114 protein-coding genes (1 of these 114 running past the window's edge) are annotated in these 115,343 nt (G+C 51.2%); 94 read left to right on the top strand and 20 right to left on the bottom strand.

Annotated features, from left to right (window positions below):
* The first annotated feature begins 39 nt into the window (after positions 1-39).
* The 24 genes from ndk to ACH6EH_RS00750 all read left to right on the top strand — a co-directional run bounded on the left by ndk (position 40) and on the right by ACH6EH_RS00750 (position 20,167).
* Positions 40-483, top strand: a complete 444-nt coding sequence (gene ndk / locus ACH6EH_RS00635) for a nucleoside-diphosphate kinase (RefSeq protein ID WP_138225570.1) — start codon at positions 40-42, stop codon at positions 481-483.
* A 34-nt stretch (positions 484-517) separates the two neighbouring features.
* Complete coding sequence (locus ACH6EH_RS00640; protein ID WP_138225571.1) at positions 518-1,315, top strand: CheR family methyltransferase; 798 nt, start codon at positions 518-520, stop codon at positions 1,313-1,315.
* Positions 1,316-1,383: 68 nt separating this feature from the next.
* On the top strand, positions 1,384-1,557 hold the full coding sequence (locus ACH6EH_RS00645; RefSeq protein WP_397330695.1) for a hypothetical protein: 174 nt from the start codon (positions 1,384-1,386) through the stop codon (positions 1,555-1,557).
* 211 nt (positions 1,558-1,768) lie between these two features.
* Complete coding sequence (gene aroB, locus ACH6EH_RS00650) at positions 1,769-2,869, top strand: 3-dehydroquinate synthase (protein ID WP_397330696.1); 1,101 nt, start codon at positions 1,769-1,771, stop codon at positions 2,867-2,869.
* Positions 2,869-3,246 carry a chorismate mutase gene (gene aroH / locus ACH6EH_RS00655; protein ID WP_138227707.1) on the top strand — a complete coding sequence of 126 codons (378 nt, stop codon included), beginning with the start codon at positions 2,869-2,871 and terminating at the stop codon, positions 3,244-3,246. Before aroB ends, aroH begins: the two co-directional genes overlap by 1 nt.
* 323 nt (positions 3,247-3,569) lie before the next feature.
* Positions 3,570-5,126: an anthranilate synthase component I gene (gene trpE / locus ACH6EH_RS00660; protein ID WP_397330697.1), complete on the top strand. Its 1,557-nt coding sequence runs from the start codon at positions 3,570-3,572 to the stop codon at positions 5,124-5,126.
* A gap of 24 nt (positions 5,127-5,150) precedes the next feature.
* Positions 5,151-6,191 carry an anthranilate phosphoribosyltransferase gene (trpD, locus tag ACH6EH_RS00665; protein WP_397330698.1) on the top strand — a complete coding sequence of 347 codons (1,041 nt, stop codon included), beginning with the start codon at positions 5,151-5,153 and terminating at the stop codon, positions 6,189-6,191.
* The gene (trpC, locus tag ACH6EH_RS00670; protein WP_397330699.1) at positions 6,181-7,005 is read left to right on the top strand and encodes an indole-3-glycerol phosphate synthase TrpC; all 825 of its coding nucleotides are present in this window, start codon (positions 6,181-6,183) and stop codon (positions 7,003-7,005) included. The genes trpD and trpC overlap by 11 nt, the downstream gene beginning before the upstream one ends.
* Positions 7,002-7,676, top strand: a complete 675-nt coding sequence (locus ACH6EH_RS00675; RefSeq protein ID WP_397330700.1) for a phosphoribosylanthranilate isomerase — start codon at positions 7,002-7,004, stop codon at positions 7,674-7,676. The genes trpC and ACH6EH_RS00675 overlap by 4 nt, the downstream gene beginning before the upstream one ends.
* A complete protein-coding gene (gene trpB / locus ACH6EH_RS00680; protein ID WP_138225577.1) occupies positions 7,673-8,869 on the top strand; it encodes a tryptophan synthase subunit beta in 1,197 nt (398 codons plus the stop codon). The genes ACH6EH_RS00675 and trpB overlap by 4 nt, the downstream gene beginning before the upstream one ends.
* On the top strand, positions 8,866-9,690 hold the full coding sequence (gene trpA, locus ACH6EH_RS00685; protein WP_397330701.1) for a tryptophan synthase subunit alpha: 825 nt from the start codon (positions 8,866-8,868) through the stop codon (positions 9,688-9,690). Before trpB ends, trpA begins: the two co-directional genes overlap by 4 nt.
* Before the next feature lie 10 nt (positions 9,691-9,700).
* Positions 9,701-10,798: a histidinol-phosphate transaminase gene (gene hisC / locus ACH6EH_RS00690; protein WP_397330702.1), complete on the top strand. Its 1,098-nt coding sequence runs from the start codon at positions 9,701-9,703 to the stop codon at positions 10,796-10,798.
* 30 nt (positions 10,799-10,828) lie between these two features.
* Positions 10,829-11,935 carry a prephenate dehydrogenase gene (locus ACH6EH_RS00695; RefSeq protein WP_397330703.1) on the top strand — a complete coding sequence of 369 codons (1,107 nt, stop codon included), beginning with the start codon at positions 10,829-10,831 and terminating at the stop codon, positions 11,933-11,935.
* Between the two features lie 367 nt (positions 11,936-12,302).
* Positions 12,303-12,896 (top strand): RNA polymerase sigma factor, encoded by a 594-nt coding sequence (locus tag ACH6EH_RS00700; RefSeq protein WP_397330704.1) that lies wholly within the window; start codon positions 12,303-12,305, stop codon positions 12,894-12,896.
* A complete protein-coding gene (locus ACH6EH_RS00705) occupies positions 12,893-13,501 on the top strand; it encodes an anti-sigma factor (protein ID WP_397330705.1) in 609 nt (202 codons plus the stop codon). Before ACH6EH_RS00700 ends, ACH6EH_RS00705 begins: the two co-directional genes overlap by 4 nt.
* A gap of 35 nt (positions 13,502-13,536) precedes the next feature.
* Entirely contained in the window at positions 13,537-14,127 is a 591-nt protein-coding gene (locus ACH6EH_RS00710; protein WP_397330706.1) for a histidine phosphatase family protein, read from the top strand.
* Between the two features lie 219 nt (positions 14,128-14,346).
* Positions 14,347-15,504 carry a hypothetical protein gene (locus ACH6EH_RS00715; RefSeq protein ID WP_397330936.1) on the top strand — a complete coding sequence of 386 codons (1,158 nt, stop codon included), beginning with the start codon at positions 14,347-14,349 and terminating at the stop codon, positions 15,502-15,504.
* A gap of 17 nt (positions 15,505-15,521) precedes the next feature.
* Complete coding sequence (locus tag ACH6EH_RS00720; protein ID WP_138225584.1) at positions 15,522-15,701, top strand: IDEAL domain-containing protein; 180 nt, start codon at positions 15,522-15,524, stop codon at positions 15,699-15,701.
* A 116-nt stretch (positions 15,702-15,817) separates the two neighbouring features.
* Positions 15,818-16,246, top strand: coding sequence for a DUF2487 family protein (locus ACH6EH_RS00725; RefSeq protein ID WP_397330707.1), 429 nt, complete (start codon positions 15,818-15,820; stop codon positions 16,244-16,246).
* Between the two features lie 172 nt (positions 16,247-16,418).
* On the top strand, positions 16,419-16,964 hold the full coding sequence (locus ACH6EH_RS00730) for a Rieske (2Fe-2S) protein (protein ID WP_138225586.1): 546 nt from the start codon (positions 16,419-16,421) through the stop codon (positions 16,962-16,964).
* 15 nt (positions 16,965-16,979) lie between these two features.
* Positions 16,980-17,651: a menaquinol-cytochrome c reductase cytochrome b subunit gene (qcrB, locus tag ACH6EH_RS00735; protein WP_138225587.1), complete on the top strand. Its 672-nt coding sequence runs from the start codon at positions 16,980-16,982 to the stop codon at positions 17,649-17,651.
* A gap of 19 nt (positions 17,652-17,670) precedes the next feature.
* Positions 17,671-18,540, top strand: a complete 870-nt coding sequence (locus ACH6EH_RS00740; RefSeq protein WP_208202851.1) for a menaquinol-cytochrome c reductase cytochrome b/c subunit — start codon at positions 17,671-17,673, stop codon at positions 18,538-18,540.
* A 70-nt stretch (positions 18,541-18,610) separates the two neighbouring features.
* Positions 18,611-19,261, top strand: coding sequence for a DUF1405 domain-containing protein (locus ACH6EH_RS00745; RefSeq protein ID WP_397330708.1), 651 nt, complete (start codon positions 18,611-18,613; stop codon positions 19,259-19,261).
* A gap of 57 nt (positions 19,262-19,318) precedes the next feature.
* The gene (locus ACH6EH_RS00750) at positions 19,319-20,167 is read left to right on the top strand and encodes a sporulation protein YpjB (protein WP_397330709.1); all 849 of its coding nucleotides are present in this window, start codon (positions 19,319-19,321) and stop codon (positions 20,165-20,167) included.
* 42 nt (positions 20,168-20,209) lie between these two features.
* On the opposite strand, the gene ACH6EH_RS00755 is transcribed toward ACH6EH_RS00750, so the two are convergent.
* The gene (locus tag ACH6EH_RS00755; RefSeq protein ID WP_397330710.1) at positions 20,210-21,082 is read right to left on the bottom strand and encodes a YitT family protein; all 873 of its coding nucleotides are present in this window, start codon (positions 21,080-21,082) and stop codon (positions 20,210-20,212) included.
* A 235-nt stretch (positions 21,083-21,317) separates the two neighbouring features.
* Here ACH6EH_RS00755 and ACH6EH_RS00760 point away from each other — a divergent pair, with 235 nt between their 5' ends.
* The 24 genes from ACH6EH_RS00760 to ACH6EH_RS00875 all read left to right on the top strand — a co-directional run bounded on the left by ACH6EH_RS00760 (position 21,318) and on the right by ACH6EH_RS00875 (position 44,736).
* The gene (locus tag ACH6EH_RS00760; protein WP_397330711.1) at positions 21,318-21,635 is read left to right on the top strand and encodes a nucleotide pyrophosphohydrolase; all 318 of its coding nucleotides are present in this window, start codon (positions 21,318-21,320) and stop codon (positions 21,633-21,635) included.
* 51 nt (positions 21,636-21,686) lie between these two features.
* A complete protein-coding gene (locus ACH6EH_RS00765) occupies positions 21,687-22,217 on the top strand; it encodes a tetratricopeptide repeat protein (protein WP_397330712.1) in 531 nt (176 codons plus the stop codon).
* Between the two features lie 19 nt (positions 22,218-22,236).
* Positions 22,237-23,040 (top strand): 4-hydroxy-tetrahydrodipicolinate reductase, encoded by an 804-nt coding sequence (dapB, locus tag ACH6EH_RS00770; RefSeq protein WP_397330713.1) that lies wholly within the window; start codon positions 22,237-22,239, stop codon positions 23,038-23,040.
* A 19-nt stretch (positions 23,041-23,059) separates the two neighbouring features.
* The gene (mgsA, locus tag ACH6EH_RS00775) at positions 23,060-23,482 is read left to right on the top strand and encodes a methylglyoxal synthase (RefSeq protein ID WP_175415255.1); all 423 of its coding nucleotides are present in this window, start codon (positions 23,060-23,062) and stop codon (positions 23,480-23,482) included.
* The gene (bshB1, locus tag ACH6EH_RS00780) at positions 23,482-24,195 is read left to right on the top strand and encodes a bacillithiol biosynthesis deacetylase BshB1 (protein ID WP_397330714.1); all 714 of its coding nucleotides are present in this window, start codon (positions 23,482-23,484) and stop codon (positions 24,193-24,195) included. The genes mgsA and bshB1 overlap by 1 nt, the downstream gene beginning before the upstream one ends.
* A 37-nt stretch (positions 24,196-24,232) precedes the next feature.
* The gene (gene bshA / locus ACH6EH_RS00785; protein WP_138225596.1) at positions 24,233-25,393 is read left to right on the top strand and encodes an N-acetyl-alpha-D-glucosaminyl L-malate synthase BshA; all 1,161 of its coding nucleotides are present in this window, start codon (positions 24,233-24,235) and stop codon (positions 25,391-25,393) included.
* Between the two features lie 54 nt (positions 25,394-25,447).
* The gene (locus ACH6EH_RS00790; RefSeq protein ID WP_397330715.1) at positions 25,448-26,740 is read left to right on the top strand and encodes a CCA tRNA nucleotidyltransferase; all 1,293 of its coding nucleotides are present in this window, start codon (positions 25,448-25,450) and stop codon (positions 26,738-26,740) included.
* Positions 26,727-27,719: a biotin--[acetyl-CoA-carboxylase] ligase gene (locus tag ACH6EH_RS00795; protein ID WP_397330716.1), complete on the top strand. Its 993-nt coding sequence runs from the start codon at positions 26,727-26,729 to the stop codon at positions 27,717-27,719. Before ACH6EH_RS00790 ends, ACH6EH_RS00795 begins: the two co-directional genes overlap by 14 nt.
* Positions 27,720-27,997: 278 nt before the next feature.
* Complete coding sequence (gene panB / locus ACH6EH_RS00800) at positions 27,998-28,885, top strand: 3-methyl-2-oxobutanoate hydroxymethyltransferase (RefSeq protein ID WP_397330717.1); 888 nt, start codon at positions 27,998-28,000, stop codon at positions 28,883-28,885.
* Positions 28,885-29,766 carry a pantoate--beta-alanine ligase gene (gene panC, locus ACH6EH_RS00805; RefSeq protein ID WP_208202843.1) on the top strand — a complete coding sequence of 294 codons (882 nt, stop codon included), beginning with the start codon at positions 28,885-28,887 and terminating at the stop codon, positions 29,764-29,766. The genes panB and panC overlap by 1 nt, the downstream gene beginning before the upstream one ends.
* A gap of 3 nt (positions 29,767-29,769) precedes the next feature.
* Positions 29,770-30,153: an aspartate 1-decarboxylase gene (panD, locus tag ACH6EH_RS00810; RefSeq protein WP_138225601.1), complete on the top strand. Its 384-nt coding sequence runs from the start codon at positions 29,770-29,772 to the stop codon at positions 30,151-30,153.
* A 120-nt stretch (positions 30,154-30,273) separates the two neighbouring features.
* Positions 30,274-30,903, top strand: a complete 630-nt coding sequence (locus tag ACH6EH_RS00815; protein ID WP_138225602.1) for a tetratricopeptide repeat protein — start codon at positions 30,274-30,276, stop codon at positions 30,901-30,903.
* A 137-nt stretch (positions 30,904-31,040) separates the two neighbouring features.
* On the top strand, positions 31,041-33,902 hold the full coding sequence (gene dinG / locus ACH6EH_RS00820; RefSeq protein ID WP_397330718.1) for an ATP-dependent DNA helicase DinG: 2,862 nt from the start codon (positions 31,041-31,043) through the stop codon (positions 33,900-33,902).
* 75 nt (positions 33,903-33,977) lie between these two features.
* Positions 33,978-34,643 carry a redox-sensing transcriptional repressor Rex gene (locus ACH6EH_RS00825; RefSeq protein ID WP_397330719.1) on the top strand — a complete coding sequence of 222 codons (666 nt, stop codon included), beginning with the start codon at positions 33,978-33,980 and terminating at the stop codon, positions 34,641-34,643.
* Positions 34,618-35,919: an amidohydrolase gene (locus tag ACH6EH_RS00830; RefSeq protein ID WP_138225605.1), complete on the top strand. Its 1,302-nt coding sequence runs from the start codon at positions 34,618-34,620 to the stop codon at positions 35,917-35,919. The genes ACH6EH_RS00825 and ACH6EH_RS00830 overlap by 26 nt, the downstream gene beginning before the upstream one ends.
* Positions 35,920-35,941: 22 nt before the next feature.
* Positions 35,942-36,457: a cell wall elongation regulator TseB-like domain-containing protein gene (locus ACH6EH_RS00835; RefSeq protein ID WP_397330720.1), complete on the top strand. Its 516-nt coding sequence runs from the start codon at positions 35,942-35,944 to the stop codon at positions 36,455-36,457.
* Positions 36,458-36,702: 245 nt separating this feature from the next.
* Entirely contained in the window at positions 36,703-37,212 is a 510-nt protein-coding gene (locus ACH6EH_RS00840; RefSeq protein WP_397330721.1) for a hypothetical protein, read from the top strand.
* Positions 37,205-38,707 carry an AAA family ATPase gene (locus ACH6EH_RS00845; protein WP_397330722.1) on the top strand — a complete coding sequence of 501 codons (1,503 nt, stop codon included), beginning with the start codon at positions 37,205-37,207 and terminating at the stop codon, positions 38,705-38,707. The genes ACH6EH_RS00840 and ACH6EH_RS00845 overlap by 8 nt, the downstream gene beginning before the upstream one ends.
* A 135-nt stretch (positions 38,708-38,842) precedes the next feature.
* Positions 38,843-39,715, top strand: coding sequence for a 3-hydroxyacyl-CoA dehydrogenase family protein (locus ACH6EH_RS00850; protein WP_138225609.1), 873 nt, complete (start codon positions 38,843-38,845; stop codon positions 39,713-39,715).
* Positions 39,712-40,923 (top strand): acetate/propionate family kinase, encoded by a 1,212-nt coding sequence (locus ACH6EH_RS00855; protein ID WP_397330723.1) that lies wholly within the window; start codon positions 39,712-39,714, stop codon positions 40,921-40,923. The genes ACH6EH_RS00850 and ACH6EH_RS00855 overlap by 4 nt, the downstream gene beginning before the upstream one ends.
* A 21-nt stretch (positions 40,924-40,944) precedes the next feature.
* Positions 40,945-42,240, top strand: coding sequence for an asparagine--tRNA ligase (gene asnS / locus ACH6EH_RS00860; RefSeq protein WP_397330724.1), 1,296 nt, complete (start codon positions 40,945-40,947; stop codon positions 42,238-42,240).
* A 5-nt stretch (positions 42,241-42,245) separates the two neighbouring features.
* Complete coding sequence (locus tag ACH6EH_RS00865; protein WP_397330725.1) at positions 42,246-43,001, top strand: DnaD domain-containing protein; 756 nt, start codon at positions 42,246-42,248, stop codon at positions 42,999-43,001.
* 211 nt (positions 43,002-43,212) lie between these two features.
* Positions 43,213-43,737, top strand: coding sequence for an alpha-amylase family glycosyl hydrolase (locus tag ACH6EH_RS00870; protein ID WP_397330937.1), 525 nt, complete (start codon positions 43,213-43,215; stop codon positions 43,735-43,737).
* A gap of 27 nt (positions 43,738-43,764) precedes the next feature.
* Positions 43,765-44,736, top strand: coding sequence for a serine hydrolase domain-containing protein (locus ACH6EH_RS00875; RefSeq protein ID WP_397330726.1), 972 nt, complete (start codon positions 43,765-43,767; stop codon positions 44,734-44,736).
* 61 nt (positions 44,737-44,797) lie between these two features.
* Here ACH6EH_RS00875 and mtnB read toward each other — a convergent pair whose 3' ends face one another.
* The 7 genes from mtnB to ACH6EH_RS00910 form a co-directional block, all read right to left on the bottom strand.
* Positions 44,798-45,457 carry a methylthioribulose 1-phosphate dehydratase gene (gene mtnB / locus ACH6EH_RS00880; RefSeq protein WP_208202835.1) on the bottom strand — a complete coding sequence of 220 codons (660 nt, stop codon included), beginning with the start codon at positions 45,455-45,457 and terminating at the stop codon, positions 44,798-44,800.
* Between the two features lie 3 nt (positions 45,458-45,460).
* Complete coding sequence (locus ACH6EH_RS00885; RefSeq protein ID WP_397330727.1) at positions 45,461-46,135, bottom strand: 2-hydroxy-3-keto-5-methylthiopentenyl-1-phosphate phosphatase; 675 nt, start codon at positions 46,133-46,135, stop codon at positions 45,461-45,463.
* Positions 46,136-46,141: 6 nt separating this feature from the next.
* Positions 46,142-47,359, bottom strand: a complete 1,218-nt coding sequence (locus ACH6EH_RS00890; RefSeq protein WP_138225616.1) for a 2,3-diketo-5-methylthiopentyl-1-phosphate enolase — start codon at positions 47,357-47,359, stop codon at positions 46,142-46,144.
* Positions 47,356-48,225: a pyrroline-5-carboxylate reductase gene (gene proC / locus ACH6EH_RS00895; RefSeq protein ID WP_397330728.1), complete on the bottom strand. Its 870-nt coding sequence runs from the start codon at positions 48,223-48,225 to the stop codon at positions 47,356-47,358. The genes ACH6EH_RS00890 and proC overlap by 4 nt, the downstream gene beginning before the upstream one ends.
* A gap of 22 nt (positions 48,226-48,247) precedes the next feature.
* On the bottom strand, positions 48,248-49,495 hold the full coding sequence (locus tag ACH6EH_RS00900) for a glutamate-5-semialdehyde dehydrogenase (protein ID WP_397330729.1): 1,248 nt from the start codon (positions 49,493-49,495) through the stop codon (positions 48,248-48,250).
* 32 nt (positions 49,496-49,527) lie between these two features.
* Complete coding sequence (proB, locus tag ACH6EH_RS00905; RefSeq protein WP_397330730.1) at positions 49,528-50,631, bottom strand: glutamate 5-kinase; 1,104 nt, start codon at positions 50,629-50,631, stop codon at positions 49,528-49,530.
* Between the two features lie 344 nt (positions 50,632-50,975).
* Positions 50,976-52,169 carry a pyridoxal phosphate-dependent aminotransferase gene (locus ACH6EH_RS00910; protein WP_397330731.1) on the bottom strand — a complete coding sequence of 398 codons (1,194 nt, stop codon included), beginning with the start codon at positions 52,167-52,169 and terminating at the stop codon, positions 50,976-50,978.
* A 145-nt stretch (positions 52,170-52,314) separates the two neighbouring features.
* Here ACH6EH_RS00910 and ACH6EH_RS00915 point away from each other — a divergent pair, with 145 nt between their 5' ends.
* Both ACH6EH_RS00915 and ACH6EH_RS00920 read left to right on the top strand, forming a co-directional pair.
* Entirely contained in the window at positions 52,315-53,148 is an 834-nt protein-coding gene (locus ACH6EH_RS00915; RefSeq protein ID WP_397330938.1) for a carbon-nitrogen family hydrolase, read from the top strand.
* Between the two features lie 76 nt (positions 53,149-53,224).
* Positions 53,225-53,413 (top strand): hypothetical protein, encoded by a 189-nt coding sequence (locus ACH6EH_RS00920; RefSeq protein ID WP_138225621.1) that lies wholly within the window; start codon positions 53,225-53,227, stop codon positions 53,411-53,413.
* 258 nt (positions 53,414-53,671) lie between these two features.
* On the opposite strand, the gene ACH6EH_RS00925 is transcribed toward ACH6EH_RS00920, so the two are convergent.
* A complete protein-coding gene (locus ACH6EH_RS00925; RefSeq protein WP_208202830.1) occupies positions 53,672-54,610 on the bottom strand; it encodes a LysR family transcriptional regulator in 939 nt (312 codons plus the stop codon).
* Positions 54,611-54,830: 220 nt separating this feature from the next.
* On the opposite strand from ACH6EH_RS00925, the gene leuC reads away from it, so the two are divergent.
* The 20 genes from leuC (at position 54,831) to ACH6EH_RS01025 (ending at position 83,192) form a co-directional block, all read left to right on the top strand.
* Positions 54,831-56,255, top strand: coding sequence for a 3-isopropylmalate dehydratase large subunit (gene leuC / locus ACH6EH_RS00930; RefSeq protein ID WP_138225623.1), 1,425 nt, complete (start codon positions 54,831-54,833; stop codon positions 56,253-56,255).
* Between the two features lie 21 nt (positions 56,256-56,276).
* The gene (gene leuD, locus ACH6EH_RS00935; protein WP_138225624.1) at positions 56,277-56,879 is read left to right on the top strand and encodes a 3-isopropylmalate dehydratase small subunit; all 603 of its coding nucleotides are present in this window, start codon (positions 56,277-56,279) and stop codon (positions 56,877-56,879) included.
* A 204-nt stretch (positions 56,880-57,083) separates the two neighbouring features.
* Positions 57,084-58,532 (top strand): N-acetylmuramoyl-L-alanine amidase family protein, encoded by a 1,449-nt coding sequence (locus ACH6EH_RS00940; protein WP_397330939.1) that lies wholly within the window; start codon positions 57,084-57,086, stop codon positions 58,530-58,532.
* A 26-nt stretch (positions 58,533-58,558) separates the two neighbouring features.
* Positions 58,559-59,206 (top strand): GerMN domain-containing protein, encoded by a 648-nt coding sequence (locus ACH6EH_RS00945; protein ID WP_397330732.1) that lies wholly within the window; start codon positions 58,559-58,561, stop codon positions 59,204-59,206.
* Positions 59,207-59,435: 229 nt separating this feature from the next.
* Entirely contained in the window at positions 59,436-60,809 is a 1,374-nt protein-coding gene (locus ACH6EH_RS00950) for an N-acetylmuramoyl-L-alanine amidase family protein (protein ID WP_397330733.1), read from the top strand.
* 30 nt (positions 60,810-60,839) lie between these two features.
* Positions 60,840-61,490: a GerMN domain-containing protein gene (locus ACH6EH_RS00955; RefSeq protein ID WP_397330734.1), complete on the top strand. Its 651-nt coding sequence runs from the start codon at positions 60,840-60,842 to the stop codon at positions 61,488-61,490.
* 76 nt (positions 61,491-61,566) lie between these two features.
* Positions 61,567-64,281: an S-layer homology domain-containing protein gene (locus ACH6EH_RS00960; RefSeq protein WP_397330735.1), complete on the top strand. Its 2,715-nt coding sequence runs from the start codon at positions 61,567-61,569 to the stop codon at positions 64,279-64,281.
* An 83-nt stretch (positions 64,282-64,364) separates the two neighbouring features.
* Complete coding sequence (nth, locus tag ACH6EH_RS00965) at positions 64,365-65,030, top strand: endonuclease III (protein ID WP_397330736.1); 666 nt, start codon at positions 64,365-64,367, stop codon at positions 65,028-65,030.
* Between the two features lie 42 nt (positions 65,031-65,072).
* A complete protein-coding gene (locus tag ACH6EH_RS00970) occupies positions 65,073-65,348 on the top strand; it encodes an NAD/NADP transhydrogenase alpha subunit (protein ID WP_138225630.1) in 276 nt (91 codons plus the stop codon).
* Positions 65,349-65,504: 156 nt separating this feature from the next.
* Positions 65,505-69,122 carry a dynamin family protein gene (locus tag ACH6EH_RS00975; RefSeq protein WP_397330737.1) on the top strand — a complete coding sequence of 1,206 codons (3,618 nt, stop codon included), beginning with the start codon at positions 65,505-65,507 and terminating at the stop codon, positions 69,120-69,122.
* 322 nt (positions 69,123-69,444) lie between these two features.
* Positions 69,445-71,220, top strand: coding sequence for an ABC transporter ATP-binding protein (locus ACH6EH_RS00980; RefSeq protein WP_397330738.1), 1,776 nt, complete (start codon positions 69,445-69,447; stop codon positions 71,218-71,220).
* Positions 71,217-73,079, top strand: a complete 1,863-nt coding sequence (locus ACH6EH_RS00985; RefSeq protein ID WP_138225633.1) for an ABC transporter ATP-binding protein — start codon at positions 71,217-71,219, stop codon at positions 73,077-73,079. Before ACH6EH_RS00980 ends, ACH6EH_RS00985 begins: the two co-directional genes overlap by 4 nt.
* Positions 73,080-73,207: 128 nt before the next feature.
* A complete protein-coding gene (locus ACH6EH_RS00990; RefSeq protein WP_397330739.1) occupies positions 73,208-73,669 on the top strand; it encodes a GNAT family N-acetyltransferase in 462 nt (153 codons plus the stop codon).
* Between the two features lie 182 nt (positions 73,670-73,851).
* Positions 73,852-74,541, top strand: a complete 690-nt coding sequence (locus tag ACH6EH_RS00995; protein WP_397330740.1) for a CAP domain-containing protein — start codon at positions 73,852-73,854, stop codon at positions 74,539-74,541.
* Positions 74,542-75,021: 480 nt separating this feature from the next.
* Positions 75,022-75,915 (top strand): GDSL-type esterase/lipase family protein, encoded by an 894-nt coding sequence (locus tag ACH6EH_RS01000; RefSeq protein WP_397330741.1) that lies wholly within the window; start codon positions 75,022-75,024, stop codon positions 75,913-75,915.
* Between the two features lie 64 nt (positions 75,916-75,979).
* Positions 75,980-76,948: an ABC transporter ATP-binding protein gene (locus ACH6EH_RS01005; protein WP_397330742.1), complete on the top strand. Its 969-nt coding sequence runs from the start codon at positions 75,980-75,982 to the stop codon at positions 76,946-76,948.
* On the top strand, positions 76,941-77,930 hold the full coding sequence (locus ACH6EH_RS01010; RefSeq protein ID WP_397330743.1) for an ABC transporter permease: 990 nt from the start codon (positions 76,941-76,943) through the stop codon (positions 77,928-77,930). Before ACH6EH_RS01005 ends, ACH6EH_RS01010 begins: the two co-directional genes overlap by 8 nt.
* Positions 77,931-78,023: 93 nt before the next feature.
* The gene (gene parE, locus ACH6EH_RS01015) at positions 78,024-80,000 is read left to right on the top strand and encodes a DNA topoisomerase IV subunit B (RefSeq protein ID WP_397330744.1); all 1,977 of its coding nucleotides are present in this window, start codon (positions 78,024-78,026) and stop codon (positions 79,998-80,000) included.
* A gap of 11 nt (positions 80,001-80,011) precedes the next feature.
* A complete protein-coding gene (gene parC / locus ACH6EH_RS01020) occupies positions 80,012-82,468 on the top strand; it encodes a DNA topoisomerase IV subunit A (RefSeq protein WP_397330745.1) in 2,457 nt (818 codons plus the stop codon).
* A gap of 301 nt (positions 82,469-82,769) precedes the next feature.
* Positions 82,770-83,192 (top strand): MarR family transcriptional regulator, encoded by a 423-nt coding sequence (locus ACH6EH_RS01025; protein WP_138225640.1) that lies wholly within the window; start codon positions 82,770-82,772, stop codon positions 83,190-83,192.
* A gap of 81 nt (positions 83,193-83,273) precedes the next feature.
* Here ACH6EH_RS01025 and ACH6EH_RS01030 read toward each other — a convergent pair whose 3' ends face one another.
* The 3 genes from ACH6EH_RS01030 to ACH6EH_RS01040 form a co-directional block, all read right to left on the bottom strand.
* On the bottom strand, positions 83,274-84,011 hold the full coding sequence (locus ACH6EH_RS01030) for an RluA family pseudouridine synthase (RefSeq protein ID WP_397330746.1): 738 nt from the start codon (positions 84,009-84,011) through the stop codon (positions 83,274-83,276).
* Positions 84,012-84,013: 2 nt separating this feature from the next.
* Positions 84,014-84,877 (bottom strand): class I SAM-dependent methyltransferase, encoded by an 864-nt coding sequence (locus ACH6EH_RS01035; RefSeq protein ID WP_138227715.1) that lies wholly within the window; start codon positions 84,875-84,877, stop codon positions 84,014-84,016.
* A 122-nt stretch (positions 84,878-84,999) separates the two neighbouring features.
* The gene (locus ACH6EH_RS01040) at positions 85,000-86,952 is read right to left on the bottom strand and encodes an endonuclease MutS2 (RefSeq protein WP_208202883.1); all 1,953 of its coding nucleotides are present in this window, start codon (positions 86,950-86,952) and stop codon (positions 85,000-85,002) included.
* 594 nt (positions 86,953-87,546) lie between these two features.
* On the opposite strand from ACH6EH_RS01040, the gene ACH6EH_RS01045 reads away from it, so the two are divergent.
* Positions 87,547-88,407, top strand: coding sequence for a C40 family peptidase (locus ACH6EH_RS01045; protein ID WP_397330748.1), 861 nt, complete (start codon positions 87,547-87,549; stop codon positions 88,405-88,407).
* 53 nt (positions 88,408-88,460) lie between these two features.
* Here ACH6EH_RS01045 and ACH6EH_RS01050 read toward each other — a convergent pair whose 3' ends face one another.
* A complete protein-coding gene (locus ACH6EH_RS01050) occupies positions 88,461-88,736 on the bottom strand; it encodes a GNAT family N-acetyltransferase (protein ID WP_397330749.1) in 276 nt (91 codons plus the stop codon).
* Positions 88,737-88,889: 153 nt separating this feature from the next.
* On the opposite strand from ACH6EH_RS01050, the gene ACH6EH_RS01055 reads away from it, so the two are divergent.
* From ACH6EH_RS01055 to ACH6EH_RS01100, 10 genes are all read left to right on the top strand, one after another.
* Complete coding sequence (locus tag ACH6EH_RS01055) at positions 88,890-89,228, top strand: LSm family protein (protein ID WP_138225643.1); 339 nt, start codon at positions 88,890-88,892, stop codon at positions 89,226-89,228.
* Between the two features lie 244 nt (positions 89,229-89,472).
* Entirely contained in the window at positions 89,473-90,489 is a 1,017-nt protein-coding gene (locus ACH6EH_RS01060; RefSeq protein ID WP_397330750.1) for a PstS family phosphate ABC transporter substrate-binding protein, read from the top strand.
* Between the two features lie 86 nt (positions 90,490-90,575).
* Positions 90,576-91,493 carry a phosphate ABC transporter permease subunit PstC gene (pstC, locus tag ACH6EH_RS01065; protein WP_397330940.1) on the top strand — a complete coding sequence of 306 codons (918 nt, stop codon included), beginning with the start codon at positions 90,576-90,578 and terminating at the stop codon, positions 91,491-91,493.
* Between the two features lie 10 nt (positions 91,494-91,503).
* A complete protein-coding gene (pstA, locus tag ACH6EH_RS01070) occupies positions 91,504-92,391 on the top strand; it encodes a phosphate ABC transporter permease PstA (RefSeq protein WP_138227719.1) in 888 nt (295 codons plus the stop codon).
* 18 nt (positions 92,392-92,409) lie between these two features.
* Positions 92,410-93,162: a phosphate ABC transporter ATP-binding protein PstB gene (gene pstB / locus ACH6EH_RS01075; RefSeq protein ID WP_138225645.1), complete on the top strand. Its 753-nt coding sequence runs from the start codon at positions 92,410-92,412 to the stop codon at positions 93,160-93,162.
* A 106-nt stretch (positions 93,163-93,268) separates the two neighbouring features.
* The gene (locus ACH6EH_RS01080; protein ID WP_397330751.1) at positions 93,269-93,592 is read left to right on the top strand and encodes an ArsR/SmtB family transcription factor; all 324 of its coding nucleotides are present in this window, start codon (positions 93,269-93,271) and stop codon (positions 93,590-93,592) included.
* Between the two features lie 211 nt (positions 93,593-93,803).
* Entirely contained in the window at positions 93,804-95,099 is a 1,296-nt protein-coding gene (locus ACH6EH_RS01085) for an arsenic transporter (protein ID WP_397330752.1), read from the top strand.
* A 30-nt stretch (positions 95,100-95,129) separates the two neighbouring features.
* Complete coding sequence (gene arsC, locus ACH6EH_RS01090; protein ID WP_397330753.1) at positions 95,130-95,549, top strand: arsenate reductase (thioredoxin); 420 nt, start codon at positions 95,130-95,132, stop codon at positions 95,547-95,549.
* A gap of 243 nt (positions 95,550-95,792) precedes the next feature.
* Positions 95,793-96,434, top strand: a complete 642-nt coding sequence (locus tag ACH6EH_RS01095) for an HAD family hydrolase (protein WP_397330941.1) — start codon at positions 95,793-95,795, stop codon at positions 96,432-96,434.
* Between the two features lie 22 nt (positions 96,435-96,456).
* Positions 96,457-98,082 (top strand): glycoside hydrolase family 9 protein, encoded by a 1,626-nt coding sequence (locus ACH6EH_RS01100; RefSeq protein WP_397330754.1) that lies wholly within the window; start codon positions 96,457-96,459, stop codon positions 98,080-98,082.
* A 179-nt stretch (positions 98,083-98,261) separates the two neighbouring features.
* On the opposite strand, the gene ACH6EH_RS01105 is transcribed toward ACH6EH_RS01100, so the two are convergent.
* Together ACH6EH_RS01105 and ACH6EH_RS01110 are read right to left on the bottom strand one after the other, a co-directional pair.
* Complete coding sequence (locus ACH6EH_RS01105; protein WP_397330755.1) at positions 98,262-98,612, bottom strand: hypothetical protein; 351 nt, start codon at positions 98,610-98,612, stop codon at positions 98,262-98,264.
* Positions 98,613-98,938: 326 nt separating this feature from the next.
* Complete coding sequence (locus ACH6EH_RS01110) at positions 98,939-99,259, bottom strand: cupin domain-containing protein (protein WP_397330942.1); 321 nt, start codon at positions 99,257-99,259, stop codon at positions 98,939-98,941.
* Positions 99,260-99,541: 282 nt separating this feature from the next.
* Here ACH6EH_RS01110 and ACH6EH_RS01115 point away from each other — a divergent pair, with 282 nt between their 5' ends.
* From ACH6EH_RS01115 to ACH6EH_RS01150, 8 genes are read left to right on the top strand one after another with little or no spacing between them, the layout of a single operon-like run.
* On the top strand, positions 99,542-101,083 hold the full coding sequence (locus ACH6EH_RS01115; protein ID WP_397330756.1) for a phytoene desaturase family protein: 1,542 nt from the start codon (positions 99,542-99,544) through the stop codon (positions 101,081-101,083).
* Positions 101,074-102,594: a phytoene desaturase family protein gene (locus tag ACH6EH_RS01120; RefSeq protein WP_397330757.1), complete on the top strand. Its 1,521-nt coding sequence runs from the start codon at positions 101,074-101,076 to the stop codon at positions 102,592-102,594. Before ACH6EH_RS01115 ends, ACH6EH_RS01120 begins: the two co-directional genes overlap by 10 nt.
* Positions 102,573-103,448, top strand: a complete 876-nt coding sequence (locus ACH6EH_RS01125; protein WP_397330758.1) for a phytoene/squalene synthase family protein — start codon at positions 102,573-102,575, stop codon at positions 103,446-103,448. The genes ACH6EH_RS01120 and ACH6EH_RS01125 overlap by 22 nt, the downstream gene beginning before the upstream one ends.
* The gene (locus tag ACH6EH_RS01130; RefSeq protein ID WP_397330759.1) at positions 103,445-104,197 is read left to right on the top strand and encodes a carotenoid biosynthesis protein; all 753 of its coding nucleotides are present in this window, start codon (positions 103,445-103,447) and stop codon (positions 104,195-104,197) included. Before ACH6EH_RS01125 ends, ACH6EH_RS01130 begins: the two co-directional genes overlap by 4 nt.
* Positions 104,166-104,924 (top strand): lysophospholipid acyltransferase family protein, encoded by a 759-nt coding sequence (locus ACH6EH_RS01135; RefSeq protein WP_397330760.1) that lies wholly within the window; start codon positions 104,166-104,168, stop codon positions 104,922-104,924. The genes ACH6EH_RS01130 and ACH6EH_RS01135 overlap by 32 nt, the downstream gene beginning before the upstream one ends.
* Positions 104,897-106,054 carry a glycosyltransferase gene (locus tag ACH6EH_RS01140; RefSeq protein ID WP_397330761.1) on the top strand — a complete coding sequence of 386 codons (1,158 nt, stop codon included), beginning with the start codon at positions 104,897-104,899 and terminating at the stop codon, positions 106,052-106,054. The genes ACH6EH_RS01135 and ACH6EH_RS01140 overlap by 28 nt, the downstream gene beginning before the upstream one ends.
* Positions 106,051-107,523, top strand: a complete 1,473-nt coding sequence (locus tag ACH6EH_RS01145; protein WP_397330762.1) for a phytoene desaturase family protein — start codon at positions 106,051-106,053, stop codon at positions 107,521-107,523. Before ACH6EH_RS01140 ends, ACH6EH_RS01145 begins: the two co-directional genes overlap by 4 nt.
* A 26-nt stretch (positions 107,524-107,549) precedes the next feature.
* On the top strand, positions 107,550-108,065 hold the full coding sequence (locus ACH6EH_RS01150; protein ID WP_397330763.1) for a DinB family protein: 516 nt from the start codon (positions 107,550-107,552) through the stop codon (positions 108,063-108,065).
* A gap of 155 nt (positions 108,066-108,220) precedes the next feature.
* Here ACH6EH_RS01150 and ACH6EH_RS01155 read toward each other — a convergent pair whose 3' ends face one another.
* From ACH6EH_RS01155 to ACH6EH_RS01175, 5 genes are all read right to left on the bottom strand, one after another.
* The gene (locus tag ACH6EH_RS01155; protein ID WP_397330764.1) at positions 108,221-108,499 is read right to left on the bottom strand and encodes a YxcD family protein; all 279 of its coding nucleotides are present in this window, start codon (positions 108,497-108,499) and stop codon (positions 108,221-108,223) included.
* A gap of 2 nt (positions 108,500-108,501) precedes the next feature.
* Entirely contained in the window at positions 108,502-108,939 is a 438-nt protein-coding gene (locus ACH6EH_RS01160) for a hypothetical protein (protein ID WP_138225660.1), read from the bottom strand.
* An 83-nt stretch (positions 108,940-109,022) separates the two neighbouring features.
* Positions 109,023-109,574 (bottom strand): PadR family transcriptional regulator, encoded by a 552-nt coding sequence (locus ACH6EH_RS01165; protein ID WP_397330765.1) that lies wholly within the window; start codon positions 109,572-109,574, stop codon positions 109,023-109,025.
* 174 nt (positions 109,575-109,748) lie between these two features.
* Positions 109,749-110,318 (bottom strand): beta-class carbonic anhydrase, encoded by a 570-nt coding sequence (locus ACH6EH_RS01170; RefSeq protein WP_208202804.1) that lies wholly within the window; start codon positions 110,316-110,318, stop codon positions 109,749-109,751.
* A gap of 45 nt (positions 110,319-110,363) precedes the next feature.
* Positions 110,364-110,699, bottom strand: coding sequence for an iron-sulfur cluster biosynthesis family protein (locus ACH6EH_RS01175; protein ID WP_397330766.1), 336 nt, complete (start codon positions 110,697-110,699; stop codon positions 110,364-110,366).
* Positions 110,700-110,824: 125 nt separating this feature from the next.
* On the opposite strand from ACH6EH_RS01175, the gene ACH6EH_RS01180 reads away from it, so the two are divergent.
* The 5 genes from ACH6EH_RS01180 to ACH6EH_RS01200 all read left to right on the top strand — a co-directional run.
* On the top strand, positions 110,825-112,342 hold the full coding sequence (locus ACH6EH_RS01180; protein WP_397330767.1) for a carboxypeptidase M32: 1,518 nt from the start codon (positions 110,825-110,827) through the stop codon (positions 112,340-112,342).
* Between the two features lie 181 nt (positions 112,343-112,523).
* The gene (locus ACH6EH_RS01185) at positions 112,524-113,528 is read left to right on the top strand and encodes an ABC transporter substrate-binding protein (RefSeq protein WP_397330768.1); all 1,005 of its coding nucleotides are present in this window, start codon (positions 112,524-112,526) and stop codon (positions 113,526-113,528) included.
* A 38-nt stretch (positions 113,529-113,566) separates the two neighbouring features.
* Positions 113,567-114,343 (top strand): ABC transporter ATP-binding protein, encoded by a 777-nt coding sequence (locus tag ACH6EH_RS01190; RefSeq protein ID WP_397330769.1) that lies wholly within the window; start codon positions 113,567-113,569, stop codon positions 114,341-114,343.
* 68 nt (positions 114,344-114,411) lie between these two features.
* Complete coding sequence (locus ACH6EH_RS01195) at positions 114,412-115,191, top strand: ABC transporter permease (protein WP_243895863.1); 780 nt, start codon at positions 114,412-114,414, stop codon at positions 115,189-115,191.
* 82 nt (positions 115,192-115,273) lie between these two features.
* Positions 115,274-115,343 carry the 5' portion of an aromatic acid exporter family protein gene (locus ACH6EH_RS01200; RefSeq protein WP_397330943.1) on the top strand. Its footprint extends 896 nt past the window's final position, so 70 of the gene's 966 nt are visible here — the first part of the coding sequence; it begins with the start codon at positions 115,274-115,276; its stop codon lies beyond the right edge, outside the window.

The raw sequence follows: 115,343 nt of genomic DNA on the forward strand, positions 1-115,343 counted from the left end.
GTAGTGCATCACAAATTACATTGGAGAGTGATGAGAACCATGGAACGTACTTTTTTAATGGTCAAGCCGGATGGTGTTCAGCGGGGTCTGATTGGCCGCATCGTGAGCCGTCTGGAGGATAAAGGCTTTAAGCTGGTTGCTGGCAAATTCGTGCAGGTAACAGAGAAACAGGCCAAAAAGCATTATGCGGAGCACGAAGGTAAGGATTTCTTCCCGAATCTCGTTTCCTTTATTACGTCGGGACCTGTCTTTGCGATGGTGTGGGAAGGCGATAACATTATCGAGCTGTCCCGAATAGTCATCGGAAAAACCAATGTGACAGAGGCCCAGCCGGGAACGATTCGCGGTGACTTCGCCTGTCATACCCCTCGTAATCTGATCCACGGGTCAGATTCTCCTGCAAGCGCGGAACGCGAGATCGGTAACTTTTTTGACAGCCAGGAGATCGTGGATTATGACAAAAGCATGAGCCGCTGGAGTTAAGCACGTCATTCTGGGACAGGGAAGGTAAGAATCCATGCAATGTGAGCAGATCGGACAGGATCCGGATTACTCCGGCTTTATCCTGAATATTGAGCGCAGCACGGGAATCAATCTGGCAGAATATAAAGAAACCCAGATGAAGCGCAGACTGACTACCCTGCGGATGAAGAACGGGTATTCGTCGTTTGCGGCTTTTTACGAAGCGATGATGAAGGACAAGCTGCTGTTCCAGGAGTTTCTGGATCGAATGACGATCAACGTATCGGAATTCTGGCGGAATCCGAATCGGTGGGAAGTGCTTCGCACCAAGGTGCTGCCGGAGATGAAGCCATCCGGCCGACTCAAGGTATGGAGTGCCGCCTGCTCAACCGGTGAGGAGCCGTACACGCTGGCTATGATTCTCTCAGAAGAGAGGCTGCTTTCTGGCAGCACGATTCTGGCCAGTGATCTGGATGAAGGCGCATTGGCACGTGCGCAAGAGGGCTTGTACGTGGAAAGGTCGTTAAAGGACGTGCCGCGTGAGATTGCTTCCCGTTATTTTAAGGAAGAAGGACCGGTATTCCGCGTTGATCCCCAGCTGAAGAAGGGAATTCGGTTTCAGAAGCAGAACCTGCTTACAGACCGGTTTGAAACCGGATTTGATTTGATCGTGTGCCGCAATGTGATGATATATTTTACTGAAGAGGCAAAGCACAAGCTCTATCACAAGTTTGCTGCCAGCCTGCGGCCTGGCGGTGTGCTGTTTGTAGGCAGCACGGAGCAGATATTTAACCCGGGTCAGTACGGGTTAGAGACCGCAGAAACGTTCTTCTACCGCAAAATCCAATCGTAAATACCTGCATAATTTGTAGCTGCGCCATCCATACTATGCCAATGAAGCCAGAGTCTGGAGGTTGAGGTATGGATAAACGCAAGGTCATTGACGCTTACCGCCAAGGGCTGTTCAGCATACAGGAATGTGCGCAGCTGCTCGGCGTGGACAAGCTTCAATTATCTGCTGTCTTGTCATCGGCAGAGGATGATACGGCGCCGATGCATCGGAAGCCAAGCCGTCTGTATAGTAAAGTCAAGTGAGGCCCACTCGAAGAGCTGCTTTCCTGGATTTATTAAATCTGGGGGAGGGCTCTTTTTTGTGTTTTCAGGATCAGTCAGAAACCTGATTACAGGCCGCAGGAAGGGGAGTTACATGGTCATCTATTCTTGTCAAAGCATGCCTGCTGTACTATAATGGTCTGACAAGGATTTTAGCGGTTTACAGTCCTAAAACTTTAAGGGGCGAACGTTCATGAAAACACTTCAAGTCCATTTAGGAGAACGATCCTACCCGATTTATATTGGACGGGATTTATTAAGCAAGGCAGGAACCTATTGCGAAGAGCGGGGAATCAGTCGTAAGAGCCGGCATCTCATCGTTACCGATGAAAGCGTGGCCCCTCATTATCTGGAGCGGGTTCAGAGCAGTTTGGTGGAAGCAGGTTATGATGCAGCAGTACATATTGTTCCAGCAGGTGAAGGCTCAAAGTCATTAAAGGTTTACGAAGAAGTCATGACGACGGCGATATCTTCCCGTTTGGATCGAAGCTCGGCCGTTTTTGCACTGGGCGGTGGGGTCGTGGGAGATCTTGCTGGCTTTGTGGCAGCCTCATATATGCGGGGCATTACTTTTGTACAAATTCCGACGACCATTCTTGCGCATGACAGCAGCGTCGGAGGGAAGGTCGCGGTGAATCATCCTCTGGCCAAAAATATGATCGGGGCTTTTCATCAGCCCGTCATGGTGCTTTATGATGTCGATACGCTGACTACGCTGCCTCCCCGCGAAGTATCAGCGGGGCTGGCCGAAATGGTGAAGCACGGCCTGATTCTGGATCGGGACTTTGCATACTGGTGCTTGGAGCACGCCGATGATTTACTGGCTCTGGATGCGGATACCTTAACGTATGGTTTGGAGCGCGGCTGTGCCATTAAGGCTGAGGTCGTATCCTCAGATGAGCGGGAAAGCGGATGGAGAGCGGTTCTTAATCTGGGACATACCATCGGCCATGCTGTTGAGGCTGTCGGCGGATATGGACGTTTTCTGCACGGGGAAGCCATTGCAATCGGGATGGCAGGCTCCGCGATGCTCGCTGAGGAGCTGGGAAGAAGCGGCCTGTACGATGAAACGGTGAAGATGCTGCAAGCGATACAGCTGCCGGTGACATTGCCTGGGGATGTTTCCGTCGATGAAGTCATGGAAGCCATGCAGCACGATAAGAAATTTTCAGAAGGACAAATGGTATTTATTGTGCCGGAAGAAATCGGTCGTGTCAGTATCGTCAAGGATGTGCCTGTGACCGTAGTACGCAGCGTTGTGGAACGTTTACAGAAAGAGGGGATCAAGGGATGATGATGAATCGCGGCATTCGCGGTGCCACTACAGTATCCGGTAATAACGAGCAGGAAATTTTGAATGAAACGATTGTGTTGCTTCAGGAGATCATTTCGAGCAATGATCTTGAACCGGAATTTATCAGCAATATTTGGATCACCATGACACAGGATCTGAATGCAGCCTTTCCGGCAAAGGCTATTCGCAACCTGGACGGCTGGGAGCTCGTTCCATTGATGTGTTCTGTGGAGATACCGGTTGAGGGCAGCCTTCCGCGCTGCATACGCCTCATGGTTCAGGTCAATACTGAAAAAAGCCAGCAGGACATCAAGCATGTCTATCTCAATGAAGCCAAGCGCCTGCGGCCGGATCTGTCATCGACGGCTTCCTCATAGAAATCAGGGTTGCACGGAAAAGCACTTATCATGTATAATCAAGGGCAGATGAGCAGAGTAGAGTGTAGCTGAGTATAGTTGAGCAGAGATGAGACTGATTGATAGCATCCGGCATATGAGATGTTTGTTTTCGTTATATCCTGACGTAGCGTGATATGGGCTGATGAAATCGCCTATATTCATGATGTTAATGTTCAGGAGAATATCAGGAAACCTCATATGTGCTCTTTATATACTCTGAATTTGTGACCTCTACCCTTGGTAGGGGTCTTTTTGGCTTTTTAAGATAAACAATTCAAAGCAATTTTAAGGAGGAAGAGAGCATGGCGAGTCCATCTGTAAAGCAGGTCATCAGCCTGGCAGGAGTGTATAACCTGATTCCCGTAGCGGTACGTTTGCTGGCCGACATGGAAACCCCGATCCGATTATTCCAGCGTTACGCCGAGCGTGAAAGAGCGTTTCTGCTGGAAAGTGTGGAGGGCGGCGTTCAATGGGCGCGTTATTCCTTTATCGGTACGGATCCCTTCCTGATGATTAAAGGCAAGAACGGCACCATTGAGGTGGAGGTGGACGGCGAGCGCAAACAGCTGAACGGCAAGCCCGTGGAGGAGCTGAAAGCCTTGCTGAGAGGATATCGAAGCCCGCAGCTAGAGGAGATGCCTCCTTTTACAGGCGGCGCGATTGGCTTTTTCGGGTATGATTTGCTGCAATATTATGAGAATCTCCCGGCGCATGCGCTGGACGATCTGGGAATGGACGATATTCGTTTTATGTTCTGCGACCAGATTATCGTGTTCGACCATATCAAGCAGCAAATTCTGCTTCTGGGTAATGTCCATATTAAGGAAGGAGACACTGATGAGGAGATTCGGCGATCCTATCATGAGGTGTGCAGCAGGCTTGAAGCGACAGCGGCACAGCTGCAGGAACAGGGACCTCGTGAGAATGTGAACGCCAGAGGCATTCCGGTTAACCTGGAGCCGAAGGACATTCAGTCCAACATGACCAAGGAGCAATATATCGCAAATGTGGAAAAGGCGAAGGAATATATTCGCGCCGGTGATATTTTTCAAGTTGTGCTATCCCAGCGCTTTCATATTGATACCGAGGTTTCCCCGCTCCATGTTTACCGGGTGCTTCGGACGGTGAATCCATCACCCTATATGTACTACTTGAAAATGGACGAAGAAATTATAGTAGGAACGTCGCCGGAGGCGCTCGTCAAAGTAGACGGCGGCCGGCTCGAAACCCGGCCTATTGCCGGTACCCGGCCGCGGGGAGCCGATGAGGCTGCGGACAAAGCATTGGCAGAGGATCTCCTGCAGGATGAGAAGGAGCGCGCCGAGCATCTCATGCTGGTGGATTTAGGAAGAAATGATTTGGGGCGTGTCAGTGAATTCGGCACCGTGAAATGTGAGTCCTTTATGGAGATTGAACGGTATTCCCATGTCATGCACATCGTCTCCAGCGTGACGGGTAAGCTGCGAGAGGATAAGGACTTTTTTGATGCATTTCTGTCCTGCCTGCCGGCGGGTACCGTCTCCGGTGCGCCGAAGCTGCGGGCTATGGAAATTATCGCAGAGCTGGAGAGGGAGGCTAGAGGAGCGTACGCGGGAGCGATTGGTTATTTAGGCTTCGCCGGCAACATGGATTCCTGTATCACCATCCGCACGATTATTTTTCGCAAAGGCAAGGCCTATGTTCAGGCGGGAGCGGGCATCGTCTGGGATTCGGTGCCAGAGAAGGAATACGAGGAAACGGTAAATAAGGCGAAGGGGATGCTGAAGGCGATCCGGGTAGCAGAGGAGATGTTTCCGCCGGAGCCGAAGCCCGATCATGTGACGAATCAGGATTATTTTTTCGAATATAACCCTAAATGAATAGAGAAGAAGGAGGAGATCGGTGTGGGCAATGCGGATGGTATTCTTAAAGGTCTGTCCAAGATCGTGGAAGGACAGCATCTAAGCCGGGAAGAAGCAAGACAGATTATGCAGAGCATTATGGAAGGAGAAGCTGCGCCGTCACAAATTGGCGGCCTCTTGACAGCATTGCGGATGAAAGGTGAAACGGTGGAGGAAATTACCGGCTTCGCAGAAGCGATGCGGGGATCGGGTGGACGCGTGCGGACAGAACGTACACAGCTCCTTGATACTTGCGGCACCGGAGGATCCGGAATTCACAAGTTTAACATTTCAACCGTTTCGGCGATCATCTCATCCTCTGTCTCCGTTCGTGTAGCGAAGCATGGTAACCGTTCGGCCTCCGGCCGTGCTGGAAGTGCGGATGTGCTGGAAGCGCTGGGGGTCAACATTCATCTGAATGCCGAGCAGGCCTCCCGCTGCCTGGAGGATATAGGCATCTGCTTTTTGTTTGCGCAAATTTATCATCCTTCAATGAAGCATGCTGCAGGCCCGCGCAAGGAGCTGGGGATTCGCACCGTATTTAACATGCTGGGGCCGCTGACCAATCCGGCAGGAGCAGACCGGCAGCTTCTGGGCATTTATGATATTCATAAAACGGAAACGATCGCGCAGGTGCTTAAAGAGCTGGGGCTAAAGCGCGCTATGGTGGTCACCAGTCATGACGGCCTGGACGAGATCAGCGTTTCTGCACCGACCCGGGTCAGTGAGCTTCGCGGCGGTGAAATTTCTACATTTGATATCGAGCCAGAGGAATTAGGACTTCGCCGCCATCCTATGCAGGCGGTCATTGGCGGGGATGCTAAGGAGAATGCGAGTATCATTCGCGGTGTTCTTCAGGGTGAACAGAATGCCTATCGTGACATCGTTCTAGCCAATGCCGGAGCCTGTATTTATGTGTCCGGTCTCGCGGAGACTCTGGCAGAGGGTGTAGGCCAGGCCGCGCAGGCGATCGATTCAGGTGCGGCCCAGAACAAGCTGGAGCAATTAATTGCCAAAACGGAGGAACTGACCTATGTATCTTGATCGTATCGTCGCAACGAAGAAAGAGGAGCTGGCGGAGCTGTATCGCGGATTTGATCTGAATCATGTGCGGGAACAGATTCAAGGACTGCCAGACACGCTCGGCTTTGCAAACAAGCTGCTGCATTCCCGAAGCCGGGATATGGGTCTGATTGCCGAAGTGAAGAAGGCCTCGCCTTCCAAGGGACTCATTCGTCCCGATTTCGATCCCGTATCCATAGCCAAGTCTTATGAAGAGGCCGGTGCGGATTGCTTGTCAGTACTGACCGACGTGCACTACTTTCAAGGCAGCGCCGCTTATCTGCAGCAGGTAAGGCAGGCTGTTGACCTTCCGCTGCTGCGCAAGGACTTCGTTATAGACGAGGCACAGATCTACGAAGCCCGCTTGCTTGGAGCGGACGCGGTCCTGTTAATTGCAGCGATTCTTACACCGTCCCAGCTGGAGCATTTTATGGGTGTGGCCGGCTCGATCGGCTTGGACTGCTTGGTCGAGGTGCACGACCAGGAGGAGCTCAGCATTGCGCTGAAGCTGGAAGGCCTCTCCCTGGTAGGAGTCAATAACCGCAACCTGAAGACGTTTGAGACCTCGCTGTCGATCACGAAGGAGCTTAGTGCTCTGATTCCGTCCGGTATTGCCTTGATCAGCGAGAGCGGCATCAGTAAAAAAGAAGACATTCAGTATCTATCAGCTGCAGGCGCACAAGGTGTACTTATCGGAGAGCATTTCATGCGGCAGCCTGATGTTTCAGCCGCTGTTACCGAGCTGATGGGCCCTGTTACACGTGAACAGGACTTCAAAAGTGAGGGGCTCGCATGAGCGCTCCCCTTCTAAAAATCTGTGGACTTCAGAACGTTGAAGTGCTAAAATCGATGATAAACTTACCCGTGGATTTGATCGGTTTTGTATTTGCAAGAAGTAAACGCCAGGTTACAGCAGAGCGGGCCAAAGAGCTTGCCGAGCTGCTCCGTCAGTGGGATCAGACCGATCAGCCTGACGCAGCCGGGGTCTTTGTCAACCCTTCCATGGAGGAGCTGCGGGAGGTGCTTGCCCATGTCCCGCTGGAGGTTGTGCAGCTACACGGACAGGAAACCTCGCAGTTCTGCCGGGAAGTGAAAGAGAGCTTCCCGGTTTCTGTTTATAAAGCTGTTTCGGTACGCAGCGGGGACGCCAGGAAAGACCATCTTCAGGAGCTGGCGAGCTATGCCGGAAGCATTGACGCCCTGCTGCTGGATACGTATGATCCGGAATACGGCGGCGGCTCCGGCCAGACGTTTGATTGGGACGCCATTCCTGAATATCAGCAGTGGACACGCCGCCACGGCATCCCGCTGTTTGTAGCAGGCGGCCTGAACGCAGACAATGTTCAAGATTTAATTCTCCAGTTTCAGCCCGACGGGGTGGACGTCTCCAGCGGAGTCGAAAGCGCGCCGGGTGTGAAGGATATAGCAAAAGTGAACGCATTCGTGGAAAGGGTGAAATCCATATGATACAGCTTCCCGATATACATGGACGTTTCGGTGATTTTGGAGGCCGCTTCGTCCCGGAAACATTAATGAACGCCTTGATCGAACTAGAGCAGGAATATAAGCGGTACGAGAATGATCCGGAATTCAAAGCGGAGATCGCTTATTTGTTGAAGCAATATTCTGGCAGAGAGACACCGCTTTATTATGCGGAGCGTCTCAGCAAGCATCTGGGATCAGCCAAGATTTATTTAAAGCGTGAGGATTTGAATCACACCGGTGCCCATAAAATCAACAATGCGATTGCCCAAGGGGTACTGGCCAAGCGCATGGGCAAGAACAAGGTTATCGCTGAAACCGGCGCGGGCCAGCATGGTGTGGCCACGGCCACAGTGGCCGCCTTGCTGGGGCTGGAGTGCAAAGTGTTTATGGGCGAAGAGGATACTAAACGTCAGCAGCTGAACGTATTCCGCATGAAAATGCTGGGAGCAGAGGTTGTACCGGTCACCTCAGGCAGCCGGACATTGAAGGATGCCGGGAACGAAGCGCTGCGCTACTGGGTCAGTCACGTGGAGGATACCTTTTATTGCCTCGGCTCGGCAGTTGGCCCTCATCCGTATCCAATGATGGTTCGGAATTTCCAGCGCATTATCGGCGATGAGACCCGCAAGCAGATGTTAGAGATGGAAGGTCGTCTGCCGGATCGCATCTTTGCACCTATTGGCGGCGGAAGCAATGCCATCGGCATGTTCTATCCGTTTCTGGAGGATGCTGAGGTCCAGCTTTTTGGTGTAGAGGCGGCTGGTAAAGGGGTAGAAACCGATCGCCATGCGGCTACAATGAGCAAGGGAACCAAGGGTGTATTTCAGGGCTCGATGAGTTACCTGCTTCAGGACGATTACGGCCAGGTGAAGGAAGCTCATTCCATTTCTGCCGGTCTGGATTACCCTGGCGTAGGTCCGGAGCACTCCTATCTGAAGGATATTGAGCGGGTCCAGTACGTACCGATCACGGATCAGGAGGCGCTGGAGGCTCTGCAGCTGCTGTGCCGGACGGAGGGGATAATCCCTGCGCTGGAGTCGGCGCATGCTGTAGCTCAAGTGGCGAAGATGGCTGCGGATTGGACCGAAGAGGATATTATCGTCATTTGCCTGTCCGGACGGGGAGACAAGGACGTAGAGTCCATTATGGCATACACGGGAGGTAACACCCTATGAACCGGATGGATGAAGCATTTAATAAAATAAGGGCGGCCGGTGAAACGGCACTGATTCCGTTCATTACCGTTGGTGATCCTAATCCGGCAGTCACGCTGGATATCATTTCCGAGATTGAGGCAGCGGGTGCCGATATTGTGGAGCTGGGAGTACCTTATTCCGATCCTTTAGCGGACGGACCTGTCATTCAGCGCGCTTCGGAGCGTGCACTGCGCAGCTTCGTTACGATTCGGACCTGTATGGAAACCGCGCTGCAGGCAAGACAAGCGGGCAGCAAGCTGCCATTTGTCTTGTTTACGTATTATAATCCCGTGCTCCAAATGGGATTAGATACTTTTATACAAGAGGTTGTGACTCACGATATTAGCGGCTTCATTATTCCGGATTTGCCCATTGAAGAATCTGAGAAGATTCGCAGCAAGGCGAAGGCGGCAGGAGTTCATCTGATCCCGTTAGTCGCTCCAACCTCTCAAGAGCGGATCGAGAATATTGTCCGTGATGCCAGCGGCTTTGTGTATTGTGTATCCTCGCTGGGCGTAACGGGTGAGCGGACGGATTTCTACAGTGGCATTGAGCCTTTCCTGAATACGGTCAAGCAGCTGACAGACATTCCGGTAGCCATCGGCTTCGGGATTTCAAGCCGCGAGCAGGTCGCCCGCTTTTCCGAGATTTGCGATGGTGTCGTCGTGGGCAGTGCTATTGTGCGACAGATCGAAGCCGCAATTCCCCTGCTTGAGAAGGCAGAGACCAAAGCGCTGGGACTGCAGCAAATCCGGGAGTTTGTATCTCAGTTAAAAGGCAGTAAAGTACACGAAGGGTGAGTGAATGAATATGAAGCCTAAATCAAACATAGTCAATCTGCCGGTCTACCAGCCGGGTAAGCCGATTGAAGAGGTGAAGCGCGAGCTAGGACTGGACGAAGTCATCAAGCTGGCCTCTAACGAAAATCCATATGGCTGCTCACCGAAAGCGAAAGAAGCGATCATTGCTGAGTTATCCAATGTCAGTGTCTATCCGGACGGCGGCGCAGCGGAGCTGACTACAGCGTTATCGGAATATCTTGGGGTTGCCAAATCCTCGTTGATTTTTGGCTGCGGCTCGGATGAAGTTATCGCGCTCATTACCCGGGCATTTCTCGTTCCCGGTGACGAGACCATTATGGCCGACCAGACGTTCTCGGTATATAAGAGCAATGCCGACATTGAAGGTGCCGTCAGCATTGAAGTGCCGCTGAAGAATGGTGTTCACGATCTGGATGGCATGCTGGCCGCCGTCACGGACAAGACCAAGATTATCTGGGTGTGTAACCCGAACAATCCGACCGGAACCATTGTGGCAGAACGTGACCTGATCTCATTTATGGACGCGGTGCCGTCCAGTGTTATGGTTGTGCTGGACGAAGCTTATTATGAGTTTGTAACAGATGAGAGCTATCCACAGGGCGTTCCGCTGATGGAGAAATACAGCAATCTGGTGATTCTTCGCACCTTCTCCAAGATTTACGGCTTGGCCTCCCTGCGTATCGGGTATGGGATTGCTCAGCCGGAGGTCATAACGCTGATCAACCAGGTGCGGGAGCCGTTTAATACGAATCGTTCGGCGCAGGCTGCAGCGAAAGCAGCGATTGGAGATCAGGGATTTATTGAGGAATGCTGCAGGCTGAATGCAGAAGGACGGGACTTTTTGCAAAAAGAATTTGACCGTCTCGGCTTGAGCTATTTCCCGTCACAAGGCAATTTTGTAATGGTTGATGTCAAAACCTCGGGCAAAGATGTGTTCGACAAGCTGCTGAGACAAGGGATTATCGTACGTCCCGGCTTTGCACATTACCCGACATATATCCGGGTCAGTGTGGGAACACCGGAGCAAAATCAGGCATTTGCCTCCGTCCTGGAAGAAGTGCTGCGCGAGATCCAAGCACCTGCCTAGACTGTAACTTTGAAAGTAGTGAAGCTGAAGATGTCCAACGATCAAGACATAAATATTTCAATATTCGGTGTTGGCCTGATCGGCGGCTCGCTTGCCATGTGCTTCAAAGGAAAGCCTGGCCTTACGGTGACAGGCTTTAGCCATGATGAGAGCTATGCCGAGCAGGTTGCTGCCAGAGGCGTCGTTGACAAGGTGACGCTTTCCATAGAGGAAGCGGCTCAGGATGCCGATTATATTTTTCTATGTGTCCCGGTGGGCCGCCTGGAGGAGTATGTTACCCGACTAAGCCAGATGGCCCTGAAGCCGGGATGTATTATTACCGATGTAGGCAGTACGAAATCCAGCATTGCCGATTGTGCACGGAGATTGCAATTTCAAGAGGCCTGCTTCATTGGAGGACATCCCATGGCCGGCTCGGAAAGGGCTGGCGTGGGTGCCGCCTCTTCTTTGCTGTTCGAGAATGCCTATTACGTGCTGACGCCGCCTCCGGAAACGCCGGAGGATCAGGTTCGCTCTCTTGCCGATCTGCTCTCCCATACCCGGGCTCATGTCGTACAGGTCGATCCGGAGCAGCATGATCAGATTGTAGGCGCCATCAGCCATCTTCCTCATATTATTGCGGTGGCCCTGGTCAACCAGATTAGTCAGTACAATGACAGCAATCCACTTTACCAGCTGCTTGCCGCTGGAGGATTTAGAGATGTGACCCGCATTGCGGCCAGCGATCCTGTGGTATGGAGAGACATTCTGGTCAATAACCGAAAGGTGCTGCTGCCGCTTCTGCAGGACTGGAATCAGGAAATACTGAAGTTTGTGTCTATGCTGGAGCGGGAGGATGGAGTCGGTATTCAGGATGCCTTTCAGAAAGCCGGCGCCTTCCGCAATGAGCTGCCAGAACGCAGAAAAGGCATGATCGTCTCCCAGTATGACATTTATCTGGATGTTCCCGATCATCCCGGCATCATTGCAAAGATTACTTCCGAGCTCGGACATAATCAGGTTAACCTCAGTAACATCCAGATTATTGAGAGTCGGGAGGACGTCCCCGGGGTTATGCGGCTGTCCTTTCGCAATGTAAAAGAGCAGGAAAAGGCCATGGAGCTGCTGCAATCCAAAGGCTACACGGTATACTTATAGACACGTTTGAAGAGCGGAAACAAATTTTTCCGCTTTAGTGTTGACAAAATGAAAACGTATACATATAATAAAAGTACAGTATGGTTTCTCTCCACTCCTATCCAATAACTGTGTTGTTCTTCATGAACAACGGCCGCGAATCTTTCGCGGCCTCTTTTTTTGTCTGCGAAAATATGAAATGTGCTCCAAAATATGCTACAATGATAGAGTTCGATGTAGAAGATTTGGGGATTTTGCCAAATACATAGAATAGTCAGACATCATGAGGCGTATGCTATAGGGTCTTACGGCAACTTTGAGTCCTTGTCAGAAGAGATGTATTCATATTCAAGGTCCTGAAGGATGGCGAGGGAGGAACACAAATCAGATGACCGATTCCCAACTTATTATGGAAATTAAGCAAGGCAATGTAGAGCTGTATTCGGAATTAATGCGAAGATATCAACGTAAAATTATGGCTTTTGTTTATCATATGCTGAAGAGCTCCAGCATGGAGCTGATGGCCGAGGATATATGCTCCGAAACCTTTTATAAAGCATTCCGCAGTCTTCATTCCTTCCGCGAGGTGGATGCCTCCTTCTCAACATGGCTGTACACCATTGCGCGGAATACGGTTCTTAGCGAGCTGCGCAAGCAGCGGGGGGCTAATCTGCCTCTCGAAGAGAGCGGAATTATTCCGATTGCACCGCCAGAGGTTGCCCCGGAGCAGGCTATTTTGCGGAACGAGAAGGTAAGCATGGTCCGCGAGGCTATTAATAATTTGCCAGAGAAGCAGCGTTCGGCGCTGATTCTAAGAGAGTACGACCAGCTGGATTACCAGGAGATTGCCGATATTCTAGGACAGAGCGTCAGCTCTGTGAAATCGTTGTTGTTCAGGGCCCGCAGCAGTGTGAAGCTGCAGCTGGAGCCTTATTTTGCAGAGCAAGTATTTGAAGGCATAGAATGGATGACAGGCAGATGAAATGCGAAGAAGCCCGGGAACTGATGGAGATCGTGTGGGATCTCCCTGACAACGATCTGAGAGTTTACCGGCTGAAGCAGCATATCTTAACCTGTTCGTCCTGTGCGATGGAATATCAATCCTGGGAAGAAAGCCTGGAAATGGTTCAGGAGCTCAAATTCGAGCCCTCCCTGGCCTCTGCAGAAATCATGAACCGGAACGTCATGGATCGTATTTACCGTGATTTTCCGTGGCTGGTGGAGGAGAATGGCCCTGAGAAGGCGTCAGGAAGAATATTCCGCAGGCGGTTGTCGCTGTGGATCGCTGGCTTTACTGCTTTATTTGTCAGCAGCCTGCTCATCTTCGCCTTCCGGGGGAATATTCAGAAGCAGGCGGTAGAGGAGATTCCATCTATAGGCATCCTGCCCACCGGGATTGCAGGGGGCTCCGATGCATCCGGCAATAGCATACATTATGATATTCCGGGACCTGGCAGCGGCATTATTGATCCGCTTGTGGCAGGGATCGATCCCAGTCAGCCGCAGTATTGGATGATTCTATCCATTATTGGGGTCAGCCTGGCGATCTATTTCCTCCTAAGGCTGAACCGGGCAGTAAGGCGTTAAGCACAATCATATGTACATGAAGGCAGGTGAAGGGCATGAGAATCGGCTTTATACGGCATGGGGAGACGGCATGGAATGCAGCCGGAAGAATTCAGGGTCAGACCGATATCCCTCTCAATGAACAGGGACGCTCTCAGGCAAGGCTGCTGGGTAATCGTCTGGCTGCCGAGGCTTATGAATGGGATTTTGTCATGAGCAGCGGCTTGTCCCGCGCAGAGGAGACGGGGGCTATACTGGCTTCCATGCTGCACATTCCGATGAAATCTCCGGACTCACGCCTGCTGGAGCGCTCTTACGGCAAGGTGGAGGGCTTGACCTCTCAAGAACGTGAGCAAATGTTCGGTAGCAATTGGAAACTTCAAGACCTCGGGCAAGAAAGTGATGCAGAGCTATTGAAGCGGGGAAAGGCGTTTCTGGAGGAAATGCTATGTAAGTATCCGGATCATTCTTTTCTGGTCGTAAGTCATGGCGGGTTTCTGGCACAGCTTTTTGCAGGCCTGGATACATCGCTGCAGATCGACCGGATCGGCAATTTGTCTCTCACCATTATGGAGCACTCGGATTTGAAATGGACGCCTCTTTTACTGAATTGTACTCAGCATTTAATAGAAGAAAGGCAGCACTAAGGGGTGTTTACCTGGGCTGTGGATACACCGAAGGACCTGGAGAGGGTCCTTTTTTTGTTGTCCTTTTACCTGTAGAGCATCTCAGCAAAATTTGGTTCTAGAGGTTTATCGGGCGTCATTTCCGTCAATTCTAAACATATCAGCCAAAGGGACGTCAGCGAAAGAACAGGTTTATGAAAAATGCGATACAGCAGTACAGGTGAGGACGTGTTGCAAAAAATGAAACTAGCCGACATGCTGTCTTATGCCGACATTAGCCATCTAAACAACATCGCCAGTTACTATGACTGCGACTGCAAGCGAAATTCCAAGCATGAATTGATTCAGAGCATACTGATTAAAGCTGGCAGAAAAGAGTTCCTGAAGGAACAGTGGAAAAGCTTTTCCCCAGGGGACTTGCGGTTTCTGAACAATCTGGTATTTGACACGCGGAGCAGCTATAGTCTGGAGGATTTACTGGCGGCCGTACGTCATACCTCACTAGAGGAGAAGTCTGACGAGACATCCGGCTCCAAGCCTGCACGGACTGCATTAGAGTCACCCAGGGAGGCCGTGTCCAGGTACAGACGCAGTGGCTGGCTGTTCAACGGCTTCACATCCTCCACGAAATATATGTTTCATGTCCCGGAGGATTTAAAGGAACGGTTTCGAGAGGAGCTTAGTCTGCACCTGAAGTCCGGATTGCAGGTCTCTATGCCACCTGAAGTGTACCGGGAGGAGCAGGGCCTGATTACAGAGGATCTGAAGCTCATGCTGAGGTATTTCCAGGAGCATGAGCTTACCCTGAATGCCGAGGGCTTTATGTACCGAAAGCAGCAGCAGCAGTTGCTCAGCACATTACATATTGAAGAGTCTCTCATAACAAAAGGACCTTGGAGATTCGGTTATGGCAGGTCCTGCTCCGAGTATCCCGACCGTTTCGCGCTGCTGTACGACTATGCCGTAGCACAGCGGTGGGTTCAGGAAACGCCTGCCGGCTTAACCCTGACGGAGCATGGAAAAGAATGTATTCTGTCAGGAAATCAAGTCAGCATGATACAGCTATTCCGCTTTTGGTTAAAAATTTATAAGAGCGCTGTTCCTAACCTTCCTTCCTTGGTGTATTGGCTCGGCCGTTGCGCTAAAGAGTGGGTGACAATGGATTCGCTCCACGCTACAGTTGGAAGCCTGGTAACCCCCTTTTATTATGATACACCCCGGATGATCCTGGAACGGCGGATTGTAAAAATGCTGCTTCATCTAGGGATGCTACGTCTGGGAGAAAGCCAAACGCTGGGTACGGTCATTCGAATGACACCCTTAGGCATTAAAGCAGGTGAGATCGCGCCCCAGCTTGGACACGGGACAGTGCATAACGATAACGATGTAATCATTTAGTTTGGAGGTGCATCCGAATGGATAAAATGAAGGTTACTTATGAAGTGATGTTAGGTCTTGCGGCAGAAATGGTATGGGACGAGGCATTGCGCAAGCATCGCAGTGAGGAGCTGTATAAAGAAATAGACGAGGCTCTGGCTTCAGGCGACAAGGTGGCTTTCCGAAGCCTGACGGATGAACTGAAAACATTAAATTGAAGAAATGCTTACGCATTTCTTCTTTTTTTTTGCCTAAAAGAAGAATGAAACTTATAATAGGACAATAAGGCTTAATCGCTATAAGTTTATTTTATTGTACAGAAAGGATGCCTTAAATGAAATTTAGTGAAGTGGAGGCAGAGGGATGGGGAGAGTTGGCGCCATTCGTAGACACCTGCCTGATTCCTTATACGGGTTTGAGCGGGGATGAGATGCCGTGGGAGGTTACGGCTGCGCTTGAGCGTCTTCGTGACCTGATGGATCTGATTGAAATCCCTTTCAAGGGGAGAGTTGTAACTTATCCTGCTCTGCAATATGGCGGGGAAGGGGCATCCGTATTGCTTTCCAGCATTTGCAGCAAGGCTTCAGCAGCAGGCTTTGCGTATGTGGTCGTCATTACGGCAGACCATGAGCTTACCCAAGAGGAGGTCCCCGAGTGCTCATTGGTTCTATCCCTTCCGAAGCTTCAGCAGGAAGCCGGAGTCAAGTTAAAATCCGCAGTAAGTCAATCCATCAGCAAGATGTGGACCGCAAACCTGACATAATTGTGACGAAAATACGACAATTTCATACAGCGTCCTTGGAAGCGGAGCCAAATTCGGGATTCAAATTCTTGACGGTCAGAGGTGCCTAATATATTATAATTATGTCCTAGTAATTCGTGTGATTTTAATCATTGAAAACAAATGATCGGTTGACAAAAGGGGGTTGATACAGATGAATAACAACCACAATGACGAGCATGAAGAGTCGCACAAACCTCCCCGGCGCAAGGAAATGTCCCGCAGACAATTTCTGACTTATACGTTGGGCGGTGCCACAGCTTACATGGCGGCAGGGGTCGTTATACCTATGGTCCGCTTCGCCGTAGATCCAATCCTGCAAAAGGGTGAAGACGGATCTTTTGTAAAAGTAGTGGAAGGTAGCAAGATTACCGCCGAGCCACAAGAATTCGATTTCGAATTGAAGCAGCAGGACGGCTGGTATAACAGCACTGCACAGCTGACAGCCTGGATTAGCAAGACAGAAGATGGACAGATCGTAGCGCTGTCGCCTGTCTGCAAGCACTTGGGCTGCATGGTAGGATGGAACAATAATGACAGCCATCCGAATGAATTTTATTGTCCTTGCCACGGCGCCCGTTATACGGCGAACGGCAAGAACCTGGCTGTTGCGCCGCAACCTCTGGACATGTACGACGTGAAAGAGGAAGGCGGATGGATTTACCTCGGCGCAATCATCCCAAATACAGTAGCAAAATAGGAGGCGTAGATTCGGATGTTAAAGAATGTCTACAACTGGATTGACGAACGTCTCGATATCACGCCGATCTGGAGAGACGTTGCGGACCATGAGGTTCCGGAACACGTTAACCCTGCGCATCATTTCTCCGCATTTGTATACTGCTTCGGCGGCTTGACGTTTTTTATCACAGTGATTCAGATTCTGTCAGGAATGTTCCTGACTATGTACTATGTACCCGATATTATAAACGCTTACGCAAGCGTTGAGTTCCTTCAAACGAAGGTTGCTTTCGGTCAGATCGTCCGGGGCATGCATCACTGGGGAGCCAGCCTTGTCATTGTTATGATGTTCCTACATACAATGCGGGTATTCTTCACAGGATCCTATAAGGCGCCTCGTGAAATGAACTGGGTTGTCGGCATGCTGATTTTCTTCGTGATGCTGGGCCTGGGATTAACAGGCTACCTGTTGCCTTGGGATAACAAAGCATACTTTGCGACTAAAGTTACCCTTGAAATCGCGAACTCTGTGCCTTATCTCGGACCGGTTATTAAGGAACTGCTTCAGGGCGGTACAATTGTAGGGGCCGAGACGCTGACTCGTTTCTTCGCTATTCACGTGTTCTTCCTTCCTGCTGTTCTGCTTGCTCTCTTGGTAGGGCACTTTATCATGATCCGCAGACAAGGTATCTCAGGACCACTATAAGAAGAAGGGAGGCATACTTATGGCACACGGTTTCAAGCCTGATGAAAAAGTTGTATTCGTGGGTGATTCCCGCGTCAAGAAGGGTGCCGGGTTTATTACCCCGCCCGATTACACGGCGTATCCGGGAAAGTCGGAAGCCTTTATACCTAACTTCCTTCTGAAGGAGTGGATGGTAGGGGTTGTCGTGCTCGTAGGCTTTCTGGTTCTGACAATCTCGGAGCCAGCACCTCTGGGCTACCCGGCAGATCCGGGAGCATCGGTTATTCCGATGCCGGACTGGTACTTTCTCTTTCTGTATGAATACCTGAAGCTTCCATATGCTTCCGGAGATTATGTTGTACTGGGTACTCTCGGCGTCAGCGGTGTGGCATTTGGCGCATTGCTGCTGGCACCGTTCCTGGACACCGGCAAAGAACGCCGGTTCTACAAGCGGCCGATCGCTTCCACTCTGATGTTTCTGTCACTGGCGGCTGTTATCTACCTGACCAACGCTGCCTGGACACATTACGCGCATGAGCTGGAGAAGCAGGGCACAAAGGCAGAGCATATTCTTCGTGAAGAAGAAGCCCATGCGAAGCATGAGCAGGGTCTTCCGACTTCTAATGCAAAGCAAGCGGAAGAGGAGACCATTGCGATCGTGGATAAAGATAATCCAGCGATGGAGATTTACAAGAAAGCAACCTGCATTGCATGTCATGCTGCCGATCTGAAGGGTCAGGGCAACGCTCCTGCACTTCTGGGCGTAGGTGACCGACTGAGCAAGGAAGAAATTTCTGAAGTTATTGTTAACGGCCGTGGAGAAATGCCATCCATGAGGTCGCAGGTAACGGACGAAGAGCTGGATCAGCTTGCGACCTGGCTGGCAAGTCAGAAGGCTGAATCAGAATAAGTAAGTTAAGCCACAATAAACCTGATCGTATTCTGCGATCAGGTTTTTTTGTAGAGGAGGTAGTGTAAGCTTGAACATCAAGTATTTCTGGAGCCGTGAGTTTCTGGCAAAGTCATGGTTTCTATGGCTGCTGCTGATCTGTAACGGCCTCGGTACAATCTATGGATACATTTGGTACGGAGCACAGCTTCATTATACAGCGGAATTCCGTCCATGGTGGCAGCTACCATTTGTCCCGGATAGTCCCACTGCGAGCTTGTTTTTTTGCCTTGCACTCATCCTGCTGCTGTATCCGCCAAAGAGAATGGCAGGCATTCTCCTGCAGCCACTGATACAAGCTCTTGCCGTCGTAACCTCTATTAAATATGGCATATGGGCCTGTGTCATGATCTTTGCAGGCGCAGCGCAGGGCAATGAGCTGGTGTGGCAGGACTGGATGTTAGTAGCGTCTCATTCAGCCATGGCGATAGAGGTGCTCCTGTACGTGCGTTTATTTCATCTCCAAAGCCCGGCATTAATTGCTGCGATCACGTATACACTGCTGAATGATATGATTGATTATTCGTTTATGGTCTTCCCTTGGCTTCCTTCTGTGTTAAATGACGATCTGATTGCTGTAGAGGTGTTCACCTTCAGCTTGACGCTCTTTAGCGGTGCTTTAGCCTGGTGGGCCATGCGGGCAGCCGGCCGTGCACCTCGTGATATGATGTCTGGACGATAAACCTATGTTCTATAAATTCCGCCTGCAGCATATCCATAGCTTCAGGAGGGATGTCCTATGATTTCCAAAATGACTCACAGCGGCATCATGCTAGCTGTTTTCCTGGCCATATGGAGTCTCTGGGGAGTGTCGACAGTCTGGGGCAGTCACTCAGGCAGCAATCAGAAGCCGGCGCCGGCGGCTAAACTGCAGGCTGAGGCTTTGGTTAAAGAAACAGAGCAGCTTTACAAGCTGGTGCAGGAGGGAAAGGTAGAAGAAGTCAAGCAATCCCTGCGCAAGGTGCAGCAGCAATTCGAAGCTTCTTCCTTTCAGGGACTGACCACTGTGGAGGGTATTCAGGCCTTAGCTGAAACCATTGTGGAGATGAAGGAAACTACCGCCAGAGCTCAGCTGGAGCCGGAACAATGGATGATTGCTGCAGGTAAGCTGAGGCTGGCCGCAGATAGCCTGACTCATCCCAAGGACGGGATCTGGCTTCAATATTACAAGGTGCTCCGAGAGGATCTGCAGCAGGTAGAGATTAGCGCCGCCAAGCAGGACAGGCCGGGGATGAAGGCAGCGTTCACCCGTCTTCATGATCATTATGAGCTCATCCGGCCTGCCGTTATCGTTCAGCGCAAGCCGGAAGAGGTATCCATGATGGATTCCTGGCTTTCCTTCGCCAAAGGTGCCGTATCCAATGCTACCTATTCAGAGGCCAAGAAGGCTGCCGCCCAGGGAGATGAACTGCTAAATCTGCTCTTTGGGAAAAAGAAGGATGAGCCCGTTCTGGCTCCATTGGGAGAAGCCCGTGGGCCTTGGCTGGGTCAGCTGTTATTGCCGGCCTTTATTTTGGCGGTGTTAACTTTTGCGGGGTACCGTAAATATAAAGGAGCCCATGATGGCTACCGCCCTTGGTCTCCCTAAATATAGCAGCAACCTTCCTGAAGACTAGCCCTGATTCCAGGGCTAGTCTTCTTCTTTAAATCCTTCGCCATGCACATCATGAACATCGCTGACAATGATAAAAGCTCTGGGATCCAGAGACTTCGCAATGCTGTTTAATCGCCGGATTTCCTGTCTGGACACGACACAGTAGGCCATCTGACGGGCCTCTCTGGAATAGCCGCCAACGACTGGAATCAGGGTCACCCCGCGGTCCAGCTCGGAAGTGATCTTATCCGCGATCGCGGGAGATTGATCGCTGATTATGGTGAAGGCTTTAGCGGCATAGGCGCCTTCTTGAATAAAATCAATGACTCGTGAGGCAATGAATACCGTGACGAGCGTATACAGGATTTTGGCTAGCGGAATGTAAAGAATGGACACACCGATGATGAGGATATCCAGGCCGAGAATGACCTGTCCCATGCTGAAGCCAAATTTACGGTTTAAAATTCTTGCGATGATATCCGAGCCGCCGGTCGTTCCTCCGAACCGAAACACAATGCCAAGCCCGGCGCCGAGAGTCACACCTGCATACAAAGAAGCTAGAATGTAATCTTGTTCTGTTCGGAAAGGGACAATCCAGCCGGAATGAATGGCCACCTCCAGAATCCAGAGAAAAAAAGTCAGTGAAACAATGCCAATTCCGGTGTAGATGGATTGCTGTCCTCCTAATATTTTCATTCCGAGCAGGAAGATAGGCACATTGATGATGATGGTGGAAAGGGAAGGCGATACACCGAAAGCATAATTTAACAGCACGGTAATCCCCGTTACGCCGCCCTCCATCAGCTCGTTTGGTATGATAAAGTACAGCAGTCCGAAGGCATAGACAGCGGTACCTGCCAGGATTGGAATGACCGCTTTCAGATGAATTAACAGCTTGGCTACCGTCACAGCAATCCCTCACATCCCGTATAGAATAAGTGTTTCTTCGTCATTTCTCCCGCTGCTCTCCATAGTATGCCAAATTAGAGGGATAATAAAAAATAATTTGTTTTCAAATCGTCTTTACGATAACATAGGTTTAAAACGTTGCCGCATATGCTGTCGATGAATTTTAGAAAAGCGGCCGCGAATAACGGCATGTCATATGCTGGCGTGGGAAAGGGGTAAGTGCTTGGAGAAGTCTATGGCTGAGATGCAGCGCGAAGTGGACCGGTACATCTCTCAGTTTAAGGAAGGATATTTCAGTCCCTTATCCATGATGGCCCGAATGACAGAAGAAGTCGGGGAGCTTGCACGGGAAGTGAACCACCGCTTTGGAGAGAAGCCGAAAAAGGCGGATGAAGAAGAGAACTCCATTGAGATGGAGCTGGGTGATATCTTGTTTATTGCCATTTGCTTTGCCAATGCGCAGGGGATTGACTTGGCTGCGGCGCATGATAAGGTCATGCACAAATTTAATACGCGCGATAAAGACCGGTGGACTCGAATAAACACCGATTAGGCTCTATTTACATATGCTGTACCAAACCTGAACGCAGGGGAGGAACAGCCATTGAACAATAACCCATATATTCAAAATGCCTACCGCTGCATCCTGCAGAACGATTTTGAAGAGGCGATTCGCTGGTTTGAACAGGCTTTGCAGGCGAACCCGGGGGACGCAGAAGTGCATTACCGCTGCTCGATCACGTACGGTCGCAGCGGATACCTGGAGCAGGCTGTGCTGCATGCGGAGAAAGCATCGGCCTTGCAGCCGGACCAGTCTGCTTATGTGCTGCATCTTCAGCATTTGCAAGCCCGGACGCTGGTGCAGGGGGCCCGGAAGCTGCTGGAGCAGCCGGAACAATATACTTCCACAGCGCTGTATCAGGCGGTCCAGCAGTTGAAGCAGGCGGTGTCACTGGACCCGCTGGATCCGGAAGCGTATGTATGGCTTGCCATGGTTTACAGTGAGCTGAATGAGCATGCCTTGGCCATGGCAGCCTTGAAGGATGTCATTGGGCTATATCCGCAGGAAAGCAGTCTGCAGCAATTAATGGAAGAACTTAAAAAGCGTTTGAAGCTATATATGCATGATTCATAACAACATCGGAGGGAATACAATGTCTAACCTAATCAGAGTGGCCGTGATCGGTGCAGGCGGCCGTATGGGCAAGGAAGTTGTGAAGCTGGTATTGCAAGATGAGGAGCTGGAGCTTGCCTGTGCCGTTGGAATGAGCGATAGCGGCAAGGATGCCGCTTCGCTGGTGGGCCTGCCGCCATGCGGAGTTATCGTAACCTCGGATCTCGAGCTGGCGCTTGTAGAGAGCAAGCCGGATGTCATGGTGGATTTCACCAATCCGCAGTCGGCTTATGGTAACACTGCGCTGGCCATTAAGCACGGTGTAAGGCCTGTGATGGGAACGACCGGGTTTACACCGGAGCAGATTGAAGATCTGGACAAGCAGTGTCAGAGCAAGGGGATCGGCGGCCTGATCGCTCCTAACTTTTCCATCGGCGCTATCCTGATGATGAAATTTGCAGCCCAAGCTGCGAAATATTTGCCGCATGTCGAAATTATTGAAACGCACGGAGACCAGAAGCTGGATGCCCCTTCCGGCACCTCTATCAAAACCGCGGAGCTGATTGCAGCGAACCGGGAGGAGCTGAGACAAGGCAATCCGAGCGAGGAGGAAGTCATTGAGGGCGCACGCGGCGGCTATTACAATGGCTTCAGAATCCACAGTGTCCGCCTGCCTGGCGTATTTGCCCAGCAGGAGGTTATTTTCGGGGGCTTCGGACAAAGCCTGAAAATTCGCCATGACTCCTACGAGCGCGCAGGCTACATGCCTGGCGTAAAAATGGCGGTACAGAAGGTTATGGAATATACAGGGATGATTTACGGCTTCGATCATTTTATTGAGTAGAGAGAAGAGGAGAAACCATATGATGAATATCGCTTTTATCGCCCACGACCGGAAGAAAGAGGAAATGGTTAACTTCGTGCTTGCTTATGAAAGTGTGTTCGAGGACCACAAGCTGTTCTCCACCGGGACTACCGGCACGAGAATCATGGAACAAACCTCACTCCAGATCGAACGATTTGCCTCCGGTCCGCTCGGGGGAGATCAGCAGATCGGCGCTATGGTAGCGCAGAACGAGATGGATCTAATTATTTTTCTGCGGGATCCATTAATGGCTCAGCCGCATGAACCGGACATAAATGCACTGCTTCGTTTGTGTGATGTATACGGGATTCCGTTAGCTACGAATATTGCAACCGCCGAGGTGCTGGTCAAGGCTCTTGACCGGGGCGATCTAGGCTGGCGCGAGCTGGTACACAAGTACAAGCCGGGTGTAGATCAGTGATGACAGAGCCGCTCAAGCTGGATATTCTGGTCTTTGGCGCGCACTCTGATGACGCCGAGATTGGGATGGCCGGCACAATTGCGAAGCATACCACTGCGGGTTATGCGGTGGGAATTTGTGATCTGACAAAGGCGGAGATGTCCTCCAATGGAACCGTAGAGCTGAGGCTTACCGAAGCGGAGTCGGCTGCACGTTCGCTGGAATTGAGTCTGCGCTGCAACCTGGATCTGCCCGATCGAGGCCTTTTCATAACGCCAGAGCATATTGCGCCAATTGTTGAGGTTATTCGCACCTATCAGCCTTCTGTCGTGTTTGCGCCGTACTGGGAGGATCGTCATCCGGATCATGTGGCCTGCTGCCGGCTGGTAGAAGAAGCGGTGTTCAATGCCAAGCTGAGACGGTACATGCCGGATCTTCCGCCCGTCCATGTGAAGCAGCTCTATTACTATTTCATTAATGATTTGGGCAAGGCGGATATGATTGTAGATATCACTGAATACTATGACCATAAGATAAAGGCACTATCCTGCTATCAGTCCCAATTTGAAAAAGGCAATCCCGACTCCGTATCAACACCGCTCACGGAAGGGTATATTGAACGTGTACGGGCTCGCGATTCTTTGCTGGGACAGCGCAGCTTGATTCCCTATGCAGAAGGCTTTGCCTCCAAGACGCCGATTCCCGTTCATCTGTTTGACACCATGAAAGCATAAACATAAGTACATAGTGTGCGTGAAGGAGGTTGATCCCGTGAAACAAAAGCCGCTCAAGATCGGCATCACCTGTTATCCCTCCCTTGGAGGCTCCGGGGTTGTGGCAACGGAGCTGGGAAAGCTGCTGGCAGAGCAAGGGCATCAGGTGCACTTTATTGCCCACAGCATTCCTTTTCGCCTGGGAGCTTTTCATAAAAATATTTTCTATCATGAAGTTGAAGTGAACGACTATTATGTGTTCCGCTATCCACCATATGATTTGTCTCTTGCGACCAAGATGGCGCAAGTGGCAAATATGCAGCAGCTGGACGTGATGCATGTCCACTATGCGGTGCCGCATGCGGTATGTGCTTTTTTGGCCAAGCAGATGGTTGGTGACCGATTGAAGGTGGTCACGACACTGCATGGAACAGATATTACAGTGCTGGCGCAGGACGAATCCTTGAAGGATCTCATTCGGCTGGCCATTAACGAAAGTGACGCGGTGACAGCCGTGTCCCAGGATTTGATTGCGGAGACGCGCTCGGTGCTGGATATCTCCCGGGAGATTGACCTGACCTATAACTTTGTGGATCCCCGGGTCTATTACCCGAAGGACTCGGCTTCGCTGCGCCGGGATTATGCACAGCCCCATGAGAAAGTGCTGATGCACATCTCGAACTTCCGTCCGGTGAAGCGGGTACAGGATGTGGTCGATATATTTGCCCGGGTTCGTGGGGAGCTGCCTGCGAAGCTGCTGCTGGTCGGCGAAGGACCGGATCTGCCGAAGATTCAGTGCAGAATCCAGGAGCTGGGTCTTGCGGACGATGTGCATTTTCTGGGCAAACAGGATGAAATTGCACATGTGCTGTCTATGGCGGACGTATTGCTGCTGCCTTCCGAGAAGGAAAGCTTCGGACTGGTCGCGCTGGAGGCGATGGCTTGTGGAGTACCAACGATTGGCTCTACTGCTGGAGGCATTCCGGAGTTGGTTACCCATGGAGAGACCGGATTCCTGGCACCGATTGGTGATAGTCATGCCATGGCCGGATACGCGATGGAGCTGCTCAGAAATGACGCGCTTGCCGAGCGTCTGAAGGCCGCTTGTCTGAAGCGTGCCAAAACGGAATTTTGCAATGAGAAAATTCGCAGCAAATATGAGGAAATTTATTACCGGGTATTAGGGCAGAAAGCGGAGGATCCATCTCCTGTGTGCTAGCAGGGCATGGTTCTTCAGCTTTTTGCTGTTTGTATCGAGAGGAACAGGGGTGCCATGGCAGAACTTCATAACAATACAATCTGGAAGCATGCGGATAAGGATTTGGCAGATGGCAGTGCCCAAGTGATTTCGATTCTGCAGGGCGAAGGACATGAGGCGTTCTGGGTGGGCGGCTGCGTCAGGGACGAGTATATGGGCCGGACAGTGAATGATATGGATATTACGACCAATGCGCTGCCCGAAGTGACGCTGTCACTATTCGAGAAGGTCATTCCTACGGGGATGAAGCACGGCACCGTTACCGTACTTATGCATGGACACGCTTACGAGGTTACGACATACCGCATTGAAAAAGGCTATGAGGATCATCGCCGCCCGTCCGAGGTGGAGTTTGTCGATGATATTGAAAAGGATTTGCGGCGGCGTGACTTTACCATGAATGCAATGGCACTCGCCATGGATGGACGCTTTGTCGATCCCTTCGGAGGAAGGAGCGACATTGATGACAGGCTGATTCGTTGTGTCGGAGATCCAAAGGTCCGGTTTCAAGAAGATGCCCTGCGCATGATCCGCTGTATCCGGTTTGCTTCCAATTTTGGATTTATGATCGCTAAAGACACTTGGGCAGCACTGCTGGAACAGAGATCAACCCTGGGGTGGGTTGCGATGGAACGAATTCGAACCGAGCTGGATAAGCTGATGTCCGGTCCCGATCCGCTGCGCGGTCTAGAGCTGATTCGGGAAGGGCGGCTGTACGAACATGTGAAAATGCCTTTTCCGTACAGTGGCCATCAGTCTGCTTATATCTCTGCAATTCCTGCGGTGGGGATGAGTAGCCCGGAGCAGGTGGACGTTCGTTACGCCCTTCTCCTTCTAGGCTGCCGTATTCCATCCTCGACCCCCTTGCTGCGGCAATGGACCTTCTCCAACCGCCGGATGGAGCTTATAAAAAAGCTGCTGCAGCTACAGGAGGCCTGGACCGAGAACAGCGAAGGCCTTACATCAGAGCAGGCACGGTTATTATGGATTCGCTGTGTATTGATTGCGGGAGAGCCTATTGCCGCTCTGTGGCTAGAGCTGCAGCAGGCTGTTCAGACAGCGGGCGGTACTCCAGCAGTAGACATTCCGCAGGCGAGAGCCTGGCTGAGCGGCATGCCGGTCAAGAGCCTGAGAGAGCTCGCCTTGACCGGTGACGGGCTGCTGTCTGCAGTGGGCCGCCGCGGCGGCCCCTGGATGAAGCCGCTGCTCAGTCATCTGCTGCTGCTGGCAGCATCCGGACAGGTCGGCAATGACACAACCTTACTTATTGAAGAAGCAAAGCGGGTGATTATCGATGAAGGAATTTAAGAAAGAGTCTTTGCTGGATATGTTTCTGGAGCAGCCGGAGCAATTTCTGTCCGGAGAAGAAATCAGCCGCAGGCTGTCGATCAGCCGGACAGCGGTATGGAAGCAGATTAACAAGCTGAGACAGGCGGGCTATGAGTTTGAAGCTCTGCCGCGTCTGGGCTACCGGATTACGGATCTGCCGATGCCGCTTGAGCAGGAGAAGCTGAAGACACTTCTACAAGGAAGCATGGGCAGAGAGCTGCATATTTTATCAACGACGCCTTCCACGCAGGAGGACGCAAGAAGACTGGCGGAAGAGGGTGCTCCTGAAGGTACGGTGGTCCTGGCTGAGGAACAGACAGGAGGACGCGGACGAATGGGAAAATCCTTCTTTTCTCCATATGGGAAAGGCGTCTGGATGAGCATCATCCTGCGGCCGTCGCAGCCGCTGCATCTGGTGCAGCAGCTGACCCTCCTCTGCGGTGTCGCTGTTCAAAGAGGTATCCGGAATACGACCGGACTGGAAGCGGGCATTAAGTGGCCGAATGATCTTCTAATTAACGACAAAAAAATATGCGGCATCCTGCTGGAGTCCAAGGCTGAGGATGATCGTGTCAGCTACTGCATTGCCGGGCTTGGAATCAGTGCGAATATTTCCAAGGAGAGCTACCCGGAAGAGCTGCAGCCTATTGCCACCTCGCTGAAAGAAGAGAGCGGCAGAGCGGTAGACAGGAATGATTTGATTCTTTCGGTGCTGCATGAATTGGAGGAGCTCTACAAAATCTATAACCGTGACGGTTTTCAACCCATCGCAAGCCTTTGGGAAGCCTCCTCCATTACATTAAACCGCGAAGTCAGCGTTCAGTCTCCTGCCGGGGTCACGACAGGCAAGGCGGTAGGCCTTCATCCTTCAGGTGCGTTGCTGATTGAGAAAAGCGACGGCAGTCACTATCCGGTTTTTTCCGGTGATATCCGTATTAGCCCCGTGCAGAAGGGGTAGTGAAATCATTTTATTTTTGGTATACTCATAACCAAAGGCGGTATCCGGGGCTGCTCGGAACTGCACTTTTGAAGATGGATATAGATTGAAGCAATACAAGCAAATAACATACTGCATGGACAGATCTGTGGATTCTGCTCTGAGCCGAAAGGACCGAGACAGAAGGGACGATCGCAAGTGACTCTTTTTTGCCTATCGGACCTTTTTAGCTGTACTGCTAAACAAGGTTTTTTTGTTGTGTTTTCACACAAAGTCATTTGAAGGAGGCATGGTGTCACATGGCAGGCAAAACACCCTTAAACATCATTAAAATTAAAAATATGAAGCAGGACCAAACCCCGATCAGTATGCTCACCGCATACGATTACCCTTCGGCACAGCTGGCGGAGAAGGCCGGGGTCGATATGATTCTTGTTGGAGATTCTCTGGGCAACGTGGTGCTGGGCTACGACTCCACCATCCCGGTCACGATCGAGGATATGGTGTATCATACCCGCGCAGTAGCCCGGGGCGCTGAGCATACCTTTATCGTCGCGGATCTCCCGTTCTTGACGTATCACGGCAGTCTTGATCATACGTTTGACCAGGTGCGCCGGCTGATGCAGGAAGGACATGCCCATGCTGTCAAAATGGAGGGCGGAGCGGAAATCGCAGACACCGTTCAGCACGTAGTCCGCGCCGGAGTGCCCGTGCTGGGACATATCGGCTTGACACCGCAGGCGGTGAATCAGATTGGCGGCTATCGGGTGCAGGGCAAGGATGAGCAGGACAGAGCTCGTCTGATGAAGGATGCCAAGGCACTGGAGGCGGCAGGCGCATTTGCCATTGTGCTGGAGCTCGTGACGGAAGAAGCAGCAGCCGCTATCAGTCAGGAGCTGAGCATTCCGACCATCGGTATTGGTGCAGGGCGCGGCTGTGACGGACAGGTGCTCGTCTATCATGATGTGCTCAAGTATACGTCAGACTACCGCAGTAAAAAGTTCGTCAAGAATTATGCTGACATTGGTGCGGTCATTACGGAAGGGCTGTCACGGTATGTTCAAGAGGTCAAGAATCGGTCTTTTCCGGCAGAAGAGCATGTCTTTGGCGGCAAGGCGGCAGCAGAGAAGGCTGTAGAGATGACGCTTTACGGCGCCACCCGGGAAAAGGATAAGGTGAACAGCTGATGCAGATCATTCGTACCATTCAAGCGCTTCGCACTGAGCTGTCGAGAGTCACTTCCAAAGGGATGGGACCGATCGGCTTTGTGCCCACGATGGGATATTTGCACGAGGGCCATGGCAGCCTGCTGGAGCGGGCAAGAATGGAATGCGGCACCGTCGTGCTTAGCATATTTGTGAACCCGATCCAGTTTGGACCGGGGGAGGACTTCGAGACGTATCCTCGGGATGAAGCACGCGACCTTCATATTGCCGAAGAAAAGGGTGTGGATATCGCCTTCCTGCCCACCATGGAGGAGATGTATCCACAGCCAGTCAAGACGAAGGTGGCGGTGAGCGAGCTGACCACATTACTGTGCGGGGCTTCGCGCCCCGGTCATTTTGACGGTGTGACAACGGTAGTCAACAAGCTGTTTAATATCGTAAAGCCGCATTATGCCTATTTCGGAATGAAGGATGCCCAGCAGGTGGCGGTGATTCAGCAGATGGTGACGGATCTGAATCTGGAGGTCCAGGTTATCCCCTGCCCCATTGTTAGGGAGCAGGACGGACTTGCGATGAGCTCGAGAAATGTATATCTCAGCCCGGAAGAGCGGAGGCAGGCTTTATCGCTGTCACAGGCCCTTAGTACCGCGCTGGAAGGCATTACAAAAGGTTCCCTGAGGACGGCTCCTGAGGTGCAGGAGCACCTGCGGTCTGTCATTAGCAAAGCCCCTTTGGCCCAGATTGATTACGCTGAAGTGCTGCTCTTCCCACAGCTTCAGGCTGTAAGTGACGATGCGACATTATCCAGTCTGTCAGAGACGGTTATATTGGCAGTAGCTGTGAAATTCGGAAAGACGCGCTTGATTGATAATGTACTTTACCAACCGAAAGCAGGTGTATAACTGATGTTCAGAACGATGATGAAATCCAAAATTCACCGCGCCACGGTCACAGAAGCCAATCTGAATTATGTCGGCAGCATTACGATCGACGAGGATTTGATGGACACCGCGGATTTGCTGGAAAATGAGAAGGTTCAAATTGTAAATAACAATAATGGAGCCCGTCTGGAAACCTATGTCATTAAAGGGGAGCGCGGAAGCGGCGTGATCTGCTTGAATGGTGCTGCTGCAAGGCTGGTCCAGCCTGGAGACTCTGTCATTATCATTTCTTATGCCATGCTGTCCAGAGAAGAAGCGGCGGTGCATGAGCCGATCGTCGTCATTGTGGATGGAAACAACAAGCCGCTCGTAACCGAGCACCGCGAAATCCACGCCACGGTGCGATAAGGGAATGACACCAGAAAGTAACGGCATGACATCGAATGAAATCGCCCGTCTTAACAAAAAATGATATCAGGTCGGCTGCACTGATCACTCATTTATCAGGTTAAGGGTGGGATGCACTCCATGTTTCAGCATGTATTCGATGAAATGAACAACATGTTCGATGAAATTGTGAAGCATTACCCTGCCGCTCAAGGCCCCCAAAAGCAAGCGCTGGTGCACAATTGGAATTTGCTCAAGCAGATGAGTGACGGCATCATTGACGAGTGGCTCCGCTTCGAGGAGAGAATGGCGGTGTTTCGTGAGAACACGGCTGCACCTCCGGGATTTCCGCCGACCGGATCGCCGGAGCTGCAGCTGGAGACGTTTATCCGGGGACAGGGCTATTACAAGCTGCTGATGTTTGAGCCTGCCTTATCTCAATTCACGGCAGCGGCCGAATCATACCCGGACAGTCCTTTAATCCGGCTCTACCTTGCCATGTCCCATCTGCATCTGGGGGAAACGTCAGAGGCTGCAAGGCAGCTGCTCGGGATGCTCCCTGGTGCAGAGGACAAGAAGCTGAAGGCCATCATTTACAATGCAATGGGCTGTATACAGGTGATTCAGGGAGCAAGGGATAAGGCCTCAGAGTTTTTTACTCTGGCGATTCAACAGGATCCTACATTGCCGGATCCTCTGAACAACCTGCAGGTCTGCCACCAAAAGCGGGGAGAACTGCAGTACGGAAGTCCGCTGATCTCGCTGTTATAAGCCACGAAGACGATGTTCCTTCGCTTTAAAGAAGCGGATGGCAGCATCGTCTTTTTGTGCCGGCAGGGTGTGGAATGTTCAAAAAGCGTAACTTCTGGTATGCTGATAGGTAGACTGTAGGGAAGGAATTTGGCTCAATGAAATATGCTGTGTTGGACTTTGAAACGACGGGCAGCCATTCCACAGATGAGATTATCCAGGTAGGCCTGGCGATCATCGAAGAAGGCGGCCATATTTCCCGTGTATTCGGATCGTATGTAAACCCGGGAATCCCGATACCTCCTTTTATCACCGGACTGACTGGGATCACGGAGCAGGATGTTAAAGATGCTCCGATGCTGGAAGAGATGATGATGCAGCTCGTTCCTTTACTGGACGATGTGATATTGGTTGGCCACAATGTAACGTTTGACTTTAATTTTTTGCAGAATGCACTGGATCGCTGCGGGTACCTGCCCTTCAGCGGCCGGATTCTGGACACTATACATTTTCTCAAAATATGCTTCCCCTCTTTGCACACCTACCAGCTGGGTATGGTTTCTGCTGAGTTCGGGCTGCAGCATGACCGGCCGCATCAGGCCGACAGCGACGCATTGGCAACAGCACACATTCTGCTGAAATGTTTCGAGGAGCTGGAGAAGCTGCCCTTGCTGACTATTCAAAGGCTGGCTGATCTGTTTGTCGATGAGGACAGCGATATGGGCTGGTTCTTTGATGGCTTGAGAGAAGAGCGGGAGCGTCATCCGGTGGATGAGGAGAGTGAGCTCGGCTATACGTTCTATCGTCAGCTTGCCCTGGCTGTAGAGGACTGGACAGATATTCCGCCTGTACGTGATGAAGAGGAGGGTAACCCGCTCAAGAACGTGGGTTTTCCGGAATTTATGGAGCAGGTTCAGCGCAATTTACAGCAAACGCTATCTCATTATGAGAGCCGTGAAGCGCAGGAAATGATGTTCAACAAGGTCATGGAGGCCTTGGATGAACGCAAGCATCTGCTGATTGAGGCAGGAACCGGAACAGGCAAATCGCTCGGCTATTTGCTGCCCTCCATTTATCAGAGCGTCAAGCAGGAAGAGAAGGTCATTGTCAGCACCCATACGATTAATCTGCAGGAGCAGCTGCGGGAGCGGGATGTGCCTCTTCTGAATCAGGTTGTGCCCTTTCCTTTCAAAGCAGCCGTCTTCAAGGGAAGGCAGCATTATTTGTGTTTGCGAAAATTTGAACATAAAATAAACAGAAAAGACTTCGCCTCTCCGAAGGAAGATGTTATCATTGCTGCTCAAATGCTGGTGTGGCTGACTCAGACCCAGACGGGAGATGATGAGGAGCTGAATCTGGGCGGACGAAACGGCGAGTTCTGGGATAGTGTGTCCAGCGACTCCGATTCCTGCCTGGGCAGAGCCTGTCCCTGGTTCAAGAAATGCTACTACCACCGGGCGAGACATGAAGCGGGCTTGGCCGATGTCGTCATTACCAATCATTCCAAGCTATTTACGGATGTGAAGGCCAACCATCAGCTGCTGCCTCCCTACGAGAACCTTGTCATTGATGAGGCGCATCAGCTGGAAGAGGTGGCTGGCAAGCATTTGGGACTGAACGTGAAATATTTCTCGGTCGTGCATACGCTGATGCGTCTGTATAAGGACAGCAAGAACGGCCAGCTTCCGGCGCTTCGGCAGCTGCTCCAGCTCTCCGGCCATGAGAAATCTGGAGATTGGACTGCGGTTGTGGATCGGCTGATCCCCGATCTTATTAGCGTGAAAGAGCATTGGGACCGGCTTAGTGAGCAGCTGTTCCAGCTCATTCCGGAGAGAGGGGATGCTCTTCCCGGCGACGCAGGACAATATACGCTGCGGCTGTCCAAGTCGAAGCTGCCGAAGGCCTGGACCGAGCTGCAGCAGATCGAGCATCAGATCTACTTGACCCTGGGAGAGCTATCCCGGCAGGGAGATGTGCTGATCCAGGAGCTTAGAGAAGATTTGGATGACTACAGCGCTGACAGTCTGGTGACGGATCTGAACGGCTTGTTTAAGGACCTCGCCGCCCATCGGGAGGAGCTGCGCTTTTTTATGAGCCTGACTCACGAGGAAACGGTATACTGGATGGAGGCCAACAGCAGCTATCGCAGCAAGTCACTTCAGCTTTATGCTGTCCTGATTGACGTATCGCAGCAGCTGAAGGCATTATTCTTTGATAAGAAGCAAAGTGTGATTCTCACCTCTGCGACCCTGTCTGTCGATAAATCATTTCAATATATGATTGACAACCTGGGGCTGCAGGAGGCCTCGGAACAGAGCCGTCTGGACACCGTGCAGCTGCCTTCTCCGTTTCAGTACCGGGAGCAGGCGCTGCTCATTGTCCCTCGGGACTTCCCGAGCGTGAAGGGAACGGTGGGAGATCCCAAATTCGTCAGCAGCCTGGTGCAGTCGCTGGCTGACGCGGCCGTGGCGACCCAGGGCCGAATGATGGTGCTGTTCACTTCCTACAAAATGCTGAGACAAGTCTATGAACCGTTAAAGGAGCTGCTGCAGTCCCGTGATATTCACGTGCTGGGACAGGGGATGGACGGCGTGAGTCGAAGCAAGCTGATCCGGCGGTTTCAAGATAGCGGGCCCTCGGTTCTTCTGGGCACGAGCTCCTTCTGGGAAGGTGTTGATATTCCAGGGGAGGCCCTCACCTGCCTGGCCATTGTCCGGCTTCCCTTTCAGCCGCCAAGCCACCCGCTGGTTGAAGCGAAGAGTGAGCTGCTGCAGCAGCAGAAGAAGAATCCGTTTATGAAGCTGTCTGTCCCGCAAGCAGTCATCCGCTTCAAGCAAGGGTTCGGCCGCCTCGTCCGAACTGCAAATGACCGCGGCATCGTCATTGTTTATGATACAAGAATTATTGAATCCTATTACGGCAAGTATTTTCTGTACTCTTTACCCGGACCGAAAATGGAGCATATGCGATCTGACCAGATGGTATCTCGGATTGAGGAATGGCTTCAGCCTGATTCATGAATAAGGTGTGTTAGTGTTCCAGTGTTAGAGACTTAAAGTGTTCGGCCTTGAGTTTAATCTATAGGGGGAGCAAGCATGAAATCGGATAAAATTTCGGAAGCTGTGGTTCGCAGACTGCCTGTCTATCTGCGTTATTTGAATGAGCTGCATAAGAGAGAGGTTGCCACCGTCTCCTCGCAGGAGCTGGGACAGAGGCTGGATCTAAATCCTGCCCAGATTCGAAAGGACCTTGCTTACTTCGGGGATTTTGGGAGAAAGGGCATTGGGTATGATGTCATCTATCTGATCGAGAAGATTCGTCAGATTCTGAAGCTGGATCAGCATATTAACGTTGTGCTTGTCGGTGCAGGGAACCTGGGACATGCATTATCCAACTATAATGCCTTTTTGAAGGACAATATGAAAATCGTAGCGGTCTTTGACGCTCAAACCTCCAAAGTGGGGACACGCATCAATAATTTAACTGTACAGCCGATGGAGGAACTGAGTGAGACGATTCAGAAGCTAAGCATCCGGATCGGTATCATCACAGTACCGGATGTTGAGGCGCAAAATGTGGCGGACGTGCTGGTTGCCTCCGGGATTGAGGCTATATTAAATTTTGCACCGGTGATTCTAAAGGCTCCGCCTCACATCCGTATTCATACGGCTGATTTTACGACAGATTTGCAAAGCCTGGCTTACTATTTGGATAATGGGAAGGAGGAGATGAACAATGACACCGCGGAAGCAGGTCATTAAGAACGGCACCTTTGCCGTGCTGGAGGAAGGAAAGACTGTCATTTCGGGATACATGCTCATCGAGGACGATATCATTACGTATATCGGGGAAGAGGAGCCGCAAATCGATGAGGGAACCGAGGTCATGGACGGCAGCCATTTGCTGTTTTTACCGGGATTGATTAATACTCATGGACATACAGCGATGTCGTTGCTGCGAGGTTATGGTGATGATCTGGCGCTCCAGGTATGGCTGCAGGAGAAAATGTGGCCAATGGAAGGGAAGTTTACGGCCCAAGACGTCTATTGGGGTACTTCTCTTTCGGTTCTTGAGATGCTGAAGGGCGGCACGACGACCTTCCTGGATATGTATGATCATATGGATCAAGTGGCGGCTGTGACGAAGCAATCCGGAATGCGGGCGGTGTTAACACGCGGGGTGATCGGCCTGTGCTCACCGGAAGAACAACAGAGAAAGCTGAACGAGGCGGTTGACTTCGCCAAATCCTGGCATGGAAAAGCGGATGGACGAATTACAACGATGATTTCTCCACACGCCCCGTATACCTGCCCGCCGGACTATATTGAGAAATTTGTACAGGCTTCGATCGATCTGGACCTGCCGATGCATACCCATATGAGTGAGACCCGCAATGAAGTAGAGCAAAATGTGAAGGATTACGGTGTCCGGCCGGTGGAGCATCTCCTGAAGCTGGGCATGTTCTCCCGGCCTAGCCTGATTGCCCACGGCGTACATCTTACCGATGAGGAGATCAGCATTCTAGCCGCGCATCAGGTCGGCGTCTCTCATAATCCCGGTAGTAATCTGAAGCTGGCGAGCGGCATTGCCCGTGTACCGGAGCTCCTGAAAGCGGGAGTGAAGGTATCTCTCGGTACAGACGGTCCGGCGAGCAACAACAACCTGGATATGTTTGAAGAAATTCGACTCGCTGCTCTGATTCACAAGGGAGTCAGTGGAGATCCTACTGCTGTTCCTGCTGCAGAGGCGCTGCGAATGGGCACCGAATATGGAGCAGATTCCTTGTTCCTGAACCAGGTGGGACGTCTGAAGGCAGGCATGAAAGCAGATTTCATTGCACTGGACACGGATCAGCCGCATTTTCTGCCATACAGTGACTTTATCTCTCATGCCGTTTATTCTGCCTCGGCGAAGGATGTAAAGCATGTATGGGTGGATGGCAGACAGCTCGTGAAGAATGGAGCTTGCCTGACCCTGGATGAAGAGAAAATCCGCAGGGAAGCACAGCTAGCCTTCGAGGCTCTCTTGACCCAATAATGGCGGGAGCGAGGGGACTGAATTGAAAACCAAAACGAAGCGTATCTTATTCAGCTTATCTGCCATATTGCTTGTTCTGCTGTTTGTTCAAATCTACTACAATGATGTCATGTCCGGCTCCTGGGAGAAAGAGCGGGCAGCCGTTCAGACTGCAAGGCAATATGGTGGACTTGGCAAGGTCGAGAAAACCTACCGCTCCGTGTGGGATGAGAACAGTAATTACTGGGTTGCTTCCGGGCTAAACACCAAGGGTGAGAACATTATGGTATGGGTGAAATTCACGAAGGACGGGGTGCCTGCAGGAGGGGACTTTGTGCATACAGAGTCTTTGAAGGATGGCATGAGTGAGAAGCAGATGTCCTCCCTGATTTCCAGCCAGTTTCCGGAAGTCTCAGTGCTGCGTCTCGTTCCCGGAATGTACGAGAATGAATATGTCTGGCAGCTTCATTTCCGGCATGAAGGCAAGACAGGCTACCGTTTCTATCGATTCGCCGATGGTGAACCGATCGGAGAAGATATTATATTACCGAATCCATAAGCACAAATAAACACGCGCCTTTCATGCAGAGGCAGCGTGTTTATTTGTGCGCTATATATTGAATACGCTTACAAAAAATTGTTTTCAATATTTTCACAGTTGTAAATGAAATCGTATATATAATGTGATATACTTTTATTTGTATTCAAAACTGTTATGTCGTAAATGCTATAATGATATACTTTCCTATGTACACTTTATGTAGAGAGGATGAACTGACCTTGAAGCTCCGCATACTTCCCATCTTGCTGTCAGTTGTCGTTTCGGCTTCCGTGCTTTTTGGAGGCTGGTTTCTGTACCGTCACTATGCTCTTCAGAATCCTATTGCCCAAGTCCTGTCACAATATGAGGGAGTCATTGACTCTCAGATAGATATTAAACGCAATACGGTCACTTTGAAACTCGATTTACAGCCAGAAACCGATCTTCGGGATTTGGTGTCCCAGATCCAGAAGGAAGGTAAAAGCGTCATTGACCAGCGGGAGCTGATGATCGAGGTGGCTGATCATTCCTCGGACGTGCTGAATGAGTGGTGGGACAGCGCCATGCTCTCCGTCGCCCAGGCTATGGATAACCGGCAGTATACCGAAATTCAAACTGCATTGAACCAGCTGGCTGATCAAAGGCCGAACCTGAAAGCGGTCGCGCAAATTGATGATCAGAACGTGTATGTCAGCCTGTCCGATGGAACCTCGGGCAAATTTATAATCCTGCCGCGTCACCCCGGCACAATGGAGGTATGGAATCATGCCTAAATGGAGTAAAGAAGCGTTGATTGGCTTTGTTCCTGTATTGTTTATATTTATGGCATTTATCGGCTTGAACGTGGTGCCGATTCTGATCGCGGCTGCTTTGGTCGGAACCCTGTTTATGGTACTGAAGATGAGAGGCGGAATCGCAGTAGGGGCCGGAAACGATCGGAAACGGAAGAAAGCGGCGCCTGCGAAGCTGACCTTTGAAGAGATCGGCGGTCAGGACAATGCCAAGCAGGAACTCCGGGAAGCACTGGATTTTCTGAACCGGCATGAAGAGATCAAGAAGTTCGGCATTCGGCCGCTGAAGGGGATTTTGCTGACAGGCCCTCCGGGAACCGGGAAGACCTTGATGGCGAAGGCGGCGGCGCATTACACGAACTCGGTCTTCGTCGCTGCCTCAGGCAGTGAGTTTGTCGAAATGTATGTCGGTGTCGGTGCGGGACGGATTCGTGACTTATTTAAGGATGCACGGACACGGGCAGCCAAAGAGAATAAGCAAAGCGCCATTATTTTTATAGATGAGATCGATGTCATTGGGGGAAAGCGTGAAGGCGGACAGCAGCGGGAGTATGACCAGACCTTGAACCAGCTGCTCACAGAAATGGACGGAATTTATTCCTCGGAGTCGCCGAAGATTCTCGTCATTGCAGCTACTAACCGCAAGGAAATGCTGGACAGCGCCTTGCTTCGCCCGGGACGCTTTGACCGTCATATTCAGGTAGACCTGCCTGACAAGAAGGGGCGTTCTCATATTCTGAATCTGCATGCCGGCAACAAGCCGCTGCACCCGAATGTGGATCTGGACAAAATTGCGGAAGAGGCCTATGGCTTCTCTGGTGCGCAGCTCGAAAGCGTCATGAACGAAGCCGCAATCTACACGATGCGTGAAAATAGTGAAATGATTCATCACCGCCATCTATCCATGGCGATTGACAAGGTAATGATGGGGGAACGCTCCGATCGGGAATCGAATCTCGAAGAGAAAAAGAGAGTAGCTATTCACGAGCTGGGTCATGCCATTATGGCAGAGCTCGTTCGTCCAGGCAGCGTAAAGCAGGTTGCTTTAAGCCCGCGGGGTAAGGCACTGGGCTATGTCCGCCATAACCCGCAGCAGGAGCAGTACTTGTACACGAAGTCTTTTTTGGAGGAACAGATTATGATTGCGCTCGCGGGAGCCGCCTCGGAAGAAATTTATTATGGGGGACGCAGCACAGGCTCTAGCAACGACTTCGAGCAATCCATCTCGATCGTAGAGACGATGATGAAGTCCGGCCTGACTTCGCTTGGCATCGTCAATATGAATATGGTTACGACCGAAGAGCTGATGAAAGAGAATAATACGATCCTGGAGGAGCTCATGGGCCGCACGAAGCAGCTGCTGCTTCAGCATCATCAGATCTTTGATCACTCTCTGGACATTCTGATGAGAGAAGAGATTTTATCCGGCGAGCAATTCCGTTGTCAATTCCGTGAAAACACGCTTCAGCCAGCATAATTCTTATGCTTGGCTGTTTTTTTTTACTTTTTGAGCGTGCTAAGATATTATTATATTCCGTGCCCGTATAAATGTATGTTTACAGAAAGAAGGGTACAATAAAGTATAGGATGTTAAGGAAGGGTGGAGTAAACCATGTACTTCAAAAAAATCGGCGTAATCGGCGGAGGGACGATGGGCCAGGGCATTGCTGAAATGCTTGCCGCTAAAGGCCTCGATGTCATGCTGGTTGAGAAAACGCCAGAAAAGCTTGAGTACTCTTATCATATGATTGAGACCAGTCTTGATAAGCAGCTGGAGCGCTGGGGAATTACCCAGGCAGAGAAGAAGCTCATTCTGGGCCGCATTCAGAAGGTGACGCATTTTGCGGAGCTGGGGACCTGTGACATGGTTATCGAAACGATTACAGAGGATCTGGATGCTAAGAGAGCCGTGTTTGAGCAGCTGGATCAGGTTTGCCCGGCTCACATTATTCTTGCCAGCAATACCTCCTCGCTCAGCTTAACCGAGCTGGCCAGCTCAACCATGTATCCCGAGCGGGTCATTGGCATGCACTTTATCCATCCGGTATCGAAGGTCGATCTGGTCGAAATTATTCGGGGTCTCAAAACCTCTGAAAATACCTTTACTGAAACCAAACGCTTCGTAGAAGAGGTAGTAGAGAAAAAAGGCATTATGGTTTACGAGTCCCCGGGCTTTGTATCAAGCCGCATGATCTGCCTCCTGATCAATGAAGCTCTCCATCTTCTGCAAGAGGGTGTTGCTTCGCCAGAGGATATTGACGATGCCATGCGGATCGGCTACAGCTTCCAGCACGGACCACTGGAAATGGCGGACCGGTTCGGCCTGGACTCTGTACTGGCAGCACTGCAGCGGATGTTCCGGGAATTTGGCGAGCTCAAATACCGTCCATCCATCGTATTAAAAAAGATGGTGCGTGCAGGTCATCTGGGTGTCAAGACCGGGGAAGGCTTCTTCAAGTATGATAAGGACGGTGACCGGCTGTGAAAATATTAGTCATTAACGCGGGAAGCTCTTCCCTGAAATATCAGCTGTACAATATGAATGATGAATCGGTTCTGGCCAAAGGCCTGGTGGAAAGAATCGGGATGGATTCTTCAATATTGACGCACAAGCCTGCAGGGAAGCAGGAGGTTACTGAGGTTAGTGAAATCCTGGAGCATATTACCGCGATCCGTAAGGTGCTGAGCATGCTGACCCATGAGGAGCATGGTGTGATTGCTTCTATTGAAGAGATTCAGGCGGTCGGCCATCGTGTGGTACACGGCGGTGAAGCCTTTAAGGCGTCTGCGCTCGTGGATGATGCTGCCAAAGCTGAGATTCGTCGCTTGTTTGATCTGGCACCGCTGCACAACCCTGCCTCGATGATGGGGATCAAGGCTGCCGAAACTAACATGCCGAATGTGCCTCAGGTTGTCGTATTTGATACGGCCTTCCATCAGACGATGCCTGAAAAATCTTACCTGTACGCCATTCCAAGAGTTCTTTATAATAAGTATAAAGTCCGCCGTTACGGCGCTCATGGCACGTCCCACGAATATGTAAGCCAAGCGGCTGCGACGTTCCTGGACAAGCCTATTGAGGAGCTCAAAATCATCACCTGCCATATCGGAAACGGGGCTTCCGTCACGGCTGTGCAGGGCGGCCAGTCTGTAGATACCTCCATGGGCATGACGCCGCTGGAAGGTCTTATGATGGGAACACGCAGCGGTGATTTAGATCCTGCGATCGTGCCTTATGTAATGAATAAAGAAGAGCTGAGCGTTAGCGAAGTCAATTCCATGCTGAACAAGCACAGCGGCCTGCTGGCGATTTCCGGTGTGAGCAGTGATATGCGGGAAATTACCGAGGGCATGGATAAGGGCGAAGCCAATGCGACACTGGCGTTCGAGATGTATGAATATCGTCTGCGTAAATATATCGGCTCTTATGCCGCGGCCATGAATGGAGTCGATGTGCTCGTATTTACGGCAGGTGTAGGCGAGAATTCCGTAGTTCTACGTCAAAAGGTGCTGGAGCAGCTGTCCTTCCTTGGCGTCAAGCTGGATGCAGAGCTGAACGCCATTCGTTCCGGAGAACCGAGACGGATTTCTGCACCGGATTCCCGCGTAGAGGTGCTCGTGATTCCGACGAATGAAGAGCTGGTTATTGCCAGGGATACCCATAACATCGTAACAGCGGCTAATCAACAGTAGCAGTTTAAGGAGAGAACAAGCATGACCACCAAAAGTGTAATTTCTCAAGTTCATCAGCATGCAGGAGAAACCGTAAGGATTGGAGCCTGGATTCAGAACAAACGATCCAGCGGCAAGATCCAGTTTCTGCAGCTGCGGGATGGAACCGGATATATTCAGGGTGTCGTTGTCAAAAGTGAAGTGTCAGAGCAGCTATGGAATGATGCGAAGAGTCTGACTCAGGAAAGCTCGCTATACGTGACCGGCATCATTCGGGAAGAGCCGCGCAGTCAGTCCGGCTATGAAATGACAATTACCGAGATCGAAATTATTCATATTACAGAGAATTATCCAATTACTCCGAAAGAGCATGGCGTAGACTTCCTGATGGATCACCGCCATTTGTGGCTTCGCAGCCAGAAGCAGCGCGCCGTCATGGTTATTCGGGCAGAGATTATCCGCGCGGTGCAGCAATATTTTGACAATAACGGCTTTACATTGGTGGACCCTCCAATTCTGACGCCGACATCGGCAGAGGGAACGACCAATTTGTTTCACACGAAATATTTTGAAGAAGATGCTTATTTGACGCAGAGCGGTCAGCTGTATATGGAAGCCGCTGCGATGGCGCTGGGTAAAGTATACTCCTTCGGTCCGACGTTCCGTGCTGAGAAATCCAAGACGCGCAGACACCTGATTGAGTTCTGGATGATAGAGCCGGAAATGGCGTTTACGGATCATGAGGAAAGCCTCAAGGTCCAGGAGGCGTTTATCAGCCATGTTGTGCAGTCAGTCGTCAAGAACTGCCGCAAAGAGCTGGAAGCGATCGGTCGGGACGTGGCGAAGCTGGAAGTCATCCAGGCTCCATTCCCGCGAATTACGTATGATGAAGCGATTTCCTTCCTTCAATCAGAGGGCCATGAAATTTCCTGGGGCGAGGATTTTGGAGCGCCGCATGAAACTGCGATTGCTGAGAAGTATGAGAAGCCTGTGTTTATTACTCATTATCCTGCTGCAATCAAAGCCTTCTATATGAAGCCGGATCCGAATCGTCCTGAGGTTGTACTCTGTGCGGATATGATTGCCCCAGAGGGCTATGGCGAGATTATTGGCGGATCTCAGCGGATTGATGATCCCAAACTGCTGGAGCAACGCTTCAAGGAGCATGAGCTGTCCATGGAAAACTATCAGTGGTACATGGACCTTAGAACCTATGGTACCGTGCCGCATTCCGGTTTTGGCCTGGGACTGGAGCGGACTGTAGCCTGGATTTGCGGATTGGATCACGTGCGTGAAACTATTCCGTTCCCTCGAACGCTTTACAGGCTGTACCCTTGATTTACATGGCGAACCAAAGACAGCCACAGGAACAGGTACAGAGCTCTTCCCAAGCTTGGGCTGACGGTGCCGCAGCGGGAATGCAGCAGGGCGTTACGCTGCTTCCATACGCTTTATTGCGGAATTATCGAAGAGCCGGTCTTAGCGACAGGGAGTGTATGCTGCTCATTCATCTGCTGTCGTTTCAGCAGAATGAACAGAATGCATTTCCATCCCTGGAAGAGCTTCAGGCAGTGACCGGCACGCCGATGGAGGCGATCGCAGAGCAGCTGCAGAAGCTCATGAAGGCGCAGTGGATCACCATTGATGAATTCAGGGATCCGGACGCCGGCATTCAGTATGAGCGTTACAATCTGCAAGGGGTCTATGAGAAGCTTGCGGTGCTGCTGTCTTCACAGCAGTCCTCCCCGCCGGAGATGATGCCTAAGCCAGGCCAGCGCTTCTCGGAAGAGTCTCGTGCCGCAGAGGCCTGGCCGCCTGCTGAGCAGCCCGTGAAGGAGGAACGTAATCTGTTCCGGATATTTGAACGGGAGTTTGGCCGCCCCTTGTCTCCCATGGAGCTGGAGACGATCTCGGGCTGGCTGGATCAGGATCGCTATCCTGATGAGCTGATTCTGCTCGCGCTGAAAGAAGCCGTATTCGCGGGCAAGGTTCATTTCAGGTACATCGACCGGATTTTGCTGGAATGGAGTCGGAATCGGGTGCGCAATGCCGAAGAGGCCAGAGCCTATGCCCAGAAGTTCCGTAACATCGGCAGGTAATATACATCAAGCAGCCAGCCAGCCAGTATGGCTGGCGCGTAAGTAAATACTCGCTGTCTCGAGCCCTTTGGTGGGTTTGAGGCGGCGTTTTTTTTATCACAATGTCATGGAGCAGCGGCTTGCTCGTTTCCTTGCGCGATTCAGCGGTTATAAAGAGCTATAGCATACTTTTTGGAAGCAGCTATTATATAGAGAGAGGGTCTGGAGAGTGATGGTTGAGGAGCGCGGAGAAGACAAGGAGAAGATCATGCAGCGAATCCGCCGTCAATCAAGGGACCATGCCAGGACGCCGATGCCGTGGAACGAAAGCGATCAAGGCGGGTTTACCACGGGGCAGCCATGGTTGCCGGTGCATCCCAAGCACCAAGAGCTTCACACGGAGCTGCAAACACAAGATCCTCATTCCGTACTGAATTACTATAAATCGATCATCCGGCTGCGGAAGGAGCACGAGACCCTCGTCTACGGCGATTTCAAATGGGTGATGGAGGATCACCGCCAAATCCTAGCTTATATGCGCTGGATGGAGGATGAGGCATGGCTGGTCCTGTTGAACTTTACGGGAGAGGAAGCCGGCTATGAGCTCTCCTGTGCTGAGGTGGCATGGGCAGAACAGGCTGTCTTTGTCATCGGAAGCTACAGGGATCACAGCTATCGTACGACGGGTTTGGAGCGTAATGGACGTCTTCTGCCTTATGAAGCGGTTGTTTACCGGGCAAGTGGTATGAGAGAATGAATCATTAAGCATTAGAAAGTTGGAGTGATGATGGATTTCAAGAAGCTAAGGCATGAGATCGCAGAGGTGGATCTGCGAAGCTGCCTCATTAGCTGCAGAGGAGAGCTGCAATTCCAGTATTACCGGGATGCGGATGCAGAAAAGGAGCCGGCCAAAATCAATTCCTGTACGAAGAGCATTCTGTCCGCGCTAATTTGTATCGCTATGGATCAAAAGATTTTGCCGGGAGCAGGCACGCCGGTCTCGACATTTTTTCCGCAGCTTGCAGCGTCGGAAGACAGGGACAAAGCGGAGATGACGCTGGAGCATCTCTTGACGATGTCGTCCGGCATCAGCTGGACTGAATTTGGCGGTCCCAAATCATTTCCGCGAATGACGAGATCCCCCGACTGGATTCAATTTGTGCTGGAGCAGCCGCTGTGTGAGGTGCCGGGCAGCCAGTTTGAATATAATTCGGGTAATTCTCAGGTGTTGTCTGGAATTCTGATGAAGGCGTCGGGGCTGCCTACGGCTGTTTTTGCAGAGGAGCAGCTTTTTCGTCCACTCGGAATTGAACAATATACGTGGGAAATGGATCCGCAAGGGGTGCATACCGGCGGCTACGGACTGAAGCTTACACCGAAGTCACTGCTGCATTTCGGCCAGCTGTATTTGCAAAAAGGGTGCTTTGACGGGACTCAGCTCATCTCAGAGCGTCTGCTGCAGCAGTCTATAGAGCCCAGGATGGCCACAGAGCCGCCGCGCTCCGGGCATTATGCCTGGCATTGGTGGGTGGACACGTTTAGGGACGAGAGGAGCGAAGGTTCTGGCTTCGGACAAGGGGTAGAGCTGTCCTATTACTATGCCCGCGGCTTCGGGGGGCAATTTGTGTATGTCCTTCCCCAGCTGGAGACCGTTGTTGTTCTTACGGAGGATAAGCGGAAGAAAGACCGTCATAAGATCGATATTTTCCGTCAATGGATTGTGCCGCTGCTGGTGCAGGAAATGCATATATCATAAGAACAAGAGCTGCCTTTAAGATACTGGATCTTGGCAGGCAGCCCTTGGCTTGGAGTACTGGTTATTTTGCTGGGCGGGCGGCGTCCAGCAGCAATTTTTTGTACAAGTATTCAAAAATGAATTCAAAGGCCTCCAAATGCCGCTTGGCTTCAAAGGCATTCTTGCCCCAGGCATAAATTCCATGATTGCGAAGCACAATTCCCGGGATGGTCTGGTTCAATACGCCCGGTACGAGCTTGGCAATACTCGGGATATCTGCGTAATTCGGGAGCACCGGAATGGAGATGCTGGCATCCTCCTCCCAAATATTGAACGCTTTAATAAGCTCGATGCTCTGGGCGGGCACGAAGCCCTCCTCGCCATAATATTCACTGATGAGGTTGTTATACACGGTGTGCACGTGAAAAATCGCACCACAGCCTGTTTCACGGTAAATCTCACAATGGATCAAGGTTTCGGCGCTGGGCTTCAGTGCCGTGGCTTGAGCGGGCTTGCCGTTCTGATCGACAAACAAATAATCCTCTGGCGTATGGGCAGACTTGTCTTTGCCGCTTGCAGTGATCGCAAAGTGAAAGTCCTCCCGGTCAAACTCACCCACACGGACGGACAGATTGCCGCTCGTGCCGGGAAACCAGCCCCGCTGTGCAAACAGCTCCTTCACCTGTCTCAGCTCTTGAAGGGCGCCTTGCTTCTCTTCTAGAGTAATCTCTGAAAATCTCATTTATCATACCCCCTGAAGCGTCTTCTGCTTCATATCCTCAATGATATCGTGGAACGTTTGAAATGGAACATGCTGAACCCCGAGCTCCTCACACCGCTTGGTCAGTGTAGAGCGCGAGTACACCAGATCGGCGATCTTGGCTCCTTCGAAATCAGTAATGCTGTCCCCAATTAAAATACGGTAATATTGATCGGAAGGGAATTGATTCATCACGGTCACCTTACACATCCCGCACTGATTGGTGCAGCTGCCTTCACAAGGATGAGGCCAGGTAATCGTAATCTGGGACTGGCTAAAGTCAGCACTGTTACAGTAAATCTGCTCCTCCGGAATATGAAACGGCTCCAGAAGCGGTTTAACGAAGAAGTCGATCCCGCCGCTCGTTACATAAAACGGGATTCTGTGGTCCTGCAGATGCTGCAAATAGTCTTGAAAGCCTTCACGAATGACGGCCTGCTCTAACGCGAAGCTCTTGATCTCCTCACGCCGGGAGGAAGGGAAGAGGGCAAACATGCGACCGACGCCTTCCTTAATAGAGATCTGCCGCTCCACTGTAGCGCGCATCACTTCCTCATAGCCCTCCGGCAAAAAATGCTTCATAATCTCGACAATGTTGTCATTGTCCGTAATCGTGCCGTCGAAGTCGCAAAAGACGACAGGCTGCTTGTTCATCATCATGCTGTATTATTCTCCTCCCCAAAGTTCCAGTGCAGCTTTCAGCTCCGGATGAGCCTCGGCATATTCGGACAGCGGGACTCCATGCATGGCAGCGTCAATCGCCTGCACAAAGGCTTGCCCGCCGGCCTCTGTCCCCAAAGGATGACCATGTATGCCTCCCCCTGCGTTCACCACCACGTCTCTGCCAAAATCACGAATGATTTTAGGTACGAGTCCAGGGTGAATGCCAGCGGATGGAACAGGCATGCTCCGTTTAACCCCAAGGGCTGTTGTATGCAGCTCGTCGCGGATCGACAGATTTTCTTCCCGAGGCATGGTGACCGAGCCATATGGTGAAGGGAACAGCACCAGATCGGCTCCTGCCAGCCGCATCAGCTGGCCCAGCAGAACGGGCGCGGCAATGCCATAATGAGGCGACGGATACATGGCTCCGGCGAGAGCAGGATGCGCCATAATAGGAACCGTAATTTCGGGGTCCGCACTCAGCTCCTGCAGGACGTCATAGCCATAGGACAGCACGTTAAACAGGAGGGCATTGGCTCCGGCATCAATGGCTCGCAGCGCCTGATCTCGAAGCTGAAAGGTCCGTCCGGTAAGATTGGCCGCGTAAAGGAGCTTGCGTCCGGTTTCCTGCTCAACAATGTTCGCTGACTCGATGCACAGACGAACCCGGGTCGTAATCGGGGTCAGGTCATTCTCGAAAAGAATTTCGTCATCCTTAACGAGATCTACACCGCCTTGTGCCTGTCTCATAAATTGTTCCCGAAGCTCGGCAGCACTCAGACCGATCACGGATTTGAAAATACTCATCAGGAGCGGCCGATCATTCACGCCCAACAGCTCGCGGATGCCGTCAATGCCGAACTTGGGGCCCGGAAAAGAGGATAGAAAATCAGACGAAAGGTCTAGATGGGTCAGCTTGATCCGGCCATCCATAGATATTTTACCGAACACGGTGACGAGCAGCGCCGGAATGTCCCGGCTGAAATTAATATCCGGGTAAGCAATGCGAATGTCGGCGTAACGGGTGCCGGCAGAGCCGTCCGGGGATTCGTGAACCTCAACAGCGTACACCTCACCCAGATGCTTCTTCATCGCATCCCGTTTGGCCTGTGGAAGCTCCGTCCAGCTGCCAACGGTCATACCGACCGCGATGGACTGGGCTTTTTTATGAAAATCGGCATGGTCATCATGGATACGATACGTTGCAATACAGTAGCTCATTGGGCTTGTCCTTTCAGCGCAGCGCCCATTTCCCGGGAGCGCTCGGCGCAGCGATTTACAGCAGCAATCACCGTTTCAAAAAAGTCTCCCTGATCCAGGCGCTCCAGGGCAGCTTGGGTCGATCCATTCGGAGATGTGATCTTGGCCCGCAGCGCAGAAGGCTGCTCCCCGGTCACCTGAACCATGCGGGCCGCGCCCATGATGGTCTGTAGCGTCAGCTCATGGCTCTGCTCCGCAGTCAGGCCGCCTCGGATTCCGGCCGCTGTCATGGCTTCCATCATGTAGTAGAAGTAAGCGGGTCCGCTGCCGGAGATCCCGGTCAGAACATCCATCTTGTCTTCATCTATGACGGTGACATCCCCGACAGCCTGAAACAGAGTCATTACGAGAATGCGCATATCCTCTGTCATCTCTTTAGAGAAGGATAGCCCGGTCGAGCCCAGGCCGATCGAGCTGGATGTGTTCGGCATGGTCCGCGCTAGCGGCTGGTTTTGTCCCAGCAGAGTTTGGGTGGTCTGTATTGATAAGCCGGCAATTACCGAGACGAGCAGCTGATCTGGTGACAGAAATGCTCCGAGCTCTTTCAGCGCTTTGGCCGCATCCTTGGGCTTCATCGCGAGGACGATCACTGGACTTGCGGCTAAGATCTCACGCTTGGCCTGCGGATCATTCTCCGTGCGGACTCCGTATCGCTGCTGCAGCTCTTGCAGACGCTGGAGGTTGCTCCGGTTCAGCATCGTAATATTCTCGGGTTCAATAACATGGCGTTGGGTCAGGCCTTTGACGATCGCTTCCGCCATGGAGCCGGCACCGTAGAAGGTAAGGGCTTTATCAATTAAAGGGCGGTTCTGGGGAGATTGACACACAGATGATTCCTCCTTGTCATGTTTATTGGCGGATCTGGCCGCTGCCGCTCACGATGTATTTCGTGGAGGTCAGCGCCGGCAGGCCCATCGGGCCGCGTGCATGAAGCTTCTGGGTACTGATGCCGATTTCGGCGCCGAATCCGAATTCGAACCCGTCTGTAAAGCGGGTGGAAGCATTGTGGTACACCGCTGCAGCGTCTACCTCCTGGATAAAGCGGGAAGCATTCTCGCTGGAGGCGGATACGATGCACTCGGAGTGCTTGGTGCCGTAGTCAGCGATGTGCTGAATGGCTTCATCGAGGTTATTTACGATCCTCACATTGAGCACATAATCATTATACTCTGTAGCATAATCCTCCGGCGAGGCTGAAAGTGCCCAGGAAGCATAGCCTTTGGTCGCTTCGTCGCCCCGGATCTCGACTTGCTGCTCCCGGAACTTCTCCAGCAGGCCAGCCAGGTGCTGCGCTGCAAAATCGGCGTGGACGAGCAAAGTCTCCATAGAGTTGCAGACAGAAGGGCGCTGCACCTTCGCATTGAGGCTGATTTGCTCTGCCATTACAGGGTCAGCTGATTGATCAAGATAGGTATGACAGATGCCGGCGCCGGTTTCGATGACCGGAACGGTGGCATTCATGACAACATTCTGGATCAAGGAGCTGCCGCCGCGCGGGATAATGACATCCAGCAGCCCGTTCAGCTTCAGCATTACATCCACGGAAGCGCGATCGGTATCTTCAATAAGCTGCAGCGCATCCTTCGGAATAGCCGTTGCTGCCATAGCGTCATGAAGAACCTCGACGATTTTTTTGTTGGAGGAGATGGCTGAAGAGCCCCCTCGGAGAACGACGGCGTTTCCGCTCTTCAGGCACAGCCCGGCCGCATCCACCGTCACGTTAGGTCTGGCCTCGTACACAATCCCGATGACGCCGATTGGAACCCGGATCTTGGTGATGGACAGGCCGTTCGGGCGGTCCATCGTATCCAGGGTGTCTCCCACGGGGTCGGGAAGCTCCACGATCTGACGCAGTCCTTCTGCAATGCCCTGGATGCGGGACTCATCCAGAGCCAAACGATCCAGCAGGGAGGGGGAGGTTCCTTGCTCCTTCCCGCGCTGCAAATCCTCGGCGTTTGCTTGAATGATTTCGGCGGAGCGCTGGATCAAGGCATCTGCCATACTCAGCAGAGCCTGATTCTTCTGTTCGGTCGTCAGTTTATTCAGTACCGGAGCTGCCTGCTGGGCAAGACCGGCTTTCGTTCTCACTTCACTCATTGGCTGCAAGCCTCCTTCTATTCCTTATCCTATCACTTTAACGTAATCCATTCATCCCGGTGGATGACTTCCAGGCGATGTACCTCGCCAAGAGCGGCGAGCACCTCTCGGGTCGACATGCCTATAATATGCTGGAGCTGCTCGGAATCATAATTGACAATCCCCCGGCCCACACGTTCGCGGCGGCTGTTCATTACCTCAACCACATCACCGAGCTGAAAATGTCCTTCCATACTCTTCACACCGACCGGAAGCAGGCTGTGCCCGCCGTGGAGCAGTGCTTTCTCGGCTCCATCATCCACGATAAGGGTTCCAAAAGGGGAGGACATAAAGCCGAGCCACTGCTTCTTCATGGGCAAGGTTGAGAGCTGGGTTGCAAAACGGGTGCCGTTCCCGTTGCCCTTCAGTGCACGAAGCAGCTCGCCGGGCTGATCTGCCCGGCCAATGAAGACGGGAACGCCTCCACGGGTGGCAATCTTGGCTGCATCCAGCTTCGAGCGCATCCCGCCGGTACCGACACTGCTGCCTGACCCGCCAGCCAGTCCATAAATCTCTTCGGTAATCTCCTCAATCTCCTGAAACCGGACGGCTTCAGGATTCTTGCGGGGATCAGCGGTATACAAGCCGTTCATATCCGTCAGGATGATGAGGTGCCTGGCTCGAACCATGTTGGCCACGAGCGCGGACAAGGTATCATTGTCCCCGAATTTCAGCTCGTCCACAGATACAGTGTCGTTCTCATTAATGACCGGAATGACACCTTGCTTCAGCAGCTCTTCAATCGTCAGGCTGGCGTTGTTCATGCGTTTTCGGTTGGAGAAATCCGTTCGGGTCAAAAGGATCTGGGCGGCTGTCAGCCCATGCCCGGCAAAGGCGGTCTGATAGGATTCCATGAGCAGAGCCTGGCCCACTGCTGCGGCCGCCTGCTTCTCATGCAGCAGGCGCGGCTTGGCCGGATAGCCGATCTTGCGGAAACCGGCGGCGACGGCACCGGAGCTCACCAGAAGCACTTCATGTCCTTCTTGGGTTAACTGCGCCAGCTCGGAGGCATAAAATTGGATGGCAGCGGCATTTAAACCGCCTTCCGGAGTGGTTAGGGAGCTGCTGCCGATTTTGACGACGACACGTGAAGGCATTACAATCACTTCCTCATTGTTGTTCTATATCCTTGATATAGCTATAAAAAAAGCTTTCGTCCTTGTATGACAAAGGACGAAAGCTTAACTTCCGCGGTACCACCTTTATTGATGAGGTCACTCATCCGGCTCTTTCCCTGTAACAGAGGGTGCTGTCCTGCTGGGCAGGCCGTTCGGGGTTAGGTTTCGGAAGGGGGCTAAACGGCGAATTCTTTCAGCCTGAGGAATTCGCTCTCTGGGCGCGCCGGACCTGTCGTACTGATCCCGTCATTACGTTTATGAGTTCGGTTTATAATTACTAGCAAGAATACCACAACGGCTTCTGCTTTTCAAAGATCAATGGCTCAGAATACGCCCAGCTTACCAATCCGGGCAGCGGCCTCTTGCAGGCGCTCTTCACTGCTTAGCAGGCCGGCACGCACATAGCCTTCACCATGTGCTCCGAATCCAACACCCGGTGCCATGACGACATGGGCTTCTTCAAGAAGAAGATTGGCAAACGAGACCGAGGTGAAGCCCTTGGGTACCGGCAGCCAGCTGAAGAACGAGCCAGTAGGCTTGGCTGCATTCCAGCCAATTCCCTTTAGAGCGTCGTGAAAAGCGTCTCTGCGGGATTGATAAACCGATATCAGGTCACGCACACAGTCCTGCGGACCAGTCAGAGCTTCGGCTGCCGCAGACTGAATGCCTCCGAACAGACTGACATACATATGGTCCTGAAGCTGATTGATCAGTGAAATGATCCTCGCATTGCCGAGGGCGAATCCGACTCTCCAGCCAGCCATGTTGTAGGTCTTGGAGAGGGTGTAAAATTCAATGCCTACATCCTTGGCGCCTTCTGCCTGCAGGAAGCTGACGGGACGATGACCGTCAAAGCCGATCGCACCGTATGCAAAGTCACTCGCAACCACAATGCCGTGTTGTGCAGCAAATGCCACAGTTTCTTCGTAAAAGGATAACGGGGCGTCCGCTGAGGTCGGATTGTTCGGGTAATTCAAAAACATGAGCCGAGCCCGCTCCTTGTCTCTATCCGAAATGGCACTGTAATCAGGTAAATAATCGTTACTCTCCACTAGCGGCATAAATTTCATCTCGGCTCTGGCCAGAGCAACGCCTGACCAGTAGTCGGGGTAACCGGGATCGGGCACCAGGCAAAGCTCACCGGGATTCAGCAAAATCTGCGGCAGCTCGACGAGCCCGGTCTTGCCTCCAAACAGGATGGCTACCTCGGTCTCGGGGTCCAGGTCTACCTGGTAATCCTCCTTATATCTCTTGGCAATAGCCTCCTTCAAAAAAGAGTAGCCGCTAAACGGAGAATACTTATGATACTGCGGATTATCGGCTGCTTCCTTTAGCCGGGCTACGATATGAGCTGGTGTCGGCTGATCGGGATTGCCTTGTCCGAGATTAATAACATCATGCCCTTGAGCAGTCAAACGGCTTACATTACCGACCAGCGTGGCAAAAAACTGTGTTGGCAGCTGTGCCATGATGTCAGCAGGGCGGATTTCAAATGGCGGGTTAAGGTTCAAATTCATGTTAAAGTCACTCCGGTTCTGTACTGCTTCCTGCGCCAAAAAGAGTACGTCATGATTTCTTTGAACCTAAATTTATCACGATTTATCAGGGCTGTATAGAGGGCTTTGGGGCGTTCTATTGAAACGACAGAGTTTACGGGATATGATGAGGATATTGCAGCATACGACGAAAGGAGTTTTTTCTGTGAACATTGCGCTGATTCAGGCTGATATTCAGATCGGTGAACCGACCGCCAATTTTCAACATATAAAAAAGCTGATGGAGACTGCGCTTTCCGAGGGGCAGAAGCCAGATATTCTGGTGCTGCCTGAGATGTGGAACACAGGCTACGCGCTGGAGCGCATTCATGAGCTGGCCGATCCGGACGGCAGACAGGCCAGGGAGCTTTTGAGCTCTTTTGCCAAGAGACATCAGGTGCATATCGTCGGCGGCTCTGTGGCGGAGAAGAAGAACGGACAGATCTATAACACGATGTATGTTTATGACGCTGCAGGTGAGCAGAAAGCCATGTATTCCAAGATTCATTTATTCAGACTGATGGATGAGGAGAAGCATCTGTCTGCCGGAGATCAGGCGGTAGTGTTTGATCTTCAGCCCGGATTTACAGCCGGTGCATCCATCTGCTATGATGTCCGTTTTCCAGAGCTGTCGAGAACGCTTGCGCTGAAGGGTGCTCAGGTATTGTTCGTTCCTGCAGAGTGGCCGAATCCGCGGCTGCATCACTGGAGAACGCTGCTGACGGCCCGAGCCATTGAGAATCAAATGTATGTTGTGGCCTGTAATCGGGTTGGCACAAGCGGGGACACTTCTTTCTTTGGTCACTCCATGATCATTGACCCTTGGGGCGACATCGTTGTGGAGGGCAGCGAAGAGGAAGGTATCCTCCGGGGGGCGCTGAATCCGGCGTTGACGGATGAGGTTCGGACCCGCATTCCCGTCTTTGAAGACCGCAGACCGGGATTGTACAAGCTGAGCTGATCACCTTGAATCCGGCGTTTCATCCTTGAGGTCACGGGTATACTATGTGTATTCCCCAACAAGGAGGTATGAAGCCATGGCCAATCAAGATCATAACGAGCAGGACAGCCAGGAAACCATTCAGGAGCAGAAGAATCAGTTCCGCAGCTTTGTAGAGGGTGTATCCGAGGGCGGAAGCCGCGGCAGCAACGATGCCATCGAAGACAAGGCCCGCATTCCTGATAACCAGAACCGGCTGGTGGACAAGCACAATTTGCGCAAGTAGATAGGTCTGGCCCGGATCAGCATAATCTGCGATTGTAGATTGACGCTGGCGGATCAGCGGTGAAGACGGTTTGAGAGTGTCAGGGAAGCTTGAAGATTAATAAAAAGGCGATGTTTAGGGAGATTCCCTGGCATCGCCTTTTTGGGCTCTGGTGGTGGTCTGTTTCGGGACGAGCTTGGTTTTTCGAGTTCGTTGGACCGCATAGCGCCGCTGAGGCGGAATGAGTTCGGTTTTTCGCCTACATTACCTCTTAATGACTTAATCCTTGCAGATGGAGCGGTCGCTCTCGGCCAGGCGGCCCATGACTTCCTTGAAGGTTTCAATGAACGCTTCCGCAGCCTTGGATAAATATCGGCCGTTTCGATACGCTATGACCAGCGTCCGGCTGGGGACTGGCTCTGCAAGCGGCAAATACACAGGAATGAATTCGCTGCGCTTGGCCCTCACGATGAAGCGGGGAACGAGGGTCACGCCCATGCCCGCGGCAACGAGCGACTGGACCGTCTCGATGTTATTGCTTTCGAACACCACTCTCGGCTCGAAGCCGGCATTCCGGCAAAGATCGAACGTCAGCTGGCGGAAGCCTTGACCTTTTTTGAGCACAATGAAGGCTTCGTCCTTCAGCTCCTCCAAAGCGACGGGCACCGGGCTGCCCTTATCCGCTCTCGCCGCCAGCGGATGGCGGATCGGCACGGCGAGGTCAATTCGTTCTTCTCCAATAGGCACCCAGGACAAGGATGGCTCGGTTAATGGCAGCGATAACAGGCTGAGATCTGTTTTTCCACTAGCCGTCAGCTTCTCGAGATTGGCAGAGGAATCCTCCAGCAATGCAATCTCGACATCAGGGTATTGCTGGTGAAAAGCAGGGAGTACCCACGGCAGCAGATGTGAGCCCGTGATCGGCATGCTGCCCACGACGACTTTCCCTTTGCGGAGCTGGGATATATCCGACATTTCCTGCCGAAGCTGCTCAACGGCATCCATGATTTTTTGGGCGTGCTCCACAAAGCTGGCGCCTGCATGAGTCAATTCGACCGTGCTGGTATTCCGCTGAAACAACAGTACACCGAGCTCTTTTTCGAGCTTGGACAATTGCTGGCTAAGTGAAGGCTGAGCGATATGAAGCTTTTCTGCGGCCCGGGAAAAATTTTTGTCCGCTGCAATTTGCAGGGTATACATTAACTGGCGTAATTCCATATCATCACTCCGTTATAGGCAATACCTATGAAATTTATAGTTCAATTATATTAGTTTATCATTGCATTTAAAAGCAAGGAGTCGTTTATAGCTGGAACCTATTGCTTTTATAGATTTTATATCTTGGATCAATCAAGAGGAACATGCTATATTACGTATAAGCAAAAGGGAGATCCAACTCTCTTTAATATGGACGTAATGAACTAATGGGGTGATATGAATGAGTAAAAAGACAATGTTTGAGAAAATCTGGGACAATCACGTGATCCATCAAGAGGAAGGCAAGCCCGGCATCCTGTATATTGATTTGCATCTGGTGCATGAGGTAACCTCTCCCCAGGCCTTTGAAGGCCTGCGCCTGAGCGGCCGCAAGGTTCGCCGTCCGGAGCTGACTTTTGCAACAATGGACCACAATGTTCCGACAAAAGACCGCTACAATATCAGTGATCCGATCTCCAAGCAGCAAATTGACACATTGACTCAGAACTGCCGGGACTTTGGCGTTACGCTGTATGATCTGGAGACGATTGACCAGGGTGTTGTACACGTTATGGGACCGGAGCTGGGTCTGACTCATCCGGGCAAAACCATCGTGTGCGGCGACAGCCATACGTCTACTCATGGTGCTTTCGGCGCATTGGCCTTCGGTATTGGTACCAGTGAGGTTGAACATGTGCTTGCGACCCAGTGCCTGCAGCAGGCCAAAGCAAAGACCATGGAGGTTCGCTTCAAGGGCAACCGTAACCCTGGCGTAACCGCGAAGGATATGATTCTCGGCGTAATTGCTAAATACGGCACGGATTTCGCGACGGGATATGTAATTGAATACACCGGTGAAGCGATTCGTGATCTGTCGATGGAAGAGCGCATGACCGTTTGTAATATGTCCATCGAAGGCGGCGCCCGTGCGGGGATGATCGCTCCGGATGAAACGACATTTGAATATTTGCGTGGACGTCAGCATGTGCCTCAAGGTGCAGACTTTGACCGTGCTGTAGCTTCCTGGCAGCAGCTCGTTACTGACGAAGGCGCCGAGTTTGACCTGGTGCTTGAATTCGATGTGGAGACCCTGATCCCGCAAGTAACCTGGGGCACCAGCCCGGGCATGGGTACAGACATTTCCTCCGCAGTACCTAACCCGGCAGATTTCAAAACCGAGAACGAGCGCAAGGCTGCCGAAAAGGCACTTGAGTACATGGCCTTAACGCCAGGTACACCGATGTCAGAAATTCCGATTGATTATGTATTTATCGGCTCCTGCACGAACGGACGGATTGAAGACCTTCGCGCTGCCGCCGCAGTAGCCAAAGGACACAAGGTTTCACCTCAGGTCACTGCAATTGTCGTTCCCGGTTCCGGCCGCGTGAAGCTGCAGGCTGAGAAGGAAGGCCTGGATCAAATCTTTACAGAAGCAGGCTTTGAATGGCGTGAAGCCGGATGCAGTATGTGCCTTGCCATGAATCCGGATGTGCTTCAGCCAGGACAGCGCTGTGCCTCGACCTCCAACCGTAACTTTGAAGGACGCCAGGGACGTGGCGGCAGAACACATCTCGTATCTCCGGCAATGGCAGCTGCAGCAGCTGTAAAGGGACATTTTGTTGATGTCCGTGACTGGAATTTTGTATCTGAAGAAGCTGTTATCTAAGAAGGGACGGGGGAGTTTACAATGGAAGCATTTACGAAATTAAACGGATTGGTTGCACCCGTGGACCGGGTCAATGTAGATACCGATGCAATTATACCTAAGCAGTTCTTGAAAAGAATCGAGCGCACAGGCTTTGGCCAGTTTCTGTTCTATGAATGGCGCTTCGACGAGCAGGGAGAGGTCATCACAACCTTTCCTCTGAATCAGCCGCGTTATCAAGGAGCCAGCGTACTGATCTCCAGAGCGAACTTTGGCTGCGGCTCCTCTCGGGAGCATGCCCCTTGGGCGATTATGGATTACGGCTTCCGTGTTGTGATCGCGCCTTCGTTTGCGGATATCTTCTATAACAACTGCTTCAAGAATGGCATTCTGCCGATCAAGCTGTCGGAAGAGCAGGTTGAAGAGCTGTTCCAGCGTACTGAAGCTCATGAAGGCTATCAGCTGAGTGTAGATCTTGAGAACAAGCTTCTCTCCGATGATCAAGGGCTTCAGATTCAGTTTGATCTCGATGAGCATCGTCGTCAGTTCCTGCTTCAAGGTCTGGATGATATCGGACTGACGCTGCAGCATGCTGATGCCATTGATGCCTACGAGCAGGAACATCACAACCGTTTGTTCGCCTAAGCCGGCAGCATTCGATATTTCTTTCTAAAAAACTTCAAAACTTCCATATCCGCTGTAGGATATGGAAGTTTTTTCTGTTAAAATCATAGATATAGTGCGGAACATTCGCTGTGAAGCCGGAAAATGCCGCATGCTGAGCCAATATGGCGGTTTTTGGGTACTCGTCGCTTTCATTAAATTCATAGGGATGGTAGAGGTGTGAGTATGAAGAAGTGTGGTCTGCTGATGTTTTTGGTGCTTTTTCTGCTGAGTTTAGGCAGTGCAGGAAAAGCGGAGGCAAGCGGTGCAAAGATTTATCTGGATGGAGAACAGCTGAATTTACCGTCCGGAGTCAAGGTGTTAAATGTCAACAACTCTATTATGGTCCCCATTCGAGTCATTTCCGAGAACCTAGGCTATGAAGTGAAATGGGAAAAGTCCACTCAGACCGTTTCTGTGCTGGACAGCGTTACGGCGGTACATATGAATGTGGGCAAGACACAGTCTCAGGTGAACGGGATCGAGGTTCAGATGAGCATCCCGCCGATGCTGCAGGGGGGGACCACACTGGTGCCGCTGCGCTTTGTAAGTACAGAGATGGGCATGGATATTGAGTGGGACAACCAGATCAAGGCGGTATATTTGACTAGCAGCGCGGCTCCTGTCGCGACTGAACCCGTTCAAGTAAGCCCGCCCCCAGCAGGTTCAGTGGGAAGCAATCCCGGCGCTGTCACTCCTGTAGAAGAAGTGACCCCGGTCACAGCTTTGGCAAGCGTCGATGGCATCAGTTTCGTCGATAACCAGCTGCTGATTGCCGTATCCGGAAAAGTGACGCCTAAGGTTTTTAGTATTCCTAGCCCTGACCGGATTGTCGTTGATCTTCCGCAAAGCTTTCTGTCCAGCTCCTTTGCCGGGTCGGATCAACAAGTGGGCAAGGAAACGATCCTTCCGCTTGAAGGATACCCCGACGTGAAGCAGATCCGTTATGCCAGATTCAGTGCTTCCCCGGAAACCGTGCGTGTCGTTCTGGACCTCCATACGTCCAAAGCGTATGATCTTACCCATCAGAATGGATTAATTACACTCAACTTAAACATAGAGCAGACCGCAGCACCGGCGGAGCCGGCTAGCAGCGGCAAGAAAATCGTTGTCATTGATGCCGGACACGGAGATGGAGACCCGGGTGCTCCTAGCGTGAACAAGCGTTGGGAGAAGGACTTTAATCTGGCCGTTGCCCAGAAGGTCGGGAAGCTCCTGGAGAAGGAAACTCAGATCGAAGTAGTCCTTACACGAAGCAATGACACGTTTCTGGAGCTGAAGGATCGGGTAAAAATAGCTAACAACCTTAAGGCTGATGTTTTTGTTTCCATCCATGGAAATAGCAACAATTCCAGTAGTGCCAACGGAACGGAGACTTTTTATACGCGGGATGCCAGCTTGTCTTTTGCCAAAATTATGCACAGTCATCTTTCTAAAGCTACAGGTCTTAAGAATCGTGGCGTCTCTTACGGAAATTTTCACGTGACCCGCGAAACATCCATGCCGGCCGTACTGCTGGAGATCGGGTTCTTAAGCAATAAAGGTGATGAAACACAGATGTTCAAGGAAGATTTCCAAAACCGGGTGGCACAAAGCATCGTAGATGGAATTAAGGAATATCTTAAAGTACAGTAAATGTACTTCCCAAGGGGGACGGTTCAATGAGTCAACGTAAATATTGGTCAGCAGCAATTCTGGCTGCTGTAATGGTAATGAGCAGCGGATGTGGAGACAAGCCGGCTGCAGCACCTCCTGCAGACACGGGAGCGGTAAAGCAAGCGGCAGGAGCCGATGAGAGCAACGTCAAAGATGAAGTCGGTACAATCCATCAAGGACAAGAAACTGCAGGTACTCAGACCGCCGGAAACAGCACCTCAGTCACAGATGGAGATAAGAAGGAGGAGCCGATGCGTAAGGAAAAGGTAGTCCTCTACTACACAGATCCTGAGTTGATGGGCGTCGTTGAAGCCCCGGGTGAAATTATGTACAGCGGCGCTGAAGACAAATACGCTAAAGCTTTTAATGCACTACAGCAGAGCGATGATGAAGAGTTCGTTCCATTGTGGAATGAGGCCATTACGCTGAATCAGGTTGAATTTGACGCCGGGGCGCTCGTTCTGGATATCACCAAGCCCGCTGAGGCAAATCTGGGTGCTGGTGGAGAGATGTACGCTCTGGAAGCACTGGAGAATATGTTTTTCCAGTTTGAGGAAGTTCAGTCGATCCAGCTGCTTATTGATGGAGAACAGGTCGAGAGTTTGATGGGACATGTTGTCCTCGAGCATCCGATGAAGCGTCCCACACCTTAAGCGTCCTACACCTTGATAAGTTAGGGGTAGATTTCAGGTATATTATTCCTTTATAAAGTAAAGCAGCCTTTAAGCAATCTGCTTAGGGCTGCTTTATTTTTTTGGCAAAGTGGAAATATTTTCGCAACTTTAGAACGAGTGACGCGTCTATTGTATGTCAGGTAATGTCGGACAGGCCGGGAAGTCTACGCCATTTTATGGCAGATTAATAGGATGGTAGGGGTGAAGGATGAAGAAGTTCGGTTTTTTTATGTTTCTGTTCATCATCATGCTGGTGTTTCCAAAGGGCGTTGAGGCAAGCGCATTAAGTGCTAAGATTTATTTGAACGGCAATGAGCTGCAGCTGTCTCAAGGTGTCAATGTGGAAAATATCAATGGAACCGTGATGGTGCCGATCCGGGTCGTATCCGAGAATTTGGGCTACACGGTAGGCTGGAATCAGGCAGCACAGAAAATTACGGTTCAAGGCGGAGGAAAAACCGTCGAGATGGTGGTCGGAAGCAGCAGTGCATCCATTGATAGTCAGCGTGTAAGCATGGTTAAGGCACCGCTCTTGCGCGGAGGCACGACAATCGTACCCATCCGGTTTGTGAGTGAGCAGATGGGCATGAATGTCAGCTGGAACAATCAAGAGAAAGCAGTATACCTTATTACCCCGGAGTCAGGCGTCTCAAACCCGGGTGAGTCCGATTACGGTACTCTGACAACGATTGACGGAATCAGCTTTAGCAGCAATCGCCTGCTGGTAGCGGCGACAGGAACGATGAAGCCCAAGATTATGAAGCTGACCTCGCCGGACCGGATTGTCATTGATGTAGAGAATGCGGCATTCTCCGAGCAATTCAGCACGAGTAATATTTTGGACGCTACAAACAATGGGTCCTTGACGGTAACCGGATATCCAGATGTGAAATCGGTCCGGTATTCGCTGTACAGCGACAGCCCGTCAACCGTTCGCATTGTCATTGATCTGAATTATCCCAAAAATTATACGCTTCATAATGAACCTAACGGCTTGTTTACAGTGGACCTGAATACAAGCTCTGAGCCGGTTCCTGCTCCGGGAGCAGGCAGCAAAAAGCTCGTCGTCATTGATGCCGGACACGGGGGTCATGATCCTGGCGCAATCAGCGTCTCGAAGAAAAAGGAAAAGGATTTTGCCCTGAGTCTCGCTCTCAAAACGGCCAAGCTGCTGGAGAACAGCTCAACGATCGACGTTGTCCTTACACGCAGTGATGACACCTTCCTGGAGCTGAGTGACCGAGTGAAAATTGCCGAGAAGCTGAAGGCTGATGTCTTCATCTCCATTCATGCCAATGCGGGACCTGCCACGGCTTCCGGAACGGAAACCTTCTATCAGCGTTCGTCCAGTAAATCGTTGGCGACGGTCATTCATAAAAATATGTTAAATGCCGTTGGATTGAAGGACCGCGGAGTGAAATACGGGAATTTCCACGTCATCCGCGAGACCACGATGCCAGCCATTCTGCTGGAGGTCGGGTTCCTGACGAATAAAACGGATGAAGCCAAGCTCTACGATTCCGGGATTCAGGACCGTGTAGCGCAGTCGATTGTGAACGGACTCAATGAATATTTTAAATAATAGTGATGCAGGGGAGATGGAGGTGGACTCATGAATAAAAAAATAGGGTCTGCGGTGTTCCTGGCAGCGTTTATGCTGCTAGGAACGGCATGCGGAGAGAAACCAGGGGCAGCACCTGTCCCTGCTGAGGAGAAGCCGGCAGCTCCTGTCCAGGAGACTGCAGAGGCCGGAAACGAAGGCACTACCACGGCGCCGTCACAGACGCCATCCAGCACGCAGGGTGCAGGCGGAAGCACAGGGGGCAGTGAAGCTCCCGCTACGTCAACACCTCAGGAAGAGGCCGAGCCAGCGCAGCAAAGTGAAGAGATCAAGGTATACTACACCGATCCTGATTTAATGGAACTGCTGCAGGATACAGCCAAAATTACGTATACGGATGAAAAAACGAAATACCAGGCGGCATACGATGCGCTTCAAAAGAGCACATCTCAGGAGATGGTTCCGCTCTGGAGTAACATTGAGCTCCTTTCTCTTTCTTTTGAGGATGGAGATCTGACGCTGGATCTGCATATGCCGGATACGGCAAGCATGGGCTCCACAGGAGAGGATTTTGCAATTCGGGCGCTCAAGGGCACCTACTTTCAATTTGATGAAGTGGAGACCATTCAGCTGCTGCTCGACGGCAAGCAGGTAGAGAGCCTGATGGGACATGTGACGCTGTATAACCCGGAAACCCGCTAGCTGCTGGAAGGAGATCACATTCTGCTGTCGAATATGTCAAAGAACGCGTATAGCAGAAATGAAAGGAGCAACAACAATGTCATTTAAACGAAGAAATATTCATTCCAATAAAGTGGTCTCCGCCGTCATGGCCGGGCTTATGGTTATGGGAACTGGCGTATCTGCAGAGCCTGCAGCACCTACAGCAGTCAGCGCGGCGCTCTCGACGCCTGTTTTCAGTGATGTCGTCAGCGGCTATTGGGGAGAAAAATACATTTATAAACTGGCGGCTCAAGGGATTATAACTGGTAATAACGGCAAGTTTCGTCCTAATGATCCCGTAACTCAGCAGGAAGCCATGACGATGGCAATCCGTTTCTTGAATTTGAATGTGAATGAAGGCACCGGCACGGCTGCGACATTACCGACAAATATGAAAGTAAATAATTACTTTGTACCGTACGTCAGCCTGGCGCTTTCGCAAAACCTGCTCAATCAAGAGAAAGAATCGCAGTATGCCGATGACAGCATGATCTGGGGAGCTCAAACGGCAACCCGGGAATGGATTACTGAGGTGCTGATCCGCTCCATCGGCCGTACTGCAGATGCGCAAGCAGCCATGTCGGAAGCTTCAGGCTTTGCAGACCATGGCAGCATTTCACCTGACCGCGCAGGGTATGTCAATACTGCCGTTGAGCTGGGTCTTGCCCAAGGCGTGACGGCTAATCGGTTTGATCCGAAAGGAGCGGTCACCCGGGCTCAGCTGGCTACCTTTTTTAGCCGGGCTCAGGCCTACATAGATGAACAGTATGAGAATCAATATGAGGGCGTCGTCACCTCAATGAGCGATGGCAGGGTGACCCTTTATACCGATGGACAGAGCCAGACATTTTCACTGCAGCCTTCCACGGCCTATTTTGAGAAAGACGCTGCCGGACGCATTACACAAGGAGATATCGAGCCTTACACGAAGGTAACCGTCATTGCGAAGGATGGTGCAGCTGCTTATGTCGAGCTTATGGATAAAGAGCAGCAGCTGGAATCCTTTGAACGGAAATTTGAGCGTCTGTCCCCCGACCAGGTCATATGGTTTGATACGGGATCGAGCTTTGAGTCTCTGTCTTATACAAAAGATACCCTCTTCCTGGATCAAAACGGTAGCAAGATAGATCCTGCCGACCCCAAGGCATTGGTGCCGGGCAGCGTAGTAACTGTGCAGCGGGAAACCTTTACGCCACAGAAGCAGATTGTAGCGATCACGGTGAAGGATGGCGTAGTGAACAAAACAGCGACAGGCGTCATTCAGTCAGTGGATCTCAATGGCAAGAAGCTTACGGTGCAGACCACGACGGGGTCTGCAGAAACCTACAGCTATGAAGGAGCCATCATCAAATACCAAACCCAGCTGCTGACACCTTCTGAATTAAAGGCGGGAGCTGTCGTGAATTACACGGTTGAGAACAGTGTGCTGAAGAGCGTTGAAATTAGCCAGAGCGTTGACCGCACCGTTAGCGCCATGCTGTATTCAGCCGATCCCAACGGGAAATTCATTACGTATAAACGTTCTGGTAGCACGCAGCTGGAAATCAAGGTGCTGGCCTCTCAGCCGGAGCTGATTGTCAGCGGGATTGCAAGACCGGTGCTGGATGACCTCATCTTTGACGAGAAGGCCGGCGACGAGGTGGAGCTGATCATTAATGGCGATGAGCAGGTCACCAAGATCACGGTCGTAGGACGTCAGTCCGAGCTGATGAAGCAGGCGGTCGTAGCGAGATATGATGCAGCCAAGAAGTGGCTGATGGTAAGCGACAGCGCCGGCAAGCCGCACGTGATGATCCTGGATGAGAAGACCAAGCTGGAGTCTTCGGCCGGCAGCTCGCTGTCCGCGGTTGAAGGTCTGCTCGGTTCTGGCAGAAAGGTGAACATCAAGCATCTGGGCAACCGCGCACTATCCCTGGAAGTCATTTATCAGTACGAGGGCACATTGACGGAGATCAATACAGCCGCCAAGACGGTTACGATTCTCACCGACAACGGTGAAACCGTGAAGCTGCCATTCTCGAATCCGAAGGTAGAGCTGTACAGTAAGGCTTCCGCCTCGCTCTCGGATATTAAAATCGGCGACGAGGTCTATGCGGAGCTTTCCGCTAACCAGGATATGCTGGCCAGCTTGAAGTCCAAGGCTTTCGTTCAGTTTGAGGTGGGATCGGTGGAGCCTTCCTTAAACCGGCTTACGGTTAAGCAGGATGGGGTGTCCAAGCTTATTTACACTGACAAAACCGTCATGAGTGACGAGAACGGCCAACCGATTCAGCTTAGTGCCTTGAAGCCAGGCAGTCTGGTCAATGTACAGTTTACAGGCATAACGCCAACCTCGATCCAGGAGGTTCGTCTGACGCTAGGCCAAGTGATGGCTGTGGATGCTGCCGCCAACACGCTGACCGTGAAAGGCTTCAATGGAACGCAGCAAGTCATTTCGGCAGCAGGCGGGGTCAAGATGAACCGCGGTGGCGCGGTGTCCACAAGCTTGGCCGGCCTCACCCTTAATGATCGGGTCGAGGTTCACAAGGACATTACCGGAGTGACCGAAGTCAAGGTTCTGGATTCTCTATCAAAAACGTTCTGGAAATCACAAAATGGCGAAATTTATGTAAAACGGACGTACACAACGGATGAATATCGCTTCCGTACGTCAAGTAGCGTATTTGTTCACCAAAATGATCAGAACTTGTCCGTGCAATCCCTGAAAGAAAATGATAATATTGTACTGTATTTCAACAACGGCACCGTTGTAGAGGTCGTGAAACAATAGTTATCACTGAGGGATACACGAGAAACACCGTCTTGATGCGGGATTTGCTCGCATCAAGACTTTTTTTTGCGGGAGGACCAGCGATGAATAATTCTACCGTACGTCACATTCTCGATACCATCGGCGGTATGTACCCGGGTGCACACTGCGAGCTGAATCATAACAATGCATTCGAGCTAACCATTGCCGTGCTGCTGTCTGCTCAATGTACCGATGAAACAGTGAACAAAGTGACGAAGGACTTGTTCCAGAAATACAAAACCCCGCAGGATTATGTCTCGGTTCCGATTGAAGAGCTGGAGCAGGACATCCGACGGATCGGCTTGTACCGTAACAAGGCGAAGCACATACACCAGCTGTGCCTCATTCTGATTGAGCAGTATGGAAGTGAAGTGCCAGAGGCTCATGATGAGCTGGTCAAGCTTCCAGGTGTGGGCCGCAAAACTGCGAATGTTGTGGTATCCAATGCCTTTGGTGTACCGGCCATCGCGGTGGATACGCATGTGGAGCGGGTGTCCAAGCGGCTGGGACTGGCTGGCTGGAAGGACAGTGTGCTGGAAGTCGAGAAAAAGCTGATGAAGCGCGTCCCTCGGGATGAGTGGACACTGACGCATCACCGGCTCATTTTTTTCGGACGTTATCATTGTAAGGCGCAAAATCCGATGTGCCAGGTATGTCCGCTGCTGGACCTGTGCCGTGAAGGAAAGAAACGTATGAAAACATCAGTCGTCAGGAAGAATAAGGATTAGCAGGCTGGCGGCACAAAGTAGACAAAGAGGATGGGATTAAACATGAAATGCATCTCGGTATACACGGATAATTTTGAATTGTTCTCTGACATTTTTGAACAGGTGGTTGAAACCCAGCTGGAAGAGAATGAAGAGAAGGAGGTTGAAGGCGTAACCTTCAGCCATTCCGGCGAAGCGCCGGAAAATTATTTGGAACGGATGTCGCAAAAGGCAGAGGTTGTCGTCATGCGCGATAAATCCCGCGGCGTGACCATTTTGCAGCATGGAAACGTGTTTGAAATTCTTATTCCGGAAACCGAGAGCGCAGCTGCGCTGTAAGCTTTAGAGCCGGGGACAAAGCATGGAATAGCGAGGCCGCAGGGGAGTCTTCCCGATCTGCGGCCTCTTTCCATATATTCCGGCAAGATGGTACAATGAAGGAATGGAGAAATCAAGCATCCCTGATGACAGGATCGGAAGAGGAGCGAATGACAAGTGAAAGCTGCTACAGCACATGAAACCGGATTCAATGCAGACCTGCTGCAGGAAGCCATTGCGCAGTTCCAGGCGTGGAATGATGAATCCTCCGCGGAGCTGGCCAAGGATCTTCAACGGAAACAGGAAGCCAAGGAATTAACACTCGCCTTCTGCGGGCATTTCTCGGCAGGCAAGTCCAGTATGATCAATGCCCTGTGCGGCAAAAAGGTGCTTCCATCCGGCCCCGTGCCGACAAGTGCAAATATTGTAACGATTCGAAACGGAGACGCCAAGGCGGTGATCCACCGGGCAGACGGAGCCGTCGAAGAGAGCATTACGGTAACGACCGAGGAGCTGGCTGAATACTGCAAGGCTGGCGGCGACTACCGTGCTATTGAGGTGTGGGATCAGGTTCCGGTGCTTCAAGGCCATGGTGTACTGATGGATACACCAGGTGTGGACTCGACGGACGACGGCCATCAGAAGGCGACTCACTCCGCGCTGCATTTGGCCGATGTTGTTTTTTATGTGATGGATTACAATCATGTTCAGTCCGAGAGCAATCTTATGTTTGCCAAGAGCCTGTCGGACTGGGGGAAGCCGCTGTATCTGATTGTCAATCAGATCGACAAGCACCGTGATGAGGAGCTCAGCCTAGCGTCTTACCTGAGTGACGTTCGCAAAGCGTTCCGGCAGTGGAACATTCAATATCAGGGATTGCTCTGCATCTCACTGAAGGTGCATGATTATCCCTACAATCAATGGCCGGAGCTGCAGTCCGTCATTGCCGGCCTCCTGGGGCAGTCGCGGTCCTTGCTGGACTACAGTGTAGCCTCTTCGCTACGGCAGGTCGCGCATTCTCATGGAGAGGCATTTGCGAGAAGTCATCAGGAGGAGAAGGAGGCGCTGCTGGAGGAGATTGGGGGCCAAGCTGCGCTGGAGGCGCTGAATCAGCGTCTTGCGGAGGAAGAGGCCGAGCTTTCATCTGCCCGGAATATGCCGGAGGAGACGGCAACGGCTTTCCGCAAGGAAGGAGATGCACTGCTGGCAAATGCAAACCTGATGCCTGCCGAGCTGCGCGACCTGGCCTTGTCCTGGCTGGAGAGCCAGAAAAGCGGCTTTAAGGTCGGCTTTCTGTTCTCTAGTGGCAAGACGGGCGAGGAGAAGAAGCGACGGCAGGAGCAGCTTCTGGAGCGGCTGAAGCAGCAGGTGTCCTCACAGGTCGAATTCCATTTGCGCCAGCTGTGGAAGAGTAGCATGGAGGCCGTCTCTTCTTTCGGTGAAGAACAGGAGCAGGTCCTGGATTCTGTGCTTCCGAAGGTTACAGCGGAGCTGCTGCTTCAGACTGTGGAGCCGCAGGCGATTCTCTCCGGAGAGTATATGCTGAACTATTGCCGGAAGCTCGCCGATCAGATCAAGGCGAGCTATCGGCAGGCGGTCCTGACCTTGGCGGACCGCCTCAAACAGGCCGCCGCGGACGCAGCTTCAGTCCGCGTGGCCGAGCTCTCGCGCCGTCACGCAGAGCTGACGGCGCAATCGGCGGCCGCCGCCCGCTATGCTGCGCTGCAGCAGGCGGAGGCCGCCCGCAGCGGCGCGGCTGCGCAGCTCGCGCCGCCGCCAGAGCCGCTCACCCCCGGCCTCCTGCCGGAGGTGAGCGAGCCGGCTGCGCTGCCGCAGGCCGCAGCCGAGCCCGCCCCTGCGGCTGCGCCGCCGCAGGGGGAAGGGCTGCCCCGCCGCGTGCCGCAAGGCGGGGGCCGGCGCCAGCGCCTGGAAGCAGCGGCAGCGAAGCTGCGGGCTGCTTCGGCGCTGCTGGCGCCGCATCCCGCGCTGGCGCAAGCTGCGCGGGATCTGGACGCCCGCGCGGACAGCCTCGCGGGCGGCTCCTTCACGATGGCGCTGTTCGGTGCCTTCAGCGCCGGCAAATCCTCGTTCGCCAACGCCCTGCTGGGCGAACGCGTCCTGCCGGTATCGCCGCACCCGACCACCGCGGCGGTCAATCGCATTCTGGCACCGAATGCTGACCATCTGCACGGAACGGCGGAAGTGAAAATGAAGACCTATGACACCTGGTGGGATGATCTGAACTATTCCTTTCAGGTTCTGGGCCTGGAGCAGCCCACCAAGAGCAGCTGGCGCAAGGCCGCAGAGGAGCTGACCCCCGCCGGTATTCACCCGGCAGGGCTGCCGCATTACGGTTTTCTAAAGGCAGCAGCGGCCGGCTGTGAGGACATGGAGTCCCGGCTAGGCAGCATCATGACCGTGGGACTGGAGGAATACCGGGGCTTCGTAGCCGACGAAACCAAGTCCTGCTATGTTGAAGGCATCGATCTGTACTATGGCTGTGACCTGACAGAGCAAGGTATCGTGCTGGTCGATACGCCAGGGGCCGATTCCCTGCATGCGCGGCATACCGGTGTCACGTTCAGCTATATCAAGAATGCGGACGCTATTTTATATGTGACTTATTACAATCATGCCTTTTCCAAGGCCGACCGTCAGTTTCTGTCGCAGCTGGGCCGGGTGAAGGACAGCTTTACCCTGGACAAAATGTTCTTCATTGTCAACGCGGCCGATCTGGCTTCCTCACAGGAGGAGCTGGAGCAGGTGGTAGAGCATGTCCAGGATAATCTGAAGCGAAGCGGCATTAGCCGACCGAGCATTTTTCCGGTTTCCAGTCTGGAATCCCTGAGAGCCAAGCAGGCGGCAGATGATGTTAAGCTGGCATCCTCCGGCTTCCTGTCATTTGAGAAGACCCTGAATCATTTTGCCGTGGAAGAGCTGCCCGGCTTGTCTCTGCGGGCAGGCCTGGACAGCATTAGAGAGGCTTCCGGGAAAGCGGAGAGGTGGGCCAGACTGGCTGAGGAGGACGCGGACAGCCGCAAAGTGAGAGCCCAGCGACTGGAGGAATCCCGCACACAAGCTGTCTGTATGCTGGAAGAGCTGCCAGTCATCAGCTATGAGCGCGATGTGCAGGAGGAATGTGGTGAGCTGTTGTTCCACGTTCGTCAGCGGCTTGATTATGCCATGGGTTCCTTTTTCCAGGATGCCTTCCATCCCTCGGTACTGCGCGAGGATGGCGGCAGTCTGAAGGCGGCGTTCGCGGCCTGCGGGAAGGATCTTCAGCGCACACTGGCGTTGGAGCTGGATCAGGAGCTGTGGGCTACCACGCTCAGATTGGAGGCGACAGGGCGCAAGCTCTGCTCCAAAGCCGTTCAGCGTGTGCTGGATCGTATTAAAGAGCTTGAAGAAGGTCTCGCCTTGTCCGTAAGCCTGGAACTGGAGTGGCCTGCTCCCACGCTGCCGGAAAGTGCGCTTCAGCAGCCGAAGGACTGGGGTCCGTATTGGAGCCTGTTCAAGAATCCGAGGCATTTCTTCGAAAGTCAGGGCAGCCTCAAGCTGCGGGAGCAGGCTGAGCCGTTAGTGAAGGAGGACATTGCCGTTCTCCTTGCTTCAAGGTCTCACGAGCTGGTCCGTCATTACACCGAGCAAACGACCGTGGCCTTGACGCAGTATAGAGATGTGCTGCTGGAGCAGCTGGAGCAGGCTGTGAAGGCCATGCAAACGTCTCTTGCTGGCGGACAGTCTGCAGAGCAGTGGCGACAGCTGGCCCAAGAGCTGAAGAGCATTAGCGAGTAAAGCGGAATATATCTATATTGGAACGGCGGAATCCGGGGTCACGCAGCCCCGGTTTCGTCGTTTTTTGACGTGCTGCCGACCCTTAAGATGTCAGGTATTTTTGCTTGATGATATGCTTTTTTTGAAAATGTCACCATATTGTCAGAATTAAAGAGGAAAGCCGATGATTTCATCATGAAGAAACGATAAGTTGCACGAAACGCTTTCAGAAGGTCAGATCATCGCCAATTCCGCTTTTTTTTGTCTTTGCCGCTTTTGGAAGTCGGTGATAAACTTCATAAATGCTACATAACTGTTCGTATTGAGATTAGGGAGGATTAAGATGAATGTTCTCAGGCAACTGCAGGGCTTCTTTTGGGAGAAACGAGTCTATCTCTTTCTTTCCATACTGTGTCTGGCGATGGCGACCGCGCTCGGACTGGTATACCCGTACCTGCTGCAGCGTTTGATCGATGATGCGATCAGACCGGAAAATTTCGGCCTGGTGCCTCAGCTGGCACTCACGGTCGTAGGGGTCGTAACGATCAAAGCATTTCTGCAATTTTTACACGGATTTTATGGTGGAAGGCTCGGCAATTTCTTAGCTTATCAAATGCGGAACGCCTGTTACAAAAAGCTTCAATTTCTGTCCTTCCGGTACTATGATACCGCGCGGACCGGAGACCTGATGTCCCGCCTGACGGGAGATCTGGAAGCCATTCGGATGTTTATCGGATTTGGCTTTGCCCAGCTGCTGAATGTGGTCATGATGGTCACCTTCGGCTCCATCATGATGTTCTCCATCAGCTGGAAGCTGACACTGTTCACCATGATCAGCATGCCTTTCCTGGTCGTCACAGCGCTGCGGTTCGAATCCAAGATTCATCCGGCCTTTCAGGAAATGCGCCTGGCGCTGAGCTCGCTGACGACGGCAGTGCAGGAGAACATTACCGGTGTGCGGACCGTCAAGTCCTTTGCCCGGGAGCCGCATGAGGTCGTTAAATTTTCAGGGCGTAATGAACGTTATAAAAGCAATCAGATTTTTGCGTCCGCGCTGTGGGCGCGTTTCTTTCCTTTAATGGAGCTCTTCGCCAACATCAGTGTCGTGCTGTTGCTGCTGTTCGGTGGACGTATGGTCATTAATCAGGAGCTGACGTTGGGACAGCTGGTTGCCTTTTTCAGTCTGATCTGGTACATCATCGGACCGCTTTGGGGCATTGGATTTCATATTAACAACTACACTCAATCCAAAGCCTCCGGAGAGCGGGTGCTGGAGCTGCTCCATCAGCCGGTCGATGTTGAGGACAGTGAAGACGCCATTACACTGAAGCCCGATGAGGTCAAGGGGCATGTCGTGTTTGACAGCGTGACCTTTGCTTATGGCAACAAAATGGCGGCAGTTAAAGATATTCAGCTTCATGCCAAACCAGGATCTGTTATCGGCTTGCTAGGGGGAACCGGCTCCGGTAAATCAACGATCATTCAGCTGCTGATGCATGCTTATAACGTGAACTCCGGCAGCATTACGCTCGATGGGGTGAACGTGAAGGACATTAAAGTCCGCAGCCTTCGCAGCCAGATCGCGACCGTATTTCAGGAGACGTTCCTGTTCTCCTCCAGCATTCGCAATAATATCGCCTATGGCATGAAAAATGTAAGCATGGAAGACATTATTCGTGCAGCCAAGCTGGCGAAGGCGCATGATTTCATCATGGAGATGGAGCATGGCTACGATACCGTGGTCGGGGAGCGCGGAATGGGCCTCTCCGGAGGTCAGAAGCAGCGGATCGCCATTGCGCGGGCTTTGCTGAAGGACCCAAAAATACTCATCCTCGACGATGCCACCAGTGCCGTCGATATGGAAACCGAGCATGAGATCCAGTCGGGGTTCCAGGAGGTTATGAACGGGAGAACGACCTTTATTATCGCGCATCGGATTTCATCACTGCGTCATGCTGATGAAATTCTCGTTCTGGATGAAGGGGTGATCGTACAGCGCGGCAAGCATGATGAGCTGATCGAGCTCGACGGCCCTTACCGGGATGTCTATCAGATTCAATATGCCGACCTGATCGCCAGACGCTCGGGGGGAACTGTGGAAGGGCAGGTGCAGTCATGAGCGCAGGATTAAAGAGCAAGAGGCGGCCTGAGCCCTCCGCGAGTGGAGCAGGGGCGAAAGAAACCTTGAATGAACGCTTTGTGTATCAGGATGATGAAGCGATTGAGAAGCCGTTTAACTGGAAGCAGCTGGCTCGTTTGGCTTCCTATATGAGGCCTTATGCGAAGCAGATGATTCCGTTAGTCATCATCCTGATGCTGATTGGCACGGTGACGAAGCTGACGGTGCCTTATTTGACGGGTATGGCTATAGATAAGGCATTAGGCGCCGAGACAGGCAGCACGAACCTGACCCTGCTTTACCAGATCGCTGCGGCCGTTCTGCTCTTATTCGTAGTACAGTATATTACCGGCATTTTCCGCATCAAGTATACGAATATTATCGGGCAGCGGGTCATCTACGATCTGCGGACAGATTTGTTCCGCCATATCCAGAAGCTGTCGTTTAACTTCTTTGATAAACGCCCGGCGGGATCTGTGCTTGTCCGTGTAACGAATGACGTGAACTCCCTTCAGGATTTGTTTACGAACGGGGTTGTTAACCTCATGATTGACTGTGTCCAGCTCTTCGGGATTGTGATCATCCTGCTGGCTATTAACTTCAAGCTGGGTCTGGCCGTCATTGTGACCGTTCCGATCATGTTCTTGATTTCGACCGCACTGCGGGTTCGCATTCGTCGCGCCTGGCAGGAGGTTCGTGCAAAGAACTCCCGGATTAACTCGCACTTGAATGAATCCATTCAAGGCATTCGTGTCACGCAGGCATACACTCAAGAAGAAGAAAACATGAAGTTCTTTGATGCCATGAACATGGACAGCAAAAAATCCTGGGATAAAGCTTCAGCCATGAACCAGGCCTTCGGACCGATGATCGAAATTACCGGCGGTGTCGGGACATTAATTCTGTTCTGGCTTGGCGCGTCTTTGATAGAGAGCAACGAGCTGACCATCGGCCTGCTGATTGCCTTCTCGAACTATGTCGGCAACTTCTGGGAGCCGATTAACCGGCTGGGCATGATGTATAATCAGCTGCTTGTAGCCATGGCATCCTCGGAGCGCATTTTCGAGTTTATTGATGAGAAGCCGAACATTGCCGATGCCGAAGCGGCAAAGAAGATTCCAGCGATTCAGGGTAACATTCAGCTGAGAGATGTCGTATTTGAATATGAACCGGGGCGCCAAGCGCTCAAGGGCATTAATTTGGATGTGAAAGCAGGCCAGTCCATCGCGCTTGTCGGGCACACCGGCTCAGGTAAAAGCACCATCATCAATCTGCTCAGCCGCTTCTATGATATTACCAGCGGAACGATTACGATTGACGGGTATGATATCCGAAAAGTTACGGTAGACAGTCTGCGAAGCCAGATCGGAATCGTGCTCCAGGATACCTTCATCTTCTCGGGCACCATTCGGGACAATATTCGTTTTGGGCGTCTGGATGCGACCGATGAGGAGATTGAGCAGGTGGCCAAAGCTGTCGGCGCCCATGATTTTATCGTCAGCATGCCAGGCGGCTATGAAACCGAGGTCGAGGAGCGCGGTAACATGCTCTCCATGGGCCAAAGACAGCTGCTGTCCTTTGCCCGGGCTCTGCTGGCGGATCCTCGTATTCTTATTTTGGATGAAGCTACGGCTTCCATTGATACCGAGACTGAGCTGAAAATTCAGGAGGCGCTGAAGCTGCTGCTGAAGGGGCGAACCTCATTTATCGTAGCTCACCGGCTTTCGACCATTCGCCACGCTGACCATATCGTAGTGCTGGATCATGGACGCATTATGGAGGAGGGCAATCATCACGAGCTGATGACCCAGCAAGGAATTTATTATGGGTTAATTGAGGCCCAGTACAAATTTCTGTAAGTTTCGGCAGAAGAAACCTGTGGCAATATGGGGAAAATTGTCGATATGGACTTGAAATCTCTCTGAGAAAGAAAGAAAATAAGAGAGTGGAGAGTTGATATCATAGTAGAAGGGAAGCTTGAGGGTAAATGAGCATGGAAAGCGTTATGACTGCGCCTGCACTGCTGATTCGAACGTATGAGAGCAGAGATCTGGAATCCGTCACGTCCCTGATGCGCGAGTTGTCCTATCCGACGACACAAAGTGTCATTCGGGAGCAGATGGAGAATATGTCGTGCAATTCGTCCCACTGCAATCTAATTGCAGAACAGAATGGGAAGGTAGTAGGCATGATTATGCTTCGGCAAGTCAAGTCCTACACGATGACGGAGAGAATCACTCAAATTACGTCGCTGTTCGTAACCTCAAACTGCCGCGGCCAAGGAATCGGCAAACGATTGGTTCACGGGGGAGAGAACTGGGGAAGACAGCACGGAAGCAACCTCTTGTTTCTTACAAGCGGCAACCGGGAAGGCTTAGCCCCGGCACATGCATTTTTCGAACATATTGGCTTTGAAAAGAACGGCTATCAGTTCACCAAAAAGCTGTAGCCCTACCCTTCCTTTGCCCGGCTCCTAAGTAGAGCCGGGTTTTTCTTTGTGCACCGTGAAGAGTTCAAGCATCGCTTTCCAACTTTTGCAGGATGGCGGATCGGTTGATTCATGCTACAATGATTACATATCGGTGACAAAATTGTAACCAAATTTAAAAGCTCAAAGGAGAGATTGAACTTATGCGCAAACATATTATGAAAAAAGCAGCGGCAGGAAGCCTGGCTGCAGTGTTGTCCGTCGGACTGCTCTTTCCGTCCTCGGCCTCTGCCGCTTCATCGACAGATCGTTATGCAGGACTGAAGCAGCAAATTGAGCAATATTTAAAAAGTCAGGGCTACGGAAGCTTTAAATGGCTCGTGCCTGGCGAGCGTGTAACCCAGCAGCCGGCTCCGGCCCCGAGCCAGCCTGAAGCGACCAAGCCTAGTGAGCCCGCGTCTCCAGCCCCAAGCCAACCTGAAGTGCCCAAGCAGCAGCCAGCAGCGCCCGTAACTACCGAACAGGCGGCTATGGAAGCCAAAGTGGTGGAGCTGGTCAATCAGGAGCGCACCAAGGCAGGACTGAAGTCTTTGACTGTTCACCAGGAGCTTGCTGCTATGGCTCTAGATAAAGCAAAGGATATGAGCAGCAACAATTACTTTGCTCATACATCTCCGACCTACGGCTCTCCATATGATATGATGAAGGCTTACGGAATCTCTTACAGATACGCCGGTGAGAATATCGCCAAAGGTCAACGGACACCGGAGGAAGTGATGAAGGCGTGGATGAACAGCGAAGGTCATCGCAAGAACATCCTGTCTCCGAATTTTACGATGATCGGTGTCGGCTATTACAACGGACATTGGGTTCAGGAATTTATTAGCCAGTAAAGCAGACATCCGGCCTTCCCCTCAAGGTCGGATGAGTCTGAGGCTTTAGGCTCACTATTTATAGAAAGCGGCGGTCTCAAAAGTAGATTCTTGTTTAACGAGACAGCTCACTTAAGTGAGATCTGAAGCAAAAATAAAGACGTGGTGGAGTCAGGGAGGTGATCCCAGCACTGCCACGTTTTTATTATTGAATGTACAAATGAGACCGCTCCTTTTTAGATGGTTGCTAGACACTTCCATTCTACTAAAGGGCGGTTTCTTTATCTTACCTGTGTTTTGGGGAATGGATATGCTTAGAGCATCTCACAACAACAAACGAGACCATCCCGCAAGACCCTAGATCGTTTAGGTCAGCCTCTTTTTATCATTTTGCCGATTTGCAAAATGCGACGGGAAGTTTTATGTTTATGTACATATACAGCAGGGATCAACGCCTTTTGAACTGCTACGATAAGACTATGAACAGCCGGAGGGATACAGTTGAACTCATCAAAATGGATATGGCGGATGACGGCAGCAATTTCGATCGCCGCGACGATTACGTTTCTCATCGGATTTATTTATGCGTATCAGGATATTAATCAGCCGACAGCTGATTCTGTCGAGCCGGTGACGTCAGAAAGGGAGAAGGCGGAGGAGGCCAGTGAGAGCTCATCATCAGAAACAGAAGAGTTCCCTGCAGGTGAGAAAGGCCGAGAAAAGACATCCGTGCTGCCTCCGCTGCCAGAACGAGTTAAGGTCACTGCGCTTGGAGATTCTCTCGCGAAAGGAACGGGAGACAATAGCGGAGAAGGTTATGTTCGGCGCAGCATCACAAGACTGAATGAGATCGGGGTCCAGAGTGAGCTGTTAAACAATTTGGCCATCAACGGACTGACAACGGAGGGATTGCTATCAAATCTGAAGGATTCGGGCATGCAATATGCGCTGGAGAAGTCAGATCTGATTCTATTGTCCATTGGCGGAAATGATCTGTTTCAAAACAGCGGACTTACGGATAATGCTCAAGCCCAAAGCGGGGAAGCTGCATTGGATCCGGAGCAGCTGGTACAGGAGATTCCTGCCGCAACGGAAAGGCTGAAGCAGATTATTCAGTCCATCCGTGAAATCAATCCTACCGCCCGCATTCTATACCTGGGGCTTTATCATCCGTTCGGAGATATTGAAGAGCTGCTGCTGCCTGGGAATATGGCTGTTTCATCCTGGAATTATGCGGCCCAGCAGGTCATTAATGAGGATGCCAATGCGATGTTGATTCCGACCTTTGATCTGTTTCAGGGTAAACTGGAGCAGTATCTGTCCGGAGACCATTTCCATCCCAATGGAGAAGGCTACCAGCAGATCGCAGATCGAATCGCGCAAGGCCTTCAATAGCAGAGGATGACCTGTTTACACTTCTTTATTCAAGCTACTGAACTCACGGGAGGAGCTGCAAGGTATGCAACATGCGTCAGATGAAATCGTGCTGTCTGTGAATCATGTCAAGAAAAAGATCGGGCGAAAATGGATTATCAAGGATGTAACCTTTGATATTCGCGCCGGTGAGGTGTTTGGTTTTTTGGGTCCTAACGGTGCGGGTAAAACGACAACGATCCGCATGCTGGTGGATTTGATTAAACCGACCGAAGGCGTGATCAAGGTTTGCGGCTACAATGTAAACACGCAGCAGGAGCAGGCGCTGCAATATGTCGGCTCTATTGTCGAAAATCCGGAGATGTACAGCTATTTGACCGGTTGGGAGAACCTGGAGCACTTTGCAAGAATGCAGCCGGGTGTGGATGCGGCGCGGATCGCAGAGGTTGTTGACATTGTCGGAATGGATAAGCGGATTCACGACAAGGTTCGCACCTATTCCCTCGGCATGCGTCAACGTTTGGGAATTGCCCAGGCGCTGCTTGGCCGGCCCAGGCTGTTAATTCTGGATGAGCCAACTAATGGCCTGGATCCTAAAGGCATCAAGGAAATGCGCCAGTTCATTCACCGCCTGGCTGCGGAGGGCTTGGCGGTGTTCGTATCAAGCCATCTTCTTAGTGAAATCCAGCTGCTGTGTGACCGGGTAGCCATTATTAGCCGGGGCTCCGTGCTGGCTGTAGGCGGAGTTCAGGAGCTGATTGCGGGAAGCTCCGGCTATGTGATCTGGCATGTGTCTTCCCCGGCGGAGGCTCAATCCATTTTGTCCGCAGTAGAGGGCTGTGAAATTATCGAGAAGCCTGGCGAGGTGCTGGATGATTCTGTCCTGGCTGGAATGGGACAGAAGGCACTGGTCACAATATTGTCAGAAGACATGACTCCTCTAGCGGTTCGCAAGCTGATGGAAGCAGGTATAGAGGTGTTCGGTGTCAGCCGGATCAATCCTACACTGGAACAGCTGTTCCTGCAGATGACGGAGGGTGAGAGCATTGAATAATATACTGCCGCTGATCCAGAATGAGACGATCAAGGTCATCAAGAAAAAGCGTTTTTACGTTATTCTTCTCGTCATCCTGATCCTAGTGCCCATGTTCACGTATGCCCAGGTCAAGTCCGCAGAGCGAAGCAAAGGGAAATTTAACGACGACTGGCGATTAGAGCTGCAGCAGAGCATTATTGATAATCAGAATTCCTTGGGGAGTGACCGTATTCCCGAAGAATATAAAAAATACCGGCAAATTTATATTCAGCAAATGCAGTACTATCTGGATCAGGATGTAAATCCCAATCAGCCGACAGGCGTGAACTTTACGAGGGAATTTATGAACAACGCGGTTTCACTGTTTATTCCTCTGCTCATCATGGCTGTCGCTTCAGATCTGGTATCAGGGGAACGTACAACAGGCACGATCAAGATGCTGCTGACCCGCCCGGTCAAGCGCTGGAAGATTCTGCTCAGCAAGATGATCACGCTTATATTGTTCGTCTCGCTCATTATTTTGGCCACTTATATCCTTGCATACGGCATATCCGGACTTGCCTTTGGCTATAAAGGCCTGCAGCTGCCCGTATTTACAGGCTTTAAGATTACAGGTACAGAGGTAGATCTATCCTCCGTACATGCGATTCCACAGTGGCAATATATCCTGATGCAGGGTGGCCTGACCTGGTTTGTGAGTGTATGTGTCGCATTACTTGCCTTTATGGTTTCTGTGCTGGTGCGGAGCACAGCCGCCAGCATCGTCGTGATGATGGCGGCGCTGATCTCTGGTACAATTTTGACGAATATGGCATCAGCCTGGACAAGCGCCAAATATTTGTTTATGGTGAACCTGAATCTTCCAGGGTATCTAGAAGGCAGATTGCCTCCAATTGAGGGCATGACACTGAATTTTTCACTGGCTGTGCTGGCGGTTTGGGGTCTTGCCGCGGTGATCATTTCATTCACCGTCTTTACGAGAAGGGATATTTTGAATTAAAATGTACAAAGTATAAAAACATTTGTTTGCATTTTAAGCCAAACCACCTTATATTGTGTCAAGGTTAAGCGAAGAAAAGAAGGAGGAGCATGAATGGTCGAACAGATCGATGGGTTTGCAGAGTCATCACAGAGCGGCCAGGGCCGCCCGGGATACGATGCTGACGACATTCAAGTGCTCGAAGGCCTCGTTGCAGTACGCAAGCGGCCAGGCATGTACATAGGCAGCACAAGTTCATCCGGACTGCACCATCTCGTATGGGAAATCGTGGATAATGCAGTCGATGAGCACCTGGCGAAGTACTGCACGAGAATTGAAATCCAATTGCACAAGGACCAGTCCATTACCGTCATAGACAATGGCAGGGGCATTCCAACAGGAATGCACAAGACCGGGATCCCGACACCGCAGGTCGTGTTCACGATCCTGCATGCCGGCGGCAAATTCGGCGGCGGCGGATACAAGAAGTCCGGGGGTCTTCATGGTGTCGGTGCTTCCGTAACGAATGCGCTGTCAGAATGGCTGGAGGTCGAGATTTTCCGTGACGGCAAAATTCATCGTCAGCGTTTTGAATACTGGCAGGACAAGAAGGGCCGTGAGCATGTAGGCGAGCCGGTGACCGGCCTTGAAGTGACCGGCAATACGAATAAGACCGGAACCAAGGTAACCTTTAAGCCGGACGCCCGGGTCTTTGCTTCGGGCATCCATTTGAACTATGACACGCTGGCTGAACGTCTGCAGGAAATTGCCTTCCTGAACTCCGGACTGCGAATTGTGCTGAAGGACGAGCGCAGCGGGAATCAGGATGAATTTTTTTACGAAGGCGGGGCAAGCCAGTTTGTCGCTTTCCTGAACGAAGGCAAGGATGTACTGCATGATGTCATTCATTTCTCTGCGGAGAAAGAAGACATCGAGGTCGAAATTGCGATGCAATATAACGCCGGCTATACCGAGACGCTGGCATCTTTCGTTAACTCAATCCCGACCCGGGGCGGAGGCACGCATGAGACCGGCTTCAAGACTGCGTATACCCGGGCCATGAACGAGTACGCCCGCAAGAACCAGCTCTTGAAGGAGAAGGATAAGAATCTGGAGGGCGGCGACCTGCGTGAAGGGATGATGGCGATTATTAGCGTCAAAATGTCCGAGGTCGAGTTCGTCGGACAAACGAAGGATCAGCTGGGAAGTGCTTCTGCCCGGAGTGCTGTAGAGAGCATTGTCACTGACAAAATGCAGATTTTCCTGGAAGAGAATCCGCAGATCGCCCAGACCCTCCTGAAGAAAGCCATACAGGCATCTAAAGCCCGGGAGGCCGCTCGGAAGGCCAGAGACGAAATGCGTACCGGGAAGAAGCGCAGCGAAAGCTCTAATCTGGGCGGCAAGCTGTCTCCTGCCCAGTCCAAAGACTTCACCAAGACAGAGCTGTTTATTGTCGAAGGCGATTCCGCGGGCGGTTCGGCGAAGCAGGGACGGGACTCCAAGCTGCAGGCGATTCTACCGCTCAAGGGCAAACCAATGAACCCGGAGAAATCCAAGCTTGCAGACATTCTGAAGAACGAAGAATACCGTGCTATTGTTGCAGCGATCGGCGCCGGGATCGGCAATGAATTCTCGGCAGGCGACAGCAATTATTCCAAAATTATTATCATGACTGATGCGGACACGGATGGCGCCCACATCCAGGTGCTGCTGCTGACCTTCTTTTACCGCTACATGAAGCCGCTGATTGACGCCGGGCGCGTCTATATTGCCCAGCCGCCGCTTTACAAGATTTCGAGCAAATCCGGCAAGCTGGAAACGGTAAGATATGCATGGAATGAAGCCCAGCTCGCAAACTATTTAAAGCAGTTCAAGAGCTACGAGCTTCAGCGGTACAAGGGTCTTGGAGAAATGAATCCGGAGCAGCTGTGGGAAACGACCATGAATCCGGAATCCAGAACGCTGCTGCAGGTTCAGATTGAGGATGCTGCCAAGGCGGAGCGGCGGGTATCCACGCTGATGGGCGATAAGGTTGACCCGCGTAAGCGCTGGATCGTGGAAAATGTCAACTTCGCAGAGTTTGAGGAATAGAAGGTGAAGCTATGAGTTTATCAGAACAGTTTTTGCCGGCATTTCTGGAAGAGGTCGTCGGCGACCGCTTCGGCCGGTATTCCAAATATATTATTCAGGATCGTGCCATTCCCGATGTTCGTGACGGCCTAAAGCCCGTGCAGCGCCGGATTCTTTACGCCATGTACGATTCCGGCAACACGCCGGACAAGCCATATCGTAAATCCGCCAAGACCGTTGGGGACGTTATGGGTAATTATCATCCTCACGGGGATTCCTCGATTTATGAGGGGATGGTGCGGATGGCGCAGCCCTGGAAGATGGGGCATGTGCTTGTCGACGGTCACGGCAACTGGGGCTCTCAGGATGATGATCCTGCGGCTGCCATGCGTTACACGGAAGCCCGCCTGTCTCCGATTGCCATGGAGCTGCTGCGGGATATTGAGAAGCGTACGGTGCTGTTTAAGGACAACTTCGATAACACTGCCAAGGAGCCTGTCGTGCTTCCTTCGCGGTACCCGAATCTGCTGGTCAACGGAACCAGCGGCATTTCCGCCGGCTTCGCGACAGAGATTCCGCCGCATAATCTGCGGGAGGTCATCGATGCTTGTATTGCCTTGATGCAGAAGCCGGAGATTGAGCTGAGCGAGATTATGACCTTTATTAAAGGACCGGATTTCCCGACAGGCGGAATTATCATGGGACAATCAGGCATTGAGGACGCATACCAGACCGGGAAAGGCCGGGTATATCTTCGTTCCCTTACTGAGATTGAATCACTTCGCGGCGGGAAGCAGCAGATTGTAATTAAGGAGATCCCATTTCAGGTTGTAAAAGCAAGACTCGTCACTGCAATGGAGAACATCCGTCTGGAGAAAAAGGTTGAGGGGATCGCCGAGGTTCGTGACGAGAGCGGCCGGGAAGGCCTGCGTATTGTTGTCGAGCTGAAAAAGGATGCCGATGCGAACGGAATCCTTGCCTATTTGCTGAAGAAAACAGATCTGCAGGTCAATTACAATTTCAACATGGTCGCCATTGTGAACAAAGCTCCGCAGCAGCTTGGTTTGAAAGACATGCTGCAGGCTTATATTGATCATCAGCGCGAGGTCGTCACATACCGGACTCAATTCGAGCTGGAGAAGGCCGAGGACCGCTCTCATGTATTGGAGGGTCTGGTCAAGGCACTGAACATTCTGGATGAGGTCATTGCAGCGATCAAGGCTTCGAAGAATCGTCAGGATGCACAGAACAATCTGCAGTGGATGTTCGGCTTCACCGAGCGCCAGGCGGATTCCATTCTAACGCTGCAGCTGTACCGATTGACGAATCTGGAAATACACTCGCTGCAGAAGGAGCTTGATGAGCTCGAGAAGAAGATTGACACGCTTCGCGGAATTCTGAACAGTGATAAGAAGCTGATCCAGGTCATTCGCAAGGAATTGATGGAGATTCGCGAGAAGTACGGAATCGAGCGTCGTGCCAAAATTCAAGAAGAGGTTGAAGAGATCAAAGTAAACCTGGAGGTCATGGTCGCGGCAGAGGATGTGCTGGTTACGCTGTCCAAGGATGGCTACGTCAAGCGGACAAGCCGTATGTCCTTCACCCGCTCTGGCGGTGAGCTGGACAGCTCCGGCGTGAAAGAGGGCGATTACATCACCCGCGTGCTGGAGGTGAATACCCTTCAGAATCTGCTTATATTTACGCAGCGGGGGCAATACTTTGTCTTGCCGGTGCATCAGATTCCCGAGTACAAGTGGAAGGAAGCCGGGACCGCCATCGTCAATGTCATTCAGCTGGCAAAAGAGGATCATATTATATCGGTTCTTCCGATTTCCAGCTTTGAAGAGGCCCGTCAGAGCCTCGTCTTCGTCACCGCGAAGGGTCAAGTTAAGCGTTCGGAGCTTAAGGATTATGAGACCAAACGCTCTGGTGCCGTAGCAGCCGTCAAGCTGGGAGCAGAGGACAAGGTCATTTCCGTCAGCATGAGCCAGGGTAATCTGGATCTGGTCCTGATTACAGCTGCCGGCATGAGCATTCGCTTTCAGGAATCCGAGGTGAACCCGATGGGACGTGTATCGGGGGGCGTTAAAGGCATCCAGCTTCGTGAAGATGATCAGGTTATCGCCGCTCTATGGGTTACTGAGGATGAGGGTGAAATTTTCGTGATTAGTGATCTGGGCTATGGCAAACGCTCGCTGCTGGCTGATTATCTTGCTCAGAGTCGGGGAGGCAAAGGCATTGTGACCTTTGAATTCAAGGAGGGCAAGAGAGTAAAACCGAATGGAAGCCGGCTCATTGGCGCTTATTACTGTAAAGAGCCGTTGTCCTTGACTGCATATGCCCAGGACAACAGCTTGTATCATTTCAGTACCGAGCAGGCACCCATTGGAGATCGGAAATCCATTGGCAAGCTGCTGGCGGATGTCGGCCGCAAAGGCGAGCTGAAGGACATCATTCAGCAGCCTGCATTCAAAACGTCAGGCATGTAATATGAAAGTATGCTTTAGCATCCGTTTCCCGGACCTTGGGAGCGGATGCTTTTTTTTGTGTGCAAGTCGTGTAGTGACATGAATATGTCGAAACCAGGGCATGTCTGAAGCACCTTGTCGGGATGAGGCTGACGGCATTTGTCGCTTTCTTGGAAGTTTTATTTTTTATCATTTTCGGCAGGAATAAGCTTCCTGTGAGACGAAACTTAACGCTATAAACTACCGGAAAAAGGGCTGCCGGGCGCTTCATCGTTGAGGATCCGGGGAACACATCACAAACTAGAAAGGGGAAGGTTTAACCATGCATTCTCATGAATTTGCTAAGGTATGGTCCAGGATCGCTAAAGACTATAAGCTGCATATGGAGCAGGGCTTGGCTCCATCGCTCACGGAGGCGCAGCTGACCGTGCTGGAGGTATTAGAGGAGCGGAGGCGAATGAAGCCCTCGGACTTCATCCCTTATCTGGCTACAAGTCCAGCTGCGGTCACCATGCTTCTGGATCGCATGGAGAAGAACCGACTCATTATTCGGGAGCGGGATGAGAGAGATCGCCGCATTGTGTGGGTCAGCATTTCGACCATCGGACGTCAGGAGATGCAGCGCGGTATTCAGGTCAGAAATGAATATTTAAATCAGATGCTTAACCGCATCTCTTCCCATAATCAGCAGCTGCTGGTATATCTGCTAGGCAAGGTGGGCACAATGCCCCGCGAAGTTGGCTAGCGGAGGGTTCTCCCGCTGAAATGACATGCTTAGCAGCAGCAAAAAGGAGCCTGATTATCTCAGGCTCCAGCCGTACGTTTATCATGTGCTGCAATGCTGATCTACTGCGGAGGAAACCAAGCTCTCCGGATACAGGCTCCAGGGGTAGGTGGCGGGTGGATTAGAGCGGAGCTGCACCTGCTCTTTACTGACGGGATGAGACAAGCTGACCAGCAGGGACCAGAGCGCTAGCTGCTGTCCCGGCTTGTTCTGCCGGCTGCCATATTTCTGGTCTCCGTACAAGGGATGGCCGAGATGACTGAGCTGGACCCGGATCTGGTGAGGACGGCCGGTATGCAGTTCTATGAGAAGCAGGCTAAAGCCATCCTGCTCTGCAAGTACTTTGTAATCCAGCACCGCCTCCTTGGCCCCTTCCGTTCCCTTAGGAACCACGGTGACGGTGTTGGTGCGGCTGTCCTTGCTGAGTGCATCCTGCAGGCGTCCCGAAGGACGGTGCAGGGTACCGTGCACCACAGCGGCATACAGCTTCTTGAAGCTGCGGCTGCGCACTGCATCCGACAGCCGCGACGCTGCTTTAGACGTCTTTGCGAACACCATCGCACCTCCCACGGGGCGATCGAGACGATGGACCAGGCCAAGGTAGACATTGCCAGGCTTGTTGTAGCGCTCTTTGAGATCCTCTTTGAGCAAAGTGAGCATATCGGGATCACCGGAGGCATCCTCTTGCGACGGTATGTTTACCGGCTTGATGACACCCAGCAGATGGTTGTCTTCGTACAGAACAGGAATGTCAGAGCCTTGCAAACGGGATGTGCTCATCCTCAGGACTCCCAACGACCCAATATTCCGCACGGCAGGTTCAGCCCGGAATGGGTAATTGGCAGTCCAATTTCTCCGGCACTGATGGTTCCGCCATATTTATGCTGCATGGTCATCGACAGCATATTTCGCAGTACGGTTGGAGAGATCCCGGTCGTATAGGAATTAATAAGCATGAACAGCGGCTGATCTGACACAATATCCATGCAGCTTGCAAGAAAAGGATATAAGCTTTCTTCGAGCTTCCACGTTTCGCCGCTAGGTCCTCGCCCATAGGAAGGAGGGTCCATAATAATCGCGTCATATTGATTGCCGCGACGCTTCTCCCGCTGTACGAATTTGAAGACGTCATCTGTAATATAGCGGATTGGCGAAGCAGCGAGGCCGGAGAGGGCGGCATTCTCCTTGGCCCACTGCACCATTCCCTTGGCAGCGTCCACATGCACAACCTCGGCACCGGCAGAAGCAGCAGCTACGGTCGCACCGCCTGTATAGGCAAACAGGTTCAGCACCCGAATCGGACGATTGGCACCGGCAATCTTATCCATCATCCAGCGCCAATTGGCGGCCTGCTCTGGAAATAGCCCGGTATGCTTAAAGCTCGTCGGCTTGATATGAAATTTGAGTCGATCATATTGAATGGTCCAGCGTTCGGGAATCGCTTTTTTCATTTCCCAGCTGCCGCCGCCGGAGGAGCTGCGGTGGTAATGTCCGTGAACGTTTCTCCACAGACCGGTGTCCTGCTGCAGGGGCCAGATAATTTGCGGATCCGGGCGGCGCAGCAGAACCTCTCCCCAGCGCTCCAGCTTCTCACCGCCACCGGTGTCAATTACTTCATAGTCTTTCCAGTCATTTGCTACATACATCATGTAAATACCATCCTTCAACAAGTCATTTAGTCTATATTGTACAACAATTTGTGAAAAGGATGCTAATTCTTCATTACGCTCCAATAGAATCGGCAATCCATCCAAGAGTAAGTGATGGCTCATCCTTCATCCGGCTTCATCTCAATACTTAAGCCCTCGACATGCTTGCGCTGCAGCAGCCTGCGCTTCTTTCGATTCTCCTTGCTGTCAAACACAATGCTCATGTCATACTGCTCCGGATAGAGCTCGGCTGCCTCAATATGCAGCTTTAGCCGTTTGTGATTGATTCTTAGCTTCGAGTCCCGAACCTGGACTCCAACCCTGCCCCGCTTATCCTCCACAGCATAAACAATGCCAATCGCATTTAGATATGAGATCCATACCGCATCGCCGACCTGAAATGGAGATCTGCTTTCCTGTACTTTTAAAGCAGGAGCATCCTCCTGGGGCTCTTCAGAAGAAGACGGAGGCTCAGCATCACTTTCGGCTTCCACGATCTCTTCTTCACGGCCGTCTTCAGATGATGGTGTACCGATAGGATGTACCTGATGGCTGCTGCGAAGTTCAAGCGATCTGGTAATAATGTCCTTCGAGATGCCAAGCCGGGCCGCTATGATTAGTGCATAGCTTTCTCCGGCTTCGCCAATGCGCAGCCTGTACGTTGGAGCGAGTGTATGGAGATCAAATTCCATTCGTGCGTTCTGAAAGCCGTGCGTATTTGCGGCAAAATGCTTAAGCTCATTAAAATGAGTAGTCGCCATAATAATACAGCGTCGTCGATGAAGCTCTTCTAATATCGCGATGGACAACCCGATGCCTTCTCCAGGATCGGTTCCGGAAGCCATTTCATCTAGCAGAATCAAAGAACGATGATCTGCCGAGTCGAGGATCCGCTTCATCTGTGCCAAATGGGCAGAAAAGGTGCTCAGTGCATGCTCCAGGCTCTGTCCGTCTCCAATGTCTACAAAAATTTCACGAAATATACTGCACATACTGCCTTCATCAGCAGGGATGAATAAACCGGATTGAGCCATTAATGTGACGAGGCCGACCGTTTTGAGTGTCATCGTCTTGCCGCCGGTATTGGGTCCGGTAATGATGAGAGCGCGGCAGGTGCCACCCATTTCAACATCTAACGGAATCATACTGTTATGAAGCAAGGGGTGACGAACTTGGCGTAAGGAGATCACGCCCTCATCATTTAGCTTTACGGGTTGACCTCCGATTGACAATCCGTATTTACCGCGGGCCAGGATATAATCGTATTGTCCGACCGCCTCTGCATTGTGAGCCAGCTCCGTCAGATGCGCTTCTGCTTTGGCGGTCAATAGACTTAATATTATATTTTCCTCTCTAGCTTCATCCGCTTGCAGCAAGCTAAGCTCCCCGCTGAGCGCCGCGGCATCGGCCGGCTCGATGTACACGGTCTGTCCGCTGGCTGATTCATCCATAACGACACCCGGGATCAGGCGGCGATGCTCTTTTTTGACCGGAATGACGTATTTACCATTTCTTTGACTGACGAGGCTTTCCTGGAGGAGCTCCCGGTGCTTAAGTAAGAGAGAACTGAGCTTTCGCTTTAGTTTATCTTCGGTAAGCAGAAGCTTTTTACGAATCTTGGACAGCTCCTTGCTGGCGTGATCCTGGATACGTCCGGCATAAATACATCGCTCAATTTCCATGAGCAGCCCAGGCAGCTCCGACATGGATGCGGCATAGGAGCTGATCACCGGCGCAATTCCGCGCTTTGTCTCCATGTACCGAAGCAGCTGCTTGACGCTTCTGAGAAACTGCTGCAGCTGCATCCAGTCTCCTTCTTGCAAAATGTATCCTGTGCCTAGCAGCTGTAAAATCTGTTCCATTCCTTCCATAGCCGGCAGCGGTACGCTGGCCCCGGACTTGAGCAGAGCAGCGGCTTCTTCGGTTTCCTCCATGACATTCTTTGCTGCCCGAAGGTTTTGCTGGGGTGACATTGCCGTTACATATTGTGCACCGCGATAAGATTGAGCGTAACGCAGAACTTCTTCCTTCATCTGTTCGTATTGCAGGGCTTGATTGGTGGTGATTGTCATCATAGATCCTCCTTAATTTAATCATTGAGCTGGTCTTAACCGATATTTAGACAACAAAAAAAGGGCAGAGAAATGAACAAAGGTTCATTTTCTGCCCTCTCGGTTAAGGATTCCAATCAGCAGCTGTCCGTTGACTCCGCTCCTGAAGAAGGAGCAAGGGGTACAAAAAATCCGCACTGCTAAGCAGCACGGATGGACAATCTGCCAGATTAAAACACACCTTCCTGGCTTCAATGGGTTTCCGTTGTTCTTAACTACATTGCACAGCTCATCAGAATGGAAAAACAAATACAGCCTGTCCCAAAGGGCACAAGCGCCATGTTAATTCATCAGAGCATACATCTCCAAACTTATCCAATGAATTTCCAGTTGTTTCAAAATAGTATCAAAATGAATCATAAAGGTTACAAAACATTCATTAATTCACCATTTAGACACATTTTAAATCTGCACACCTAATCCTCGTATGTTACTTTAAGTGGGTAGACTTGGTTAAAAAGAGCTGGAACCATACATACAGCACGTATGGTACAGGGACTCCATCATTTACAGCTGGAGCTGCCTGGAAGCTGCGGGGGAGGATTTTTTAAAACGATGAATAAGTGGTTCAAGCAAGTGATGGTTGCAGGAACGATTGCTGTAACCAGTATGTCACTATTACCTAACACAACACATGCTGCAATGTCATCTATACAGGTACAAATCAACGACGCATTGGTTTCATTTACGGGAGTGGGACCTTTTGTTGATGATCAGGGCTTCACCCAGGTTCCGATTCGCATGGTTGCGGAGGATCTAGGAGCCGAGGTTCATTTTGAGAAGAGTCAAGAGCTGACGAAAGTGACCATTGTCAAAGGCAATTGGAAAGCCGTCTTGCACGCGGGCTCCAGCTATGCACAGATCGGATCTGACAAGGTAAAGATGGATACGATGATGCGGATTGTAAACGGAGTGACTTACGTGCCGGTGAGGTTTGTATCGGAGGCCTTTGGACATGAAGTGTCCTGGAATGCAGCCAATCAGATTGCCATGATCAATACCGATGGAGGCAGCTACAAGCCGGCCTATATTGCACCTGAGCCAGAAGCATCCAAGGGAGCCGAGGTCATCTCTGTTGCCAAGCAGTATTCGGGAACGAAATATGTGTGGGGAGGAACCTCTCCGTCCGGATTCGACTGCTCAGGGTTTGTTCAGTATGTATTTGCCAAGCAGGGGATCTCCTTGCCGCATAGTTCACTTGGAATGCATAAGAATGTAGGAACGCCTGTAGCTAAAAGTGATCTTCAGCCTGGTGATCTCGTATTCTTTATTACGAATAAGGTTTCAACATCGCATGTTGGCATTTATATTGGAAATAATCAGTTTATTTCTGCAGCCAGCAGCGGAGTCAAAGTGGACAGCCTCGGCAGTTCATATTGGGGACCGAAATATAACGGTGCTAACCGGATCTTATAGTAGAGTCAAAGCTGTTTCTCAGCCCTTAGAGGCGAGAGACAGCTTTTTTTGTGTCAGGAGTGAAGCACGTCCTGGTCCTGCGGATGAGTTTCAAAATGATGCTGCGCATAAGCACAGGCAGGAATAATCTTCAGATGATTCTCCCGGGCATGCTGAATGACCTCCTGTATGAGCTTTCCTGCGAGACCTTGTCCCCGAAATTTCGGGTCTACATAAGTATGATCAATACTGATTGTTCCTTCTCCCTGAGAAGAGTAGGTTACTTCTGCTTGAGTCATATCTTGATCATGGATCGCAAAGCGACCCTCTTCGGCGATCATGTCAGCCATAAATATCCCTCCCGTTGTATAAATGACAGATGGTTAGGCAGATAAATCATTACCCTCCATAAACAAAAATGAAACCTTAATCATATGGGCATTCACCCTATGGAGGCCAATCGCATACAATGCCCACATAGGAAACTTGAAGGAGTGATGTTCATGTCTACACATACCGGCCATCAACTGCTGTATCAGTGTGACCAGCACATGGCGCAGCAAATGAAGCAGCATAAGTCCAAGGTTCATCATGCGCTGCAGAATGCTGTAAACCGTAAGGTTCGTATTGAAACGGTGGATCAGGAGGTGCTGGAGGGGACACTGGTCGGTTATGACAAAACGTTTATTTACATTAGTATGGAGCCGGTTCAATCCCGCGGCTATTATCCGTATCCGGGAGGCTACTATCCGCCTAGACCCCGGCCGCCCTATTACCCTTCGAATGTGATTTTGCCGTTAGCGCTTTTTGACCTGCTGACGTTGACGCTGCTCCTTGTCTGAGTTGGTCTGAGTAAAACTGCATCTATAATGGGATGTATGCATGTCCGCATAGCAGCAAAAACACACTGTCCCCGGTACAGTGTGTTTTTGCTGCTAGCTATGCGCTAGACAAATGCTGTTCGCTTTCGAGCCCCTTCAACATTAAATTCACAATTTACATAACGTTAACAAAAGTAAGGATTGTCGCTAACATAAACGTTCGATAATGGTACATGTAGATAGCAATTAAAAATATTTAGGAGTGATGGGGATCGTGAAGAAGGGGAAACGGTTTTACATGGTAATGCTGCTGGCTGCGGCGGTGTCGCTGACTGCATGTTCAGAGGGGACAGAAAGTACAGAGAGTACTGGAAGTACAAACACGAACACAGAGAGCACGGGTACTACCAATACCGAAACAACTAAAGTTGAAGAACCTGCAAAACTGTCTGGTACCATTGAAATTGACGGTTCCAGTACCGTATATCCGATCACTGAAGCTGTGGCAGAGGAATTTGGTAAAGAGAACGGCGACGTACGTGTAACTGTAGGTGTATCCGGAACTGGCGGCGGATTTAAGCGCTTTGCCAACGGTGAAACAGCAATGAACAATGCTTCCCGTCCAATCAAGGATGAAGAGGCTGAAACTGCTAAAGCTCAAGGCGTTGAATACGTAGAGCTAGAAGTGGCATATGACGGTTTGTCCGTACTCGTGAATCCGCAGAACGACTGGGTAGATCACCTGACTGTTGAAGAGCTGCACAGCATCTTCAAGCCAGGCAGCACAGTAACCAAGTGGAGCGACGTTCGCAGCGAGTGGCCTGCTGAAGAGATCAAAATCTTCTCTCCAGGTGCTGACTCCGGAACCTTCGACTATTTCACAGAAACGATTAACGAGGAAGCACAGCAAAGCCGTAACGACGCACAGGTGACATTCAGTGAAGACGATAACACCTTGGTACAAGGTATCGCTGGTGAAAAGTATGCACTGGGCTACTTCGGATTCGCTTACTACGAAGAAAATAAGGACAAGCTGAAGGTTGTTCCAATCGACGGCGGCAGTGGTCCAATCGAACCTACACACGAAACGATTAATGATGGATCATATGCACCGCTCTCCAGACCGTTGTTCGTTTATGTGAACAAGCAAATGATGGAGAAGCCAGAGCTGAAAGCATTCATCGAATACTACTTGAACAACGCTGCAGAATTGTCCGAAGAAGTAGGATACATTCGACTGCCTGAAGAAATGTACCAGGAGAACCTTGCGAAGTTAAAGTAAATCGGTAACTTAAAACGTGTGTGATCTCTCTTGGCGACAAGAGAGCTGTCACACACGCTTTAGTTTTTTTGAAGAGGAGAGCTATGATGAATAAGGAATTGTCAGGAGAGCATCCATTTCGCTCGAACAAGCCTAGATCTATTGAGTATGCTATGCCTGTTTTATTATTTTTATGTGCACTCGTATCTATTTTTACCACAATCGGTATCGTATACACGCTTGTCACAGAATCCGTTGCCTTTTTTAAAGAAGTCAATGTATTTAAGTTTCTGTCGGGCACCACTTGGGCACCGTTGATCCAGCCTGTCAGCTTCGGAGTCATTCCGCTGTTGTTCGGTACGCTGCTGGTAACGTTGATAGCCTGCTGTATTGCTCTGCCAGTAGGTCTGGCAACTGCGATTTATTTGAGTGAATATGCTTCCCCGAAGGTTGCCAAGATCGTCAAGCCGGTTCTGGAGGTTCTGGCTGGAGTGCCGACGATTGTATACGGTTATTTCGCTTTAAGCTTTATTACACCGGTGCTTCAAACCTTGCTGCCGGGTACGAGCCTATTTAATGCGCTTAGTGCCGGGATCGCGGTCGGTATTATGATTATTCCGATGGTTTCCTCCTTGAGCGAGGACGCCATGAAGGCTGTACCGAAAAGCTTGAGACACGGAGCCTATGCTTTGGGAGCGACTCGATTCGAGGTAGCGATTCAGGTTGTATTGCCGGCCGCGCTGTCCGGGATTATCTCCTCCTTTGTTCTGGCTTTCTCACGGGCAATCGGTGAAACAATGATCGTTACAGTTGCAGCGGGGGCGACACCTCAGCTGACTGCAAGTCCCTTGGAGAGTATCCAGACGATGACCGCTTACATTGTACAGGTCAGCCTGGGAGATACACCGCATGGCTCACTGGCATACGGCTCGATTTTTGCAGTCGGTCTTACCTTGTTTGTTATTACACTTCTGCTGAATATTGTTGCTGCAGCAGTATCTAAACGATTTAGGGAGGTTTACTAACATGGCCGGCATGGCATTGCAACCGGGCGGACAGCCTTCTAAAGCACATCAGCAGGTACGCGGAAGAAAGAAAAGAGATCAATGGACCAAGATCCTGTTTCTCGGAGCCACCTCGATCGGAATATTAGCACTGATGGTCTTGATTATTGATATTTTAATAGACGGACTGGCTACGCTTCGTCCCGAGCTGCTCACGAATTATCCTTCTCGCCGAGCATCCGGCTCCGGATTGAAGTCGGCACTCATCGGAACGTTCTATATGGTTTGTATCATGGCGCCGATATCCTTCCTGATTGGGGTAGGAGCCGCCATCTTCATGGAAGAGTATGCGAAGAAAAATAAGCTGACACGGCTCATTCAGCTGAATATCAGCACACTTGCTGGCGTCCCATCCATTGTTTACGGTATTCTGGGTCTTGCCATTTTTGTCAGAGGGATGAATCTGGAGCGGAGTTTGCTTTCCGGTGCGCTGACAATGACCCTGCTCGTGCTTCCAGTTATTATTGTATCGGCGCAGGAGGCCATTAAGGCAGTTCCTTCTTCCCGCAGAGATGCCTCATTGGCACTAGGAGCAACGAAGTGGCAAACCGTACAGCGGTCTGTGCTGCCATCTGCGTTTCCTGGTATTTTGACCGGTATTATTTTGGCTATTTCACGCGCAATCGGAGAGACGGCTCCGCTCGTCATGATCGGTGCGTTAACCTATGTTGCCTTTTTGCCGAACAGTTTGCTGGATCAATTTACAGTGCTTCCGATTCAGATTTATAACTGGATTTCTAAGCCGCAAACCGAGTTCCATGATCTGGCTGCGAGCGGTATCATCATTTTGCTAATTATGCTGCTGAGCCTGAACATGCTGGCGGTTGTGCTGAGAAATAGATTCCAGAAAAACCTGTAAGATAAGGAGATTCATACTATGAGTGCCATCGAGATGAAAGATTTGATTGTTTCCTACGGGCAGCAGCCCGCGGTCAAAAGCGTCACTATGGATGTTCCCAAGCAGTCAATCACGGCGTTTATCGGACCTTCGGGCTGCGGTAAATCGACGCTGTTGCGAACCATTAACCGGATGAACGATTCCATTGCGGATGTAAATATTACAGGCAGTATTCGTATTATGGGTCATGAGATTTATGATGACCAGATTAGTGTGGAAATGCTGCGCAAACGGGTCGGTATGGTGTTTCAGCAGCCCAATCCGTTCCCCAAGTCCATTTATGATAATATTGCTTACGGTCCTCGGCTGCATGGCATTACGAAGAAAGCGGAATTGGATCAGATTGTCGAGAGCAGCCTTAAATCGGCGGTGCTGTGGGATGAAGTTAAGGATCTGTTGAAAAAGCCGGCGCTTCAGCTTTCAGGTGGACAGCAGCAACGGCTATGCATTGCCCGTGCTCTGGCTGTCAACCCTGATATCCTGCTTATGGATGAATCCACCGCTGCTCTCGATCCGTTATCGACGCTCAAGATCGAGGAACTGGTTAAGACCCTCCGTCATACGTATACGATCGTCATGGTGACGCACAACCTGCATCAGGCTGCACGTGTTTCTGATCAGTGCGGATTTTTTCTCAACGGAGAATTGGTGGAGTATGATCAGACGGAGAAGCTGTTCCGAAATCCGGAAGACGAAAGAACCGAAAGATACATCGAGGGTCGCTTCGGTTAATCTTATTGTTGCTTTTCATCCCGTTCATCTTGTAGTATATAATCATACGCTTATAAGTCTTATGGAGCTAGCGGTTCTAGCTCCCTGCAAAAGAGGGGGATGAGACATGGACTCCATCGAACAAATGGCTGACCGAATCAAGCTGCTCGGAGACAAAACACGTCTGACAATGCTTATTCTCCTGAAGGAGAAGGAGTGGTGTGTGTGCGATTTGGTGGATTTACTGGACGTCTCCCAGCCCGGCATCAGCCAGCATCTCCGCAAGCTGAAGTCTCAGGGCATTGTCAGTGAGGCACGTCGCGGCCAATGGGTACACTATTCCCTCAATGTGGAAGATAAGCCGTATCTGAAAGCTGTGCTCGATCAAATGCCGGATTATGAAGCGGTTATGTCATCTCTCGGCAAGAAAGAACCCAGCTCTCAATGCTAATAGAACCATGCAAGACAGCAGGACCATCCGGAAACTGGAGGCGCTGAAGGCTAAGAATGGTGCTCAGTGTATGCTTCCTTCGTCCAGGGTTCTGAACGCCCTACGTATAAGTATATTATGATATGGTAATTTAGAAGACCGCATACGTGAGGGTAAACAGGTACAAATTATTGTTGGAGGTACGGGGATTACAAACTAGGGGGAAAGCATTGTGTTATCTGTTGTTCTGGCAAGTCTCATCTTTATCATTACGCTAGTCCTTATTATCTGGCAGCCTAAAAATCTGTCGATCGGCTGGTCCGCCTGTGGAGGTGCGGTGCTGGCGCTTTTGGTCGGTGTGGTTGATTTTCAGGATGTTTGGGCCGTCACTCAAATTGTCTGGAATGCGACATTGGCTTTTATCGCGATCATTATCATTTCCTTGATCCTGGACAAAATCGGATTCTTTGAATGGGCAGCGCTCCATATGGCGAGAGCGGCCGACGGCAGAGGCATCCGGATGTTCGTATATGTAACATTGCTTGGCGCGGTCGTAGCCGCCTTTTTCGCCAATGATGGTGCTGCTCTGATCCTGACCCCGATTGTCCTGGCGATGGTGCGGGCATTGAACCTGGACGAAAAGAATGTATTTCCATTTATTATCGCGAGTGGATTTATCGCCGATACCACCTCCTTGCCGCTGGTAGTCAGCAACCTGGTCAACATTGTGTCTGCTGACTTTTTCGGGATAACGTTCATCGAATATGCCAGCCGGATGTTCGTGCCGAATCTGTTTGCGCTTGGAGCCAGTATTCTCGTGCTATATTTGTTCTTCCGCAAAAGTATTCCGCGTACCTTTGATGGCACACAGCTGAAATCACCAGCGTCCGCTATACAGGACCCGGCAATGTTCCGGTTATCCTGGATCGTATTGAGCGTGCTCCTGGCCGGATATTTTGTATGTGAATTTATAGGGATTCCGGTATCCATTGTAGCGGGCTTTATCGCGATCTTCTTCCTGCTGATGGCTTCAAAAAGTCCGGTTGTACAAACCAAAGAAGTGATCAAAGGAGCACCATGGGCGATTGTGTTTTTCTCCATCGGTATGTATGTGGTCGTCTACGGCCTGCGCAATGTCGGTTTGACGGATGTGCTGGCGCAGCAGATTCAAGGCATTGCAGATCAGGGATTGCTCGCGGCAACGTTCGGCATGGGCTTCATTGCAGCGATTCTATCTTCCATTATGAATAACATGCCTACTGTTATGATTGACGCACTGGCGATCGAGGCCACGAACACCACCGCGGCAATCAAGGAAGCCTTGATTTATGCTAACGTTATTGGCTCGGATTTGGGTCCGAAGATCACGCCGATTGGCTCGCTCGCAACGCTGCTCTGGCTGCATGTGCTCTCCAGTAAAGGAGTCAAAATCAGTTGGGGCACGTACTTCAAGACGGGGATTATATTGACCATTCCGACCTTGTGCATTACTCTTTTGGGATTATATATATGGCTAGCTATACTTTAATGAAATAAGACATGTGAAGGAGAGAGTAAAATGGACAAGAAAACACTTTATTTTTTATGCACAGGTAATTCCTGCAGAAGTCAGATGGCAGAAGGGTGGGCGAAAAAGCATCTCGGAGAGGAATGGAATGTGTACAGCGCAGGAATTGAGGCTCATGGCCTGAATCCCAACGCAGTCAAAGCCATGGCTGAAGTCGGAATCGACATTTCGAATCAAACCTCAGATATTATTGATATGGATCTCCTTAACCGTGCCGACTTCGTTGTTACCTTATGTGGGGATGCTGCGGATAAGTGCCCCATGACGCCTCCGCATGTCCGCCGCGAGCACTGGGGCTTTGATGATCCTGCCAAGGCACTGGGGAATGAAGAAGAGAAATGGGCGGTATTCCAGCGTGTGCGCGATCAGATCGGCAGCCGGATTCAGCAGTTTGCAACAACGGGTCAATAAAAACAGACTTGAGAAGCGGGGAGCTATTCCCTGCTTTTTTTTTTCGGTCAAAAAACGCTCGTAATTATAGATGTTGAAACAGAGAAACGATAATGATTACTAGCAATCCATAGTACAATGGATAGTAAAGAAACAAGACCTTCAGTTATAGGAGTCACCACCTTTGCAATGCTTTGTTAGGTTTATAAAGGATACAGAGTTGTACCCATGGTAACATATTAGGAGAGAGGATGAAAAAAAGTGATGCATGGCCAAGGCATTATATTTGATATGGACAATACCTTATTGCAATCTCGGATTGATTTTGAGTCCATGAAGTCTCACACCTACCAATTCTGTGTGGAGCAGGGGCTGTTATCCCCGGAATGCCTGTTAACAGAGCATACAACCTCTACACTGATTGAGGAAGCCAAAGCATCCGGCTTGATGACGGAAGAGCGGTTAGCGGCGCTATGGGGCATTGCGGAGCGTTATGAGACCGAGGGAATGCTGCAGGCTGAATTGGAGCCGGGGGCGAAGGAGCTCCTGCAGTCCTTGAAAGGGAAATATCACCTGGCCGTCGTTACAAATAATGCAACACAGGCGGCGATTAAGGCTTTGAAAAATTATGAGATCCAGGTAGAATTTGAATATGTTGTGGGAAGGGAATATATGGAGGCCTTAAAGCCTGCACCCGGTGGATTTCAGTATGTGCTGAACCAATATCATCACCTGAAGCCTTCCGACTGGCTCTCGGTTGGAGACAGCTGGATTGATGGAAAAGCTTCACAGGCAGCTGGTATTCCTTTTGTGGCCTACCGCAGCGATCCTGTTCAGCTAAAATCCAAGGGCGTGCTCCCGCTTGGCGTGATTTCCCATCTTGCCGAGCTTCCGCAATGGCTGTAAAGAAGATGAAGGAGGGCTCATCATGTCCACGGTAAAAAGTAGAGGGATTCTCGTGAACCAGATTGGATATGCCGCGCATCATGTAAAAGGCTTGTTGCTTACCGGCCTGGAGCCGACGTTTCACATTTATAACGAAATGACGGAGGAGCTTGTCTATTCAGGTGAAGCAGAAGGACCGATGCAGGACGATGACAGTGGGAGTGTAGTGTTTCAAGGAGATTTCACGGAGCTGCAGACGCCTGGCCGATATTATGCCGTCGCATCGGGAATGGAGCGTTCCGCTTCTTTTATTATTGAGGAGAAGCCGTATGAAGAGCTCCAGCAGGGATTATTAAAAGCGTTCTATTATTTTCGCTGTGGCACGGAGCTGGAAGAGGAATTCGCCGGACCTTGGGGACATGCAGCATGCCACACCGAGCCGGGGGTGATCTATGATCAAGCGTCGCAGAAGCTGGATGGGAATGGAGGATGGCATGATGCCGGAGATTATGGCAAATACGTCGTTCCCGGGGCTAAGGCGGTCGCGGATCTGCTGCTTGCCTTTGAGCTGTATCCGGCAGCCTTTACAGCTGCTCTGCCTCTTCCGGAAAGTGATGGAATCATGCCGGATGTGCTTCATGAATGCAAAGTAGAGCTGGAGTGGCTGTTCAAGATGCAGAATCAAGAAAGTGGCGGCTCCTATCATAAACTGACCACTCGCAGCTTTCCCGATCTGCATGTGATGCCGGAAGAGGATGAAGGAGAGCTGGTATTCTCACCGATCAGCGCCACAGCTACAGCGTGTCACACTGCTGTTATGGCTCTGGCTGCCCGGCTATATCAGCCTTATGATGCTACCTTTGCTATAGAATGTCTTCGCTCCAGCTTGAACGGCTATCGGTGGCTGGACAACCATCCGCAAGCTCCGGGGTTCACCAATCCCGAAGGGATTACAACCGGTGAGTACGGCGACGATCAGGATGTCGATGAACGTTTCTGGGCCGCAGCCGAGCTTTATCGAACAACAGGTGATGAAATGTATCATAAGCAGCTGCGGAAGCTGGCGGAAGAGGAATTCTCTAAGACGGAGCTGGGCTGGGCGGATATGGGTGGATACGGCACCTTCAGCTATTTACTGAACGGGGAAGGCGGAAGCGATCCTCAAGTATACGCTCTTCTGAAACAGCAGGTGCTAGCCGAGGCAGATAGGCTGCTTAAGGTGGCGAGCCATAACGGCTATCAGATTGCTATGGAGGAACAGGATTATATATGGGGCAGCAATATGGTGTTGCTGAATAGAGCAATGTTCGTGCTGCTTGCCTGCGAGCTTGAGCCTGATTTGCGCTATATTGAACTGGCCGATTCCCACTTGCACTATCTGCTGGGTCGTAATGTGCTGGATGTCTGCTATGTCACCGGATTTGGTGATCGGCCGATTCTTTATCCGCATCATCGTCCTTCTGCTGCAGATGCAGTAATAGAGCCGGTTCCGGGGCTCGTATCCGGTGGCCCGAACAGACATTTGAATGACGAATGCTTAAAAGAGCAAGTTTCCGGTCAGCCTGCCGCAGCTTGCTTTATCGATCATGAGGCCAGCTACGCGGGTAATGAGGTTACGATTTATTGGAATTCGCCGGCTGTTTTTGTAACAGCAGGCATGAATCGCTGACATCAGGAATTTGTGATGATAATGTAACATTTGTCACCATAATCAACAATGGACGTTTTTACGGTCGCTTTGTCGGACATTGAACTCGATATCGGATGACTTCGGAACAGAAAGAGTATAAGGCCCCATGTTTAACCGGGACCTCCTTAGTGAGAAACAGCAAAATTTTTAAAAGTTTTTTAAAAATCGCTCGTGCTGGAAGCTTGTTTGCCAAACGTTTCTCCATTAACGTTATATGAGCCACCGATCCATTGAAGTACATAGTTGCCGCCGCGCATGCCTTGCGGGTATCCTTCATCAAAATTCCTCCAATCCAGAGAACCGCCTGCAGGAATAGTTGTGGTGAAATATACCAAATTACTATCTAGGTGCGTTAAATTGACAGTCACTGAATTACTACTGTAGTTCTTCATAAACAGTACACGAGTGCCCCCTAAGTACTGGGAAATTTTATCTACATTGTGGGTTGCTGTTTCCCAATATTTATAACAATTTAAAAATATAAAAGTTACATTTATTTTTGAAAACACGATTCTTCCAATCCTATAAATTGTTCTTACACCCGAAGGAGTCGAATCCATCGTCCAAACGGTGGGCTACGTAGATAAGGCGCGAAATTCACGCTCTATCATTTGTTTGAGTATTGGTGCGTTACAGCCAGAGAAGAATGGTCAGGGCACCGTTTCGGTGCGGATCATGCCGCTTGTAGCGGCTTGTCTCAAGTTCACATCACACGGTGACGATGCTTGGAGCGACACTGAGGCGTTCCAAGCTGGCAGGTGATATTGAAGCTAATCATACCCATGCCGCTGGCATCAGGAGTCTTATATCCTGGTGCCGCGGCATTTTAATTTTGTTAGGAACGCAGAAGGTCTTCCCGGATCGGTGTAAACGCATCCAATAGTGCAGAATCCTCTTCCAAAGCTGTAACGCCATGCTTGGCATGACTTGGAATGGCAATGGATTGTCCCGCAGACAAGCGATGAACTTGTCCATCTATGACAAAGTCAAAGCTGCCCTTAAGGCAGTAGCTCATCTGCTCATGGGGATGGCTATGCTCATAGCCTTGAGCACCTTCCTTAAAATGAACCTCCATCATCATCAAGCTTCCTTCGGCGTTTAAAATGCAACGTTTCACGCCAGGCTCCGCATCTTCCCAAATCCCGATTTTGCTCATCATAATCCCTCCAGTTCCATTATTTTCTGGCAACGCTAAAAATAGCTTACCTGTTCCCAAAAGGGAATTCAATGGGTAGATTGATTATATTCATCATACATATAATTATTACAGGTAATGAAAAATTCACAATAATAAAGGAACAATCGGTCGCAAGGCCAACATTACGCAAACCTTACCATTTGCAAACCTTATACAAATAAAGTATAATGTTTGTAAATTTACCGTTGGGTTAATTATATTATATCTTATGTTGGGTTTTATTTATATGGAGGGATGATCTTGACTTCAAAACGAAAAGCGATCGTGATCGGCGCAGGTCCTGGTGGACTCGCATCTGCTATGCTTCTGGCCGGAGAGGGCTATGATGTGGCCGTGTATGAGAAGCAGCCGTACATCGGCGGCAGAACATCCCGACTGGAGTTTGAAGGCTATGCATTTGATCGGGGAGCGACCTTCCTGATGATGCCGCAGCTGCTGGAGGAGCTGTTCGAATCTGTCGGACGCTCATTACACCAATATGTTGATTTAGTGGAGCTCGATCCTTTATATCAGCTCCGGTTTGGGGAGACCCGGATGGACGCTACCCGTAATAGAGAAGTCATGAAAGAGCGGATTGAGGAGCTGTTCCCAGGTAACGGCGAAGGCTATGTGCGTTTCATGAAAGAAGAGAAGCTCAAGTTTGATGCCATTGCACCGCTGTTGAAGCGTCCGATATCCAGAATTACGGATTACATACGGACAGATGTTGTAAAAGCATTACCCAAACTGAACGCTTTCGACACGGTGTACGGACGGCTGTCGAAATATTATAACGATGAACGTCTAAAATACGCGTTTACGTTTCAAGCGAAGTATCTCGGAATGTCTCCATGGGAGTGCCCGGGCACCTTTTCCATATTGTCTTATCTGGAGCACGAGTATGGTCTGTTTCACCCGATCGGGGGCGTCAATGCCGTCTGTGAAGCCATGGCTGCCGTTGTTCAGGAATATGGCGGTACGGTCAATACTTCGACAGGCGTGAAGAAAGTATTGTCTCAGCATGGCCGAGCCAACGGTGTATTGCTGGAGAATGGAGAGAAGATCGAAGCCGATCATGTGGTCATCAATGCCGATTTCGCGACCGCGGCAAGCAAACTGTTTGAAGATGGACAACTGAAGAAATACACACCGGAGTACATTTCGTCGAGAAAATACTCCTGTTCGACCTTTATGCTGTACTTGGGCATTGACGGTGCTGTTGATCTCCCCCATCATACGGTCGTGTTCTCCGAGGATTATCCGAAGAATGTTGATGAAATTACCCGCCAGGGCGTACTGTCCGCAGATCCATCCATTTATGTGCATAATCCGAGCGCTCTTGATCCCACACTGGCCCCGGCCGGACAATCTGCACTGTATGTGCTGATGCCCGTTCCTAATCTGGCAGGAGTCAGCAATTGGGAAGATATTCAACAGGAAATTCGCAGCTCTGTCCTATCCAGGCTGGAGCAGGAGCCGGAGCTTGCCGGGCTGTCCTCCCGCATCCGGGCCGAGAAGATGATTACGCCTTTGGATTGGCAGGAGCAATATCATGTGTATCGGGGAGCCACGTTTAACCTGGCTCATTCCCTGGATCAAATGATGCACCGCCGTCCCCACAACCGATTTGAAGAGCTGGAGCACTGCTGGCTTGTTGGCGGCGGCACGCATCCAGGCAGTGGTCTGCCAACCATTTGGGAATCGGCGCGGATTAGTGTCAAGCTATTGATGGAGCAGGATGTTAGGGAAGGCGTCAAGATGGCACCAAGATATTCAGCACAGGAGGTGCCGGTATGGAAGTAGGCATTATTGGATCAGGCATCGGCGGTTTAACGGCAGCGCTGCTGCTGTCCCAACGCGGCGTAGAGGTTACCGTGTATGAGAAGGCAGAGCGACTGGGCGGAAGGCTCGCTTACCAGAGAGATGAGGATGGACATTTCCAGATTGATCAAGGACCGACGATTGTACTGCTGCCCAACATGCTGCTGGACATTTTAGAAGAGGGTGGTATGGATCCAGCGGAGCTGCCATTGATGGAATGTGATCCGCTGTATGCGATTCATTATGCGGACGGCACCGTGTTCAAGAAATACCGGCAGCTGGATCTTCAGCTCCAGGAGCTGGACCGGGTGTTCCCGGGGGAGAAGAACGGGTTTCTGAGATATATGTCTGATATGGAGCAGGCGTTTGAGCAAGGTGTTCATTCGTTCCTGAAGCAACCCTTCTTCCGCAAGGGACAGTTCTACACCTGGAGTAATATGAAGCTGCTGATGAAGATGAAGGCTTACAAAAGTGTACGCCGGCTGGCGGCGGATTATTTTCGGGATGAACGTCTGCAGGACGCCTTCTCGCTTCAGACGCTGTACATTGGAGGAGCGCCCTTCAGCGCCCCTGCGCTGTATACGCTCATTCCCTACGCAGAGCATGCATTCGGTGTTTGGTACCTAAAAGGAGGCTACGCAGGCCTTGTGGACCGGCTGCAGTCCATATTGGAGAGCCGTGGTGTCAGCTTCGTAACCGGGTGTAAAGCGGAACAGCTGCTGATCGAGGGCGGGAGCTGCACCGGCTTTGTTTCGGCAGAGGGAGCGGTATATAGGCATGAGTCCGTCGTCTTTAACGGAGATTTCCCGCATCTTGTGAATCTGCTGCCGGCGGGACAAAGCTCGAAATCTGTCACCCATTCTGTTGAAATATCTGATAAAATACGCAATAAGGAATACGAGCCGTCATCCGGCTGCTTTTTGATTTATCTTGGCTTAAATAAACGCTATGAGCATGCCAATATCCACCAGTTCTTTCTGCCATCCTCTTTAAACCAGGGTCTCAAGCAATTGTTTACGGAGCAGAAGGTTCCTGACGAGCCTTCCTTCTACACGTTTTATCCGACTGCCTTGGATGCTAGTGCCGCACCGAAGGACCAGAGTGTGATGTATATTCTGGTGCCAGTGCCGCCAGCGGGAGAGGTGAACTGGAACGAGCTTAAATATAAGCTCGCAGACAAAATACTGGCTGAAGCGGAGGAACGTGGCTTTGATGGATTGCGGGAATCGGTGCTTTGGATGGATATTCGCACTCCGGATGACGCTGTGAACGACGGCTTGTACCGGGGAGGAAGCTTCGGAATCGCACCGAGCCTGAAGCAGTCTGCTGTCTTCCGGCCGCAGATTGTACCCTTTCCGGAGCTGAGCGGCTTATACAGTGTTGGAGCTTCAATACACCCTGGGGGCGGCATTCCCATCGTAATGCAGGGGGCTAAACTCCTTGCCGATCATCTGACAAAGGAGAGAATCGAATGCATGCCACAAACTGTTTAGTCCAATGTGAAGAAATGATTCGTGAAGGCTCCTCTACCTTTTACAAAGCTTTTGGATACTTGCCTTCACCACGAAAAGAAGCGGTTTATGTCATTTATGCGTTTTGCCGTATGATTGACGATTCGGTCGATGAGCCTGAACGCTCGTTATACAGCATTGATGAGCTGGAGCATCATCTGGATGAGCTGGCCACGGCTGAGGGGCATTTTATCTGGCCGGCGCTTCGCTGGCTGTTTCAGCAGTTTCCGAATTTACAGAAGGCTCCCTTTTACAAGCAGATGGAAGGGCAGCGCCGGGATCTTGTTCAAACGGAATACAACACGATGGAAGAGCTGGAGCATTATTGTTATCTTGTAGCGGGTACCGTCGGTGAAATGCTGCTGCCTGTGCTGCATGAGTCACCCGATGAGAAGGTCGTGGAATCGGGAGTATATCTCGGCAAAGCCATGCAGATTGTGAACATCGTGCGGGATATCGGAGAGGACAAAAGACGTGGACGCCGCTATGTTCCGCTGGATTGGATGCAGGAGTGCAGATACAGTGAGGAATGTTTTCAGGCTGAGGACGTTAATGAAGGACTTAAGCAGCTGATTCTCAAGCTGGAGCAGAAGGCGAAGGAATGGTTCGCGCTTGGCCTGCGGGATTTGGATACGTATCCGACATCCAGCGCATTCAGCGTGGAGCTGGCAGCGCTTTTCTACGGCAGTATTCTCGACGCTGTAAAAAGCAATGAGTATCAGGTATTCAGAAAGCGCGCCTATGTCAGCGGCGTTCAGAAGGCGTCCATGCTGCTTTCCATAATGCGAAGATATAATATGAACAACCATAAAGCCGAAAGCAGTGCAGTCTCATGAAAATGGGTTATTTGTTCTGGGGCTGGTACACCATTGGACTGATCCTCATGCTGACCTATGATGTACCAGATCTCCTTCATTTCTCCAACGGACTTTTTCTTGTTTTCTTCGCCATGTACGCGTTGACACTAGAACGTCAGGAGCTTCGCTCCAAAAATTTGCAAAGACATGCTTCGCTCTCGATCTGGGCTCGAGCTGGCATCGTAGCGGTGTCCACTTATATTCTGGAATGGTTTGGAACCGAAACAGGATATCCATTTGGAACCTATGAGTACACGGACACGCTGAGCATTTTTGGAGAGGCTGTCCCGATTGCGATCGGCTTTGCCTGGATTGGAGTCATGGTCATGTCGGTGCTGATGTCTACAGGCAAGACCCTGCTGACCCGGGCGCTGCAAACCGGCTTCTGGGCCATGCTGCTAGATTTGGTACTGGATCCTGCTGCCTTCGCGAATGAGTTCTGGCTGTGGAGCGGAACTGGCTTTTATGCCGGAATTCCACTGCAGAATTTCATCAGCTGGTTCGGGGCTGCATTCCTGCTGTCCTTTTTATTTCCACTCTATCATGAGGGCCGTGACAGCCGTCCGTCCCGTTCTACCGTTTTCTTATATCAAGGGATGCTGGCGATGTTCGGTCTCTTGTCTCTGAAGGAGGGCCTGGTCGTTCCAGCTCTGATCTCTGTCTTGGGGATCGCAGCCGCGGAGGGGGTGCACCGGTATGCTTCAAGCCCAAAAAAGCAAATGGTTTAATACTCTTTTTCATGCTTATAATAAGCACTATTTGCTTCCCCGGCATTTTGATCAAATTTTGCTTCGGGGAGAGCTGGATCCACCGGATCTCCGCCGGCCTGTCCTTTATGCCATGAATCACAGCTCCTGGTGGGACGGATTGCTGATGTACCATGCGGTCAAGGAGCGCTCAGCTGGTGATCATTTCATCATGATGGATGAGCGGCAGCTCAACAAATTCCGTTTTTTTCAGAAGCTGGGCGCATTCTCGATACATAAGCAATCGATGAAAGGGATTCTGAGATCCCTTCACTATGCCTCTGAGCTGATGGAGCAGGGGAAGAGCGTCTGGATCTTTCCACAGGGCGACATTTATCACAATGATGTCCGGCCGCTGCATTTTCAGCCTGGCATCGGTTACTTGCTCTCACGCTCACCCTCTCCCATTGTGATTCCGGTAACGATGGTGTTCTCGATGACCTATGTACAGAAGCCGGTGGCAACGATGTGGGCAGGCACCCCGATTGAAGAGGATTGGTCTTCTACAAGGCGCAGAGAGTCCTCAGCTTGGCTGGCGGCGCGGCTGGAGCAACAGCTGGACCGTCATAAGGCTTTGGTGGTCGAGGATCAATGTGGTCCCCAAAGCGGCTTTAACCCGATTCTAAAAAAAAGCTCCTCCACGGATGCTTTGTTCGAGGACTTCCAGAGGAGGACACAGTGGTGGAAACGTTTCTTCAAATCCTCTTAATTATACTGATGCTGCAATTTTTGTACGTTTTGTGGAACGGCTGGGGCTGGTTCACTTCCTGCTTAAGCAGCGTCAGCCGCCGGGATGCCAGTGCTGCGCCCGCTGCTCTCATCTCTGTTCTGATTCCTGCCCGTAATGAGGAACGCAACATAGATGATGCCTTGCGATCTGTACTGGCAAGCGATTATCCCCATCTGGAAGTGCTCGTGCTGGATGACCGCTCGGAGGATGGTACAGCAGACGCTGTTCGAAGAATAAGCGGCATGGATTCGCGCGTTAAACTTCTTGAGGGCAAAGAAATGCCAGACGGCTGGAGTGGAAAAGTTCATGCCTGCCATCAGCTATCGGAAGCAGCGGCAGGGGAATGGTGGCTGTTTATGGATGCCGATGCCCGTCTGAAGCCAGGTGCCCTGACATGGGCTATGCAGGTCGCAGAGCGACAGGGAAGAGGAATGATTACAGGATTTCCGTTTCAGGTCGTTGGAACCTGGATGGAAAAACTGATTGTACCGCTGATGACCTTTACAATTTTATGCCATTTGCCCATCCGCTGGATCAAGCGAACCTCGCATCCGCTGCTTGCTGCTGCACATGGCGCCTTTATCTTGGTGGAGCGGGACAGCTATCAGCGGGTCGGCGGTCATCTCGGAATCCGAAATGAGCTGGTCGACGATATGGCCCTCGTCCGCAGCTTCAAGCGAGGCAAGGAGCCGGTTCAGCTTGCGGATATTCATCGACATGTGACCATGAGAATGTATCATACCAGTGCCGAGGTCTGGAGCGGCTACCGCAAAAATATTTTTGAAGGATTGGGCAGAAGCATTCCCTTACTGACAGCCATGAGCTTGTTCTATTTTATTCTGTATGTATTTCCTGTCTTGATGCTGGCTTACAGTCTCATTCTTGCAGGTACAGACTTGGGATCATCAGAGCTTATGATATGGTCCGCCTGCTGCGTACTGACTGGGATTACAGTCAAAATGGCAGCGGATGTGAATCAAGGCCAGCCGGCCTGGCTGTCTATTTTCCAGCCGATCAGTATGCTGCTGGTTATACTTCTGGCACTGGACTCATGCCGAACCGCTTACACCAGCCGGGGCTACCAATGGAAGGGACGTTATTATTCATGAAAAGAACAGCCATTATTGTAGGCGCTGGACTAGGCGGACTCTCCTGCGCAATCAAGCTTGCGTCTTCCGGCTACCAGGTTACGGTTCTGGAGCAGCAGGACCAGGTTGGCGGAAAGCTGCAGCGTGTGCAGGAGAACGGATATTATTTTGACCGTGGTCCCAGTACAATAACGATGCCACAAGCCTTTGAACGGGTGTTTGCGGACAGCGGACGAAAGATGGAGGACTACCTTCAGCTCATTCCGCTGGATCCGCACACCCGTAATTTTTTTGCAGACGGATTGACTGTAGATATGACCTTAGACATTGCGAGCCTGGAGCAGCAGATCGCCAAGTACAGCCCGGAAGACGCTTCCCGGCTGAGAGGATTTCTGTCTGAATCTGCGGCTCTTTATCATCAGGCGGATCGGCATTTTCTAAATACGCTTATGCTGGATACCTCATCGAAGCTGTCGCCTTCCCTGGTCTCAGCCTTCCTTAGAATCCGGCCGCTCACCTCGCTGCAAAAGCTTCTTGCCCGTTACTTCCGTCATCCCAATACGTTAATGATGTTCGGAAGATATGCGACCTATGTCGGGGCATCTCCATATCGGGCGCCAGCGATCTTTGGCATGATGGCCCATCTGGAAGGCATGGGGGTTTATGGAGTCAAGGGCGGAACCTACAGCATTCCACAGGCCTTTCGCAAGGTTGCCGAAGAGCTCGGCGTTGATATCGAGACGGGCGTCAGGGTTCAGCAGCTGATCATCGAGGGTAAACGTGTTACAGGAGTGGAAACGGAAGAGAAGACATACAGGGCGGATGTTGTTGTGATGAATGGAGACGTGCTCAGTGCGTGCCGGGATTTAATTCCAGAACTAAAGCGTCCAGGAATGCGGAATGCGCGGATTGCTTCCTATGAGCCCTCCATTTCCGGTCTTACGGCGCTCATTGGCGTGAGGCGCAAATATGATCATCTGCTGCATCATAATGTGTTTTTTCCAGAGCGGTATGCAGCAGAGTTTGAGCATATTTTTGACCAGAGGAAGCCGCCTCAAGAGCCTACAGCATATATTTGCTATTCTGGCTATACGGAGGCCGGGATGGCCCCGGAAGGAGGCAGTAACCTGTTTCTGCTGCTGAATGCTCCGTACACCTCTCCCGAATGGAGCTGGGAGCAGGATGGCAAGGCATATCAGGCCTCCATACTAACGCGGCTGGACTCGCTGGGCTTGGACGGCATCCAGGAGGCGGAGGTGCTGCGCTGGTATACGCCGGAGGACCTGGAGCGAGATACCAGTGCATTCCGGGGCGCTATTTATGGCATTTCGTCTAATTCAGCGAGACAGACCTTTGCTCGTCCATCCAATCGGCTGAAGGAACTGGATCGTCTCTGGTTTGTAGGAGGAACGACCAACCCGGGTGGAGGGACGCCTCTGGTTACCCTATCGGGGCAGCTTGTCGCACAGGAGATCATCAATCAAGGCTGACTACATGGTTGAAGGAGGAGACATAGATGCAGGGAAGACCACAGGCTAAGGATTATCCGGAATATTATGAGAAATATATTGGGCTCATTCAAGAGCCGCAAATTGTTGAGGTGCTGGCAGCACAGCAGGCTGAAGCTGCAGAGCTGTTCGGTGCACTCAATGAGGATCAGGCTAATGGCTGTTATGAGGAAGGAAAGTGGACCGTTAAAGAGGTGTTTGGTCATATTTTTGATCATGAACGCCTGTTAAGCTATTGGCTGTACCGGTTTGCACGAGGGGATGCCATGCCTTTGACGAGCTCCGATCGGGAAAGCTTCGTGAAGCTGGCAGATTACAAGCATAGAGAGCTTGACTCCATGATCGACGAATATAAAGCTGTTCGTCAGTCCACGATTCAGCTCCTTAAGGGGCTTCCTGAAGAGGCTTGGGAACGCCATGGCTTCGCAGGTGAGGTGCTACTCTCTGTGCGGGCGATGGCATACATTATTGCAGGTCATGAAAAATATCATTTAAAGATCATCCGGGAGCGGTATCTATCCTAGTTCATACCGTGAACTACAGCGATTTATAGAACATCACAAATGAGACTGCAACGGTAAATATACCTCCCAAGCTCATTCACACCTCTCTGACATTGCAGATATTATAAAAGGCGCTCACCGACAATGTCTAGTGAGCGCCTTAGCTATGCTGTAGTTTATTGCGATACTACGGCAATAATTTCGTCTTCCAGCTCCAGGCGTACCTGTTCCCGGTAGGCCCGGATGCTGTACTCGGAGTTGAGGTAGCGCAGAATAGCCTCCATAAGGTTGGCTTCGATCAGATACTGACTGCGATCATGCACCCATACCTCAGCAGTATAGCCGGTGTCTTCGTCCCAGTTGAGTTCTACAGTAACGTCTGTAGGCTTTACGCCTTTACGTTCAGCCTGATGAAGACAAACGGCATTGATAATCTCGTCCATGCTTAAGACCATAATTAGTACCTTCTGTTACGATCGTCTACGTCAGTGTCTACGTTGCGGCGGCGATTCTTAACAGCTCTCACTACAGCCATCACAATCATAATCAAAGCCCATACGGCAATCAGGTTAATCAGAAGTCCCATGATTTCACCCATGAAGCCCATACCAGCGAACATCCCGCCGAAGAGCAGACCTGCCAGGCCACCGATCATAAGACCTTTCATAAGGCTGCCGCCGCTGAAGAAGCCGCGGTTCTGTGTAGCTGCCCCTGTTGTGTTATTCGTGTTGTTCGTCGTGGATTTCTGTACATTATCATCCGCTTTCTTCGGCGTGGACTGGAAGCTTTTCTTACCTGAGCTGAATCCGCCGCCTCTTCTTGCATCTACAGAATCCGGAGCAATGGTTACCAGAAACATGGTAAGCACGACTAAGATCGCGAGTAGTTTTTTCATCGTGTTCTTTCGAACCTCCCAAAAATAAAATTAGTATTCATACTTTAGTATACGGACTAGCTCATGATTCGTTTCAAAAATATTTACTCACGTCCGGCAGCAGCGTAGCTGTGCTCAGTCAGCAGCTTCAGGACCCAATCACACCACTTCAGCTCGGCATCGACCGTCATTAAGGCTTTGGTAGCCAAAATATAACTGCCGAACTCTTTGGAGCCGGGGTGGCACTGTCCTTCCGGAATGCCTGCCAAGAGCTCTTCATAATACCGCTTCTTCTCCGTATAAAGCTCCCGGCGTTCCTGGTAAATCTCAACGGATACGCCAATCTCGCTTAACCAGAGTGAAAAGGTTCGAAGAGACAGCTCATCCTTGGTGACAGAGGGAGCGATCGGCTGATGCATCCATTCCCGGAGTTTGCTTATACCGTCTTCCGTGATGGCATAAATCTTCTTGTCAGGCTTGTCGCTCTGCTGAACCCAGTAGGAGCTAAGCAGGCCTTTCTCTTCCATTCGGGCAAGCAGCGGATAAATCTGACTATGCTTTGCCTGCCAGAAGGGCTGAATTCGAAGCATCAGCTCGTAGCCGGAGGATTCCTTCCGGGCGAGTAAACCAAGCAGGCCGTATGACAACGTATTCATGTTCATGACCCCTTTTGGAACTGTATCAGTGAGCCGAAAGCCAGGTGCTCCCGTCTTCCGGGTCCGTTCATTAAAAGTGTACACCATGACTGTATGGTTTGACAAATAAGTCACAGAAAATACAAAAAAACATGAGCCGCAGTGCGGCTCATGCCAGAGGATGAAAGATACTGATCAGGGTGCGCTGTAGCCTTCAACGACCAGATCAAGAGCGCCTGTTGCCGGATGGATCACCATTCCATGAACTGGGGTGTTTCGTGGCAGCAGCGGATGATTCTTGATCAGACTGACTGTATTCTCAACCGCAGAGGTTACGTTATCGAAGCCGCGCAGCCATTCATCCAGCTTGATTCCGGAATGATCCAGGGTGGAGAGCACTTCATCGGATACGCCGCGCTCTTTCATGGAGCTGACCATTCGTTCGGAATTGAGGGAGGCCATACCGCACTCATGATGTCCAACGACGATAACTTCCTCAACGTTAAGCTCATAAAGTCCTACTAGAATGGAGCGCATCGCGCTGCCAAACGGGTTGGAGACAATGGCGCCTGCCGTCTTGATGATCTTGATGTCGCCATTCTTGAAATTCATAGCTTTGGGAAGCAGTTCAACCAAACGAGTGTCCATACAGGTTACGATCAAGGTTTTCTTGTCGGGAAGCTTGCTCGTTTCGTAAGCTTCATACTGCTTGTCCTGAACAAATTTGCGGTTGTGCTCCATAATACTGCTAAGCTGAGTCGTCATGATACAATTCCTCCTTGATAATAGATAATGTGCTGGGCATGTAACCTACGCCTTCAGGCGGCGGTCCACAAGCTTGACGTTCGTGCTGTAGGTCTGGCCCGTGCTTGACAATCGGAAATGAAGTCCGCTCGAATTCAGGTCCAGCATCAGCGCTTCCTCGAAAAACACCTCATGATTGCGGCTCATGTAAATAGGGTAAGAAGCTTTCGTGTCCAACGCGACGTCATTCTCGCCCGGTTGTTCGATAATTTCCAGCCCCGGAACGGCACTCATCACGCAGCCGCAGCCTTCAGAGTCGTGGATCAGCCTGATGACGCCGGGGGAATTGTGAAGCTTTCCTTTAAGTTTCTGTTCTGCTGCCTCGGTCAGTTGGATCATCATGGCTGTAACACACTCCTTTTGCTATGTAAACACAGATGTGCCTTCTCAAAAGTTGATTATAAACCTGAAGAAAAGTATCATCAAGTAGAAGGTGTAAATCATATTTAAAAGCAGGTGAAGGATAGATGGAAAAACAATGGAGTGAGGAATGGTCACGCTTTGAAGCGTTATTCCGCCAAATTTCCAGTTATAATGAAGCGGTCGGGCTGCTCGCTTGGGATCTGCGCACCGGAGCTCCCAAGAAAGGAGTTGCTTCCCGGTCAGAAACCTTGGGCATGCTCTCTACGGAAGCTTTCAAGCTGTTGACCTCCGCTGAGATGGGAGAGCTGATCCAAGCGCTGTCCGCTCCAAGCGTTCAAGAGCAGCTAAATGAGCTGCAGCGCCGAATGGTTCAGGAAGCGGGCAAGGAGTATGACCGCAACAAGTCTTTGCCAGCAGAACGCTTCAAGGAGTATACAGTACTGGCGGCTCAATCGGAATCGATGTGGGAGGACGCCAAGAAGAATGACGATTTTGTTGGCTTTGAGCCTTACTTGAGCCGCATTGTGGAGTTCAAAAAGGAGTTCATCGGTTATTGGGGTGCGAAGCAGACTCCCTATGATACCCTGCTGGATATGTATGAACCGGATATGACAGTAGCGGAGCTGGATGAGGTGTTTCAGCGTCTGACCGCAAGGCTTGTTCCGCTGGCTCAAACCATCAGAGAACGTGGCAAGCAGCCAGAAACGGCGTTTATGCATCAATTGTTCGATGTAGGTCAGCAGGAAAAGTTCGGCCTGTTTATTCTGGAGCAGATGGGCTACGATTTTGAAGCCGGCCGTCTGGACGAGAGTGTTCACCCGTTTGCCATCGGGCTGAACAACGGTGATGTCCGGATTACAACTCACTATTTACAGGATGAAGTGACGAGCGCGGTATTCAGCTCGCTGCACGAAGGCGGTCACGCTCTCTATGAGCAAAATATTGAAGCTGCGCTGCACGGCACTCCGTTATCCGGCGGCACCTCAATGGGTATTCATGAATCCCAATCCCGGCTGTGGGAGAATATGATTGGCCGCAGCCGCGCTTTCTGGAAGCGGTATTTCCGCGATCTACAGCAGCATTTTCCGCAGCAATTTGGAGATGTCGAGGCAGAAGCCTTCTACCGTGCAGTCAATCGCGTGGAGAATTCGTTCATTCGCATTGAAGCCGACGAGCTGACCTACAATCTTCATATCATTATCCGGTATGAAATCGAGAAGATGCTGTTTAATGAAGGCCTCTCCGTAAAGGAGCTCCCGGAAATCTGGAATGCGAAGTACAAAGAATACCTTGGAATCATGCCGCCTGATGACCGGATGGGTGTTCTGCAGGATGTTCACTGGTCCGGTGGAGATTTCGGATATTTTGCCTCCTACTCGCTTGGAAATATGTATGCAGCACAATTTATGCACACGATGCGTAAGGAAATGCCGGACTTGGATCAGCTTATTGAGGAAGGGAATCTGACGCCCATCAAGGAGTGGCTGACGGACAAGATCCTCCGCTACGGCAAAAGCGAGAAGCCTTCCGAGATTATTGTCCGTGTAACTGGTGAACCGCTGAATCCGGATTATTTGGCCGATTATTTGGAAGCGAAGTATACGGACGTTTATCAGCTTTAATAGAATAGAATTTGATATGGGCTTTACGCCTGACAGCCGAAAGGTGATCAGACGTAAAGCCCTTTTTTTCATGGGCGTCCTAAGACTGTGTTGGTATGGGCCCTCAAGGCCTTTAACCATCCTCACGGCTGCTGCATAAATTAGGGAAAGAAAAGAATCATTCACAGGTGGAGGGGTAGCGATGATAAGAAAAGGCTGGTTCATGACCCTGTCCATCCTGATGGTATGTACCCTAGTACTGTCCGGATGCAGCGGAAAGAGTGAAACGATGAAGGTCAAGATCGGCGAGGTCACGCGTTCGGTGTTCTATGCACCGCAGTATGTCGCGATGGAGAAAGGCTTTTTTGAAGATCAGGGACTGGAGGTAGAGCTGCAAACGACCTTTGGCGGGGACAAAACGATGACTGCACTGTTATCAGGGGGCATTGATGTCGCGCTGGTAGGCTCTGAGACCTCGATCTATGTGTATCAGCAAGGTGCGGAGGATCCGGTCATTAACTTCGGGCAGCTGACACAAACAGACGGGACCTTTTTGATGGCAAGAGAGTCCCCGGGAGCCTTTGAGTGGGATCAATTAAAAGGGAAGGTGTTCCTGGGCCAGCGCAAGGGCGGTATGCCGCAGATGGCGGGGGAGTTTGCATTGCGGGGCAAAGGCATTGATCCCAGGCAGGATCTGGAGCTGATTCAGAATATCGACTTCGCCAATATCGCATCTGCTTACGCTTCGGGAACCGGAGAATATGTGCAGCTGTTTGAGCCGCAGGCATCCATCTTCGAACAGGAGGGCAAAGGAAAGGTCGTCGCCTCCTTCGGGGTAGAGAGCGGCCATCTGCCTTATACCGTGTTTATGACAAAAGAAAGCTATATGAATGAGAATGCTGATACGGTCCAGCGGTTTACAAATGCTTTGTACCAAGCTCAGCAGTGGGTAAACACGCATTCACCGGAAGAGGTGGCGGAGGTCATCATGCCGTTTTTCAAGGATACAGATCCCGGAATTGTCATTTCTTCAGTCAAGCGCTACATGGAGCAGGGCACGTACGCTACGGACCCCATTGTAGATGATCAGGAGTGGAATAATTTGCTGGATGTCATGGAGCAGGCGGGCGAGCTCAAAGAGCGGGTGGCTGCAGAGGAAATCGTCAATAATCGTTTTGCAGAGCAGGCAAAGCGGAGCGGAGAATGAACCAAGACGGCCGCCTGCCGTGGAAGGAGGAATCAGGAATGAAGCCGGCTGTGGAGCTGAAGCAAATTACACATGCTTATGTTAGTGACCGGGAAGCTTCCTTGGCTATTGAGGACATTAATCTCACCGTTTATCCTGGTGAATTTGTCAGTCTCATCGGGCCTAGCGGCTGCGGCAAAACGACCCTTCTGTCGATCATTGCCGGGCTGCTGCAGCCTTCAAAGGGCACAGTAACCGTGAACGGCCATGCGGTAGAGGACACCTCCCCCGAGGTAGGCTATATGCTGCAGCAGGATTATCTGTTCCCTTGGCTTAGCATTCAGAAGAACGCGCTGCTCGGACTGGAGCTGACAGGCGGACTGAATGAGGCTTCGGCTGTGCTGACCGAAGAGCTGCTGAAGGAGATGGACTTGGCGGGCTACGGTAGCTTTTATCCCCAGCAGCTGTCCGGCGGGATGCGTCAGCGTGTGGCCCTGGTCCGCACGCTGGCTGCCGATCCATCCTTGCTGCTTCTGGATGAGCCATTCTCTGCGCTGGATTACCAGACAAAGCTGAAGCTAGAAAACCTCATCGTCAAAACGCTGAAGGAGCGCCGCAAAACGGCTGTGCTGGTCACGCATGACTTGTCGGAGGCCATTGCTATGAGTGATCGGGTGGTGCTGTTAAATCGAAACCCGGGCCAGATTCACTATGTGTTTGACGTCCCTGAGCCTGTGCGCAGCACGGAGCCGTTTCTGGCCCGGAAGGAGCCGGGCTTTAACGAGCTGTTTCATAGCATATGGCACGAAATGGAGAAGATCAGCGGAAAGGAGTGAATGCCGTGGGAGAACCGGGAAAAGGAGCTTTCTCGAACCAGGAGAACGGCGGGGCCTGGCTTGATGATATGCATGCCGTGCATCTGCGACGGAAACGAAAAGAGAGCCGTCTGGTGCTGGCAGTGCAGCTCTTGCTGCTAGCCGTCTTCTTTGCCCTGTGGGAGGTGGCCGGAAGGCTTAGCTGGATTGATGTGCTTCTCTTCAGCTATCCCAGCAAAATTGCGCTCTATCTTTCTCAGCAGGCAGTGACCTTGGAGTGGTGGGGACATATCGGAGTAACTGTAGGCGAGACCGCGGTAGGATTTCTGCTGGGAACGCTGGCGGGGACACTGCTGGCAGTGCTGATCTGGTGGTCCCCTTTTCTGTCGAAGGTGCTGGACCCGTATATGGTCGTGTTTAACAGCATGCCCAAGGTCGCGCTGGGACCGATCTTTATTGTCATGTTTGGGGGCGGCTTTACAGCGATTGTCATGACGACGCTCTCGATTACGGTTATTGTTACCACACTGGTGGTCTATAACAGCTTTTCTGAGGTGGACCCCAATTATGTCAAGGTCGTCCGTACATTCGGAGGAAGCAAGGCCCAGAGGTTTAGGCGGGTCATTCTGCCCGCCTCATTCCCGGCCATAATCTCCACCTTGAAGGTCAATGTAGGGATGGCCTGGGTAGGCGTGATTGTGGGAGAATTTCTCGTTGCGAAATCAGGTCTTGGCTATTTGATTATGTACGGATTTCAGGTGTTTAACTTCACCATTGTGCTCTCCAGTCTGCTCGTAATTGCAGTGGCGGCCACAGGCATGTATCAGCTGGTCGTCTATATTGAAAAGCTGCTGCTTCGCTCCCGTTGAGTCCATGTCAGGTTGTCTCCCCTCCAAAAATGGGATACGATAAATCTGTAAGTTCATCGGGAATGACAGGAGACTGGATATGATGGGATTCCGCGTGATCAAAACAGCGATTGCGGCCTTGCTGGCCATTTTAATTACAGATGCATTAGAGA

Origin of the sequence: Paenibacillus sp. JSM ZJ436, assembly GCF_044383795.1 — a bacterium.
In the GTDB taxonomy this organism is placed as follows: domain Bacteria; phylum Bacillota; class Bacilli; order Paenibacillales; family Paenibacillaceae; genus Paenibacillus_AQ; species Paenibacillus_AQ algicola.

Excerpts from the sequence above, each read along its gene's own strand:
- ndk (WP_138225570.1), top strand. The coding sequence starts at position 40 with ATGGAACGTACTTTTTTAATGGTCAAGCCGGATGGTGTTCAGCGGGGT.
- ACH6EH_RS00640 (WP_138225571.1), top strand. The coding sequence starts at position 518 with ATGCAATGTGAGCAGATCGGACAGGATCCGGATTACTCCGGCTTTATC.
- ACH6EH_RS00645 (WP_397330695.1), top strand. The coding sequence starts at position 1,384 with ATGGATAAACGCAAGGTCATTGACGCTTACCGCCAAGGGCTGTTCAGC.
- aroB (WP_397330696.1), top strand. The coding sequence starts at position 1,769 with ATGAAAACACTTCAAGTCCATTTAGGAGAACGATCCTACCCGATTTAT.
- aroH (WP_138227707.1), top strand. The coding sequence starts at position 2,869 with ATGATGAATCGCGGCATTCGCGGTGCCACTACAGTATCCGGTAATAAC.
- trpE (WP_397330697.1), top strand. The coding sequence starts at position 3,570 with ATGGCGAGTCCATCTGTAAAGCAGGTCATCAGCCTGGCAGGAGTGTAT.
- trpC (WP_397330699.1), top strand. The coding sequence starts at position 6,181 with ATGTATCTTGATCGTATCGTCGCAACGAAGAAAGAGGAGCTGGCGGAG.
- ACH6EH_RS00675 (WP_397330700.1), top strand. The coding sequence starts at position 7,002 with ATGAGCGCTCCCCTTCTAAAAATCTGTGGACTTCAGAACGTTGAAGTG.
- trpB (WP_138225577.1), top strand. The coding sequence starts at position 7,673 with ATGATACAGCTTCCCGATATACATGGACGTTTCGGTGATTTTGGAGGC.
- trpA (WP_397330701.1), top strand. The coding sequence starts at position 8,866 with ATGAACCGGATGGATGAAGCATTTAATAAAATAAGGGCGGCCGGTGAA.
- hisC (WP_397330702.1), top strand. The coding sequence starts at position 9,701 with ATGAAGCCTAAATCAAACATAGTCAATCTGCCGGTCTACCAGCCGGGT.
- ACH6EH_RS00695 (WP_397330703.1), top strand. The coding sequence starts at position 10,829 with ATGTCCAACGATCAAGACATAAATATTTCAATATTCGGTGTTGGCCTG.
- ACH6EH_RS00700 (WP_397330704.1), top strand. The coding sequence starts at position 12,303 with ATGACCGATTCCCAACTTATTATGGAAATTAAGCAAGGCAATGTAGAG.
- ACH6EH_RS00705 (WP_397330705.1), top strand. The coding sequence starts at position 12,893 with ATGAAATGCGAAGAAGCCCGGGAACTGATGGAGATCGTGTGGGATCTC.
- ACH6EH_RS00710 (WP_397330706.1), top strand. The coding sequence starts at position 13,537 with ATGAGAATCGGCTTTATACGGCATGGGGAGACGGCATGGAATGCAGCC.
- ACH6EH_RS00715 (WP_397330936.1), top strand. The coding sequence starts at position 14,347 with ATGAAACTAGCCGACATGCTGTCTTATGCCGACATTAGCCATCTAAAC.
- ACH6EH_RS00720 (WP_138225584.1), top strand. The coding sequence starts at position 15,522 with ATGGATAAAATGAAGGTTACTTATGAAGTGATGTTAGGTCTTGCGGCA.
- ACH6EH_RS00725 (WP_397330707.1), top strand. The coding sequence starts at position 15,818 with ATGAAATTTAGTGAAGTGGAGGCAGAGGGATGGGGAGAGTTGGCGCCA.
- ACH6EH_RS00730 (WP_138225586.1), top strand. The coding sequence starts at position 16,419 with ATGAATAACAACCACAATGACGAGCATGAAGAGTCGCACAAACCTCCC.
- qcrB (WP_138225587.1), top strand. The coding sequence starts at position 16,980 with ATGTTAAAGAATGTCTACAACTGGATTGACGAACGTCTCGATATCACG.
- ACH6EH_RS00740 (WP_208202851.1), top strand. The coding sequence starts at position 17,671 with ATGGCACACGGTTTCAAGCCTGATGAAAAAGTTGTATTCGTGGGTGAT.
- ACH6EH_RS00750 (WP_397330709.1), top strand. The coding sequence starts at position 19,319 with ATGATTTCCAAAATGACTCACAGCGGCATCATGCTAGCTGTTTTCCTG.
- ACH6EH_RS00760 (WP_397330711.1), top strand. The coding sequence starts at position 21,318 with ATGGCTGAGATGCAGCGCGAAGTGGACCGGTACATCTCTCAGTTTAAG.
- dapB (WP_397330713.1), top strand. The coding sequence starts at position 22,237 with ATGTCTAACCTAATCAGAGTGGCCGTGATCGGTGCAGGCGGCCGTATG.
- mgsA (WP_175415255.1), top strand. The coding sequence starts at position 23,060 with ATGATGAATATCGCTTTTATCGCCCACGACCGGAAGAAAGAGGAAATG.
- bshB1 (WP_397330714.1), top strand. The coding sequence starts at position 23,482 with ATGACAGAGCCGCTCAAGCTGGATATTCTGGTCTTTGGCGCGCACTCT.
- ACH6EH_RS00790 (WP_397330715.1), top strand. The coding sequence starts at position 25,448 with ATGGCAGAACTTCATAACAATACAATCTGGAAGCATGCGGATAAGGAT.
- ACH6EH_RS00795 (WP_397330716.1), top strand. The coding sequence starts at position 26,727 with ATGAAGGAATTTAAGAAAGAGTCTTTGCTGGATATGTTTCTGGAGCAG.
- panB (WP_397330717.1), top strand. The coding sequence starts at position 27,998 with ATGGCAGGCAAAACACCCTTAAACATCATTAAAATTAAAAATATGAAG.
- panC (WP_208202843.1), top strand. The coding sequence starts at position 28,885 with ATGCAGATCATTCGTACCATTCAAGCGCTTCGCACTGAGCTGTCGAGA.
- panD (WP_138225601.1), top strand. The coding sequence starts at position 29,770 with ATGTTCAGAACGATGATGAAATCCAAAATTCACCGCGCCACGGTCACA.
- ACH6EH_RS00815 (WP_138225602.1), top strand. The coding sequence starts at position 30,274 with ATGTTTCAGCATGTATTCGATGAAATGAACAACATGTTCGATGAAATT.
- dinG (WP_397330718.1), top strand. The coding sequence starts at position 31,041 with ATGAAATATGCTGTGTTGGACTTTGAAACGACGGGCAGCCATTCCACA.
- ACH6EH_RS00825 (WP_397330719.1), top strand. The coding sequence starts at position 33,978 with ATGAAATCGGATAAAATTTCGGAAGCTGTGGTTCGCAGACTGCCTGTC.
- ACH6EH_RS00830 (WP_138225605.1), top strand. The coding sequence starts at position 34,618 with ATGACACCGCGGAAGCAGGTCATTAAGAACGGCACCTTTGCCGTGCTG.
- ACH6EH_RS00845 (WP_397330722.1), top strand. The coding sequence starts at position 37,205 with ATGCCTAAATGGAGTAAAGAAGCGTTGATTGGCTTTGTTCCTGTATTG.
- ACH6EH_RS00850 (WP_138225609.1), top strand. The coding sequence starts at position 38,843 with ATGTACTTCAAAAAAATCGGCGTAATCGGCGGAGGGACGATGGGCCAG.
- asnS (WP_397330724.1), top strand. The coding sequence starts at position 40,945 with ATGACCACCAAAAGTGTAATTTCTCAAGTTCATCAGCATGCAGGAGAA.
- ACH6EH_RS00865 (WP_397330725.1), top strand. The coding sequence starts at position 42,246 with ATGGCGAACCAAAGACAGCCACAGGAACAGGTACAGAGCTCTTCCCAA.
- ACH6EH_RS00870 (WP_397330937.1), top strand. The coding sequence starts at position 43,213 with ATGGTTGAGGAGCGCGGAGAAGACAAGGAGAAGATCATGCAGCGAATC.
- ACH6EH_RS00875 (WP_397330726.1), top strand. The coding sequence starts at position 43,765 with ATGATGGATTTCAAGAAGCTAAGGCATGAGATCGCAGAGGTGGATCTG.
- mtnB (WP_208202835.1), bottom strand. The coding sequence starts at position 45,457 with ATGAGATTTTCAGAGATTACTCTAGAAGAGAAGCAAGGCGCCCTTCAA.
- ACH6EH_RS00885 (WP_397330727.1), bottom strand. The coding sequence starts at position 46,135 with ATGATGATGAACAAGCAGCCTGTCGTCTTTTGCGACTTCGACGGCACG.
- ACH6EH_RS00890 (WP_138225616.1), bottom strand. The coding sequence starts at position 47,359 with ATGAGCTACTGTATTGCAACGTATCGTATCCATGATGACCATGCCGAT.
- ACH6EH_RS00900 (WP_397330729.1), bottom strand. The coding sequence starts at position 49,495 with ATGAGTGAAGTGAGAACGAAAGCCGGTCTTGCCCAGCAGGCAGCTCCG.
- proB (WP_397330730.1), bottom strand. The coding sequence starts at position 50,631 with ATGCCTTCACGTGTCGTCGTCAAAATCGGCAGCAGCTCCCTAACCACT.
- ACH6EH_RS00910 (WP_397330731.1), bottom strand. The coding sequence starts at position 52,169 with ATGAATTTGAACCTTAACCCGCCATTTGAAATCCGCCCTGCTGACATC.
- ACH6EH_RS00915 (WP_397330938.1), top strand. The coding sequence starts at position 52,315 with ATGAGGATATTGCAGCATACGACGAAAGGAGTTTTTTCTGTGAACATT.
- ACH6EH_RS00920 (WP_138225621.1), top strand. The coding sequence starts at position 53,225 with ATGGCCAATCAAGATCATAACGAGCAGGACAGCCAGGAAACCATTCAG.
- ACH6EH_RS00925 (WP_208202830.1), bottom strand. The coding sequence starts at position 54,610 with ATGGAATTACGCCAGTTAATGTATACCCTGCAAATTGCAGCGGACAAA.
- leuC (WP_138225623.1), top strand. The coding sequence starts at position 54,831 with ATGAGTAAAAAGACAATGTTTGAGAAAATCTGGGACAATCACGTGATC.
- leuD (WP_138225624.1), top strand. The coding sequence starts at position 56,277 with ATGGAAGCATTTACGAAATTAAACGGATTGGTTGCACCCGTGGACCGG.
- ACH6EH_RS00940 (WP_397330939.1), top strand. The coding sequence starts at position 57,084 with ATGAAGAAGTGTGGTCTGCTGATGTTTTTGGTGCTTTTTCTGCTGAGT.
- ACH6EH_RS00945 (WP_397330732.1), top strand. The coding sequence starts at position 58,559 with ATGAGTCAACGTAAATATTGGTCAGCAGCAATTCTGGCTGCTGTAATG.
- ACH6EH_RS00950 (WP_397330733.1), top strand. The coding sequence starts at position 59,436 with ATGAAGAAGTTCGGTTTTTTTATGTTTCTGTTCATCATCATGCTGGTG.
- ACH6EH_RS00955 (WP_397330734.1), top strand. The coding sequence starts at position 60,840 with ATGAATAAAAAAATAGGGTCTGCGGTGTTCCTGGCAGCGTTTATGCTG.
- ACH6EH_RS00960 (WP_397330735.1), top strand. The coding sequence starts at position 61,567 with ATGTCATTTAAACGAAGAAATATTCATTCCAATAAAGTGGTCTCCGCC.
- nth (WP_397330736.1), top strand. The coding sequence starts at position 64,365 with ATGAATAATTCTACCGTACGTCACATTCTCGATACCATCGGCGGTATG.
- ACH6EH_RS00970 (WP_138225630.1), top strand. The coding sequence starts at position 65,073 with ATGAAATGCATCTCGGTATACACGGATAATTTTGAATTGTTCTCTGAC.
- ACH6EH_RS00980 (WP_397330738.1), top strand. The coding sequence starts at position 69,445 with ATGAATGTTCTCAGGCAACTGCAGGGCTTCTTTTGGGAGAAACGAGTC.
- ACH6EH_RS00985 (WP_138225633.1), top strand. The coding sequence starts at position 71,217 with ATGAGCGCAGGATTAAAGAGCAAGAGGCGGCCTGAGCCCTCCGCGAGT.
- ACH6EH_RS00990 (WP_397330739.1), top strand. The coding sequence starts at position 73,208 with ATGAGCATGGAAAGCGTTATGACTGCGCCTGCACTGCTGATTCGAACG.
- ACH6EH_RS00995 (WP_397330740.1), top strand. The coding sequence starts at position 73,852 with ATGCGCAAACATATTATGAAAAAAGCAGCGGCAGGAAGCCTGGCTGCA.
- ACH6EH_RS01005 (WP_397330742.1), top strand. The coding sequence starts at position 75,980 with ATGCAACATGCGTCAGATGAAATCGTGCTGTCTGTGAATCATGTCAAG.
- parE (WP_397330744.1), top strand. The coding sequence starts at position 78,024 with ATGGTCGAACAGATCGATGGGTTTGCAGAGTCATCACAGAGCGGCCAG.
- parC (WP_397330745.1), top strand. The coding sequence starts at position 80,012 with ATGAGTTTATCAGAACAGTTTTTGCCGGCATTTCTGGAAGAGGTCGTC.
- ACH6EH_RS01025 (WP_138225640.1), top strand. The coding sequence starts at position 82,770 with ATGCATTCTCATGAATTTGCTAAGGTATGGTCCAGGATCGCTAAAGAC.
- ACH6EH_RS01030 (WP_397330746.1), bottom strand. The coding sequence starts at position 84,011 with ATGAGCACATCCCGTTTGCAAGGCTCTGACATTCCTGTTCTGTACGAA.
- ACH6EH_RS01035 (WP_138227715.1), bottom strand. The coding sequence starts at position 84,877 with ATGTATGTAGCAAATGACTGGAAAGACTATGAAGTAATTGACACCGGT.
- ACH6EH_RS01040 (WP_208202883.1), bottom strand. The coding sequence starts at position 86,952 with ATGACAATCACCACCAATCAAGCCCTGCAATACGAACAGATGAAGGAA.
- ACH6EH_RS01045 (WP_397330748.1), top strand. The coding sequence starts at position 87,547 with ATGAATAAGTGGTTCAAGCAAGTGATGGTTGCAGGAACGATTGCTGTA.
- ACH6EH_RS01050 (WP_397330749.1), bottom strand. The coding sequence starts at position 88,736 with ATGGCTGACATGATCGCCGAAGAGGGTCGCTTTGCGATCCATGATCAA.
- ACH6EH_RS01055 (WP_138225643.1), top strand. The coding sequence starts at position 88,890 with ATGTCTACACATACCGGCCATCAACTGCTGTATCAGTGTGACCAGCAC.
- ACH6EH_RS01060 (WP_397330750.1), top strand. The coding sequence starts at position 89,473 with ATGGGGATCGTGAAGAAGGGGAAACGGTTTTACATGGTAATGCTGCTG.
- pstC (WP_397330940.1), top strand. The coding sequence starts at position 90,576 with ATGAATAAGGAATTGTCAGGAGAGCATCCATTTCGCTCGAACAAGCCT.
- pstA (WP_138227719.1), top strand. The coding sequence starts at position 91,504 with ATGGCATTGCAACCGGGCGGACAGCCTTCTAAAGCACATCAGCAGGTA.
- pstB (WP_138225645.1), top strand. The coding sequence starts at position 92,410 with ATGAGTGCCATCGAGATGAAAGATTTGATTGTTTCCTACGGGCAGCAG.
- ACH6EH_RS01080 (WP_397330751.1), top strand. The coding sequence starts at position 93,269 with ATGGACTCCATCGAACAAATGGCTGACCGAATCAAGCTGCTCGGAGAC.
- arsC (WP_397330753.1), top strand. The coding sequence starts at position 95,130 with ATGGACAAGAAAACACTTTATTTTTTATGCACAGGTAATTCCTGCAGA.
- ACH6EH_RS01095 (WP_397330941.1), top strand. The coding sequence starts at position 95,793 with ATGCATGGCCAAGGCATTATATTTGATATGGACAATACCTTATTGCAA.
- ACH6EH_RS01100 (WP_397330754.1), top strand. The coding sequence starts at position 96,457 with ATGTCCACGGTAAAAAGTAGAGGGATTCTCGTGAACCAGATTGGATAT.
- ACH6EH_RS01110 (WP_397330942.1), bottom strand. The coding sequence starts at position 99,259 with ATGAGCAAAATCGGGATTTGGGAAGATGCGGAGCCTGGCGTGAAACGT.
- ACH6EH_RS01120 (WP_397330757.1), top strand. The coding sequence starts at position 101,074 with ATGGAAGTAGGCATTATTGGATCAGGCATCGGCGGTTTAACGGCAGCG.
- ACH6EH_RS01125 (WP_397330758.1), top strand. The coding sequence starts at position 102,573 with ATGCATGCCACAAACTGTTTAGTCCAATGTGAAGAAATGATTCGTGAA.
- ACH6EH_RS01130 (WP_397330759.1), top strand. The coding sequence starts at position 103,445 with ATGAAAATGGGTTATTTGTTCTGGGGCTGGTACACCATTGGACTGATC.
- ACH6EH_RS01135 (WP_397330760.1), top strand. The coding sequence starts at position 104,166 with ATGCTTCAAGCCCAAAAAAGCAAATGGTTTAATACTCTTTTTCATGCT.
- ACH6EH_RS01145 (WP_397330762.1), top strand. The coding sequence starts at position 106,051 with ATGAAAAGAACAGCCATTATTGTAGGCGCTGGACTAGGCGGACTCTCC.
- ACH6EH_RS01150 (WP_397330763.1), top strand. The coding sequence starts at position 107,550 with ATGCAGGGAAGACCACAGGCTAAGGATTATCCGGAATATTATGAGAAA.
- ACH6EH_RS01155 (WP_397330764.1), bottom strand. The coding sequence starts at position 108,499 with ATGGTCTTAAGCATGGACGAGATTATCAATGCCGTTTGTCTTCATCAG.
- ACH6EH_RS01160 (WP_138225660.1), bottom strand. The coding sequence starts at position 108,939 with ATGAAAAAACTACTCGCGATCTTAGTCGTGCTTACCATGTTTCTGGTA.
- ACH6EH_RS01165 (WP_397330765.1), bottom strand. The coding sequence starts at position 109,574 with ATGAATACGTTGTCATACGGCCTGCTTGGTTTACTCGCCCGGAAGGAA.
- ACH6EH_RS01170 (WP_208202804.1), bottom strand. The coding sequence starts at position 110,318 with ATGACGACTCAGCTTAGCAGTATTATGGAGCACAACCGCAAATTTGTT.
- ACH6EH_RS01175 (WP_397330766.1), bottom strand. The coding sequence starts at position 110,699 with ATGATGATCCAACTGACCGAGGCAGCAGAACAGAAACTTAAAGGAAAG.
- ACH6EH_RS01180 (WP_397330767.1), top strand. The coding sequence starts at position 110,825 with ATGGAAAAACAATGGAGTGAGGAATGGTCACGCTTTGAAGCGTTATTC.
- ACH6EH_RS01185 (WP_397330768.1), top strand. The coding sequence starts at position 112,524 with ATGATAAGAAAAGGCTGGTTCATGACCCTGTCCATCCTGATGGTATGT.
- ACH6EH_RS01190 (WP_397330769.1), top strand. The coding sequence starts at position 113,567 with ATGAAGCCGGCTGTGGAGCTGAAGCAAATTACACATGCTTATGTTAGT.
- ACH6EH_RS01195 (WP_243895863.1), top strand. The coding sequence starts at position 114,412 with ATGCATGCCGTGCATCTGCGACGGAAACGAAAAGAGAGCCGTCTGGTG.